The organism is Planctomyces sp. SH-PL62 (assembly GCF_001610895.1).
In the GTDB taxonomy this organism is placed as follows: Bacteria; Planctomycetota; Planctomycetia; order Isosphaerales; family Isosphaeraceae; genus Paludisphaera.
This window is the reverse complement of record NZ_CP011273.1, coordinates 3687757-3803099: the sequence shown is the minus strand read 5'-3', so window position 1 is coordinate 3803099 and position 115343 is coordinate 3687757. Positions and strand designations below refer to the sequence as shown.

Annotated in this window: 98 protein-coding genes and 1 tRNA gene (2 of these 99 only partly in view); 50 read left to right on the top strand and 49 right to left on the bottom strand. The window is 68.8% G+C overall.

Features of this window, described 5'->3' with window-relative positions:
- A tRNA-Cys gene (locus VT85_RS14810) sits at positions 1 to 64 on the bottom strand; it reaches 7 nt to the left of the window's first position.
- A 135-nt stretch (positions 65 to 199) separates the two neighbouring features.
- Positions 200 to 2461, bottom strand: coding sequence for a hypothetical protein (locus VT85_RS14805; RefSeq protein ID WP_068416663.1), 2262 nt, complete (start codon positions 2459 to 2461; stop codon positions 200 to 202).
- Positions 2462 to 2726: 265 nt separating this feature from the next.
- On the opposite strand from VT85_RS14805, the gene rbsD reads away from it, so the two are divergent.
- Positions 2727 to 3122: a D-ribose pyranase gene (rbsD, locus tag VT85_RS14800; RefSeq protein WP_068416660.1), complete on the top strand. Its 396-nt coding sequence runs from the start codon at positions 2727 to 2729 to the stop codon at positions 3120 to 3122.
- A gap of 107 nt (positions 3123 to 3229) precedes the next feature.
- Here rbsD and VT85_RS14795 read toward each other — a convergent pair whose 3' ends face one another.
- From VT85_RS14795 to VT85_RS14780, 4 genes are all read right to left on the bottom strand, one after another.
- The gene (locus tag VT85_RS14795; RefSeq protein ID WP_068416656.1) at positions 3230 to 3445 is read right to left on the bottom strand and encodes a hypothetical protein; all 216 of its coding nucleotides are present in this window, start codon (positions 3443 to 3445) and stop codon (positions 3230 to 3232) included.
- Between the two features lie 24 nt (positions 3446 to 3469).
- Positions 3470 to 4546, bottom strand: a complete 1077-nt coding sequence (locus VT85_RS14790; protein WP_197490726.1) for a Gfo/Idh/MocA family protein — start codon at positions 4544 to 4546, stop codon at positions 3470 to 3472.
- An 82-nt stretch (positions 4547 to 4628) separates the two neighbouring features.
- Entirely contained in the window at positions 4629 to 5120 is a 492-nt protein-coding gene (locus VT85_RS14785) for a DinB family protein (protein ID WP_068416653.1), read from the bottom strand.
- Between the two features lie 61 nt (positions 5121 to 5181).
- Positions 5182 to 6270 (bottom strand): TolB family protein, encoded by a 1089-nt coding sequence (locus VT85_RS14780; protein WP_197490724.1) that lies wholly within the window; start codon positions 6268 to 6270, stop codon positions 5182 to 5184.
- A 103-nt stretch (positions 6271 to 6373) separates the two neighbouring features.
- Between VT85_RS14780 and VT85_RS14775 the strand changes: the two genes are divergently transcribed.
- The 5 genes from VT85_RS14775 to VT85_RS14755 all read left to right on the top strand — a co-directional run bounded on the left by VT85_RS14775 (position 6374) and on the right by VT85_RS14755 (position 11561).
- Positions 6374 to 6925 carry a cob(I)yrinic acid a,c-diamide adenosyltransferase gene (locus tag VT85_RS14775; RefSeq protein WP_068416650.1) on the top strand — a complete coding sequence of 184 codons (552 nt, stop codon included), beginning with the start codon at positions 6374 to 6376 and terminating at the stop codon, positions 6923 to 6925.
- Positions 6922 to 7683 (top strand): SDR family NAD(P)-dependent oxidoreductase, encoded by a 762-nt coding sequence (locus tag VT85_RS14770; protein WP_068416648.1) that lies wholly within the window; start codon positions 6922 to 6924, stop codon positions 7681 to 7683. Before VT85_RS14775 ends, VT85_RS14770 begins: the two co-directional genes overlap by 4 nt.
- A 122-nt stretch (positions 7684 to 7805) precedes the next feature.
- Positions 7806 to 9545, top strand: a complete 1740-nt coding sequence (locus tag VT85_RS14765) for a hypothetical protein (protein WP_068416643.1) — start codon at positions 7806 to 7808, stop codon at positions 9543 to 9545.
- Positions 9546 to 9905: 360 nt separating this feature from the next.
- On the top strand, positions 9906 to 10670 hold the full coding sequence (locus tag VT85_RS14760) for a helix-turn-helix transcriptional regulator (RefSeq protein ID WP_409999935.1): 765 nt from the start codon (positions 9906 to 9908) through the stop codon (positions 10668 to 10670).
- An 84-nt stretch (positions 10671 to 10754) separates the two neighbouring features.
- A complete protein-coding gene (locus VT85_RS14755) occupies positions 10755 to 11561 on the top strand; it encodes a vWA domain-containing protein (RefSeq protein ID WP_068416632.1) in 807 nt (268 codons plus the stop codon).
- A 10-nt stretch (positions 11562 to 11571) separates the two neighbouring features.
- Here the strand turns inward: VT85_RS14755 and VT85_RS14750 are convergent, their stop codons facing one another.
- Together VT85_RS14750 and VT85_RS27690 are read right to left on the bottom strand one after the other, a co-directional pair.
- Positions 11572 to 12657, bottom strand: coding sequence for a hypothetical protein (locus tag VT85_RS14750; protein WP_068416629.1), 1086 nt, complete (start codon positions 12655 to 12657; stop codon positions 11572 to 11574).
- A 67-nt stretch (positions 12658 to 12724) separates the two neighbouring features.
- Positions 12725 to 13030, bottom strand: coding sequence for a hypothetical protein (locus VT85_RS27690; protein WP_156512879.1), 306 nt, complete (start codon positions 13028 to 13030; stop codon positions 12725 to 12727).
- Here VT85_RS27690 and VT85_RS27685 point away from each other — a divergent pair.
- Complete coding sequence (locus VT85_RS27685; RefSeq protein WP_156512878.1) at positions 13017 to 13457, top strand: hypothetical protein; 441 nt, start codon at positions 13017 to 13019, stop codon at positions 13455 to 13457. The two genes, VT85_RS27690 and VT85_RS27685, sit on opposite strands and share 14 nt — an antisense overlap.
- 822 nt (positions 13458 to 14279) lie before the next feature.
- Here the strand turns inward: VT85_RS27685 and VT85_RS14740 are convergent.
- The 3 genes from VT85_RS14740 to VT85_RS14730 form a co-directional block, all read right to left on the bottom strand.
- The gene (locus VT85_RS14740; protein ID WP_068416623.1) at positions 14280 to 15098 is read right to left on the bottom strand and encodes a hypothetical protein; all 819 of its coding nucleotides are present in this window, start codon (positions 15096 to 15098) and stop codon (positions 14280 to 14282) included.
- 157 nt (positions 15099 to 15255) lie between these two features.
- A complete protein-coding gene (locus tag VT85_RS14735; protein ID WP_068416620.1) occupies positions 15256 to 16410 on the bottom strand; it encodes an iron-containing alcohol dehydrogenase in 1155 nt (384 codons plus the stop codon).
- Entirely contained in the window at positions 16407 to 16712 is a 306-nt protein-coding gene (locus VT85_RS14730) for a putative quinol monooxygenase (RefSeq protein ID WP_068416617.1), read from the bottom strand. The genes VT85_RS14735 and VT85_RS14730 overlap by 4 nt, the downstream gene beginning before the upstream one ends.
- A 163-nt stretch (positions 16713 to 16875) precedes the next feature.
- On the opposite strand from VT85_RS14730, the gene VT85_RS14725 reads away from it, so the two are divergent.
- Together VT85_RS14725 and VT85_RS14720 are read left to right on the top strand one after the other, a co-directional pair.
- Positions 16876 to 18387: a hypothetical protein gene (locus VT85_RS14725; RefSeq protein ID WP_068416614.1), complete on the top strand. Its 1512-nt coding sequence runs from the start codon at positions 16876 to 16878 to the stop codon at positions 18385 to 18387.
- Between the two features lie 162 nt (positions 18388 to 18549).
- Positions 18550 to 20961, top strand: coding sequence for a cellulase family glycosylhydrolase (locus VT85_RS14720; protein WP_068416609.1), 2412 nt, complete (start codon positions 18550 to 18552; stop codon positions 20959 to 20961).
- Positions 20962 to 21031: 70 nt separating this feature from the next.
- Here VT85_RS14720 and VT85_RS14715 read toward each other — a convergent pair whose 3' ends face one another.
- Entirely contained in the window at positions 21032 to 21418 is a 387-nt protein-coding gene (locus tag VT85_RS14715; RefSeq protein ID WP_068416607.1) for a response regulator, read from the bottom strand.
- Between the two features lie 531 nt (positions 21419 to 21949).
- Between VT85_RS14715 and VT85_RS14710 the strand changes: the two genes are divergently transcribed.
- On the top strand, positions 21950 to 22204 hold the full coding sequence (locus tag VT85_RS14710) for a hypothetical protein (RefSeq protein WP_068416603.1): 255 nt from the start codon (positions 21950 to 21952) through the stop codon (positions 22202 to 22204).
- A 67-nt stretch (positions 22205 to 22271) separates the two neighbouring features.
- On the opposite strand, the gene ggt is transcribed toward VT85_RS14710, so the two are convergent.
- Positions 22272 to 24014, bottom strand: a complete 1743-nt coding sequence (gene ggt / locus VT85_RS14705) for a gamma-glutamyltransferase (protein WP_068416600.1) — start codon at positions 24012 to 24014, stop codon at positions 22272 to 22274.
- Positions 24015 to 24337: 323 nt separating this feature from the next.
- On the opposite strand from ggt, the gene VT85_RS14700 reads away from it, so the two are divergent.
- Positions 24338 to 25756 carry a peptidylprolyl isomerase gene (locus VT85_RS14700; RefSeq protein ID WP_197490722.1) on the top strand — a complete coding sequence of 473 codons (1419 nt, stop codon included), beginning with the start codon at positions 24338 to 24340 and terminating at the stop codon, positions 25754 to 25756.
- A 9-nt stretch (positions 25757 to 25765) separates the two neighbouring features.
- Positions 25766 to 26551: a DUF6655 family protein gene (locus tag VT85_RS14695; RefSeq protein ID WP_197490721.1), complete on the top strand. Its 786-nt coding sequence runs from the start codon at positions 25766 to 25768 to the stop codon at positions 26549 to 26551.
- A 21-nt stretch (positions 26552 to 26572) separates the two neighbouring features.
- Here the strand turns inward: VT85_RS14695 and VT85_RS14690 are convergent, their stop codons facing one another.
- From VT85_RS14690 to VT85_RS14675, 4 genes are all read right to left on the bottom strand, one after another.
- Positions 26573 to 27004 (bottom strand): hypothetical protein, encoded by a 432-nt coding sequence (locus tag VT85_RS14690; protein WP_068416595.1) that lies wholly within the window; start codon positions 27002 to 27004, stop codon positions 26573 to 26575.
- Positions 27005 to 27015: 11 nt separating this feature from the next.
- A complete protein-coding gene (locus tag VT85_RS14685) occupies positions 27016 to 28038 on the bottom strand; it encodes a DUF1559 domain-containing protein (RefSeq protein WP_068416591.1) in 1023 nt (340 codons plus the stop codon).
- Between the two features lie 151 nt (positions 28039 to 28189).
- The gene (locus tag VT85_RS14680) at positions 28190 to 29572 is read right to left on the bottom strand and encodes an ATP-binding protein (protein ID WP_068416588.1); all 1383 of its coding nucleotides are present in this window, start codon (positions 29570 to 29572) and stop codon (positions 28190 to 28192) included.
- Between the two features lie 4 nt (positions 29573 to 29576).
- Complete coding sequence (locus tag VT85_RS14675) at positions 29577 to 30248, bottom strand: response regulator transcription factor (RefSeq protein WP_068416585.1); 672 nt, start codon at positions 30246 to 30248, stop codon at positions 29577 to 29579.
- 193 nt (positions 30249 to 30441) lie between these two features.
- Between VT85_RS14675 and VT85_RS14670 the strand changes: the two genes are divergently transcribed.
- Both VT85_RS14670 and VT85_RS14665 read left to right on the top strand, forming a co-directional pair.
- Positions 30442 to 30972, top strand: coding sequence for an adenine phosphoribosyltransferase (locus tag VT85_RS14670; protein WP_068416579.1), 531 nt, complete (start codon positions 30442 to 30444; stop codon positions 30970 to 30972).
- Between the two features lie 38 nt (positions 30973 to 31010).
- Positions 31011 to 32126, top strand: coding sequence for a pyridoxal phosphate-dependent aminotransferase (locus tag VT85_RS14665; protein WP_068416577.1), 1116 nt, complete (start codon positions 31011 to 31013; stop codon positions 32124 to 32126).
- 18 nt (positions 32127 to 32144) lie between these two features.
- Here the strand turns inward: VT85_RS14665 and clpX are convergent, their stop codons facing one another.
- Together clpX and mutY are read right to left on the bottom strand one after the other, a co-directional pair.
- On the bottom strand, positions 32145 to 33506 hold the full coding sequence (gene clpX, locus VT85_RS14660; RefSeq protein ID WP_082858611.1) for an ATP-dependent Clp protease ATP-binding subunit ClpX: 1362 nt from the start codon (positions 33504 to 33506) through the stop codon (positions 32145 to 32147).
- A gap of 433 nt (positions 33507 to 33939) precedes the next feature.
- Positions 33940 to 35085, bottom strand: coding sequence for an A/G-specific adenine glycosylase (gene mutY, locus VT85_RS14655; protein WP_068416573.1), 1146 nt, complete (start codon positions 35083 to 35085; stop codon positions 33940 to 33942).
- A gap of 426 nt (positions 35086 to 35511) precedes the next feature.
- Between mutY and VT85_RS14650 the strand changes: the two genes are divergently transcribed.
- On the top strand, positions 35512 to 35925 hold the full coding sequence (locus VT85_RS14650) for a hypothetical protein (RefSeq protein ID WP_068416564.1): 414 nt from the start codon (positions 35512 to 35514) through the stop codon (positions 35923 to 35925).
- Between the two features lie 135 nt (positions 35926 to 36060).
- Positions 36061 to 36828, top strand: coding sequence for a sigma-70 family RNA polymerase sigma factor (locus VT85_RS14645; protein WP_197490720.1), 768 nt, complete (start codon positions 36061 to 36063; stop codon positions 36826 to 36828).
- An 86-nt stretch (positions 36829 to 36914) separates the two neighbouring features.
- On the opposite strand, the gene VT85_RS14640 is transcribed toward VT85_RS14645, so the two are convergent.
- A complete protein-coding gene (locus VT85_RS14640) occupies positions 36915 to 38093 on the bottom strand; it encodes a DegT/DnrJ/EryC1/StrS family aminotransferase (RefSeq protein WP_068416560.1) in 1179 nt (392 codons plus the stop codon).
- 107 nt (positions 38094 to 38200) lie between these two features.
- The gene (locus VT85_RS14635; protein WP_082858610.1) at positions 38201 to 38731 is read right to left on the bottom strand and encodes a sirohydrochlorin chelatase; all 531 of its coding nucleotides are present in this window, start codon (positions 38729 to 38731) and stop codon (positions 38201 to 38203) included.
- 220 nt (positions 38732 to 38951) lie between these two features.
- Between VT85_RS14635 and VT85_RS14630 the strand changes: the two genes are divergently transcribed.
- Positions 38952 to 40715 carry an esterase/lipase family protein gene (locus VT85_RS14630; protein WP_068416558.1) on the top strand — a complete coding sequence of 588 codons (1764 nt, stop codon included), beginning with the start codon at positions 38952 to 38954 and terminating at the stop codon, positions 40713 to 40715.
- Positions 40716 to 40745: 30 nt separating this feature from the next.
- Here the strand turns inward: VT85_RS14630 and VT85_RS14625 are convergent, their stop codons facing one another.
- Entirely contained in the window at positions 40746 to 43490 is a 2745-nt protein-coding gene (locus tag VT85_RS14625; protein ID WP_068416555.1) for a PAS domain S-box protein, read from the bottom strand.
- 398 nt (positions 43491 to 43888) lie between these two features.
- On the opposite strand from VT85_RS14625, the gene VT85_RS28560 reads away from it, so the two are divergent.
- The 3 genes from VT85_RS28560 (at position 43889) to VT85_RS14610 (ending at position 47668) form a co-directional block, all read left to right on the top strand.
- Complete coding sequence (locus tag VT85_RS28560; protein WP_068416552.1) at positions 43889 to 44971, top strand: tetratricopeptide repeat protein; 1083 nt, start codon at positions 43889 to 43891, stop codon at positions 44969 to 44971.
- 32 nt (positions 44972 to 45003) lie between these two features.
- Complete coding sequence (locus VT85_RS14615) at positions 45004 to 46080, top strand: RluA family pseudouridine synthase (RefSeq protein WP_082858609.1); 1077 nt, start codon at positions 45004 to 45006, stop codon at positions 46078 to 46080.
- Positions 46081 to 46747: 667 nt separating this feature from the next.
- Positions 46748 to 47668, top strand: coding sequence for a dihydrodipicolinate synthase family protein (locus VT85_RS14610; protein ID WP_068416549.1), 921 nt, complete (start codon positions 46748 to 46750; stop codon positions 47666 to 47668).
- A gap of 27 nt (positions 47669 to 47695) precedes the next feature.
- Here the strand turns inward: VT85_RS14610 and VT85_RS14605 are convergent, their stop codons facing one another.
- Positions 47696 to 48487, bottom strand: a complete 792-nt coding sequence (locus tag VT85_RS14605; protein WP_068416542.1) for a DUF1080 domain-containing protein — start codon at positions 48485 to 48487, stop codon at positions 47696 to 47698.
- A gap of 213 nt (positions 48488 to 48700) precedes the next feature.
- Here VT85_RS14605 and VT85_RS14600 point away from each other — a divergent pair, with 213 nt between their 5' ends.
- Positions 48701 to 52216, top strand: a complete 3516-nt coding sequence (locus tag VT85_RS14600) for a protein kinase domain-containing protein (RefSeq protein WP_068416539.1) — start codon at positions 48701 to 48703, stop codon at positions 52214 to 52216.
- 15 nt (positions 52217 to 52231) lie between these two features.
- On the opposite strand, the gene VT85_RS14595 is transcribed toward VT85_RS14600, so the two are convergent.
- Positions 52232 to 52927 (bottom strand): hypothetical protein, encoded by a 696-nt coding sequence (locus tag VT85_RS14595; protein WP_156512876.1) that lies wholly within the window; start codon positions 52925 to 52927, stop codon positions 52232 to 52234.
- Positions 52928 to 53177: 250 nt separating this feature from the next.
- On the opposite strand from VT85_RS14595, the gene VT85_RS14590 reads away from it, so the two are divergent.
- On the top strand, positions 53178 to 55208 hold the full coding sequence (locus tag VT85_RS14590; protein ID WP_197490719.1) for a S46 family peptidase: 2031 nt from the start codon (positions 53178 to 53180) through the stop codon (positions 55206 to 55208).
- 74 nt (positions 55209 to 55282) lie between these two features.
- On the opposite strand, the gene VT85_RS14585 is transcribed toward VT85_RS14590, so the two are convergent.
- Together VT85_RS14585 and VT85_RS14580 are read right to left on the bottom strand one after the other, a co-directional pair.
- Entirely contained in the window at positions 55283 to 55630 is a 348-nt protein-coding gene (locus VT85_RS14585; protein ID WP_068416530.1) for an HNH endonuclease, read from the bottom strand.
- A gap of 26 nt (positions 55631 to 55656) precedes the next feature.
- The gene (locus VT85_RS14580; RefSeq protein ID WP_068416528.1) at positions 55657 to 56793 is read right to left on the bottom strand and encodes a site-2 protease family protein; all 1137 of its coding nucleotides are present in this window, start codon (positions 56791 to 56793) and stop codon (positions 55657 to 55659) included.
- A 284-nt stretch (positions 56794 to 57077) separates the two neighbouring features.
- Here VT85_RS14580 and VT85_RS14575 point away from each other — a divergent pair, with 284 nt between their 5' ends.
- Positions 57078 to 58049, top strand: a complete 972-nt coding sequence (locus VT85_RS14575) for a diguanylate cyclase (protein WP_068416527.1) — start codon at positions 57078 to 57080, stop codon at positions 58047 to 58049.
- Between the two features lie 108 nt (positions 58050 to 58157).
- On the top strand, positions 58158 to 59027 hold the full coding sequence (locus tag VT85_RS14570) for a sugar phosphate isomerase/epimerase family protein (RefSeq protein ID WP_082858608.1): 870 nt from the start codon (positions 58158 to 58160) through the stop codon (positions 59025 to 59027).
- Between the two features lie 82 nt (positions 59028 to 59109).
- On the opposite strand, the gene VT85_RS14565 is transcribed toward VT85_RS14570, so the two are convergent.
- The gene (locus VT85_RS14565; protein WP_068416525.1) at positions 59110 to 59457 is read right to left on the bottom strand and encodes an ArsR/SmtB family transcription factor; all 348 of its coding nucleotides are present in this window, start codon (positions 59455 to 59457) and stop codon (positions 59110 to 59112) included.
- 430 nt (positions 59458 to 59887) lie between these two features.
- On the opposite strand from VT85_RS14565, the gene thrC reads away from it, so the two are divergent.
- From thrC to VT85_RS14540, 5 genes are all read left to right on the top strand, one after another.
- A complete protein-coding gene (thrC, locus tag VT85_RS14560; protein WP_068416524.1) occupies positions 59888 to 61273 on the top strand; it encodes a threonine synthase in 1386 nt (461 codons plus the stop codon).
- Positions 61274 to 61353: 80 nt separating this feature from the next.
- Entirely contained in the window at positions 61354 to 62166 is an 813-nt protein-coding gene (gene dapB / locus VT85_RS14555; protein WP_068416521.1) for a 4-hydroxy-tetrahydrodipicolinate reductase, read from the top strand.
- A 29-nt stretch (positions 62167 to 62195) separates the two neighbouring features.
- Complete coding sequence (locus VT85_RS14550) at positions 62196 to 62642, top strand: hypothetical protein (RefSeq protein WP_197490718.1); 447 nt, start codon at positions 62196 to 62198, stop codon at positions 62640 to 62642.
- Complete coding sequence (locus VT85_RS14545) at positions 62617 to 63195, top strand: cyclic-phosphate processing receiver domain-containing protein (RefSeq protein WP_068416517.1); 579 nt, start codon at positions 62617 to 62619, stop codon at positions 63193 to 63195. Before VT85_RS14550 ends, VT85_RS14545 begins: the two co-directional genes overlap by 26 nt.
- 74 nt (positions 63196 to 63269) lie before the next feature.
- Entirely contained in the window at positions 63270 to 64202 is a 933-nt protein-coding gene (locus tag VT85_RS14540; RefSeq protein WP_068416514.1) for a UDP-glucuronic acid decarboxylase family protein, read from the top strand.
- Between the two features lie 21 nt (positions 64203 to 64223).
- On the opposite strand, the gene VT85_RS14535 is transcribed toward VT85_RS14540, so the two are convergent.
- Positions 64224 to 65822 (bottom strand): phytoene desaturase family protein, encoded by a 1599-nt coding sequence (locus tag VT85_RS14535; protein WP_068416511.1) that lies wholly within the window; start codon positions 65820 to 65822, stop codon positions 64224 to 64226.
- A gap of 272 nt (positions 65823 to 66094) precedes the next feature.
- On the opposite strand from VT85_RS14535, the gene VT85_RS14530 reads away from it, so the two are divergent.
- The 4 genes from VT85_RS14530 to VT85_RS14515 all read left to right on the top strand — a co-directional run bounded on the left by VT85_RS14530 (position 66095) and on the right by VT85_RS14515 (position 71872).
- Entirely contained in the window at positions 66095 to 67141 is a 1047-nt protein-coding gene (locus VT85_RS14530) for a 3'-5' exoribonuclease YhaM family protein (RefSeq protein ID WP_068416509.1), read from the top strand.
- 172 nt (positions 67142 to 67313) lie between these two features.
- Positions 67314 to 67829, top strand: coding sequence for a hypothetical protein (locus VT85_RS14525; protein ID WP_068416505.1), 516 nt, complete (start codon positions 67314 to 67316; stop codon positions 67827 to 67829).
- 627 nt (positions 67830 to 68456) lie between these two features.
- A complete protein-coding gene (locus VT85_RS14520) occupies positions 68457 to 70649 on the top strand; it encodes a glutamine synthetase III (protein WP_068416502.1) in 2193 nt (730 codons plus the stop codon).
- Positions 70650 to 70762: 113 nt separating this feature from the next.
- Positions 70763 to 71872 carry a tyrosine-type recombinase/integrase gene (locus VT85_RS14515; RefSeq protein WP_197490716.1) on the top strand — a complete coding sequence of 370 codons (1110 nt, stop codon included), beginning with the start codon at positions 70763 to 70765 and terminating at the stop codon, positions 71870 to 71872.
- Positions 71873 to 74172: 2300 nt separating this feature from the next.
- Here the strand turns inward: VT85_RS14515 and VT85_RS14510 are convergent.
- The 8 genes from VT85_RS14510 to VT85_RS14475 form a co-directional block, all read right to left on the bottom strand.
- Positions 74173 to 75561, bottom strand: a complete 1389-nt coding sequence (locus tag VT85_RS14510) for an ammonium transporter (protein ID WP_068416496.1) — start codon at positions 75559 to 75561, stop codon at positions 74173 to 74175.
- A gap of 392 nt (positions 75562 to 75953) precedes the next feature.
- A complete protein-coding gene (locus tag VT85_RS14505) occupies positions 75954 to 77357 on the bottom strand; it encodes an outer membrane beta-barrel protein (protein ID WP_068416493.1) in 1404 nt (467 codons plus the stop codon).
- Between the two features lie 533 nt (positions 77358 to 77890).
- Positions 77891 to 79363: a glutamate synthase subunit beta gene (locus tag VT85_RS14500; RefSeq protein ID WP_068416490.1), complete on the bottom strand. Its 1473-nt coding sequence runs from the start codon at positions 79361 to 79363 to the stop codon at positions 77891 to 77893.
- Complete coding sequence (gltB, locus tag VT85_RS14495; RefSeq protein ID WP_068416487.1) at positions 79356 to 83927, bottom strand: glutamate synthase large subunit; 4572 nt, start codon at positions 83925 to 83927, stop codon at positions 79356 to 79358. Before gltB ends, VT85_RS14500 begins: the two co-directional genes overlap by 8 nt.
- Before the next feature lie 280 nt (positions 83928 to 84207).
- Positions 84208 to 85212, bottom strand: a complete 1005-nt coding sequence (locus tag VT85_RS14490; RefSeq protein ID WP_068416484.1) for a LysR family transcriptional regulator — start codon at positions 85210 to 85212, stop codon at positions 84208 to 84210.
- A 195-nt stretch (positions 85213 to 85407) separates the two neighbouring features.
- Positions 85408 to 86046 carry a flavoprotein gene (locus VT85_RS14485; RefSeq protein WP_068416481.1) on the bottom strand — a complete coding sequence of 213 codons (639 nt, stop codon included), beginning with the start codon at positions 86044 to 86046 and terminating at the stop codon, positions 85408 to 85410.
- A gap of 76 nt (positions 86047 to 86122) precedes the next feature.
- Positions 86123 to 86362 carry a hypothetical protein gene (locus VT85_RS14480; RefSeq protein WP_068416478.1) on the bottom strand — a complete coding sequence of 80 codons (240 nt, stop codon included), beginning with the start codon at positions 86360 to 86362 and terminating at the stop codon, positions 86123 to 86125.
- Between the two features lie 269 nt (positions 86363 to 86631).
- Positions 86632 to 87465 (bottom strand): restriction endonuclease, encoded by an 834-nt coding sequence (locus tag VT85_RS14475; RefSeq protein ID WP_068416475.1) that lies wholly within the window; start codon positions 87463 to 87465, stop codon positions 86632 to 86634.
- A gap of 270 nt (positions 87466 to 87735) precedes the next feature.
- Here VT85_RS14475 and ispD point away from each other — a divergent pair, with 270 nt between their 5' ends.
- Positions 87736 to 88524, top strand: coding sequence for a 2-C-methyl-D-erythritol 4-phosphate cytidylyltransferase (gene ispD / locus VT85_RS14470; protein WP_068416472.1), 789 nt, complete (start codon positions 87736 to 87738; stop codon positions 88522 to 88524).
- 1 nt (position 88525) lies between these two features.
- Here the strand turns inward: ispD and VT85_RS14465 are convergent, their stop codons facing one another.
- The 3 genes from VT85_RS14465 to VT85_RS14460 all read right to left on the bottom strand — a co-directional run bounded on the left by VT85_RS14465 (position 88526) and on the right by VT85_RS14460 (position 90037).
- Entirely contained in the window at positions 88526 to 88972 is a 447-nt protein-coding gene (locus VT85_RS14465; RefSeq protein ID WP_231871528.1) for a GDSL-type esterase/lipase family protein, read from the bottom strand.
- A complete protein-coding gene (locus VT85_RS29240) occupies positions 88909 to 89262 on the bottom strand; it encodes a hypothetical protein (RefSeq protein ID WP_231871380.1) in 354 nt (117 codons plus the stop codon). Before VT85_RS29240 ends, VT85_RS14465 begins: the two co-directional genes overlap by 64 nt.
- 100 nt (positions 89263 to 89362) lie before the next feature.
- Entirely contained in the window at positions 89363 to 90037 is a 675-nt protein-coding gene (locus tag VT85_RS14460; RefSeq protein WP_068416469.1) for a nitroreductase family protein, read from the bottom strand.
- A 135-nt stretch (positions 90038 to 90172) separates the two neighbouring features.
- Between VT85_RS14460 and VT85_RS28555 the strand changes: the two genes are divergently transcribed.
- The 5 genes from VT85_RS28555 (at position 90173) to VT85_RS14440 (ending at position 95028) form a co-directional block, all read left to right on the top strand.
- The gene (locus VT85_RS28555) at positions 90173 to 90334 is read left to right on the top strand and encodes a hypothetical protein (protein ID WP_197490714.1); all 162 of its coding nucleotides are present in this window, start codon (positions 90173 to 90175) and stop codon (positions 90332 to 90334) included.
- Entirely contained in the window at positions 90331 to 90795 is a 465-nt protein-coding gene (locus VT85_RS14455; protein ID WP_197490712.1) for a DUF1080 domain-containing protein, read from the top strand. Before VT85_RS28555 ends, VT85_RS14455 begins: the two co-directional genes overlap by 4 nt.
- Before the next feature lie 188 nt (positions 90796 to 90983).
- Positions 90984 to 92570: an amino acid permease gene (locus tag VT85_RS14450; protein WP_068416468.1), complete on the top strand. Its 1587-nt coding sequence runs from the start codon at positions 90984 to 90986 to the stop codon at positions 92568 to 92570.
- A 564-nt stretch (positions 92571 to 93134) separates the two neighbouring features.
- The gene (locus VT85_RS14445; RefSeq protein WP_068416467.1) at positions 93135 to 93995 is read left to right on the top strand and encodes a ParA family protein; all 861 of its coding nucleotides are present in this window, start codon (positions 93135 to 93137) and stop codon (positions 93993 to 93995) included.
- Between the two features lie 34 nt (positions 93996 to 94029).
- Entirely contained in the window at positions 94030 to 95028 is a 999-nt protein-coding gene (locus VT85_RS14440) for a hypothetical protein (RefSeq protein ID WP_068416466.1), read from the top strand.
- A gap of 86 nt (positions 95029 to 95114) precedes the next feature.
- Here VT85_RS14440 and infA read toward each other — a convergent pair whose 3' ends face one another.
- The gene (gene infA, locus VT85_RS29235) at positions 95115 to 95333 is read right to left on the bottom strand and encodes a translation initiation factor IF-1 (protein ID WP_068416465.1); all 219 of its coding nucleotides are present in this window, start codon (positions 95331 to 95333) and stop codon (positions 95115 to 95117) included.
- Positions 95334 to 95569: 236 nt separating this feature from the next.
- Positions 95570 to 96478, bottom strand: a complete 909-nt coding sequence (locus VT85_RS14430; RefSeq protein ID WP_068416464.1) for an SMP-30/gluconolactonase/LRE family protein — start codon at positions 96476 to 96478, stop codon at positions 95570 to 95572.
- A gap of 160 nt (positions 96479 to 96638) precedes the next feature.
- Between VT85_RS14430 and VT85_RS14425 the strand changes: the two genes are divergently transcribed.
- The 7 genes from VT85_RS14425 (at position 96639) to VT85_RS14395 (ending at position 102864) form a co-directional block, all read left to right on the top strand.
- Complete coding sequence (locus tag VT85_RS14425) at positions 96639 to 98024, top strand: tetratricopeptide repeat protein (protein WP_068416463.1); 1386 nt, start codon at positions 96639 to 96641, stop codon at positions 98022 to 98024.
- A gap of 191 nt (positions 98025 to 98215) precedes the next feature.
- Entirely contained in the window at positions 98216 to 98500 is a 285-nt protein-coding gene (rpsT, locus tag VT85_RS14420) for a 30S ribosomal protein S20 (RefSeq protein ID WP_068416460.1), read from the top strand.
- A 33-nt stretch (positions 98501 to 98533) separates the two neighbouring features.
- The gene (locus VT85_RS14415; RefSeq protein ID WP_068416457.1) at positions 98534 to 99220 is read left to right on the top strand and encodes an endonuclease III domain-containing protein; all 687 of its coding nucleotides are present in this window, start codon (positions 98534 to 98536) and stop codon (positions 99218 to 99220) included.
- Between the two features lie 46 nt (positions 99221 to 99266).
- Positions 99267 to 99794: a hypothetical protein gene (locus tag VT85_RS14410; RefSeq protein WP_068416454.1), complete on the top strand. Its 528-nt coding sequence runs from the start codon at positions 99267 to 99269 to the stop codon at positions 99792 to 99794.
- Complete coding sequence (locus VT85_RS14405; RefSeq protein ID WP_068416451.1) at positions 99791 to 100294, top strand: DinB family protein; 504 nt, start codon at positions 99791 to 99793, stop codon at positions 100292 to 100294. Before VT85_RS14410 ends, VT85_RS14405 begins: the two co-directional genes overlap by 4 nt.
- A 10-nt stretch (positions 100295 to 100304) precedes the next feature.
- A complete protein-coding gene (locus VT85_RS14400; protein WP_068416448.1) occupies positions 100305 to 100658 on the top strand; it encodes a translation initiation factor in 354 nt (117 codons plus the stop codon).
- Between the two features lie 22 nt (positions 100659 to 100680).
- On the top strand, positions 100681 to 102864 hold the full coding sequence (locus VT85_RS14395; protein WP_068416444.1) for a carbon starvation protein A: 2184 nt from the start codon (positions 100681 to 100683) through the stop codon (positions 102862 to 102864).
- Positions 102865 to 103161: 297 nt separating this feature from the next.
- Here VT85_RS14395 and VT85_RS14390 read toward each other — a convergent pair whose 3' ends face one another.
- From VT85_RS14390 to VT85_RS29230, 6 genes are all read right to left on the bottom strand, one after another.
- The gene (locus tag VT85_RS14390; protein ID WP_068416441.1) at positions 103162 to 104103 is read right to left on the bottom strand and encodes a CHAD domain-containing protein; all 942 of its coding nucleotides are present in this window, start codon (positions 104101 to 104103) and stop codon (positions 103162 to 103164) included.
- A 90-nt stretch (positions 104104 to 104193) separates the two neighbouring features.
- Complete coding sequence (locus tag VT85_RS14385; protein ID WP_068416438.1) at positions 104194 to 104694, bottom strand: peptide chain release factor family protein; 501 nt, start codon at positions 104692 to 104694, stop codon at positions 104194 to 104196.
- Complete coding sequence (locus VT85_RS14380) at positions 104691 to 105722, bottom strand: bifunctional heptose 7-phosphate kinase/heptose 1-phosphate adenyltransferase (RefSeq protein WP_068416435.1); 1032 nt, start codon at positions 105720 to 105722, stop codon at positions 104691 to 104693. The genes VT85_RS14385 and VT85_RS14380 overlap by 4 nt, the downstream gene beginning before the upstream one ends.
- Entirely contained in the window at positions 105719 to 106825 is a 1107-nt protein-coding gene (locus VT85_RS14375) for a hypothetical protein (protein WP_068416432.1), read from the bottom strand. The genes VT85_RS14380 and VT85_RS14375 overlap by 4 nt, the downstream gene beginning before the upstream one ends.
- The gene (locus VT85_RS14370) at positions 106822 to 107661 is read right to left on the bottom strand and encodes an HAD family hydrolase (protein ID WP_068416429.1); all 840 of its coding nucleotides are present in this window, start codon (positions 107659 to 107661) and stop codon (positions 106822 to 106824) included. The genes VT85_RS14375 and VT85_RS14370 overlap by 4 nt, the downstream gene beginning before the upstream one ends.
- Positions 107658 to 108227 carry an SIS domain-containing protein gene (locus VT85_RS29230; RefSeq protein WP_068416426.1) on the bottom strand — a complete coding sequence of 190 codons (570 nt, stop codon included), beginning with the start codon at positions 108225 to 108227 and terminating at the stop codon, positions 107658 to 107660. The genes VT85_RS14370 and VT85_RS29230 overlap by 4 nt, the downstream gene beginning before the upstream one ends.
- 214 nt (positions 108228 to 108441) lie before the next feature.
- Between VT85_RS29230 and VT85_RS14360 the strand changes: the two genes are divergently transcribed.
- Genes VT85_RS14360 through VT85_RS14350 form a run of 3 tightly spaced genes read left to right on the top strand, consistent with a single transcriptional unit; the run spans position 108442 to position 112079 of the window.
- A complete protein-coding gene (locus VT85_RS14360) occupies positions 108442 to 109524 on the top strand; it encodes a lysylphosphatidylglycerol synthase domain-containing protein (protein WP_068416423.1) in 1083 nt (360 codons plus the stop codon).
- Entirely contained in the window at positions 109521 to 110543 is a 1023-nt protein-coding gene (locus VT85_RS14355) for a glycosyltransferase family 2 protein (RefSeq protein WP_068416420.1), read from the top strand. The genes VT85_RS14360 and VT85_RS14355 overlap by 4 nt, the downstream gene beginning before the upstream one ends.
- Before the next feature lie 6 nt (positions 110544 to 110549).
- Positions 110550 to 112079, top strand: coding sequence for a hypothetical protein (locus tag VT85_RS14350; RefSeq protein ID WP_068416417.1), 1530 nt, complete (start codon positions 110550 to 110552; stop codon positions 112077 to 112079).
- Positions 112080 to 112118: 39 nt separating this feature from the next.
- Here the strand turns inward: VT85_RS14350 and VT85_RS14345 are convergent, their stop codons facing one another.
- Together VT85_RS14345 and VT85_RS14340 are read right to left on the bottom strand one after the other, a co-directional pair.
- Complete coding sequence (locus tag VT85_RS14345) at positions 112119 to 113552, bottom strand: ATP-binding protein (protein WP_068416414.1); 1434 nt, start codon at positions 113550 to 113552, stop codon at positions 112119 to 112121.
- The gene (locus tag VT85_RS14340; protein WP_068416411.1) at positions 113549 to 114226 is read right to left on the bottom strand and encodes a response regulator transcription factor; all 678 of its coding nucleotides are present in this window, start codon (positions 114224 to 114226) and stop codon (positions 113549 to 113551) included. The genes VT85_RS14345 and VT85_RS14340 overlap by 4 nt, the downstream gene beginning before the upstream one ends.
- A 359-nt stretch (positions 114227 to 114585) precedes the next feature.
- Here VT85_RS14340 and VT85_RS14335 point away from each other — a divergent pair, with 359 nt between their 5' ends.
- Positions 114586 to 115343 carry the 5' portion of a hypothetical protein gene (locus VT85_RS14335; RefSeq protein ID WP_197490707.1) on the top strand. Its footprint extends 538 nt past the window's final position, so 758 of the gene's 1296 nt are visible here — the first part of the coding sequence; it begins with the start codon at positions 114586 to 114588; the stop codon falls past the right edge of the window.

Genomic DNA, 115343 nt, shown 5'->3' with positions numbered 1-115343 from the left:
GCCGAGATTCGAACTCGGGGTGGAGGTTTTGCAGACCTCTGCCTTACCACTTGGCTACGGCGCCGTCGGCGTCGGGAGGGTGGGATCACCGGCTCCCTTCGCAAGGGCTCTAAATTACCCGAGCCTCGCCCGGAGGGCAAGCGCACTTGGCGTCCGGTTTGGACGAGGTCGCCCGCGCGACCGGAAAAATCGATCGAAATCATCGAACGCCGGGATCCTTGCCCAGGCGCACGAGTTCCGCAGCGAGCATGTCACGCTGGTCGGGGAGAAGGCCCGTCGCGGCCAGTCGATCCCGCGCCTCGGCGAGTCGGCGGCGAAACAGCCCCAGGCGGAGCGCGGGATCGGCCTCGGCGGCGGCGGCGACGCGGCGGGTGAGCCGACCGGGGAACGGCGAACCCGGCGGCCAGGGACCGACGGCCAGGCGGAACCAGAGGTCGAGGACTTCGCGGAACTCCCCCGCTCGTTCCAGTGAGGCGACCCGCCCCAGGGCCGTCGTCTCGATCGCCCGCCAGACGACCGGCGAGCGGTCGCGGGGCCGGAGTTTCAGATAATGATCGAGCAGTCCCGCTCCGTCGCCGGCTGCGAGGAATCGGTCGATCAGGAGTGCGTCGAGGGTCGCGATCCGGGGGCCGTCGAGCCGGGAGCGATCGAGGGCCGTCAGGACCTGGAGCACGTCCTCCGCGCGTCCGCCCGCCCCGGGCCCGGGCTCATCGCGGGCCAGGGAGAGCAAGACGGCGTCGTGACACCAGTCGAGGAGTTCGGGCGCTTTCGAGGCGTCTGGGCGGTCTCGAGGCGCGAGCGGGGTCGCCACGATCCCGGGCCCTTTCGGTAGGAACGGGTCGCTCGCTTCGGGCGTGGTCCTCTCCGGCCGGAAGGCGGCGGAGAGCGGTGAGACACAGTAGAGCGGGTCGCCGAGGTAGACCAGCCGCCAGGGCTGCCCGAACGCCTCGTAAGGCCCTTGGCGGCACGCCGCGCCCAGCGGGATCTCGGCGGAGAGCATTTGCGCGAGCAGATAGGGGGTCCGAAAGGCGGTCAGATACGGCTCGTTCATCGACCCGAAGTAGGCGAACGTCCCACGCTCCAGGAATCGGCCGGCGATGGTGGAAGGGTCGGTCGGATCGGCCGCCGAGAAGCTGTGGATCATCGAGACGATGCGGGGAGGGCCGAAGGGGACGTCGGCCGCCAGGCCGGGCCCGCCCGCGATCGAGAACTCCCCCGGGTCTCCGGAAGAGTTCATCGCCAGGAAGTCGCAGCGATCGAGCGAACGAAAGGTCTCCCGCCAGGCCGCGAGGTCGGCCGCCGCGCCGGCCCGCGACGCCGACGCGCCGGCGGCGGGCCGAATCAGCCGCCAGACGGCGGCGGCGCCTGTCGCGTCGTAATCCGACCAGATCGGCCCCCCGGAGTAGGTGTTCCAGAACAGGGCCGATTCCGGCTGGAGGAACAGGGAGCCCATGGCGCGCGAGACGGAGGCGGCGGGGTCGCCCAGGAGTCTGCCCGCGTAAGCCCAGCGCAGTCGAGCCCTGTCCAGGTCGGGCCTCTCATCGGGAAGGACCCGACCGACAAGGTCGTCGAGCGCGCGATCGCCGATCGCGATCCCCTCGCCGCGTTCGGAGCGGTAGCGGTACGGCCAGTCGCCGGCCAGGGTGAGGAAATCGACGTCGTCTCCGAGCTTCTTGTAGGACGGTGCGAGCGTGTCGAGACGCCCTTCGATTCGACGCGCGAAGGCCACGGCCTGCTCCTCGGTCGCCACATCCCCGAAACGCAGGAGCTTCGACGTCCCTCCCGGCTTCGCCTCCGCCACAATCGGCCCCAGCCTGGAGAGGGGCTGGAAGCGTCCGGCGGCGAGTGCCACCGCGCCGGCCAGGGCGGGGCTCTCGGGATGGCTGAACACGACGCCGGGGGGCGTCTCGCCGAGCCCTCGCGGGGGCGAGCCGGAGGGGGGAACGTCGGTCGATTCGGGGTCGTTCCCGACCCAGGATCGGCCCACGGCCTCCTGGGCCGCGCGCCAGTCCTCGAAGGGCCCCTGCCCTCGCGATCGGCCCGGGGACCGAAACCGGACGATCCGCGACGGCCGGAAGGCGCGCAGGAAGGGGAGCGTCCAGGCCGGGTCGTCGATCAGGACCGGGAAGCAGGCCCGGTCGTCCCAGGCGGCCACGGCCTCCAGGAAGCTCGGCACGTCGGCCGCGAGGACCACCTGGTCCACGACCGTCCGCTCGGGGCCGCGCGCCGTCCGCCACCGCGACGCCGCTTCCAGCAGGTGCCGGAGCCTCGGGTCGTCCAGGGTTTCGATGGGGGCGGACGATTGCAGGACGGCCGGGTCCAGCCCCAGATCCTCGTCTCCGGCCGCGACGGACTCGGCGGGCCTCGGCGACCGCGAGCAGGCGAGGTTCAAGGCGACGACGACCAGGAAGAGGGTCGCGGCCATCGGGAGCGTGCGGCGCACGGCCAGGGGGATTCGCATCGCGCCTCGTCCGGTTCCGGGAAAGGGGGCGTGGTCCGAGACGGGCGCGAGCCCCCCGCGCCGCCGTTCGGGTGGAGCCCGCCTTCTTCAACCGTTATACTGGCGAGGTCGAGGGTGCTCAAACCCTCCCTGGCTCGAACGGCCGCGCCTTCGGGCGAAATCGGCCGCGGACGACGAGGCTCGTCGAGGTTCGGGAACGGTCCCGAGCCTCGGTCCCTCCGCGCCCGCATGGAATCGGAAACTGCGAAGGAAGAAAGGGCCCCCCATGAAACGAGGCGGCATTCTCAATCCCGCGATTTGCTCGCTTCTCGCCGAACTGGGCCACACGGACGAACTGCTGATCGTGGACGCCGCCTATCCGCTCCCCAGCGACGCCCACGTGATCGACCTGACGCTCACCCCGGGCATCCCCAGGCTGCTGGACGTCCTCCGGGCCGTCGCCGAGGAATTGGTCCTCGACGCGATCGCCGTCCCGGTCGAGATCAAGGACCACAGCCCGAGGCTCTACCAGGAGATCCTCAAGTGCGTCGGCGACGTCGACGTCGACGAGATCCCTTACCACGAGTTCAAGGAACAATCGGTCGACGTGAAGGGAATCATCCGCACGGCCGAGTTCAGCCCCTACGCCAGCGTCCGGGTCGTCGCCGGCAGCGCGTACTGACGCCGGCCGATCGACTTGCGGCGCCGGGCCGTTCTCAAGGGGGTCGCCGTCGTCGGCGGCCCTCCCCCGCCCCACGGATCCAGGCGACTCCGCTCGCTCCAGATCTGCTAATTCAGCGGTCGGTCCACCACAATCCGACCAGACTCGCGGCGGGCCATGCCTGCGCCCGCGTAGAACGTCGCGGCCGGGCCGAAGCGGTCCCAGAGCAAGCCGGCGAGGACGCTGGCGTGACGCATCGCGATTCCGCAGATCAGGTTGAACACGCCGAAGGCGGTGCCGCGCAACTCGGCGATGGTGAAATCCGCGATCAGCGCCGCGAACAAACCCTGGAAAGGACGCCTCCCAGGTCATAGGCTCGGGTTGGAGAACTCTCGCAGCGGCAGCGTCACCGGGACCTGGTGGCGCGAGCTGCGTGCGACGGCCTCGGTGAACTGCATATAGCGGACCCCGGTGGCGAAGTCGGTGTGCGTGACCGGCCGCTCCTCGCGGATCGCGGCGATGAAATCGGCCTCGACGCGCCAGCCGCCGCGACGCTCCTTCGGGATCGCCAGGACGCGAGGGGCCTCCTGCCCGCGGCGGATACCGCGGATCTCCTCCTTGACGAAATCGTAAAAGAGCGAGCCCTCCGAGCCGTGCAGGGCCACGCTCATCGACCGTCCGCCCCCGATCACCGCGCTGAGGCGGTAGATCCCGACCGAGTCGTCCTCGTGCGTCGTCAGCACCTGGACGCTGTCCGGCGTGCCGACCGCCTTGCGCTTGCCGGTGTCCGGGTCGAACCGCTCCGGGACCAGTTTCGAGGCGTAGGCCAGGACCCGGGTCGCCGGGGCGACCCAGCGCAGGACCGTCTCGTACAGGACCCCCAGGTTCAGCATGTTGAAGCCCGAGTAGCGGGTCTTCTGCCGCCATCCCAGGGGGGTCTCCGGGTCGGCCAGGTCGTCGGTGAGGCCGTCGACGTGGACCTCGCGCAGCGTCCCGAGGAAGCCGCCGGCGATCAGCGAGCGAATGAAGCCCTCGCCGACCAGGCCGTAAGGGCTGGGGGCGATCATCGCGACCTGCCCCGGGGCCTCTCGCGAGCGGTCGTACATGCGCTGGGCCTCGCGCGCGTTCATCGCCATCCGGGCCTGGGTCAGCACGTGCTTGCCGGCGTCGAGCGCGGCGAGCGTGACCGGGCAGTGGAGGTAGGGCCAGGCCCCGATCAGGACCGCGTCGACGTCCGGGTCCTGGATGACGTCCTCCCAGCTCCCGTACGTCTTGGGGATGCCCAGCTCGCGCGCCGCCCGCGCCGAGGAATCGCGGCGGCGGTTGCACACGCCGACCAGCTCGACCCCCCGGATCGCCCGGAAACCGGGGACGTGGCGGGACCGCACGATCCCCCCCGCCCCGACGACGCCGATTCGAACCGTCCCCCGCGGCATGAAATCCATCCCATTTCCGTAAGGACCGGAAGCTCGACCGTATACCCCTCGGGCGGACGCAGGCCCGCCCGGGGGGGGTTCCCGGGGATCGTCAGAATGCAATCGGCAGGCCCAGGCTTCGCCGGACGGCGACGAACTGGCCGGCGTGCAGGATCGGGTGCGTGCCGGCCAGGTGCAGCAACTTGCCGACCGTGGGGGCGAAAGGCGGGAACTTCCCGGGCTCCTCGCGGTCCAGCTCTTCGTCGGGGATGGAGTCGATCACGGCCAGGGTCGCCTCGCGCTGGGCCTTCCAGAGCGACAGGTACTCGTCGGGGCCGAGGAATTTCGAGGCGTCGTCCTCGCCCGTGTTCTTGGTCGAGTAGGTCTCCTCGAAGCCCTCCGGCAGCGCGGGCGAGGAACCCGGCCGGATCATCTCGACCATCATCCGCTCGCCGGCGACCAGATGGCCGAGCTGCCAGGCGATGTGGTTCATCCCGGGTACCGCGCGGATCAGCAGGTCGGCCCGGCTCAGCCCCTTGAGGTAGCTCCCCATGATCATGTCGGAGGAGGCGTATGCGCTGCGGATCAAATCCTTGGTCGTCATGAATTTCGGTTCCAGTGGTGGTTCGGGGACGAAGGAGGGCCGGGTGGGTGGGCCGGGTTTGTCAGGGGCTCCCGGCCGGCTGCGGCTGCGGCGCGGGGTCGAGGGTGAAATCGGCGAGGAAGAGCTGACTGTTGCGATCGGTGCCGCGGCCGTTCGAGGTCCACATCAGCTTCGTCCCGTCCGGGCTGAACACGGGCAGGCCGTCGAAACCGTCGTGATAGGTGAGCCGTTCCTCAGCCTTCGTGTCGACGTTCATCAGGTAGATTTCGTAGTTCGCGTGGCCGTGCCGACTCGTCGAGTAGACGATGTGCTTGGAGTCCGGGTGCCAGAACGGCCCCCAGTTGACCGACTCGTTCTCGGTCAGCGCCCGCTCGTCGGTCCCCTCGACGTTGTTGACGTAGAGTTGGAGCAGGTCGTTCTCCTTGCGGTCGCTGCGATAGACGATCCGCTTGCCGTCGGGGGAGAAGAAGGGGCCGCCGTCGTAGCCCTTCGCGTGGGTGATCCGGCGAGGGTTCTTGCCGTCGGCGTCCATGATGTAGATCTCGCCGTCGCCGTCGCGGAACGAGGTGAAGATGATGTGCTTGCCGTCGGTGGAGAAGCTCCCTTCGGCGTCGTAGCCGTCGGCGTCGGTCAGCCGCGACAGGTTCTTGCCGTCGAGGTCGGCGCGGAAGATGTCCATCCCCTCGGGAAAGCTCCAGCGGTATCGGCTGCCGGACCTGCCGTAAGCGGCGCTCTGGGGCGCTTTCGGGGGCGCGGGATTCAGGTGCGTCGAGCCGAAGATCAGGGAGATGCCGTCGGACGAGAAGAAGGCGCAGGTGCACGCGCCCTCGCCCGTGCTCACCTGCTTCGGTTTGGCTCCCGGTTTCAGCTCCGCCGTGAAAATCTGGTATTCGTACTGGTTGGCCCTGGGCTCCAGGAAGACCGTCTCGGGGAGGTTCGGCACCGCCTGGAAGACGATCCGGGTGCCGTCGGCGTTAAAGTAGCCCTCGCCGGCCCGGAAGAAGCCGAAGGTGACCTGCCGGATGTTCGCCAGGTGCTTCGATTCCTGCTTCGCGACCTCCTCGGCCGAGAGGGGCCGTTGGCCGCCCCCGCCGTACTGGGCGGTCAGGGCGATGCATAAGGCCAGGGCGCACGTCGTGCTGCACATCATCGGGATCGGGCCTCCGGAAGCTTTCCCTCTGGGTTCTTGATCGCATAGTATAGGGGCCGGCGAGCGAGGCCGCCAATGGCGAGGTGGGCGAGGCGAGGCTGACGTGAAGATCTACACGAAAACCGGCGACGACGGCTTGACGGGCATCCTGGGCAAGAAGCGGCTCCGCAAGGACGACGCGCGGATCGAGGCCTATGGGACGGTCGACGAGCTGAACGCGGCGATGGGCCTCGCCCGCAGCTTCAAGATGAAGGCCGGAGAGGACGAGCTGGCGGCGCGAATTCAGGACGACCTGTTCACGCTCGGCGCGGCCCTGGCCGACCCCGATCCCCAGGGCCGGTTCCACAACCAGATCACCGACGCCCACATCGCCAGGCTGGAGAAGGCCATCGACGCGATGACCGAGGAGCTGTCGCCCATGCGATGCTTCATCCTCCCCGGCGGCTCGGTCGCGGCCTCCCAGCTCCACGTCGCCCGCACCATCTGCCGCCGCGCCGAGCGGCAGGTCGTCCACCTGGCGAACCTCCCCGACGAGAACGTCCCCACGCCCCTCCTGATCTATCTCAACCGCCTGAGCGATCTGCTCTTCGTCATGGCCCGGACGGTCAACCACCTTGCGGGCGTCGCCGACGTCCCCTGGGAGTCGAAGAAATGACGTCCGAATCGCCGCGATCCAAGGTCGTCCTGATCACCGGCGGACGTCGCGTGGGATCGGCCCTGGCGCGGATGCTCGGCGAGTCCGGGTGGCGGGTCGCCATGACTTATCGATCCAGCCGCGAGGCGATCGAGCGGACCGTCGCCGACGTCGAGGCCGCCGGCTCCGAAGGCCTGGCCGTCGCCGCCGACCTGACCGATCCCGCACAGGCCGAGAACGCCGTGGACGCGACGATCGCCCGCTTCGGCCGCCTCGACGCCCTGGTGAACATGGCGAGCGTCTACAAGCGGACCCCGTTCGCCGACCTGACCCCGGCCGACTTCGACGCGATGGTCGCCGCCAACCTCGCCGCCCCTTACCACGCGGCGCTGGCCGCCGCACGCCGGATGTCGGCCCAGCCCGCGATCGACGGCATCAAAGGGAAGCTCGTCTTCATCGGCGATTGGGCGACCGAACGCCCCTACAAGGGCTACCTCCCCTATCTCGCCGCCAAGGGGGGGATGACCACGCTGGCGACCGCCCTGGCCGTGGAACTCGCCCCCTTCATCCCCGTCGCCACCATTCAGCCCGCCATGATCGAGCCCCCCCCGGACCTCTCCGAGGAGGACAGGCGCGAGGTCCTGAACCTGACCCCCTTGCGTCGGTTCGGATCGCCCGACGACGTGAATCGGCTGATCGCCTACCTCCTGGACGGCACCAACTTCGTCACCGGCGTCTGCTATCGGGTCGACGGCGGCCGATTCCTCGGCGACGGCTGAGGACGGCTGGAGGCGGGGGCGGGGGCGGGGCGTACGGTTGTGGTCGGCCGCGAGCCGGGGTTAAACTCGGACCATCGAGAGATCGCCTCTCCCGCGACCCGCCCCCCCGTCGAGGACCATCCATGAATCGTTCCCAGATGCGCCGTCCCTGGATCGCCCGGGCGTCGGCGACCTTATGCCTCGTGGGCCTCCTCGCCTCCCCGGCGACGGCGGCCGAGCCCGTGGGGATCTGGAAGCTCGTCGTCCTGGCGTTCGGCGCCGACGACTTCGCGATCGTCGACCTCCATCGCCAGGACGACAAGCCCCGGGGCGTCGTGATCGACGGCCGCAAGCAGTTGCTGGAGGGCGCCCAGATCGAGGGCGTCGACCTGCAAGACGGTCGCGCCGCGTTCACCCTCAAGGGCTCGGTGATGACCATCAAGTTCTCGGGCTCCGAGGCCAAGGAAGGCCCCTTCGCCGGCCAGATCGTCGGCACGGTGCTGATCCAGAACGAGAGCTACCCGGCCTCGCTGGAGAAGACCCGGGAAGAGAAGCTCGCCCCGGCGAAGCCGAACGCCTTCGTCCAGGATTTCCTCAAGGCCGCCCGTCAGGAGGATATGGGCAAGAAGGTCGACGACCTTCGGGCGTTGCTGGCCAAGAACCCCGGCGTCCCGGCCAACCAGATCATCTACAGCGAGCTGCTCGGCAACGCCGAGGCCGCCAAGCTCCCCCCCGCCGAGGTCGACCGCCTCATCGCGAACTGGCGCCGAGAGGCCGAGCCGTTCGGCCAGGTCTGGGTCGACGAGGTCGGCATGAAGGCGTTCAAGGCGATCGCCGGGAGCAAGCCGTTCGCCGAGACGGCGCTGAAGCTGGGGCAGGAACTCGACAAGGGCCTCGCGGCCGACGCCTCGACCGACGCCAAGGCCGTCCTCGTGAAGCTGCTGGCGACCGCCGCCCGTAACGCCGGCAAGGCCGACCTGGCCGCCGACGCCGAAGGCCGCGCCGCCAAGCTCGACGCCCAGCTCGACGCCGAATACCACGAGAAGGTCCCCCCCTTCAAGCCGACCCCCTACGAAGGGCGTAAGAAGCCCGGCGCGACCCAGCCCGTCGTCCTCGAGCTGTTCACCGGCGCCCAGTGCCCCCCCTGCGTCGCCGCCGACGTCGCCTTCGACGCCCTGCTCAAGACCTACAAGCCGACCGACTTCATCGGCCTCCAGTACCACCTGCACATCCCCGGCCCCGACCCCCTCACCAACGCCGACGCCGTCGCCCGCCAGGGCTACTACGGCGACGAGGTCCGGGGGACCCCCTCCACCTTCTTCAACGGCCGTTCCGACGGCGCCGGCGGCGGGCCCATGGCCGCCTCCGAGAACAAGTACAATGAGTATCGCGGCCTGATCGACGAGATGCTCGAACAGTCCGGCAAGACCGAGGTCGCGCTCGACGCGAAGCGCGAAGGCGAGGAGATCACGATCGTCGCCTCGGCGAACTCCCCCACCCCGGCGGCGAAGGCCGACGCCAAGGACGTCAAGGACGCCAAGTCCTCGCTCCGTCTCCGGCTGGCCCTCACCGAGGAATCCGTCCGCTACGTCGGCGGCAACAAGCTCCGCTTCCACCACCACGTCGTCCGCGCGCTCCCCGGAGGCGCCGAAGGAACTGAACTGGTCGACGGCAAGGGGAAGGTGGAGCTGAAGGTGAACCTCGTCGAACTCCGCGAGAAGCTGAACACCTATGTGAGCGAGTACGCCAAGGAACGCCCTTTCCCCGCCGCCACTCCTGAGATCGCCCTCAAGAACCTCAGCGTCGTGGCCTTCGTCCAGGACGACCTCGACAAGGCGATCCTCGGCGCCGTCTCCGTCCCCGTCGCCGAAGCCACCCCCTGATCGCTCGAATCCGATCGCCGGGCGACGCGGCCCTCGCCGCGTCGCCCCCCCTCCTTCCCCTTCTCAAATCCCTTCGCAAATCCAGCCGACGTCGTCCGGATTCTCCTCGACCTTTCGACTTAATACACGCTATCATCCATTCAGGCCGAGGAATTGACCTCGATGGATTGGGGCGTTTCGATTAGATTGAAAGGTGGTTGTACACCTCTCGGGACCTCATGTCTTATGGTCGTTGGAGGTGGGCGCGCATCGGCGTCGCCGACGGATCTACAATCGTCGAGAACGGGGAGGACGCACTTGGCGGGCGGAACGGGTCGAGAACGTCGGACGCATCGGTCGTACAAACCGGCCGTCGAAACGATGGAGGCGTTGCGCCTGCTCTCGGGCGTGGCTCACGCCGCGGCGATGCCGGCGCTGGCGGCTGAACACCAGGCCCTCCTCGACGCCCCCCCCGCCTCCTCGCCGACCCTCGACCACGCCGGCGTCTCCGGCGACGCCTGGGACGCGGCCCTGCTGGACTCCCGGCTCGACGGCCTGCTGTCGGACCTCTGGGCCACCGGGAGGGTCGAGCCCGAAGTCGTCGCGCCGCTCGACGAGCGGGCGATGGCCTCCGGCCTGAACCAGCTCGACCGCTACCTGACCCGGTCCTGGCAACGCGCGGGGCTCCCCCCGCAGTCGTACGAGGACTCCTCCCAGGCCGTCTACGCGACCCTCCTCCAGCAGTTCGGCCGTCCCCAGTTCGACGCCATGCTGCAAGACGTCGGCCGCTGGGGCGTCAAGGAGGTCTTCACCAAGGAGACCGCCGAAGGGGTCGATTTCTTCCGCGCCGTGGACATGGTCAAGAAGCGCGTCCAGCGCGAGCGAGTCCACCAGCCGATCGACGACGTCGCCGCCGCCTCCGCCCTCGACGACGCCGACGCCCAGGCCTGGCGCGACGCCCTCCGCGAGGCCATCGACCGCTCGCTCACCCCACGCGAGGCCAGCCTGATCCAGGAATCCCTGATGGGCCGGACCCCCGCCGAGATCGCCCACCATTGGGGCCTCGCCCCCAAGACCATCAGCAACGAGAAGACCCGCGTGCTGAACAAGCTCCGCGAGGTCCTCCAGCCCCAACTCGCGGACTGACCGCGGAATCTCCTGGCCGACGCCCGAAGCTTCCCGTAACCTGAAACAGGTCGGAATTCGGGGCCTTCGATGCGGGGGGATCGCATGCGAGCGGCAAGTCGAGTCCTCGTCGCCCTGCTCGGCTCATCCCTCCTCCTCGGGGCGAACCGCGTTCAGGCCCAGCAAACCCCGCCGTCCGAGCCGACGAAATCCAGGAAGTCCGAGGCCAGGCCCGCACCGCGCAAGTCTAGCCGCCGCCAGCCCGAGGACGCCCCGAGGGTCAGGACGCCCGAGGAGATCGAGGCCCGCCAGCGGAGCCCGTTCCTTCAGGCCCCCGGCGAATCGCGGTATGACGCCGAAGACGTCCGCGACCTTCCGCCCTGGAGTCGCGTCAGCTTCTTCGGGATCGCGGCGCGGGGGACCTTCTTCGTTTACGTGATCGACCAGTCCGGCAGCATGATCGACGACGATCGGCTCACGCGGGCGTCCATCGAACTACGTCGCAGCGTCGCCGCGCTGCAGAGCCCGCAGCGGTTCGAGGTCGTCTTCTACAACGACGAGGCGACGACCATGCCGGGCGGCCCGATCCCCCGATCCGCCGATCGTCGCAACAAGGAGCAGCTCGCCTCCTGGCTGCGGATGATCGACCCCGATGGCGGCACCAGCCCTCGAAAGGCCGTGATGCAGGCCCTCGCCCTGCGACCCGACGCCGTCTTCCTCCTCTCCGACGGCGACTTCCCCGACGGGACCGCCGACGAGATCGCCCGGGCCAACGGCCGCAAGATCCCGATCCACTGCATCGACATGGCCGGTGGGCTCGGCGGCGACGACCTCCCGAAGATCGCCCGCGAAAGCGGCGGCCGATACGCCTCACGCCCCGGAAGCCTGCAAGACGCGGCCCCGGGGCGCTGAGGAGATCCCATCACTGGGTCGCGGACACCGAGCCCATCGGGCTGCCCCGGATCATCATCCCTTCCGGAAGCGGCCGGGCGGCCACGCTGAAGCCGCGCTCGTTCAGCTCGTCGCGGAGTCGACGATAGAGGTTGAAGCTGTCGGGATAGACCCACATCGTCACCACCGACCGCCCCGGCGTCAGTCGGTTGATCGCGCGGGCGTACTCGGAGATCGGATTGCGGGTCGACTCGTACGCCTCGCCACGGCTTTCGGTCCGGGGGACCACCTCCCATCCGCGAAGGTCGAATCGGATGCTGTGGCGTTCCAGCAGCTCCTCGATGCTCGACTGCGCCCGGCCCAGCACGTAACTCAGCGAGAACCAGCCGACCGGCCCGACCTGCGACGTGAGGACGCCCGTCCGGTCGGCCATGCGGAGCTTCACTTGCGCGTCGGACTTCGCCAGCTCCAGAAGCCGGTCCAGATCGATGAAGGCCACGCGATCGTGCCGCAACTCGAAATGGAACTCGTCGGCCTTCGCGGGCTGGGAGACCGGGTTCTTGCTCAGGATCGAGGTCGCCTTGGGAAGCGGCAGGCTCCGAAGCTGGGCGACCTCGGCGGTCAGCTTGTCGCGCTCCGCCTTGAGAAACCCGCCCCTCGCCGACGCCCTCGCGATCTGCGCCGAGGGATCGCGGACGCGAAACGACAGCCGACGGGCTCGGGACGCCTCCAGCGCCGCCCGGTTCGCCGACGCCTCCAGCTCCCGCTTCGCCTCGGCCGCGCGAGCCTCGGCGCGGGCCCGGTCGCGGCTGGCCGCGTCGAGATCCGCCTCGGCACGCGCCACCGCCTCGCGATCCAGGACCGGCGCGGGGGGAGCCTCGGCGACCGGCTCAGGTTCGGAGTCAGGTTCGGGTTCGGTCTCCGCGACCTCGGGGCCGGGCTCGACGGGTGCGGGGGACGCAGCCGGCGCCGCCACGACCTGGGGCGGCTTCGGCCCATCGAGGACCGCCGGGGGCGTCGGATCGGGGACGCTCGATCGGTTCACGAGGAAGCTCAGGAGCAGGATCCCGGCCAGCACGCTGGGGATCGGCAGCGCCTGTCGCAGCCAAGTCGTCATTACCACACCCCCCGTTCGAGGAGTCGAGGATTCTGGGCCCCCGCCACCTGAAGCGTCATGGGCCAGCTCAACTCGGAAAACAGGACCTGCCGGCGCGCCTCCCAGAACGTCGACGCGCCGTCGTTCTCGACCAGAAACTTGACCCGAGGCCGGGCCTGATGGCCGGATCAACCTCGGCCCGTCTCTGCGCCACGGCCGCCAGGTTGCGGACCAGCAGCTTCTCATCCTTGCGGTTCTTGAGCGCCTGGGCCGTGATCCGATAGCCGCCGGGCTGGATCGTCACGCCGTCGACGCCGCAGGCCACGACGATCTCGAACGGCACCTCGATCGCCGGGGGCCGCTTCTCGTCCGATCCCTTGATGAGCGGCTCCATCCCGGCTTCCTGGGAGCCCGGCGAACCGGCCGAACTCCCCGAGCCGCCCGGACTACCGGTGCCGGCTGGACTCCCCGAGCCGCCCGAGTCCGGGTCGGCTCCCAGCATCAACCCGGGCGATCCCATCCCGCTCGACGACGCGGCGGTCGAACTCGAACCCGAACGCAGGCCCGACCCCAGCGCGGCGAGTTTCGAGGCGTCACCCCCCGCGGCCTGTGCGAGCGCCCGCGCCAGCCTGCTGGGAGGCTGGGTCCCGGCGGCTCCCAGGGCTCGCGCCAGCCCGTTCGGCGGAACCTCGCCGGCCTCCAGCCCCACGCCGGCGGTTGCGGCGCCGGGAGTCCCGGAGACCGGGCCGGAGCCCCCCCACATGAGTCCGCCGGTCTCTCCCGAGGGGGCGGGGTTCGTCGCCTCGGTCGGCGCGGGCTGAAGCGTCACAGCCGGACCGACCGGAGGCCGCCCCGAACCGTCGGATCGCCAGGATCGGCCTGGAACCGTCAGCCCGACGGCTGGGGCTGGGGCGGAGGCGGAGGCCGGATCAGAACCGCCGGCGACGCCGGCTGGTCGAGAAGGCTTCACGGCCCCCCCCATCGAGTCGTCACCGACCCCGAGACCCTGGCCGGCGAGCTTGCCCGCATCCGGTTTCGCTCCCGGGCCATCCCCCGCGCCGGGGCCGGCTCCCTCGAAATCCGGTAGTCGCTCAAGGGCCGCCCCCAGACCGGAACCCATCGCCTGGCCGCCTCTCGAACCGCCTGTCTCAGTTCCGGCCGGAGCGCGCCGCGCGGGCGGAAGACCTCGCACGGCCCTTCCCGTCCCGAACGACCCCAGCCCGCCGGTTTCCTGGGCGTCGCCCTTGACGTCCCCCTCGGCATCACCGAACGGAGCGCCGGGGGCTCCGAGGCCCGGGCGCGAGGTCGGCCAGACGAACTCATCGGGCGAATCGCCGGCGGCGTTTTCGGGCTGAGTGCCGCCCCGGCCACGTCCCACGTCGAAGGCTCCGGCGATCGCCTGGCGTTCGTCCCCTGTCCCGCCTCCCGGCCACGCGAGGCCTCCCCCCGCGACGGATCCGCCGCGACCGGCCGCGGCCCCTTCGCCGGCGCCGTTCCCCGCGCCGGGCAAACCCTGGGCCAGGCTCGCAGGCGGGACCCCGGTCGACGGCGAGCCGTCCCAGGTGGCGAGGTCGTCGAAGTTCGGGACGTCGACCTTGAGGTCTCTGTCGATCAGCTCATATCCGAAGGCGATGCCCAGTGGTTCAAGCCGGCCGCGCGCCTCGTAGTACGATCGGATGCCGTCGGGCCTCACCAGGAAGACGAAATACGGAACCACGGAGCCCCGTCCGGGGAGGCCGAGGACTGGACCTTGAGCAACTCGCGGGCGATGGCCACGACGACCGGACTGGATCGCGGGTTGACCAGCCCGAGAGGTCCAGAAGCGAGAACGACGGCCCGTCGGGGCGGATCTGGACGGAGCCCGCGGTGCACTCGATCACGATCGGCCGCCGCCAGGTGCCGTTCTCTCCCCGGTAAGGCAGCACCGCGTAGCTCCCCTCGCTGGGGGCGTTCGCGAGGGCCGCCTTGAGGGCGTCGCGCTCGCGAGCCAGTACGTCTCGCTGGGCGGCGTAGGCGTCGACTTGCCGGTCGAGTTTCTCGGCCTTTTTCGCGAGCGCGGCGACCTGCTGCTGCACCAACATCTCCCGGCGTCGCCATCGCTCGGACTCGGCGACGGCCGCCTGTCGGCCCTGCTCCAGACTGCGAACCTCGCGATCCAGGCGAGCGGCCTCCTCGGCCTCGCGGGCCGTCGCCTCGTTCAACTGCGCCAGGGCCTTCGGCGTGGGGTCCTCGGGCGGCGGCGAGGGGGCCGGTCGAGGCTTCTCCACCACCTTGGGCGGCGTCTCGACGATTTCCAACGGAGCCGGGGCCGGCGTCGGTTCCGGCGCGACCGGGACGGCTGTCGCTGCGATGGGCGTCGGCGTCGGAGGCTCGGTGGCCTTGCGAGCCGTGAGCGCCCGTCGGTGAACGGAGATCACCAGATGCATCGCCCCGCCCAGGCTCGCCATGATAAGGGCGACCATGGCGAGTTCCGCCCCGATCCTGCGTTTCCCGCTCGCCAACTCCCACCTCCGCGTCCGTGCGCGCTCCGCGCAGGGTTGGGGATCCAGCGCCTTTACGCAACGTAGGTACTAGATCGGATCAGCGGGGTGTGAGCCTTGAATCGACCGGAAGGAGTCGTCAGCCGGCGGCGTCGAGTATCTCCCGAAGTTGGGCGTCCGTAAGGACGATCGGATTCCCCTTCATGCTGCTGGCCCCCCGGGCGACCGCGAGGACCGAATCGAGTTCTTCGGCGGTCGCCTCGGCGAATGGGAGCGGAGGGATTTTCAGCTCGACGCCGAGCGCCCGGACCCACTCCACGCCGTCGTGAGCCTCGGCGGCGAAGTCGCCGGTCAGGATCTGAGCGACCTCCCGATAGCGATTCAAGGCCGGAGAATCCGGCGAGTGACGTTCGATCGCCGCGATGTTCGCATTCATGACCAGAGGGAGCAGCCGGGCGCAGATCGCGCCATGAGGGACGCTGAAGGTCCCGCCGAGAACGCCGGCCAGGCCGTGGACGGCCCCGAGCTTGGCGTTCGCCAGGGCCAGGCCGCCGAACAGCGAGGCCGTGGCCATGTCCTCGCGGGCCTGGCGGTCGGCGCCGTCACGATGGGCGGTGGCCAGCGAACGCGCGGCGAGAGCGATCCCCTCGCGGCAAATGCCGTCGGTCAGGGGGTTGGCTCCGAGACCCACGAACGGCTCGATCAGTTGCGTCAGGGCGTCCATCCCGGTGGTCGCCGTGATCTCCGAGGGGAGGGAGAGGGTCAGGCCCGGGTCGACCACAGCCGCGCGGGGGAGCAGTGCGGGGCTCCGCAAGCTGACTTTCACCCGACGCTCGGGGACGTCCAGCACGGCGTTGCGGGTGACTTCCGAACCCGTGCCGGCGGTCGTGGGGACGGCGACGAACGGCAGGCCGGGGGCTGTGAGCGGCCTCCCCCCGCCGACGATCTCCAGGTGATCCAGCAAACCGCCGGCCTGCGTCGCCATCCCGGCCGTCGCCTTGCCGGCGTCGATCACGCTGCCGCCGCCGACGGCGATGACCAGGTCGCAGCCCTCGGCCCGCGCCAGGTGGACGGCGGTCTCGACCGTCCGCACCTTGGGCTCGCCGTCGACGTGGAACGCGAAGCTGCGGATTCCCTGCTCGGCGAGCTTGCCAGCCAGGGCCGCGCCGTGTCGACCCTCTCGGCCGAGCACCAGCAAGGCCGTCCGCCCCAGCGTGCTCGCCAGCGCCGGAACCTGATCGAAGGCGCCCCATCCGAACACGATCCGACCGGCGGTGGCGAACTCGAAGCTCATGGCTGCCCGTCTTCCGGATAGAGCTTGCGAAACTTGGCGGACGAACGCGGCCCGGCTTGCATCGCGGCGGCCTGCTCGGCCCAGACGGCGTAATGGGCCGTCTCCTTGTGCGCGGCGAAATCCTCGGGCTGGCGATAGATCTCGAACAGCGCGAACTTCGTCGGGTCGTCGTGCTGCTGGAGGACGTCGAACCGGAGGCAGCCTGGCTCCTGGATGCTGTTGCGGGAATTCTCGGCGCACGCCGCCCGGAACGCATCGACGCATTCCGGCTTCACCTGGATGTTGGCGATCACCACGAACATGTAAAATCCTTTCGGATGGCTCGGCGGTCGGGCTCGCCCTGTAAGGCGGGATGGCACCGAGCGTATCCATCCTCGTGCGTCTCCGTAAACTGAACCAACGTCCATGGCGCGCTCGCATGCGGCAGCTTCGGACAGGGAAGCGAGGCCGCCGGAGTTTCCGATCATGAGCGCGGGGGACAAGCGGAAGATCGACCTGGTCCTGGGTCTCGCGGCGATGCTCGTGCTGGGGATGCTCACGGGCATCTACACCCGCGACCTGCCGCTGGGAGTCGAGGGCGAATGGGAATGGCCCCGGGTCCGGAAGGAGCCCGCGTTCGCGCGGCTCCTGATCGCCGCGACGGGCGTGGCGGCCTACGGCGGCCTCGCGGTGTTGGGGTATCGGGCGCTCGGCGTCTCCTCAGGGCGAGCCTGGCGCGAGATGGGCTGGGTCGCCGGGCTGACCGCCTCCGCCGCGGCGCTCCAGGTCTTCATCGTGGTCGGTGCCCCCGAGGGGTTCGGCCCGACGAAATGGGCCGTGATCCACTGCCTTCGCGAATCCACCGGCTACTACGAGGTCGCCCGGCGGGAGGCCGCTCACTCTCCCGCGAAGTTCCTCGCCGACTACCCCAACTGGATCGCGGAGCGAGGGGCCGACCATCTCGGCACGCACCCGCCGGGGTTGATCGCGACGTACTGCGGCCTGCTCGCCTTGATGGAGCGGAACGACGCGGCGGCCGACTGGCTCACAGCCGCGACGCCCCCCTCGATGGTCAAGGGCTTCGAGCAGGTCGAGGCCATGCAGGAGCTGGTGATCCCGAGGGCCGACCGGGCGGCGCTCTACCTGGCGAGCCTCATCACGCTCCTCGCCTGCGCCGGGACCGTCGCGCCGATCTACCTGCTGGCGCGGGAGTCACTGCCGCCGCGATTCGCCTGGGCGACGGCCGCGCTCTGGCCGCTGGCCCCGGCCCTGAACCTGTTCCAGCCGCTGGCCGACGCCGGCTACCCCCTGCTCTCGGCGACGGCGCTGGCGGCGGCGGCCTGGGCTTCGCGGCTCCGGGAGAGGCCCGGGGTCGGGGCGTGGGCGTCAGCCGGGCTGGCGACGGTTTCGGGCGTCGTGATGGCGTTCGGCATGATGTTCACGCTGGCGTTCCTGCCGATCGGCCTCATCGTCGCCCTGATCGTGCTGACGACGCGGTCGATCCCCTGGACGAGACGATTCGAGACGATCGCCTGGATCGGCGTCGGGTTCCTCGCCGGGGTCGCGATCGCCCGGCTGGCGACCGGGGCCGATCCGTTCGCCGTGTGGTGGTGGAACCTGCATCACAACTCGCGGTTCTACGATGGGGGCCGCCGTTCCTACCTCCCGTGGTTGCTCGTCAATCCCGTCGAATTGGCGATCGCGGCGGGGCTGCCGGCCGTCGTGTGGGGCCTCGCCGGCGTGATCACCGAGCTTCGGCGTGTGCCTCGCACCTTCTGGTGCGCCCTGGCCGTCGTGGCGATCACGGATCTGTCCGGCCTCAACAGGGGCGAAGTCGCGCGACTCTGGATAATCTTCCTGCCCCCCCTCTTCACGGCCGCCGGTGCCGGGCTGGCAGGTCTCGGCGGCGGCCTCCAGGCCGTCCTCGTCACCATCTTGCTCACCGGAGTCCAGACTCTGGGGCTCCAGGGCCTGATCCAGCTCGTCTTTCCGCCCTGATCGACCGAGCGGGGTTCCACGCTCAGGGATACCGTAGGTGACGGGACGGCTCCAGACGGAGGGTTCTACAACTCGGCCCGAAAGGGATCTAGACTGGGTCGAGACGTCGCCCGCCCTCCGCGCGGGAGTTCCGACGCTCGCCACGCCAACCCCCGAGACGCCATGACACCCGCGACCCTCCTCCTCGCGACGGCTCTCCTCTCCGCCCCTCCCGCTCCCGACGGCCCGCTCGCCCCCATCGCCGCCCGGCGGTTCCACGTCGTCCCGGACGCGCCGACGGTCCTGGAATGGAAGCGGACGGGGGAAGCCGACGGGGACGCCCTGGACTACATCGTACGGGATTATCGGGGGACCGAGGAGGCGCGGGCGAAGGCCGTCGCGACGCCGGAGGGGGTCCGCGTCGAGCGGGCGTTCCCCCAGGGCTATCACGAGGTCGAATTTCCGGCGCTCTCGCAGCGTTTCGGGGTCGTCGCCCTGCCCCACGCCCGGGGGACGCCCGACCCGTTCTTCGCGATCGACGCGGCGATGTCCTGGCTCGTCGACGACGACGCGACCCGCGACGAGTTGATCGCCCTGGCGCAGGGTTTCGGCCTCGCCATGATCCGTGAGCGCATGACCTGGGAGGCGATCCAGCCTGAGCCCGGTCGCTGGGACTGGGAATCGGGCGCTCGCTTCGAACGTCTGCGGGAATCCTATCGACGCGCGGGAATCCCCGTCCTGGAGATGGGCCACGATGCGCCCGAATGGGCCGGTCGGGTCGGCAAGTATTCAAGAGACCTGGTCGCGACGGCCGACGCCTGGAAGACCATCGCCCGCCGCTGGGATCGGACCTGGGGCGGGATCGAGATTTGGAACGAGCCTGAGATCAGCTTCGGCGGCGACATGCCCGGCGACCAGTATTCGGCCTACGCCAAGGCCGTGTCGTTCGGGCTCCGCCAGGCCCCCGTCCGGGTGCCGATCGTCGGCGGCGTGATGGCCCATCACGCGCCCGAGTTCCTCAGGGCCTGCGCCCAGGGGGGGCTGCTCGAACGGGTCGACGCCTTCAGCTTCCACGACTACGGCCCCGCCGAGAGCTTCGAAGACGTCAACGTCCGGTTTCGCGAATGGCTGCGGGCTTCGGGCCACGGCGACATGCCGCTCTGGATCACCGAATGTGGCTGGCCCTGGAAGCGCGGTCCCGAACGGCCTCCCATCGATCAGGACCGCGCCAGCGCGGCGCAGATCGTGATGAAGGCGGTCGAGGCGCGGGCGTGCGGCGTCGAGCGGTTCTTCACGTTCGTCTACCCGTTCTACGAGGAGAACGCGAACAACTTCAGCGTCATGGACCGTAGCGCGACCCCGCTGCGGAGCATGGCCGCGTACGCGCAGGCGATCCACGCACTGGGCGGCCTCTCCTATCTCGGCGACCTGAAGTGCGACGCCCCTCGAATCCTCCGCTCCCGGGTTTTCGGCGACGCCAGGCGCGCCGTCGTCGTGATCGCCTCCACGCTGTCCGAAACCGACCTGGGCGAGCCGATCCGGCTTGCCGTGACGCCCGATCACGTCGAGGCGGCCGACGGCCGGGCGGTTCCCGTCCGCGACGGCGGCTTCCCGCTCACCGACGGCCTGGCCTACGCCTGGTTCGAGCGAGCGGCTCTCGCCCCGATGATCGACGCAGAGACCCGCGCGATGAGCCTGCACCCGGCCCGCGACGCCGAGCCCGTACGGGGCGAGCCCTCGCCGATCGTGCTCCGCCATCGGTTCGACCCGATGGTCGCGACGCCGAGTTCGACGGGCTATCGACTCAAGGCCGGCGTCACGTCCCTGCCGGTGCGCGTCGAGGTGGTCAACCTCGGCGAGACGGCCGAATCGCTCGACCTGACGCTCGGGGTGGAGCGGCCGGACGTGGGGACGGTCGCCGAACCCCGCCGCGTCGAGGTCGGCCCGCGATCGCAGGCGGAGGTGGAATGGACGGTCGACCTCTCGGACGCCTTCGCCGACTTCGCCCCGGCGAGAGTCCTCGTCACCGCCCGCAATGAGCGCGGGATCCGCGATCGACTGTCTTTGGCGGTCTTCGGGGAGGCCAAGCTCGAAGTGGCCCTCGCCAGGGTCTCGCGTTCGGTCCGGCTGCCGATCGAGGATCTCTCGCGATGGTCTCCGAACATCGCCGCCGGGGGACGGATGACGATGCGGGCCGTCGAGACCGACGGCTGGCGGCTGGACGTCGCTCATGAGCCCGGGACCGATCGCTGGGCCTATCCGTACTTCCGGCTCCCGGATTCGGTCGATCTCGCCGAGGCGAAGGGACTGATCCTCCGGGCCCGACGTCGGGGCGCGGGGGACGTCCGGGCCTTCCTCTGGGAGGGAGAGACCGGGGTCGGCTATATCAACGTCGCCAGCCTGTTCCCGGCCGACGGCGACTGGCATGTCGTCCGGCTCGATTTCGACGCGATGGAGCGCAGCAACGCCAACGCCCCCGACCCGGATGGGAAGCTGGACCGCAAGGCGGTGCGCAAGATCAGTCTCGGTCTGAACGGCGACGTCGACGCGAACGAGTTGGAGTTGGAGGTCGACGCCGTCCACATCGTTTGGTGAGGGCGGCCGACGGCCCGCGGCGGGAGGAGAAGACCTTGCGTCTTCTTCCCTCGCGCCACCGTCGGCGGTTCTAGGAGTTGGCGGGCTGCAGTCGCTTCAGGAGCGAGACCAGGGCGTCCTTGGCCACGGGCTTGACCAGCCGATCCGAGAAGTAGGGATGGGCCCAGGCCGCGTCGTCCGGGCCGTGTCCGGAGACCGCGATCAGCAAGGCCCGATCGAGGCCGTCGTTCCGCAGCGATTCGGCCACGGCGCAGCCGTCGATGTCGGGGAGCGAGAGGTCGAGCAGCACGACGTCGGGGTCATACCCCTTGGCCTTCTGCAGGGCCGAGCGCCCATCATAGGCGACCGCCACGTCGAAGCCGTACATTCGCAGTATCATGGCCGTGGTGTCGGCGGTGTCTCGGTTGTCGTCGACGATCAGGACGCGCGAACCTTGAGCGGGAGCGAGTTTTTTCATGATCGGAACTCCTGCCTTCTGCGAACGCAAGCCCAACGCCATCCCTTGATCATGCTTGAACTGGCGATGCAAATATCAAGCCGTCGACATCGTCTCCTGCACGAATGGGGGATTCCCTCCCGAATTCCCGGGCCTTACAATTAGGCTGCGGGATGTCCCGCCGAGCGGTCGACCGTTCCGGGCGCCTCGCGTTCGCGGCAACATCCACGGACCTGGTTCCCTGGGAACTCGACCTGGTGATTTCGAGCATTCCCGTCACGTCACCCTTTCGCTAATGGTATCATTGGGTCGTCGTGAAAGACCAAGCAATTCGCCAAGAAACGTCCTGTCGATGCGTTCAGGCGCGACGATCTCTCGGCAGCGAAGGTCCGACGCGACACGTCCTCGGATGGCCACGGCGTCCGCGTAAATGATCCGTGGGCCGTCGGTGATTCGGAATGCCGGGACGCCCGGGGCGAATCCCCCCACGGACGGGAACGTTGAACGGCGCGCCGGCTCGACGGCCGCTCGCGAAGTATGAGGGAGTCTCTGATGAAACCGATGTTCGTCGACGTCCGCCACGGTGAGAAGGACGTCCACTGGTTGAAATTCCTCGTCTTCTCGATCGCCCTGATCGTGATCGCGGCGGCGATCGGCGGCGTGGCCGATTTCCTGATCCTGGGATTCTACGGTTATACGGCCCCGATCATCGGCGCCACGCTGGCGATCCTCGTCGTGGTCCGGCTCCTGATCCGGATCGTGGGCTATCAGCCGATCGAGGTGGAGAGCGACATCCAGTCGTCCTGAGCCCGGGCGAGTTCGGTCGCCCCCCGTCGGACGAGGGGGCGACGACCGCCGTGGTCGAGGCGGCGGTTCAATCCCCCGAGGCCTTGGTGGTGGTGCGACGCCGGTCGGGCGCGCCGAAGATTCGGCCGTCGGCCGGATCGACGACGATCGAGTTGGCGTTCCCCTGTCGGCCGCCGGTCCGCAGCTTGTGCCCCATGTCGGTCAGCGCCTTCAGGGTTTCCTGCGGCCACTCCCGCCCTTCCAGGGCGACGACGTCCGGGAACCAGGAGTGGTGGGTGCGGGGGGCGTCGACCGCGGCCTGGGGTTCGAGCCCGAATTCCAGCACGTTGAGGACGACCCAGAGCGTGGTGTTGGGGATCGTCCGCCCGCCCGGCGACCCCGTCACCATGCGGACCTTGCCGTCTTTCAGGACGAGCGTCGGGCACTGCGAGCTGAGCATCCGCTTGCCGGGGGCGATCTGGTTGGGATAGGTCCCGATCGCCCCGGCGTCGTCGGTCCGGCCCGGCCTCAGATTGAAGTCGCCCATCTCATTGTTGAGCAGGAACCCGGCGCCCTTGACCACGGCCTTGGCGCCGTAGCTGTCCTCAAGGGTGTAGGTCATCGCGACCGCCCCCCCCTCGCCGTCGATCACCGAGAAGTGGGTGGTGTGGTCCGGCTCGGTCGAGACGATCGGGAACGGGGCGAGTTCGGCGCTGGGGGTGGCGCGGGAGTCGTCGATCGACCGCGCCAGCTCGTCGGCGGCGGCCTTGGAGGCCAGGTCCGCGAACGGCACGTCGACGAAGTCGGGGTCGCCGAGCCTGGTGGCGCGGGTGTAATACGCCCGGCGCATGGCCTCGGTCACGCGATGGAGGGTCCGAGGCGACTGGGGGCCGTCGGCCATGAGGTCGTAGCGCTCCAGGATGTTGAGCATCTGACAGAGGACGACGCCGCCGGACGACGCCGGGCCGACGCTGTAGACGTCATGGCCGCGATAAGTCGTCCTCACCGGGGGGCGTTCCTTGGCGCGATAGTCCGCCAGGTCCTTGCGGCTGATCCGGCCGTCGTTCTCGGTCATGTAGGCGGCGATGAGATCGGCGGTGCGGCCGGTGTAGAACTCGTCGGGGCCTTCCGCGGCGATCCGTTCCAGAGTGGAGGCGAGGTCGCCCTGGACGAGAAGGTCGCCCCCCTTCCACGGCTGGCCGTCCGGCTTGCCGAAGGCGGCGACCGACTCGGGGAAATCGGCCATCCGGTCGCCGACCCGTCCCCGGCCCTCGTCGCCCCCCCGGGGCCGCAGTTGCACGTTGAGCGCGACGGCCAGCTCGTCGGAGATCGGGAAGCCCTCGCGAGCCAGCTTCACGGCGGGGGCCACGAGGTCGCGCCAGGGGAGCTTGCCCCATTTCGCATGGGCCGTCCCCAGGCCCCGGACGGTCCCCGGGACGCCGGCCGCCCAGGCGCCGGCGCGGTGGCGTGGGAGGAGGTTCCCCTCGGCGTCGAGGTACATCCGGGGGGTGGAAGACCCCGGCGCGGTCTCGCGGAAATCGAGGTCGACGACCCGCTTCGAGGCGGGGAGGTAGGCGACGATGAACCCGCCGCCGCCGAGGTTGCCGGCCTCGGGGAGCGTCACGGCCATGGCGAACGCCGTGGCCACCGCCGCATCGATGGCGTTGCCCCCCGCGCGAAGCGCGTCCCGGCCGACGTCGGCCGCGTGCGACTCCTGCGCGGAGACCGCGTACTTGGTGAACGTCCCGCCTTGCCCGAAAGCCGCGACGGGGACCACCGCCAGCAGCAGCCAGCCCGCCGCGCGTCCCCTTGAAAATCCGAGATTTGCCATCGACTCGTCCGTCCCGCCTCGAGGTTCGCTGCGTCGCCAAGCGTCGTCGCCCTCGCAGCCGGGCCTGATCCGAGGATCTTGCGTCGTCCGGCCGCGTCGGTACGTTTTTCCCTGGGCAGCCAGTCTAGCAGCTGAGGCGAGGCGTGGGCACGCTCTCTTGCCCGACGGGGCGGAGGCGCCCGGCGGGACGGGACGTGGAGGGGGCGTCGGGCTTCAGATCTTGAGGTTGACCGATCGAGCCCGAGCTTCTAAATTCTCGACCGTTTCGTCCGCGGACTTGAGACGATCTCGAACCGAATCACGGAATGGGGAGACGCAACACGATGATCGCAAAGGATGGCGGTCGGACCGCCCGCGGCTGGGTGGTGGGACTGACGATTCTTGGGGGCGCGGCGGCCGTCCCCGCCTTCGCCCAGCAGGCGCCCCGAGGGGCCCCGGCCGCCAGGGCGACGGCCGGCGCCGAAGCCCCGGCCGCCAAGGTCCGGCTCGACCAGATCGACGTCCCCCCCCTGAAGGAGACGGCGGTCCCCGTCAACCCGACCGACGCCATCGCGGTCGTCAACGATCAGATCATCACCCGGGCCCAGCTCGCCGACGAATGCGTCGCGCGGAAGGGCAAGGAGATCCTCGAAACCCTGATCAACCGGTCGCTCATCGAGCAGGCCCTCAAGGCCCAGAAGAAGGAAGTGACCGCCGCCGAGATCGATCAGGAGATCGACAACGTCGCCGCCCGGTTCGGCATCGGCCGCGAGGCCTGGCTCCGCACGCTCGACAAGGAGCGCGGGATCAGCCCCTTCCAGTACGCCCGCGACGTGATCTTCCCCGCCCTCGCCATGCGCAAGCTGTGCGACGGCCGCGTCCAGGTGACCGAGGACGACGTCAAGCAGGCGTTCGAGGCCCAGTACGGCGACAAGCTCCGCTGCCGCCTGATCATGGTCGACAAGCTCTCCAAGGCCCAGGACATCTGGGAAGCCCTCCGCAAGAACCCCGCCGGATTCGAGAAGATGGCCCAGGAGCAGTCGATGGACCTGGCCACCCGCTCGCTGGGCGGCCTCCTCGGCGAGCCGATCACCCGCCACGCCCATCCCAAGACCGTCTCGGACGCCGCGTTCGCCCAGCTCCTCGACGGCGACCCGGCCGACAAGGACCCGTCCCACAAGCCCAAGAACGGCGACTTCACCGGCCCCATCCAGGCCAGCGAAGGTGCCTGGATCATCCTCCGCCGCGAGGGGATCATCCCGGCCAACACCAACGTCACGCTCAAGGATGAAAGCATCCGCAACAAGACCCACGAGATGGTCTTCGAGGTCAAGCTCAAGGAGGAGATGGGCGAGGTCTTCGAGGAGCTGATCCGCAAGTCCGCGATCGAGAACAAGCTCGTCGGCAGCCTGAAGATGGCCAACGAGGAGCAGGAAGCGGACTTCCGGGTCGACGACAAGGTGAAGCTTATGAGCAACCCCGAGTCGAGCACGCCCGAGGCCCCGGCCCGGCCCGAAGGGGCCCCCGCCGCCTCCCCCGCAAGCTGCCGACCCCGGCCGCGGTCTCGGCCGACACCGCGGCGCAGTTCGAGAAGCTCAAGGAGGTCAAGACGCCCAGGACGCCGGCCGCGCCGACGGCCGTCACCCCGACCCCGGGCGCCCCCGACTGACGCCGGCCGAACGCGTCGACGCTCGCCCTCGGCCTCCCGCCGGGGGGGGCGTCGCGTCGTCGTCGGACTTTCCCGGTCGCTTTCCAGACGGTGATCGAAGCGAATGATGAAGTCCGCCCCGCCGCCCACGCACCGTAGTTTCCGCGCAGCCGGCGTCGTCGCGCTGGGCCTCGTGCTGTCGAGCTCGCTGGCCGGCTGCGGCACGGTCAAGACCACGAACACGGCGCGCACGGGGACCGAGCAGCTGCTGCTGACCGACGCCTGGGACGCCGCCCTGTCGCGGATCGACTTCCGGCCCCTGACCGGCGTCCCCGTGTTCCTGGAGACCCAGCACATCACGGCCGTCGACCAGGGCTGGGTGATCTCCAGCCTCAAGCAGGCCATGCTCCAGCAGGGGGTCCTGCTCCGCACCAAGGCCGAGCAGGCCCAGTGGATCGTCGAGGCCCGCGTCGGCGCGTACGGCACCGACGAGTACAACCTCCTGGTCGGCATCCCCCAGACGACCATCCCGATGACCATCACCGGGCTCCCCGCCGGCACCATCCCCGAGATGTCGCTGGCCAAGCGCACCGACCAGCACGGCGTCGTCAAGATGGCCCTCTTCGCCTACGACCGGGCCTCCGGCCAGCTCGTCTGGACCTCGGGGACCTCGCAGTCGAAGTCGAACGCCAAGGACGTCTACGTCGGCGGCGTCGGCCCGATCCAGAGCGGCACGATCCGCAAGAGCACCGAGTTCAACGGCATGCGGATTCCCGTCGCCCACGACCTCACCGGCGGCCTCGTCGGCCAGCCGGCCCTCGATTTCGACGGGACCGCGGGAGGCGAGGCCGTGCCTCTCCCCCTCCCCCCCTCCGCCACCGCCAGCGACCTCGACTCGTTCGCACCGTGAGCGAAAGCGTGTCGACCCGGCTCATTGCACGCCCAGACGCTCGACCTTCCAGCCGTCGGAGTCGGGGGCGACGAGGACGGTGATCGTCGCCGCGACCTCCTTCCCGCGAACCTTCGCCCTGGCGTGGAAGACGCACTCGGCCTGGCGCACGCCGTCGCGGTCGATCGCCCGAGACTCGACGAACTCGGCGGGCGACTTCAGGGGGGGATGCGCCCTCACCAGATCGCGGAGGTTCTCGACCCCCATAAGCGACTTGAACTCCGTCGAGGCGCCTTCCCAGGCCGGTTGCAACCGGCCCGCCCGGACTTCGTCCAGGAACCGCGACGCGGCTTCCCGAGGAGCGTCCGCCGCGCCGCCGCCCCCCCCGCTCCCGGCGCAGCCGGCCCCGATCAGCGCGATCAGGAAGGCGGTCGCCGGGATGCGCCCGGTCCTTGACGGCCGATGAATGTCCATGCACCCTCCGATCAATAGGAGTCCGAGCTGATGGTCTCGCCGCCGGCCCGCGTCCCCAGCCCGCGCCAGACCTGGAGGCTGATCGAGCTCTTCACGGCCCGCACCGAGCCGTCCATCATGAGCGCGGACACCACGCCGGGGTGGAAGCTCCGCGCGGTGACGGCGGCGTAGGTCGGGAGCGTCGTGGACTCGCCGTCGCGCATCGAGGTGTAGTCGACGTCGAACGGCTGGCCGCCCACCACGGCCCCGACCCGGGTGTTGGGCGCGAAGGTCGTCGTGAAGCCGACCTCGTGGACGTCCCCCTCGACCCATTCGGTGTGGCCGTTGGAGTCGAACGTGCCGCCGAGGAACGCCGCGAGTGCCGCCGGCGTCGTCGGCGCAGCGACGCCTAGGGTCGACGGATTGCCCCCGTCCCAGTAGTTCGGCTGGTAAGCCCTGGTCTCGGACATCCCCAGCGTGTTGCTCAGGCCGTCGGTGAAGCTCGCGGCCTTGAAGGCCCGGTTGGGCTCGAAGGCGCCGTCGCCGGCCGTGTCGGAGGGGGGGTCGTAGATGAACCAGGTCCCCTGGTTGAAGCAGTAGCTGTTCGGGTAGTAGGTCATGGTCGGCGTGACCCGCGACCGATCGTTGGCCTCGCTCGGGCAGATGAACCCGGCCACGCGCGTGCCGGTCAGCGTGACGTTCGACGTGAACTCGAAGTCCCGGTTCCAGTTGATCGCGTTGTACAGATTCCCTTGCTCCATGTGCGGGAGCAACCGCGTCAGGCCCGACCACGGTTGCGTCGTGCGGGTACGCGGCAGAACCACGACCGGCGGGAAGGCCTCGTGCGTGGAGAGGTAATTGTGCAGGGCCAGGCCGAGCTGCTTCAGGTTGTTCACGCACTGGGCGCGGCGGGCCGCTTCACGGGCCGACTGCACGGCCGGCAACAACAGCGCGATCAGGACCGCGATGATGGCGATCACCACCAGCAGCTCGATCAGCGTGAAACCCCCACGGCCACGGTCGACGCCCCCACGGGTCGGTTCGATCCTCGACATTCGCCCCTCCAATTCCAGGTCGTCTCGGGACGTCCCCCGGAAGTCCGCGCCTCCGCTCGGGTCCCGCCCAGGATCGAGGCTACCCGCCGCGTGGCGCCCGCGAACGGCCGGTTCGGTTAGATCTTTCTAACGCGGCCCGAGAGGGGCGGGGTCAAGCGGCCGGGCCGTCGGGGGCGATCGGCAGGGCGACGCGGAAGGTGGCGCCTCGCCCCGGCTCGCCGGCCGCCTCGATCGTCCCGCCGTGGCGCTCGACGACGGCCTTGGCGATGCTCAGGCCCAGCCCCGTCCCGCCGGTGCGGCGGCTCCGCGAGACGTCGACCCGAAAGAAGCGGTCGAACACCCGAGGCAGGGCGTCCGCGGGGATTCCGACCCCCGTATCGACCACCTCGACGACCGCCCGGCCGTCGTCGAGGCGGCCCTCCAGCGTCACGACCCCGCCGGCCGGCGTGTACTTGACCGCGTTCTCGATCAGGTTGTCGAACGCCTGCCGGAGCAGGTCGCGATCCCCCTCGACCGCGACGACGGGCAGGTCCCCGACGCGGAGCGCGATCCCGGCGCGAACAGCCGGCTCGGCTGCCCGGGCGGCGGCCGCGCGCACGGCCTCGTCGAGCCGGAATGATCGACGAGGGAGGCTCGCCCCGGAGTCCTCGGAAGCGAGGAGCAGCAGCCGGTCGGCCAGCCTCGCGAGTCGGTCCGCCTCCTCGACCACGCTCCGGAGCGTATCGCGATAGTCGTCCGGGGATCGCGGGACGATCAGGGCCACCTCGGCCTCGGCGCGGAGGGACGTCAGCGGGGTCCTCAGCTCGTGGGCGGCGTCGGCCGTGAACCGGCGGGCGGCGACGAACGCCCGATCGATCCGGTCGAGCATCGCGTTGAGGGTCGTCGCCAGCCGGCCCAACTCGTCCTCCTCCACGGCGACCTCCAGGCGTTCGCCGAGGTTCGCGGCCGAGATCCGCCGCGCGGCCTCGGTCATCCGGCCGACCGGGGCCAACGCGCGGCCGGACAGCCAGTAGCCGCCGAGCGTGGACGCGGCCAGCCCCGCCGGCAGGATGGCCCACAAGACGCCCCGCAGCTCGGCGAGGTCGGCCTCGTACGTGCGCAGCGGCGTCGCGATCTGGATGACCCGACGCCCCTCGCCGCGGCCCACGACCCCCGTAACGACGCGGCAACGGCCGATCCCGCCGACGACGACGCTGGAATGGGCCGGGGACGCGTCCTCGTCGTCCGACGACGACGTGGGGAGGTCGAGGCCGGACAGGCCGGGACTCTCGGCCTCGATCCGACCCCGGCCGTCCCGAACCCTCAGGAAGTACTCCTGATGGAAGGCGGGCGAGTCCGCCAGCGCCTCCACGGGGAGTTGCGCCGCCAGACGCTCGGCGGCCTCCGCGAACTCGAAGTCGAGCATCGCGTCGACACGCCGCAAGAGCGACTGCGACATCAGGATGAAGACGGCGACCCCCAGGGCGGCGATCGTGGCCATGAGGAGCATCGCGTGCCAGGAGGTGAGACGGACGCGGAGGCTCGCCCGGGGCATGAATTCAGCCTTTCAGCAGGTAGCCGACGCCTCGGATCGTGTCGATCATCCCCGATGCCTCCACCCGATCCAGCTTCTTGCGCAGGTAGTTCACGAACACGTCGATCACGTTGGTCTGGACCACGCCCGGATCGCCCCAGACCTCCCGCGCGAGCTGGTCGCGGTCGACGACCTGGCCGACTCGACGGATCAGATATTCCAGCAGCTCGCACTCGCGGATCGTCAACTCGACCTCGCGCGCGCCGCAGCTCAGGCGGCGATGGACGCGGTCCAGGTCGATCCGACCGGCGCGCAGCAGCGAAGCCTCGCCGACCGTCCGCCGCCGGAGGCAGGCCCGGAGCCGCGCCAGCAGCTCGGACCAGGCGAACGGCTTCGCTAGATAGTCGTCGGCGCCCAGGTCGAGCCCGCGCACCCGATCCTCGAGCGACCCCCGCGCCGAGAGGATGAGGATCGGGCCCGGGAATCCGCCGGCCCGAAGCGTCGTCAGGATGTCCATGCCGTCGCGGCCGGGGAGCATGAGGTCCAGGATCAGGCAGTCGAACGTCTCCTCGACCGCGAAGGCCAGGCCGAGATCGCCGTCCTCCACCGCCGTGACGTCGTACCCCTCGTCGCTCAGCCCGCGTTGCAAGGCGCGTCGGAGCTTATCCTCGTCCTCGACGATCAGGATCCGGGGCATGGCGGCCTCGTGGATGCGCCTTCGATCGACGGCCCGTCGCGACTTCCATGATATCCGAAGTCCGCCCCCCCGCGAGCCTTCGCGGCCGGATGCGCGTCTGGACAACCCCGGGCGCATCACGGATATTGGTCGGTGCCCGGCCCGACCCGCGTCGCCGCGCCCCGCCGTCCGCCGATCCTGGAGCACCCGCATCATGGCAACGTCCGCCGCCGTGGACATCCGTCAGTGGATCCGAGACATTCCCGACTTCCCCAAGCCGGGCGTCCTCTTCAAGGACATCACCCCCCTGCTCAGCTCTTCGGAGGCGTTCCGGGCCTCGATCGATCTGCTGGAAGCGGAGTTTCGAGACAAGCGGATCGACGTCATCGCCGCCGCCGAGGCCCGCGGCTTCATCTTCGGCGCGCCCCTGGCCATCAAGATGAACGCCGGCTTCGTCCCGATCCGCAAGCCGGGCAAGCTCCCCTACGCCACCATCGCCCAGGAGTACGCGCTCGAATACGGTCAGGATCGGCTGGAGGTCCACTCCGACGCCCTCGGCCCCGGCCGTCGCGTCCTCCTGCTCGACGACGTGCTGGCGACCGGCGGGACGATGGGCGCCTGCCGCGACCTCGTGAAGTCCACCGGCGCGGAACTCGTCGCCTGCGCCTTCGTGATCGAGTTGTCGTTCCTCGGCGGCCGGGCCAAGCTCGAACCGTGCGAGATCTTCAGCCTCGTGACCTACTGAACTCCCCCGTCTCCTCTCCTCTCCCTCGAGGAACGACCGTGAACGAGCGCTGGATCGCCGGACGGATGGCCCACATCGACGCCTCGGGCATTCGCAAGGCCTTCGAGATGGCCAGGGCGATGAAAGACCCGATCAACCTCTCGATCGGGATGCCCAACTTCGACGTCGACGAGCCGGTCAAGCAGGCCGCCTATGAGGCGATCCGAGACGGTTTCAACCAGTACTCCGTCACGCAGGGGGTCGCCGAGCTGCGGGCGAAGCTCCAGGCCCGCGTGGACGAGGCCCACGGCCAGCCCGACCGCCAGGTGATCGTGACCTCCGGGACCGCCGGCGCGCTCATGCTGGCGATGCTCGCCACGGTGGAGCCGGGCGATCAGGTGATCGTCTTCGACCCCTACTTCGTCATGTACAACCATCAGGTGACGATGGCCGGGGGCGAGACGGTCCTGATCGACACGTATCCCGACTTCCGGATCCGGGCGGAAGCGGTCGCCGCCGCGATCACCCCGCGCACCAAGGCGGTGATCGTCAACAGCCCGGTCAACCCCACGGGCGTGGTCGCCACGGCCGAGGAGCTGCAAGCCCTCGCCGAACTCTGCCGCGAGAAGGGCGTGCTGCTGATCAGCGATGAGGTCTACCAGGCCTTCTGCTACGACCGGCCGTTCCGATCGCCGGCCGACTGGAACGAAGACGTCCTGGTGGTCGACGGCTTCAGCAAGACCTACGGCATGACCGGCTGGCGGCTGGGATTCGCGCACGGCCCCTCTCGGCTGATCCAGGAGATGACCAAACTCCAGCAGTTCAGCTTCATCTGCGCCCCGACGCCGCTCCAGGTCGCCGCCGTCCATGCGCTCGACCAGGACCTGACGGGGCACATCGAAGCCTACCGCCGCAAGCGCGACCTCGTCGTCGAGGGCCTTGCCGGCCTGTACGACCTGCCCCGCCCCGAAGGCGCCTTCTACGCCTTCCCCAGGGCCCCCTGGGGGACCGCCTCGGAGTTCTGCGCCGAGGCCGCCAGGCGCGAATTGCTGATCATCCCCGGCAACGTCTTCAGCCGCCGCGACACCCACTTCCGGATCTCGTACGCGGTGGCCGACGACGTGCTGAAGCGGGGCCTGGACGTCCTTCGCGACCTGGCGGAGCGAGGGGCCTGAGCGATCCGAGGAGGGCGCTTAGGCGCTCTCCTTCTTCCTCTCGGCCTTGGTCATCGGCGCGGGTGGGAGCTCGAACAGGCTCTTCTCCTTGCGGACGACCTCGGGGGTGACGACGTACTTCCCCTTGTCCTTGGCGGCGCGGTCGGGAAGCTCGTACATCACGTCGAGCATGATCTCCTCGACGATCGACCGGAGGCCGCGGGCGCCGGTGTCCTTGGTCTTGGCCATCTTGGCCACCTCGACCAGCGACTCGGGCGTGAACTCGACGTCGGCGCCTTCCATCTCGAAGAACCGCTTGTACTGCTTCACCAGCGCGTTGCGAGGCTCGGTCATGATCCGAACCAGCGTCGACTCGTCCAGCGGCATGAGCGGGCAAAGGACGGGGAGGCGGCCGATGAACTCGGGGATCATGCCGAACTCAAGCAGGTCGTCCGAGGTCGCCTTAGAAAGCAGGTCGCCCAGGTCGGTGTGCTGCTCCGCCTGGGACTGGCTGCCGAAGCCAATCGTCTTGCGGCCCACCCGGCGGGCGATGATGTTCTCCAGGCCGACGAACGTCCCGCCGCAGATGAACAGGATGTTGCTGGTGTCCATCTGGATGTACTGCTGCTCGGGGTGCTTGCGGCCCCCCTGCGGGGGCACGTTGGCGACGGTCCCCTCGAGCATCTTCAGGAGCGCCTGCTGGACCCCCTCGCCCGAGACGTCGCGGGTGATCGAGACGTTGTGGGTCGTCTTGCCGATCTTGTCGATCTCGTCGATGTAGATGATGCCCCGCTGGGCGGCTTCGAGGTCGAAGTCGGCGGCGTGCAAAAGTTTCAGGAGGATGTTCTCGACGTCCTCGCCGACGTAGCCGGCCTCGGTCAGCGTGGTGGCGTCGCCGATCGCGAACGGGACGTTGAGGATCCGGGCGAGCGTCCGCGCCAGCAGCGTCTTGCCGCAGCCGGTCGGCCCGACCAGGAGGATGTTCGACTTGTCGAGCTCGACTTCCTGCTCCGGGTCCTCGCCGTGCACCAGCCGCTTATAATGGTTGTGGAGCGCGACCGAGAGGACCCGCTTGGCGCGGTCCTGGCCGATGACGTACGCGTCGAGCTGCGTCTTGATCTCGCGAGGGGTCGGGATGTCGGTGAACAGGGTCTTGGGGACCCCCCGACGTCGACGCTCCTGGTCGAGGATCGACTGGCAAAGCTCGATGCACTCGCCGCAGATGTAGACGTCGCCGGGCCCTTCGACGAGGGGGCCGACGTCGCGATAATTCTTGCGGCAGAAGGAGCAGTAGGCGTTCTTCTTGGTGCTTCCCGAGGCACCGGAGGTCAGGCCCCCGCCGCCGCCCCGCTTGCCACCGCCCCCCGAACCCCCACCCGTGACGTCCTTACCTGACGGCATACCAAGCCCTTTCATCCCTATTCGAGGGATCAAGCCGCGTCCACGTCGCGACCGACTCCGATGCGGGATCGGGGTGCGGAGAACGCCCGCCCTCTTCCGCAATCGCCGTCGACGTCGTCCGAGAATTTCGAGAAGAGGACAGCGAGAGGTCGTCATGACGGCCGCGGTCGGCTGCGCCGGCCCTTGGGCTCGACGGCGCGTCCCGGCGCCGTTTGGGTCCGGGAGACTTGGGAAATCGGATCGACGTGGGAATCGATCGGACCTCGCCACCCGCCTATCCCTTCGGCGGTGCATCCCCATCCGATCCTATTCTAGAGCACCGTTCAACCCCAAGCAAGTCCGCTCGCGAAGACCCGCCCCCGGCGGCGACACGCATGCAGATCCTAGCGGTTGGAAGGATCCTGGCCGCGGAGTTCCAGTCGCCGGCGCTCGATCAGGGCCTCGCAAGGCCCCACGCTTCCGGCTCATCAATGATCGCGGCGACCAGACGACGGCCCGCCGCAGCCAGCGTCAGCTCGCCGAAACTCGCCGGATCGACCCAGGCCGCTTCCGACAAACCTTTTCCGGGTAGGGGCTTCCGTCGCCCTCGCCCGCCGCCGACGGTCGCGGCGTAGGCGTCGAGTCGGACGCGATACCGGGTGACGCCGTAGGTGATCGACTGAACCTGGCCGGCGACCTCCACGCGAACCCCGGTGAGACGTTCCACCCCGTCGGCCAGGTCGACGGGATCGCCGAACGAGCGCGCAGCCGGATCGCCCCCCTCACGATGGATCGTCGGGAATTCCCAGAACCCGGCCCAGAGTCCCGGCCCCGACCGTCGCACCATCAGCACACGGCCCTCGCGAACCGCCACCACGCAGGCCTCGAGCACCGCCGTCGGCGCAGGCTTCGGCCTGGTCCGAGGGATCTGGTCCTGAATCCCTAGCCGTCTCGCCTCGCATTCCGCCGCAACCGGACAAAAAAGGCAACGAGGCGATCGCGGCGAGCAAATCAAAGCCCCCAGTTCCATCATCGCTTGATTAAAATCCCCCGCCTGCTCCGGAGGGACCAATCTCGCCGCGGCGTCCCAGAGCCGCTTCTTCGATGAGGTCGTCGCAAGGTCCTCGGTCCAGGCCAGGAGCCTCGCCAGAACGCGCTGCGAGTTCGCTTCGAGGATCGGCTCGGGACGGTCGAAAGCCTGGGAGAGGATCGCCCCGGCCATGTACCGGCCCACGCCGGGCAACGCCAGGACCGCGGCCGGGTCTTCCGGCATCCGGCCCCCATGCTCGGCGACGACCGCCTTCGCCGCCGCGTGAAGCTGCCGGGCCCTTCGGTAATAGCCAAGGCCCTCCCACGCCTTGACGACCCGCTCCTCCTCGGCCCCCGCCAAGGCTTCGAAATCCGGGAAGACGCCGACGAATCGCTCGAAAAACGGCACCACCGCCGCAACCGTCGTCTGCACCAGCATCATCTCCGACACCAGGATGCGGTACGGATCCCGATCGGCCCGCCACGGCAGGTCTCGCTTCTCCGTCGCGAACCACGCCAGTAGTCGTCGACGAATCGTCGCCACCCATCCCGCGTCCAGATCTCCCCCCATCGAGCATGGTCCTCCTGCGGCCGATCCCTGTCAAATCATCAATGCAATCACCATTGCAAGCAACGTATTATTCATGCATTTGTCGCTATTCTTGGCTTCCCGTTTTCCAATCCTTCCGACGGGTGCATTGTGGGAATACCGGGGAAATCAGGGGAAGAACAAACCTTAGGACGTCTCGCCCAAGAAAACGTCTTAATCTTCAGATTTTTTATAAGACTGCTTGACTCACTTACTCCATGCATCATACTTGCATCAACGGGAATGATTAAGCCGAAGTGATTAGGCGACGCAACAATCATCCCGTCTGCACACGAAACGATTCTCTTGCCGGGAATCCAAATCCGCAAAAGGGACGGCCACGAGTGGCATCCCTCCCATCGAGGCGATGACGCCTTCTCTTCCTTATGATCTTTCAGGACGGCCATCATGATCCAGACGACGTTGACGATGAAGCGTCCGATGTTGGAATCCGCAGGTTTCTCCACTCGGGTCGATGCCCCCGCCGTGGCTCATCCGTCCGGGCCGTTGGATGATCTGGCCGGCCTAACTCCTTTCCTCCTGGCGGACCGGCTCGCCCAGGTCTGGAGTCGGAACGCCCGGCGTCTCGAAGACCTCGACCGCCTCCGCGATAAGATCGACGCGGCGCGGCGGCGGCTTTCCTCGTCCTCGTCGGGTCGGGCACTCGGCGAGGCTTATCTTAGGCGACTCATCGAGAAGAAAGACGCCTGCCTAGCCTCGATCCGGTCCGACCGCCGGGCGGCCGTTGGACTCGTTCGCGAATGCGAGCGACGTCAGGCCCTCTCGAACCCCTCCCCCCTCCGTCGCGCCGTCGGCGTCTGACGCTCGCGGTCCCCTTCCTTGAATCCCAGCCCCTAAGCCTCGGAATGCTCGATCCACCCCACCAGAGGATGGTGGGGGCTGCGCCTCCCCGCATAATCTTGAGCCGGCAACCCGGATAGAGCGAGGTCGATGAAGATGAACCCGATCGAAATGCGACGTCTGCATTGTGATCGACGCGGTCCTCGTGATGAATACCCCGATCGGACCAACCCGGTCCGCCCCCCCTCCCCCCCGACGCCTCCACGATGTTCCGAGAAACCCAAGGCGGACCCTTCCTATCCCCGCCGATGCAACCCGAACCCGAAGCCCCCCCTCAGCGAGACCCAGCGCGAGCTTGCGGAGCGGTATCTCCCCCTGGCCCGGGCGATGGCCCACCGTTTCGCTCGCACCTTCCTCGCCGGCCGGGACGACTTCCAGGCCTCGGCCTGCCTCGCCCTCGTCGAGGCCGCGCAGGCGTTCGACGCCGCCAAGGGAGTGGATTTCTCCACCTTCGCACGCCTTCGAATCCGGGGCGCCCTGATCGACGCCCGGCGCGGCTTCCTGTGCGACGGCTGGCGCGGATCGGTCGAATTCACGCCCCGGTTCCAGCCCCTGGAAGCCGATTCCGAAGCCCGGGGACGCTGCGTCGGGGCCCACGGCGAGGAGCCGGTGGGCGCGAGCCTGGAGTTGCACGACGACGTCGAATATTGGCTCCGACGGCTCCCCAAACGGCACGCCGTCGCCTTCCGCCACATCTATCTGGACGGAATGACCCAGGAGGAGACCGCCGAGTTGATGGGCTTCTCCAAGGCGGCCATGAGCCGGATGCATCGCGAGACCCTGCTCTGGGTCCAGCAGGCTCGACTGTCCCGCGAGGACGCCCGTCGCTCCGCCGAAGCCGGGCGGCTCCAGGTGGCGAGTTGACGCCCCCTCGCGGGCGCAAGCGAACGGACCCGGCGAGAGCGACGGGAATCGCCCCCTTCCGGGTCCGGTTCGGATGAGCCGCGAGCTCAGGCCGCGCGATCCGTGAAGAGCGAGGGATAGGCGCGGTCGTGGAGGAACTGGTGCATGGCCCCGACGACCAGCCGCTGCTCGGCCTCGGACAGCTCGGGGTAGATCGGCAGGGCGACGGTCTCGCGGGCGGCCGCCTCGGACTGGGGGAAGTCGCCGTATTGGTAGCCGAGCGAGCTGAAGCAGGTCTGGAGATGGAGCGGGATCGGGTAATAGACCTCGGTCCCGATCTTGCGATCCGTCAGGTGCTGCCGGAGTTCGTCGCGGATCGGCCCCGGGACCCGAATCACGAACTGGTTGTAGACGTGGAAGTTGCCCGGTCGCTCGATCGGCAGGCCGACCATCTCGTCGAGCCCGTGAGAGGCGAAGAGGCTGCGGTAGCGATCGGCGACCTCGCGACGGGCGGTCGTCCAGTCGTCGAGGTGGCGGAGCTTGACGCGGAGCACGGCCGCCTGGAGGGCGTCGAGCCGCGAGTTCAGCCCGACCTCGTGGTGGTGGTACTTCGGCTCCATGCCGTGGACCCGGAGGCGGGCCATCCGGCGGGCCAGCACGGGGTCGTCGGTGGCGATCATGCCGCCGTCGCCGAAGCCGCCGAGGTTCTTGGAGGGATAGAAGCTGAAGGCGGCGACGGTCCCCAGAGTCCCGGCGCGACGGCCCTGGTAGGCGGCGCCGATGGCCTGCGCGGCGTCTTCCAGGACCATCAGCCCATGCCGATCGGCGATCTCGCGGATCGGGTCCATGTCGGCGGTCTGGCCGTACAGGTGGATCGGGATGATCGCCTTGGTGCGCGGGGTGATCGCGGCCTCGATCCGGGCGGGATCGATGTTGTAGGTGTCGGGCTCGATGTCGACGAAGACCGGCCTCGCGCCGGTTCGCCAGATCGAGCCGCCGGTGGCGAAGAAGGTGTACGGGCTGGTGATGACCTCGTCGTCGGGGCCGAGGTCGATCGCCATGAGCGGGAGCAGGAGCGCGTCCGTCCCGGAGGCGCACCCGACCGCGTGCGCGGCCCCGCAGTATTCGGCGATCTCGGCCTCGAGGTGGCTGACCTCGGGACCCATCACGAAGCCCTGGCTCTCCAGGACCTGGCGGACGACCGGCTCGATCTCGTCGCGGATCGACTGGTACTGGGCGCGCAGGTTGAGCGCGGGAACCCCGGTCGGTTCGTATGCTACGGACATCGGCAGTCACTCCTTCGACGCCTTGTGCGGTCGCGCCCTGGGGCACGCGCGTGCGAAATGCACTCGAGGTGGCGTCTCCCTCCTTGGAGTAGATCGGCCTGCGTCTTCTAGTCCTTCCTTGTTTTTCCGTCAAGACGATCTACACCCCCCGGCCCACCGCCAGGACCGGCCTCCTCGGCTCGACTCGTCCGGTCTTCCATCGGGCGATAGCGAGCTTCGGCCTCGGCGGGCGAATCGACCACCGCGCCCACGCCCCTCCCCAGCTCCTCCACGCGAGCCGTGACCAGCTCGTCCAGGAGCGGATGCGGCCCGAGCGGCGGCCCAAGCACGAATTCCACCTCGGGATGTCGCGCCGAGAGTTCGTCGCGCGCCGCCGTCAGGTCGCGGAGCAGGTGGACGCCGGCGGAGAGGAAGTAGGGGATCATCAGGACCCGGCGCGCGCCCCTGGCCACGCAGGCCGCCCCCCCGGCCGGGATGTCCGGCTCAGCCAGTTCCAGGAAACAGGGCTCGACGATCGGCCGGCGCCCGTCGGCCGCCAGCCTCGCGGCCAGTTCGTGCAGGTCCAGGTTCGCGGCCGGTCGTCGACTGCCATGCGCGATCAGAAGTACGGCCGTGGTCTCGGTTGCGGCGGCGGCCAAGCGGGCCTCCCTCTCGTGAAGAACTCCTGCGATTCACAACCTGGATTCTACCAGACGCCCCGTCCGACCCGACCGCGCGGGTTGCGTCGATTCTCCCGAGGGACGATCGAAACCCCGCGGAATCGCCTCATGATCGAGAATCCCCGGGTCGATGAGATATCGAGAGACGCCGTCTCGACCGACTTGACGCCGCACCACGAGATCGACACCGAGGTCGCCCTTGAAAGGCATCGCCGGAGCCCTGCGGTTCCAGGCGTCCATCCCTGGTTTCCGTACCGGCCGAGCCCTCGTGCTCGCCGCCGCGGCCCTCTCCGCGCTCATCGCCGGCGGCTGCCGATCGTTCGACGTGGCGGCGCCGATCGGCTCGAAGGCCGCGGGGCGGCTTTCGCTCGTCCCTCGCGCTCGCGAGGCCCGACGCGAGGGGGAGAGGCTGGAGCGACGAGGCGTCGACACGAGCGTCGACCACTACTATGAGGCGGCCGTCCACGCGGCGGCGGCGTTCACGGCGGCGACGGCCTCGGGACCCTTCGGCGGCGAAGACCTCGACGCGGTCCGCGACCTCTACAACGATTGCCTCGGCGACTGCCTCCGCGCGGCGCAGCGATTCGGGAGGCTCGACGCGACCCCCTCGCTGTTCGTGAACACGCCGCAAGGCTCCCGGAGCGTGCCGATCCGCCGACTCGGCTTCGTCTGGAAGCCGGACGATTTCGGCCGCCTGGTCGACCCCTGCGAGGTCGCGCGGAACCCGAGCGCGCACGCCCCCGGCGACTTCCCCGGGCTGGGCGCCGGCGTCGCCTTCGAACGGCCCAATTCGGGAGCCGAGGGACCCGAGGAATTCCTCCCCGAAGTGGCGGTGTTCAACGCCACGGCCATCCTCCGCCCGGACCTCGACGCCTGGTACGGCGAAACGCCCGCGCGGGCGCCGACGGACGTCCTGGAGTTCCACGACCCGCTCCGAACGCCGAGCGTAGCGTTCGGTCCGGCGTCCCCCGCGCCGCTCCGCGCGAACCTGGGGCTGGCCACCGCCCGAGCCCGGCAGATCCAGGAAGCGCGAGGGCCGTACGCGCTGGCCGGCTTCGCGAGGCCCGAACTGCTGCTGGACAAGGCCGACATCCGCATGCTGGAGCCGTACCAGCCCGGCAAGGCCCCCATCCTCCTGGTCCACGGCCTGCTCGACGACCCCTTCCTCTTCAACGACATGGTCATCGCCCTCCAGCGGACGCCGGGCTTCCTCGACCGTCATCAGCTCTGGGTCTTCCGCTATCCGACGGGGGTCACCTTTCTCCGAAGCGCCTCGATCCTCCGCAAGCAGATCGAGCGGATTTCCGAGACGTTCGCCCCGACCGCCGCCGACCCGGCCGTTTCCGGCCTGACGCTCGTCGGCTACAGCATGGGGGGGCTGCTTTGTCGGCTCCAGGTCAGCCGAAGCGGCGACGCGATCTGGGACGCGGCCTCGACCCGCCCTCTGGAGAGCCTGAGCATGCCGGAGGAAGCGCGACGGACGATCCGCGACCTGTTCTTCTTCGAGCCCTCGCCGCGAGTCGACCGGGTGATCTTCCTCGCGACGCCCCACGACGGCGCGTCGCGAGCCATCGCCGGGGCGAGTTGGCTCGCCACCCGGATCGTCCAGCGCCCGGCGGACACCCGGCGGATCGTCGAGGAGATCGATCGCGAGAATCCCGGCGCGCTCCGGCCGGCGCTCCGCTCACTCCCCAGCAGCGTCGACTCGCTGGCCGCCTACAGCCCCCTGCTCCCGGTGATCCGCCGGCTCCCTTACGATCCGAGGGTGTCCCTGCACACGATCGCCGGCACCGGGCTGCATCCCCCCGACCGGGGCCGGGGCGATCTGGTCGTCCCCCTCTCCAGCGCCCATGTGGAAGAGGCGGCGTCCGAGCACCATGTCCGGGCGACCCACAGCAACATCTACTATCAGCCCGAGACCATCGATGAAGTGCGCCGCATCCTCGGCTTTCCCACGCCCTGAGGGCGGCCCCTGGCTTGCAACGTCCTTGGATCAGGACGGCGGCAGGGCGGAGGCGATCACCTCCAGGATGGTCTCGACCTCGACCGGTTTGATCAGGTGGCGGTCGAATCCCGCGTCGAACGCGCGGTGCCGGTCGCTCTCCTGGCCGTACCCGGTCAGCGCTACCAGAAAGAGGGCGTGGCCGTCCGGCAGCGACCGGAGCCGCTCGGCCACCTGGTAGCCGTCCATCCCCGGCAGGCCGACGTCGAGGAGGATGACGTCGGGACGGAAGTCGTCCACGGCCTCCAGCCCCGAAGGTCCGTCGAAGGCCGTGGCGACCGTGTGGCCGGCAAGTTCAAGGAGCCGGGCGAGCGCCACAACGGCCTCGACGTTGTCGTCGACCACGACGATCCGCCGGGGCGTCGCGCGAGTCGCGTTCGCGGGCCGCGGCGGGGACGGGTCGTCGGGGGCGGGGTCGCCGACGCACGGCAGCCGGACGAGGAACGTGCTGCCGCTCCCGAGCCCCTCGCTGGTCGCGGAGATCCTCCCATCGTGCAGCTCGACCAGCGACCTGGCGATCGTCAGGCCGATCCCCAGCCCGCCGCGCGAGCGGTCGATCGAACTCTCGACCTGGGAGAACATCTCGAAGACTTTCTCCAGGACCGCCGGCGACATGCCGATTCCCTGGTCCTCGACCCGCACGACCGCGGACTCGCCGTTCCGCGAGACGGTGACCGAGACGCTCCGCCCCTCCTCGCTGTACTTGGCCGCGTTGCCGAGCAGGTTGACGACGACCTGTTCGATCCGGGCGGGGTCTGCGTGGACCCAGAGCGGCTCGGCGGGGAGGTGGACCTCGACCTGGTGCCGCCGCTCCTCGATCATCGGCCGGATCGTCTCGACCGCCCGCTCCACGGCGCCCCGGAGGTCCATCGTCTCGCGCCTGAGCACGATCTTGCCGCGCGTGATCCGGGAGACGTCCAGCAGGTCCTCCAGCAGCCTCGCCAGCCGCCGGGTCTGGCGCTCGATCACCTCGCAGCACCAGCGAGTCTCGGGGTCGTCCGGCTCCTTGAGGCGGAGGATCTCCGCGGCGTTGCCGGCCGCGGAGAGGGGATTGCGCAGCTCGTGCGCGAGCATCGCCAGGAACTCGTCCTTGCGGCGGTCAGCCTCGCGGAGATCCTCGAGCAGCCGCTCGCGCTCGCGCTGGGCCCGCCGCCACTCGGTCACGTCGAGGATCGCCGCGACGCAGCCCCGGGGCGAGCCCTGCTCGTCGAACAGTGGCGACACGTGTTCCAGGAGATTAACCACCCGGCCGTCCTCGAAGGCCACGTCGATCTCGACGTCGTGGAGCGCGATCCCCCGCTTGGCCGAAACCTGCATGGGGAGATCGTCGACCGCGACCTCATGACCCCCGTGGAAGGCCTTGAACGTCGTCGGGCGCTCGGATTCCGGGGCGTTGAGCGAGACGTTCACGCCGACCTCGGTGCCGAGTATTCGGGCGAGCGCGGGGTTGGCGCGGATCGACCGGCACTCCGGATCGTCGGCGATCCCGACGCCGATGGGAATCACCTCGAAAATCGTCTGCAGCTCGGCCGCCCGCCGCTCCAGCGAGCGGTTCAGGCGGAGGATCTCCGCCTCGGCCCGCTTTCGCTCCGTGATATCCTCGGCGATGTAGCAGAACCGGTCGCGCCCGCTCGTCGCGGGTCCGACGTAGGAGACGACGATTCGGAGCCACCGCTGTTCCCCGCCGAAGTCGCGGCCATCCTCGAAATGGACGGCCCGCCCCAGGCGTTGGCTCGCCCGGTACGCCGCGATCCAGGCCTTCAAGGCCGCCCCGTCCATCCCCAGCTCGGCCCCTCCCCAACGTCCCGAGGTCGAGCCCGCGGGCCGGGCGAACGACCGGCACGCCGCCCGGTTGTCGAAGATGTGGAGGATGTCGCCGTCGTCCTCGCGCAGCTCGGCGATCCCCATCGGCAGCGGCGCGGTCCGGAGGATCTGCCGGATCGTCGCGTCCTGTCGGGCCTGCTCCGTCGAGGAATCCCGCGACGCGGCGACCTCCTGCCAGACCGATTGCACGCAGGGCCGACCGTCGAGGAACACCCGCCGCGCCGTGACCCGAACCCGCCGAAGCTCTCCCTTGCGAGTCCACTGGCTCGCCTCGAACCGAGCCCGCCCCGTCTTCAAGACCATGGCGATCCGGCCCACGGCCGCCTCGTGGGTCTTCTGCTCGTCGATGTCGGCCAGGGTCAGCCCGGCGAACTCCTCGCGCGCGTACCCCAGAGACTCGTGCGCGGTTTCGTTGAACTGCAGAAACCGCGCCGTCTCCGGGTCGATCACGACCACGCCCAGGGGCGACTGCTCGACCAGCGTCTGGAGCCGGGCGGACTCCTCCCGATCGCGTTCGCGATCCCCCAGGTCCAGGATCACCGAGGCCCGCAACGGCCCCGGCTCGTCGTCGACGAGCAAGGCGTCGACTTCCACCCGGGCCCAGCCGCCGTCTCCCCGCAAGAACCGCTTCTCCAGCCGATACGACCGGATCTCGCCGTTGAACAGCCGACGCGCCAGGGCCGCCTCGACCTCCAGGTCCTCGTGATGCGTGAATTCGTCGAGCCGACGCCCCGTCAACTCTTCGCGGGATCGGCCCAGCAGCTCGCAGAGCCGATCGTTGATTTCGACCCAGCGGCCCTCAGCGTCGACGATGTCGATCCCCACCAGCCGGTTGTCGAAAAGCGAGCGAAAACGGGCCGCCTGGCTCTTCGACGATGCGCACGCGGAATCGTTGGACTCGGATTTGTGCATCGAAGCCTCTACGCTTCAATCGTCCGGGGTGCTCGGGACCACATCTCCGCCGACATCTTCGTCAGCGGCGGCCCCCCGTCGCGGCGACCCCGGCCGTCCTTGCCCCCAAGGATCTCGGACCCATCGCCGGCCGTCGGTAGACCGAACTAGCATCATATGGCGAAACGATCCGTTTTCGAAGACCGACAATCGAAATTTCCCTCGCCGCCGCGTCGATCGTCCGGCCGCGGACGTCGGCGACGGTCGCCCGAGACCGACTTGCGACGAGGGCGGGCTGTCGGCTTGACCGCCCGCCCGTCGAAACACTAAGATCCTGATTGGTTTAAGGCCCGAATTTCAGGCCCGAATGTCGAGGTCCGTCTCGCGGGGACCGCGAGCCAGGGCGCGAGGTGAGATGGATGAAGAACGAACCGACCCCTTATCAATCCCCCGGCACCACACCGCCCCCTCGACATCAGTTCGACCACGCGACGCCGACGGTCATCCACGACCCGGAACAGGACATGACGCTCCTGGCCCGGTGGATGCACCGCGCGATGAAAGACCCGGTGAAGTTCTGGGGCGTGCTCGGCGGCCTGGTCGTCGCGATCCTGGCCGTCGTGCTGGCCGTCAACATGTTCGGCGCCCGGGGCGGCAGCCAGTCCGACGTCTGGAATCAGCTCGACGAGGCCAAGAACGCCGACGACCAGTTGGCGATCGCCAAGGCGAATCCGGAGTCCCCGGCCGCCCCCTGGGCCACTTTCCAGGCGGCTTCGCGGCTCTACCAGTCCGGCGTCGCCGACCTCCCGAGCAACTCCGAGGCCGCCCTCCAGAGCCTGAAGAAGGCCGCCGACCTGTACGACCAACTCGCCAAGTCCGAGCCCAAGGATTCGCCGGTCGCCACCGCCGCCGCTTTCGGCATGGCCCGGGCCCTCGAAGCACGCAATGAACTCCCCAAGGCCGTCGACCAGTACAAGCTCGTGGCCGAGACCTGGCCCGACACCGCCGAGGCCGCCGAAGCCAAGAAGCTCGCCGCCGAACTTCAGAAGCCCGAAGCCGTGAGCTTCTACAAGGAACTCTACGAGTACAAGCCCACCAAGGTCAGCCTCCCCCCTCTGGGCAGCGAGAGCCTCGACTTCCCCCCCGTCGTCCCCTCGCCCACCGACGCCCCGATCGATGGCTCCCTGCTGATCCCCCCGCCCCCATCGTCACCCGAGGCCCCCAAGGCCGAAGCCGCGCCCGCCGAAGCCCCCAAGGCTGAAGCCGCGCCCGCCGAAGCTCCCAAGGCCGAAGCCGCGCCCGCGGAGGCCCCCAAGCCTGAGGCTGTGCCCGCCGAGGCCCCCAAGGCCGAAGCCGCGCCCGCCGAAGCTCCCAAGCCTGAAGACGCGCCTGCCGAAGCCCCCAAGGCTGAAGACGCGCCCGCCGAAGCTCCCAAGCCTGAAGACGCGCCTGCCGAAGCCCCCAAGGCTGAAGACGCGCCCGCTGAAGCTCCCAAGGCCTGATTTTCTCGTCATTGAAAGCCGGCGTTTCCGACATGCCACCGACTTCGTCCGACCCGGATCAGACCGCCCCGACCACGCCGGACGTGCCGGAGACGCCGCTTTCCGAGACGCCTCAAGAGTTTGAAGTCAAGCCGCGCACCGACGGCAAGCGGATCGACGCCTATCTGGCGAGCCGATACGTCGACTACTCCCGAAGCGTCATGCAGCGGATCATCGACGCCGGCGCGGTCGAGGTCAACGGCCGCGCCGTGCGGGCCTCGTACAAGATTCGGGCCGGCGATCAGGTCAAGCTCTGGCTCCCGCCGCTCCATGACACGACCCCGACGGCCGAAGACATCCCCATCGAGGTCGTCTTCGAGGACGAGCACCTGACCGTCGTCAACAAGCCGGCCGATATGGTGACCCACCCCTCGCGCGGCAACTGGGGAGGGACGCTGGTCAACGCCATCCAGCACCATTACGACAAGCTCTCGACCGTCGCCGGCGAGGAGCGGCCGGGCATCGTCCACCGCCTGGACCGCGACACCACCGGCCTGATCGTCGTCGTCAAGGACGACCTCGCCCATCGCCGGCTGGCTCTCCAGTTCGAGCATCGGACCGTCCACAAGGAATACCTCGCCCTCGTCTACGGGATCCCCGAACGCGACAGCGACTACATCGAACGGCCGATCGGCTATCACCCGATCATCCGCGAACGCATGGCGGTCCGCGAAATCGCCGACGGCGGTCGCGAGGCCGTCACCTTCTATGAGATCCTCGAACGGTTCCAGGGCTACGCCCTCGTGCGTTGCAAGCCCGCAACCGGCCGCACCCATCAGATCCGCGTCCACATGGCCAGCATCGGCCACCCGATCGTCGCCGACCGAGCGTACTCCGGCCGGTCCCGACTCACCCTGGCCGATCTGGAAGTTCCCGGAGCCGATCCCGACGCCCTCGCCTCCGGGCTGATCGACCGCCAGGCCCTCCACGCCCACACCCTGCGGTTCGCCCACCCCATGACGGAACAGCCCGTCGAGCTGTCCGCTCCGCTCCCTCCCGACATGGCCCGAACCCTGGAAGCCCTCCGCACGCACCGGATTCCGACCGCCCCGCCGAAGCGTTCACGCTAAATCTTTCCCCTCCCCGCGTGCGCATTTCGACGCATATTCCCCTTCAGGTGCCCCTGCGCGCCGAGCGCGGTTCGCGAGTCCGCTCCGGATCGGCCCCCGGTCGTTTCGGGACTCGTCGCCGACTTCCGTGGTAAGTCTGGGGAGGGGCCGAAATGAGAAGATTCCGCCGAACGAACCCAATCCCGCCACCCATGAATTCGCCTCAACAAACTACTAATTCAGAAGTTACGCCGAAAACCCATGCCGCCCTCCACGGAATATCGAACCCAAATTCCTGGAGACTCCTCAGCTAACTCCACCGCCTCCAGGGAATCGGGAGACGGCGATCGGGGTGCCATGGGATCTCTGAACCCGTGGCGCCGGCCGGGGATTGGGACCACGGCTCGGGACCGCCCCGACGCCGATCCACGGGTTCGCGGAACCCGTGGCTCCCACAGGGATTCCGCCGAAACTTGATGGAGTCGAGTGAGGAGTCTCAATTCCCGCCGTTCCGCCAGCACGGATGATTCCAATGGCGCGGGTTGCGAGGACGCGCCGCGTCGCCAATTCCGCACATGGGCCGATCGCCTGTTCATGGCCGCGCTTCGTGCCTGTAGACTGGGACGTTCGGGCGATTCGCGAGATCGACCGGAAGCCCTCTTGAGCCAGCAACTTTCGGGAGACTCCCATGCCTGGGCCGCTGTCGGGACTGATCCCCGCCCCTCACACCCCATTCCACCCGGACGGCGGCCTGAACCTGTCGGCCGTCGACCTCCAGGCCGAACTGCTCCGGGAATCCGGGCTAACGTCGACGTTCATCGGCGGGACGACCGGGGAATGGGCCTCGATGACGTTGGCCGAGCGACGCGCCCTGGCCGAGAAGTGGATCGGAGCCGCCGGGGGCTCGTTCCAGGTCGCGGTCCACGTCGGCGGCAACTGCCAGGGCGAAGCCGTGGAACTGGCCGCGCACGCCCGAGCGGCCGGCGCGAAGGCCGTCGCGGCGATCTTCCCCAGCTACTATCGCCCCGAGACGATCCGCGACTTCGTCGAGTTCTGCGTCCCGATCGCGGCGGCCGCCGCCCCCCTGCCGTTCTATTTCTACGACTTCCCCGTAATGACGGGCGTCCGGTTCCCCATGTCCGAGTGCCTTCGCGAGGGCCGTCCGCGGATCCCGACGCTCCAGGGCCTGAAGTTCTCGAACAACGACTGGTTGGAGTTCCAGGAGTGCATCCGGCTCGACGGGGGCTCCTTCGACGCCCTGCTGGGGGCCGACGAGTGCTACCTGGCGGGGCTGAGCATGGGGTTCCGCGGGACCATCGGCAACACCTACAACTTCGCGGCCCCCGTCTACCACCGGATCCGCGAGGCGTTCGAGCGCGGCGACTTCGAAACCGCCCGCCGCGAGCAGGGGAAGTCGATCGACCTCGTCAAGGCCCTGGCCGCCTTCGGATTCCTGGCGGCCTCGAAGGCCGTGATGGCGATGGTCGGGGCTGATTGCGGGCCGACCCGCTCCCCGGTCCGCGACCTGTCGCGCGAGCAGCGGCTGGCGCTCTGGGAACGGCTGGCGCCGCTGGACGTCTTCCCCCGGCCGCTCCGCAAGCCGGAGTGACCGGGAGGAGGATCGGATCGCCCCTGGTCAGTCGGCCAGGGGAAGGATCTCGACCTTGCGGAACTCGATCGGGTGCGATTCGGCCTGGAGGGCGATCCAACCGCCCTCAAGATCCTTGCGGCCGTCCTTGATGAGCGGGGCGGCGTCGGGGTCGTTGGCGTCGAGTTGCGGCTTCTCATACTCCATGACCAGGTCGCCGTTGACGAAGTTCTTGATCGTCCCGAAGCCGTGGCACTCGACCTCGACGGTCACCCACTGGTCGCCCCGATAGGTCTTCGACTTCGACTCGGTGCAGTGCTGGGTGATCAGCTTGCCGTCCATCGTGAAGACGGTGCCCGGCGAGCAGACGTTGGCCGTGGGCCGCTCGCCGCGTTCGCCGCCGCCCAGGAACTGGATTTCCAGCGAGGCCGGGAACTCCTGATCCTTGCGCATGGTGGTCGGGTCCTGGCTGTAGAGCATTGCCCCGCTGTTGCGGAAGGCCCAGCCGGGGCCCTTCGGGCACTGCTCGCCGACGAACCGATACTCGACCCGGAGCCGGTATTTCGAGAACGGCAGGTGGTAGAAGAGGTGGCCGAACTCGCCGTCGAACCTGTCCCACTTGTCGTAAGCCACCTTCAGGACGCCGTCCTCGGCCCGGAACGTGTCCCGGTAGTTCTCGCCGAGCGGGCTCCCGGTGAACTTGGGGATCCAGCCCTCCAGGTCCTTGCCGTTGAACAGGCTGATCCAGCGGCCCGATTCGGGCTGGGCCGTGGCCGTCGAGGTGAGCGAGAGCCCCGCGAGGATCAGGCCGAGCGCGAGCGGGAGACGAAATCGAGGCATGGGCGGAGGCTCCTGGGGCGAAACGAGGGGGGCGCGATCCCGACCGGCCCATCATCGCCGCGCGGGGGCCGGGAATCCAGGGGCCGCCGCGACGCCCGAAACCCATCAGTCGAGGTCACGCCACTGAATTCGACCACTTGTAATCGGGCCTCTCGCGGGGGATAATCCACGTCCGCCTCCTTCCCCCCATCGGCGAGGACCTGGATTCAGCCGATGACCCAATTTCAACCGCTCCACGAGCGCGACGACGATCAGGCTCCGACCCTCTTCGAGGGCGAGACGCTCTCGCTGTTCCTGCGCAAGCTGGGCAAGGAGGGTCTGGACGAGGTCCGCCGGGCGGTCGCCGGGATTGGCGAATTCCGTCGGGGGGGGCCGTCCTCCCCGATGCAGCTTTCCTCGCTAGGCCCTTACAAGGACCTGGAAGAGATCGGCCGCGGCGGCATGGGCGTGGTGTTCCGCGCCTTCGACCCCGTCACGGCGAGGGCCGTGGCCGTCAAGATCCCCTCCCCGGAGGCGACGGCGTTTCCCTCCGTCCGCCGGCGTTTCCTCCGGGAGACGGAGGCCGTCCGCAGCCTCGACCATCCGGCGATCGTCCCGCACCTCGATTCGGGCGAGGACGGAGACCACTGCTACCTCGTCAGCGAGTATTGCGACGGGCCCGACCTTGAAGACTGGTTGAAAGCGAACCGGGCCCCGATCTCCCCCCGAGAGGCCGCCCGGATCATCCGGACTCTGGCCGACGCGATCGAGCACGCGCACGAACACAACATCCTGCACCGGGACATCAAGCCGTCGAACGTGCTGCTCCCCGGTTCGCGGCTCGACTCCGGCGCCGAGTCGCTCTCGCCGCGGCTGACCGACTTCGGGCTCGCCAAGATGCTCGACGCGGCGATCGGCGAGGATCCGGCCGGGACCCAGGTCGCCACCGCGGCCGAAATGCTCCTGGGTTCCCCCCCGTACATGGCGCCCGAGCAAGCCCGTGGCCGAGAAGCCGACCGACGAAGCGACGTCTACGGGCTCGGCGCGGTCCTCTATGAACTGCTGACGGGCCGGCCGCCGTTCCGAGGGGAGTCCAAGACCGAAACCCTGCGTATGGTCGTCCACGACGAGCCCGTCCGGGTGCGGGACCTCCGCCCGGGCGCGCCCCGGCCCCTGGAAATCGTCGCGCTGAAATGCCTGGAGAAGAACCCGGACCTTCGCTACGCGACGGCGGCGGACCTTCGAGACGACCTGGACCGCTTCCTGAACGGCCGTCGGATCCTCGCCCGGCCTCCGGGCCTGATCGAACGAGGACGCCGCTGGTCCCGCCGCCATCCTCGCGCGGCTCTCTCCCTCGCGGGCTCCCTCATGGCGATCCTGGTCGTCATCGTCGGCTTCGCGGCCTGGAACCTGTCGCTCCAACGGATCACCGAAGAGCTTCGCCGGTCGAGAGACCAGCTCGAACGGAACGGCCGGCTCCTCAAGCTGGCCAACGCGGAGCTGGTCCAGGAGCGCGATCGTGCGGACGAGAACGCCGAATCCGCCCGGAACCATTTCTACGCCTCCCAGGTCAGGGTCGCGGCCGAGGCCTTCCAGGATGGCCAGGTCGGCCGCTCCCAGCAGATCCTCCAGGAACTGCGTCCGGGTCCCGGAGAGGCCGATCGTCGCGGGTTCGCCTGGCGATATCTCTGGCGGTTGACGCGTCGCGAGGCCCGAGAGCTCCCCGATTCCAACACCGGAGTGGACATCGGCCGGCTGAGCCCGGACGAGCGTTGGATGGCCTGGGTCGACCAGGGTTCGAGCTACCCCTTCGGCATCTACGACCTGACCCGCGAGCGACCGGCCTGGACGGTCCGCAGCGGGGCCTTGACGGCGTGCACCCAGATCGCCTTCTCGCCGGACGGACGTCGGGTAGCCTTCGGCGGCGCGGGCAAATCGGGGGACGATCCGCGGGGCGCGATCGGCGTCGAGATCCGCGACGTCGAGACCGGCAGGATCGTGACCCAGGCGTTCACGCCCCCCAATCGGTTCGTCCGGAGCCTCGCCTTCCTCGACTCCGGCCGGAAGCTCACGGCAGTCGTCGCCGACGTCCTCCATGAGATCCCGAACGACGCCGCGATCCTCCGCTGGGAATGTCGGGAGGGTCGCATCGAGGAGCCGGAGTCGTCGACCCCGATCGCCTGGATCCAGGCGACCCACGACGGCGTACGACACGCCGCCGTCACGCCCGAAGGCCGCCTCGGACTCTACGACGCCTCGTCGCAATCCTGGGTCGCCACCTTCCCGGAGGCGCCGGTCGCGGACCTGGGAGCAGTCCAGTTCAGCGAGGACGACCGCCGGTTGGCCGTCGGTCGTCGCAAGGCCCGCGACCTGGCGATTCTCGACGTGGCGTCGGGGCGTCCTCTCCGCGTCCTTCCCGGACTGGCCGCCGCGTGCTTGAAGGTTGCATTCCAGCCCGACGGCGAGGGCCTGCTCCTCCTGGAGGAGAACCGGGAAGTCCGGCTCCTCGATCCCTCGCGGGGGCTCGACGTCCTGATCCACGAACCGACTTCGGCACCGGGAGTTCGGACGACCCACCTGCGCTTCATCCCCGACGGTTCGGCGTTCCTCGTCCATCGGGCCGAGTTCATGGCCGCGGACCATTTGGAGATCCGGTCGAGCGACGACGGCCGCCTCCTCGGCGAATCGCCCGGCCGGGCCGCCCAGGCGGGGGAAGGGACCTGGCTCGTCCGACGAACCGACGGCCCGTCGCTGATCTACGGCCTGGGGCGTCACACATGGCGCTGGGACTTGCGGCGGACGCTCGAACCGGACCCGGCGACCGCCCTCCAGGCGCATCGCGACGAGGTCTGGGGGGTCGCCTACACCGCCGATGGAAAGCTCCGAGCGACGATTGGAAACGAGGAGCGCGACCCCGAGTCGATCAAGCTGTGGGACGCTCGATCGGGACGGTTGCTCCGCGCCTGGAAAGGCCACGAGGCCACCGTCAGCGACCTCGCCTTCTCACCCGACGGCAAGTTGCTCGCCACGACCAGCCTGGCGGTCCAGGATCCAATCCGCATCTGGGACGTGGCGAGCGGCCGAGAGATCGCCACCCTGGATCTTCCCGGAGACGAGAGGGCCCGCGCCGTGGCCTTCGATCCGACCGGCCGCCGGATCTACTTCGGGGGCGATCGGGGGACGGTGTTCGCCTGGGACGTGGCCCGGAAGACGAACATTTGGATGGATCAGCCGTCGCAGGAGGAATTGGAGCGGGGGAGAATCAGCGCGAGATTGCACGACCTGGCCGTCTCCCCGGACGGGCGCCACCTGGCCTGCGCGGACGACCAAGGCCGTGTCCGGATCCGTGACGTCCAGACGGGGAACGTCCTCATGGAGTACGTTGCGAGCGTCCCGAGCCTCGCCCTCGCCTACAGCCCGGACGGCCGTTTTCTAGCCGTCTCCGATCGGGAGGGGCGCGTCCACTCCCTCGACGCCGGCTCGGCGCGACTGCTCCGGACGATCCACGGCGACGACGCCGAGATCCGGGCCCTGGTCTTCAGCCCGGACGGCCGCACCCTCGCCGCGGGGGGCCTCGGGCGGGTGGTCCGGCTCTGGATCCCCGAGACCGGCGACGAGCTCATGACCCTGGAAGGGCACGAGGCCCAGATCAACGCCCTCGCCTTCTCCCCCGACGGCGATACCCTGGCCTCGGCCGACCATTCCGGCGTCGTCCGATTCTGGCGGACCCGCCCCGACGCCCCCCGCTGAGGCGACTGAAAGGGATCAGCGAGGCTTGATCGTCAGATCGTCGAACATCCCCTTGTCGTCGAACGAGCCCAGGCCGATCCGCCCCTTCGCGAACGTCTTGTCGTGGGCCGTCATGATCGGCTTCTCCAGGTCGTCGAAGTAGAACTCGACCAGCCCGGAACCGGGCTCGCGGACCAGGCGGACCTCGTGCCAGCCGTCGGTCCAGTCCACCCCCTTCGTCCGCGTCTCGGCGATCGAGAGCCGGGGCGCGTCGTTCACCAGGAAGACGCTGTGGGCGTGCGGGTCGGCCGCCTTGGCCATGTGGACGTAATAAAAATGGGCCGGATCGACGTAGCCGAAGATCAGGCAGAGGTCGCGATGGCCGTAGTCCTTGACCGTCGACCGGACCCTGGCCCGCAGGTCGAACGCGCCGAACTCCTGGCCTTCGATGAGGGCGATGTTCAGCGGGGAGCGGACCCTGGGCTCATACCGGCTCGCCCCGAACAGCTCCAGGACACGCCCGCCGTCCTCGGCCCGGGCGATCCGCCAGGCGTCGGGGTCGGTGAAGGTCCAGCCCGTGGGGACGTCGCGCTCGAAGTCGTCGCGGAAGGGGGTGGTCCGCACGGCGGCGGGTGGGTCGTCGGCCGAGGCCGCGGGGGCCCCCGCGCCGAGGGCCGTCGCGCAGGCCGCCGCGGCGAGCGCCGCCTGCATTCCGAATCGTCGGGCTGTCATGGTCGGACCTCTTTCCGGGTTCGGGTCGGGTTCCGGGACGGGGACGCCTCGAATTTGACCCGATCGGGCCGCCCGATCAAGGCCCCGGCGGGGGCGGCTTCGGCCCGTGCAACGTCTTGACAGCCCCGCCGGCGGGCTCGGATGATGCAACGCTCGGCTCCGGCCCCCTGCTCGCTCCCTGGAGATCAGGCCAATGTGGATTCGACGGCGGTCGATCGCGGTCCTTACGGGTTTGTGCACGATCATGACGATGACGACGACTCGCGGCGACGAGGGGATGTGGCTGTTCAACAACCTGCCGCTGGAGACCCTCAAGGCCCGGCACGACTTCACGCCCCCGCCCGGCTGGGCCGAGCACCTGCGGTCGGCGGCCGTCCGGTTCAACAACGGCGGCTCGGGCTCGTTCGTCTCGGCCGACGGCCTGGTCATGACCAACCACCACGTCGGCGCCGACACCCTGGCCAAGCTCAGCACCCCGGAGAAGGACTACTACAAGCTCGGCTTCCACGCCAAATCCCGCGAGGAGGAGGCGAAAGCCCCCGACCTGGAGTTGAACGTGCTCGTCGCCATCGAGGACGTCACGGCGAGGGTGAACGCGGGCGTGACTCCCGAGATGGACGACGCCGCCTCGGCGGCCGCCCGCCGCAAGGCGTCGGCCGAGATCGAGAAGGAGTCGACCGAGAAGACCGGCCTGCGGAGCGACGTCGTGACCCTCTACCAGGGGGGCCGCTATCACCTTTACACCTATAAGAAGTACACCGACGTCCGCCTGGTCTTCGCCCCCGAGTTCGACATCGCCTTCTTCGGCGGCGACCCGGACAACTTCGAATACCCCCGCTACTGCCTGGACGTCTGCTTCTTCCGGGCCTACGAGGACGGCAAACCGGCGAAGATCGAGCACCATCTGAACTGGAGCCCCGACGGTTCGAAGGACGGGGAGCTGGTGTTCGTCGCCGGACACCCCGGCCGCACCGACCGCCTCAACACCGTGGCGAGCGTCGAGTACCTCCGCGACTTCGGCTTCCCCAGCCTGCTCGACTGGCTCCACGCCAAGGAGGAGTTCCTCGTCGGCTACGGCAAGCAGGGGGACGAGGCGTTCCGCCAGTCCAAGGAGGAGCTGTTCTCGATCCAGAACAGCCGAAAGGCCCGCATGGGGGGCCTCGGGGGATTGAAGAATCCCAATTTCATGGTCCCCAAGCGGGAGGCCGAGGCCGAACTGCGGGCCCGCGTCGACGCCGACCCGACCAAGAAGGCCGCCTACGGCGGGGCCTGGGACCGGATCGCCGAGGCCCAGCAGGTCAACGTCCGAACGGCGAAGCCTTATATGTTCCTGGAGCGGGGACGGGGGCTCGACTCGACGCTGTTCCACATCGCCCGCGACCTCGTCCGGCTGGCCGACGAGAAGGCCAAGCCCAACGCCGATCGGCTCAAGGAATACCGCGACTCGGCCCTCGAATCGCTGGAACTGGAGCTGTTCTCCGACGCCCCGATCTACCCCGCGTTCGAGCAGGCCAAGTTCGCATTCGGCCTCGACTACTGGAAGAAGGTCGCCCCCGACGACCCGAACCTGGCCCGCGTCCTCGACGGCCGCTCGTCGGAGCAGGCCGCGGCCGCGCTCGTCGGCGGATCGAAGCTGGCCGACGTGGCGGTCCGCCGCAAGCTGGCCGAGGGGGGCAAGGCCGCGATCGAAGCCTCCGACGACCCCATGATCAAGCTGGCCGTCGCCGTCGACCCCGAGGCCCGCGCTCTCCGCAAGGAGCGCGAGGACAAGGTCGAGGGGGTCGAGGCCGCCAACTACGCGCTCATCGCCAGGGCCCTCTTCGAAGAGAAGGGGGACTCCATCTATCCCGACGCCACCTTCACCCTCCGGCTCGCCTTCGGGGTCGTCAAGGGTTACAAGGTCGACGGCAAGGACGTCCCTCCGTTCACGAACATCGAAGGGGCCTTCGACCACGAGGCGGCCCACGACGCGAAGCCCCCCTACGCCCTGCCGAAGTCGTGGCACGAGGCCAAGGCGTCGGGCTTGCTCAAGCTCGAGACGCCGATCAACTTCGTCTCCACGGCCGACATCATCGGCGGCAACTCCGGCAGCCCGGTCGTCAACAAGGACAACGAGGTCGTCGGCCTCATCTTCGACGGCAACATCCAGTCGCTCGTCCTCGATTTCGGCTACGAGGACGTCGTCGCCCGCGCCGTCTCGGTCGACTCGCGGGGGATCATGGAAGCCCTCCGGTCGGTCTACCGGGCCGACGATCTGGTCCGGGAACTGACCGCCCGCTGAGCTTCCCGCCGGGCTTCGGGTCGAGAATCTCGACCCCGGCCCGGCGCGGTCCAAGGCCCGTTGGACCGCTCGGGTCAGAAGGACGCGACGCCCTGGGGAGGAGGCCGCCAGCGTTCGGCCCGCTTCACGAGCAGGCGGGCCACGAACGCCTCGTAGTCGTCGGCCGACCGCTTCTTCCTGGGGTCCCAGCGCCGGCCCTTCTCCCAGTTGCAACGGCCGTGCACGGCGGCGAGGTTCGCGGCATCGTCCGTCCCCCCGCGACCTCGCGCGCGGATATGTTCGAGCGTCGCCCCCTCGCCCGTCCGGGCGTCGAAGGCGATCGGGCCGTTGCAGATCAGGCATTTGCCCACCCAGTCGCCCCCCCGACGTTCGAAGGTGACGTCGGTCAGGGCGGCCAGGCCGAGCTTCTGGGCGGTGGTCATCCCGGGCGCCTCCCGCGGCGTCTCATTCAGTACACCCGCTCGCCCCCCGCCGGCGCGACCGAGCCGTCGCCGACTTTGCCGAGCGCCTCGCGCACCATGAGAAGCTCGCCGACGTTCTCCAGCGTGAGCAGGCCGACGACCCGGCCGCCGCGAGTCACCTGGAGGCAGGGGACGCCGCGCTCGCGGAGCACCCCCACCGCGGCGACCAGCGGGCCGTCGGCGTCGACCGTCGGCGCGGCCGCCGTGGCGAACTCGCGGATCGGGGCTTCGGGACCGCGCGCCGACAGGCCGGCCATCAGGTTCGCCCGGGTCAGCACAAGGCCGTCGGCGTCCCCTTCCCCTCCCCCGGTCTGGACGACCGGGAAGTCCTGCTGCGTCCCGGCGAGCAGCAGCTCGGCGGCCCGGCCCAGCGTGTCGTCGTCCTGGAGGGTGTGGAAGTCCGTCAGCATCGCCTCCTGGACGGCGACGTCCTTCAGCGCGGCCCGCTCGGCGACCTGGACGGCCTCGGATTCGGCCCCGATCCAGACGAAGAGCGCGATGAACAGGAGCATCGGCGCCCCGTTGCTCAGCCCGAACAGGCCGAAGGCGATCGCCATGAGCTGGCCGATCGACGCCGCCAGGCGGGTCGCCTTGGCGTAGGGGAGCTTCATCGCCAGCAGCGCCCGGAGGACCCGGCCGCCGTCCATCGGGAACGCCGGCAGCATGTTGAAGCCGGCGAGGAAGACGTTCACCAGGAGGATCTTGGACCAGAACCCCGCATGCAGGACCTGGCCGGAATCCGCCGACGACGGCAGGCGGACCCCGAACACGCCCACCATCAGCGCGACGATGACGACGTTGACCGCCGGCCCGGCCAGGGCCACCAGCAGCTCCTGCCCGGGCCGGTCGGGGATGCGCTGCAGCCTCGCCACGCCGCCGATCGGGAGCAGGGTGATGTCCGAGGTCGGCACCCCGAACCGTCGCGCGGTCAGGGCGTGCCCCAACTCATGAAGGACCACGCAGCCGAAGAGGGCCACGACGAAGGCCCCCTGCTCCAGCACCTCGACGAGACTTCGATTCTCCATCACCCCAGCCGCGACCAGCCAGGCGATCAGGATCAAGAAGGTCCAGTGCACGAAGATCGGGATCCCCGCCACGCGCCCCAGATTCCACGACCACGACATCCTCGCCCCTCCCGTCGGTCTCGTTCCTCGTCATCTCGGCGACTCATTCTATCCGTACCGGCCGCCCGGACCACCGGCGAAGGCCGATCCCGCCAATTCGGCGGGCCGAGTTGACAACTTCGAGGGGCGACCTAGGTTACCGATAAGGCGACGCCCCCTGCCGGGGATCGCCGCGGGAAGTCGGATCACCTTGGCCATGGCGGGGCGTCCGGGCCGCTCCAGGCCCAAGGACCTCCCCGCGCCGAGACTCGGCGCGAAGCCATCCAGTGGGAAACGAGGCGGTCATGGATCTGAAGGGAACCACGCAGATCTGCCCTTCGCCCGTCAGCGACGAGTCGGAGGAGACCCAGATCCCCCCACCCACGCCCATGTACCTGATCATGGTGCACGGAGGGACCACCGGCGCCATGCTCCGGATCGACGGACGGACGACGACCCTGGGCCGTGCAGCGGACAACACCCATCAATTCCACGACCCCACCGTCTCGCGACGGCACGCCGTCCTCTCCCACGATGAGAAAAACCTGGCCTGGGTGACGGACCTGGGGAGCAGCAACGGCACCTACCTGGACAACAAGCGGATCTCGGCCCGAAAGCCGACCCAGGTCGAGGACGGCTCAAGGATCCAGCTCGGGGGCTCGATCGTCCTGAAGTACGTCTGCCTCAACCCCTACGACGAGCGATTCCAGCGCGAGATGTTCGAACGGACGGTGCGCGACAACCTGACCGGGCTCTACAATCGCGGCTACTTCCTGGAGCAGATCGGACCGCTCTGCGAGCGTAACCTCCTGCGCAACCTGGGGACGGCCGTCCTCATGGTCGACGTCGACCACTTCAAACGGATCAACGACGCCTACGGCCATGACGTGGGGGACGCCGCGCTCCGCGAGGTGGCGAAGTCGCTTCGAGACTCCACCCGCTCCGAGGACCTCGTCGCCCGCTACGGCGGGGAAGAGTTCATCGTCGCGCTGCCGGTCTCCTCGGCCGAACAGGCGATGGAACGAGCCGAACGGATCCGCGGGCTGCTCGCGACCCGGCCGGTGCGGATCGGCCGCCGCGAGTTCGGGATCACGGCCAGCGTAGGCGTCTCCTACAGCACCGTCGGCCGCCGGCGCACCGTCAACGCCCTGATCGCCACGGCCGACCTCGCCCTCTACCAGGCCAAACGCACCGGCCGCGACCGCGTCGTGGACGCCGGCCAGATCCTCCTCGACGGCGAGCGCCGGACGGAGTCCTTCGACGCGCTGGCCGTATAGGGGACGCCGAGGCCCCTCGCGTCGCGGAGCCTCGTGGGCTATGATCGGGCGTGCGCCCCACCGGGGCGGTCCCCCCCGAGTCCCCCGTTTCCGGAAGGTGACGGAACCGTGTCCACGACGCCCGACGTCTCGCCCTCGCGCCCCTTCGAGCCCTTCGCGCTGGGGGTCTGCAGCTGGAGCCTCCAGGTCAAGAACGTCCCCGAGTTGAAGGGGTTCCTCGATCAGTTGGGCGTGGACGTCGTCCAGATCGCCTGCGGCGACCCCCACCACGCGAGCTGGGACGAGGGGGACGACCTGCCGGCCGCGGCGAAGGCCGCCGGCTTCCGGATGACCGGCGCGATGCTCGGTTTCCCGGGCGAGGACTACACCACGCCCCAGACCATCCAGCAGACCGGCGGCTTCGGCGACCCCGCCACCCGCCCCGAACGCCTGGAACGGCTCGCCTGGGCGCTGGACCGTACGCGCGCGCTGGGCCTGACGGACCTGATGCTCCACGCCGGCTTCCTGCCCGAGGTCGACGACCCCGCGCGCTCGGCCCTGCTCGACGTCCTCGCCCGCGCCGGCGACATGGCGGCGGCCCAGGGCGTCACGCTCGCGTTCGAGACCGGCCAGGAGACGGCCACGCTGCTGCGACGGACGCTCGACGACCTGAAGTCGCCGAACATCAAGATCAACTTCGACCCGGCCAACATGCTGCTCTACGACATGGGCGACCCGATCGAGGCCGTGAAGATCCTCGGCCCCGACATCCGCTCGGTCCATCTGAAGGACGCCCGCCGCCCCAAGGTGAAAGGCGCGTGGGGCGAGGAAGTCCCGCTCGGCGAGGGCGAGGTGGACGTCCGGGCCTTCGTCCAGGCCCTGAAGGGGGTCGGCTATCGCGGCCCGCTGGTCCTGGAGCGCGAGGTGGGCGACCAGCAGGGACGCCTTCGCGACGTCGCCCACGGGCTCGCCTTCCTCCGCGAATGCCTGGCGGATTGAATCAATCGAACCGCAATCGAGCCGCGGCGACCTCGGGCCGGCCGGTGAGCCGGCCCGAGGCGAAGCGCGAGGCGCGTACGGCTCAGCCGACGACCGAGTCGACCACCTTGGCGAGCTCCCGGCCCCCCTCGGTGAGGGCGTAGTAGTTGTGCTTCCCGGAGCGGCGGGGCTCGATCAGCCGGCCGTGGCGCAGCAAGGCGAGATGGTGGCTGACCGCCGGCTGGCTCTGGCTGCCGAGCTCGGCGCACAGCTCGGTGACGTTCCGCTCCTTCTCGCTCAGCAGGAGCAGCACCTGAAGGCGGGTCGGGTCGGAGACCTGCTTGAGAAGCTCGGCGACGCGGCGGATGTCGGCGAGGTGGCGGGCGGAAGCGGCCGCGGCGGTCTTCGACGTTCGGCTCGATGTGGACGCGCGTGCAGAGGTTGCAGCCATCGCAGTGCTCTCCTGGCTGGGCGGGATCGATTGGGGCGGGCAGGCCGTTGGGCCTTCGCACGGGTCGGTGTGCGGCGTGACCTTAATGCATAATAGAGTAGACACATTCTTGTGTTCAGTCAAGTCCGCATCAGCCGGCGCCTCGCCGACGAGGCCGCGCCCCCGCGGCTCGCCGTCTGCAACTCGACCGGATGAACGCGGGGGACGCCGACGAGGCGCTCGCCTTGCCGCCGCGTGGCGATTCTTTTAGAGTGGCGTGGAGGCTCGAAGGCGAGGCGTCCGACGGCGGACCTTCCCCGCGTCGCCCCCCCCGCGACGGGGTCGTCTTTTCCGTCGCGTCCCACTCCCGCGAGAGTCAGACCGATGTCTGGGCATTCGACGTTGACGACCGAGCCCCCGCCGCGCCGCCGAGGCCGTATACCAGCAGTGCCTGAACCCGTCGTGCGCGGCCACGTTCGCCATCGACGAGGCGCACTTCGGCTGCCCTCGCTGCGGCGACCTGATCGACGTCGTGTACGACTGGGACCGGCTGGAGACGCCCCGGAGCCTCAAGGACTTCGAGGCCAAGTGGTCGCGCCCGCTCGACCCGCTGGACTTCTCGGGCGTCTGGCGGTTCCGCGAGCTGCTCCCCTTCGCCCCCCCGGACCGGATCGTCACCATCGGCGAGGGCCGCACGCTCCTGCAGAAGGCCGAGAAGGTGGGCCGGTTCGTCGGCCTGAATCCGGGCGGGCTGATGCTCCAGTACGAGGGGTTGAATCCCTCGGGGAGCTTCAAGGACAACGGCATGACCGCGGCGTTCACCCACGCCCGGATGATCGGCGCCCGCAGGGTGGCCTGCGCCAGCACCGGCAACACCTCGGCGGCCCTGTCGGTCTATTGCTCGGCCACCGACCTGGGCTTCCAGGCGATCATCTTCGTGGGCTCGGGGAAGATCGCCTACGGCAAGCTCGCGCAGGCGCTCGACCACGGGGCGCTGACGATCCAGATTGAGGGGGACTTCGACGACGCCATGCGGCGGGTCCGCGAGGTCGCCGATCGACTGGGCGTCTACTTGATGAACTCGGTGAACCCCTTCCGGCTGGAAGGGCAGAAGACGATCATGTACCGCGTCCTCGAAGCGATGGGCTGGGAGGTCCCGGACTGGATCGTCGTGCCCGGGGGGAATCTGGGCAACTCCAGCGCCTTCGGCAAGGCGTTCATCGAGCTGGTCCACCTGGGCCTGATCCCCCGCGCCCCCCGGCTCGCGGTGATCAACGCCAACGGTGCACGGACGCTTCACGAACTTTACGGATCTCGGGAGATTCGCTGGCGGAACGGCCTGGCGGATTCCGGCAAGGTCGACGCCTACTACGGCGAGCTGGATACGGCCGGCGTCAAGGCGTCGACGATCGCCTCGGCCATCGAGATCAACCGGCCGGTGAACTTCAAGAAATGCCTCCGCGCCCTGGACTTCTGCGACGGTGTCGTCCGCGAGGTCTCGGACCAGGAGATCATGGACGCCAAGGCGCAGGTGGGCGCCGGCGGCCTGGGATGCGAGCCCGCCAGCGCGGCCAGCGTCGCCGGGGCGCGTCGGCTCCGGGAGGAGGGGGTCATCGCCCCCTCGGATCGCGTGGTCTGCATCCTCACCGGCCACCAGCTCAAAGACCCCACCGCGACCGTCGCCTATCACAGCTCCGACCGCGAGACCTTCGATAAGGTCCTCGGGAGCCGGGGCGTGCAACGGGCCGACTTCGCCAACCATCCGGTCGTCGTCGCCAACGACCTCGACGCGATCGTCCGCGCCATCGCCCTCCACTCCGAGTCGTCGGCCTCCTGAGCCGACCGCGACGACGGGGCGCATCACCCGAAACCGATCCACCGCATCGAATCACATCGACTCGAAAGGAAGGCCGGCCCGTGAGCACGGCGCGAATCCGCATTGGGCTGTACGGCGCGACGGGGAGGATGGGCCTTCGCCTGGTCCAGCTCATCGCCCAGGACCCCCGCGTCGAGCTGGTCGCGGCGATCGACCGCGAGGACTTCCCGAAACTCGGCGAGGACGCCGGCGTCGCGGCCGGGATCGGCCCGCTCGGCGTAACCGTCCAGACGCTCGGGACGCTCGACTCGTCCGCGAAGCCCGACGTCTTCATCGACTTCACCCACCCTTCGGCGACGACCGAGATCGCCTCGTACTGCCGACGCGACCGGATCGCCCTGGTAGTCGGCACGACGGGTCTCGGGCCCGATCAGGTCCGTCTCCTGGAGGCCGCCTCGTCCGCGATCCCCGTGCTGGCCTCGCCGAACATGAGCCGTGCGGTGAACCTGCTGATGAAGCTCGTGGGCGAAGCCGCCTCGGGGATGGGGATCGAGGCGGACGTCGAGATCGTGGAGCGGCACCACCGACTCAAGAAGGACGCCCCGAGCGGGACCGCCCTCCGGCTGGCCGAGATCGTCACCGCCTCGACCGGCGCCGGCCCCCTGGTCCACGGTCGAGAGGGGCAGGTCGGCGAGCGGCCCCGCGGCGAGATCGGCATGCACGCCGTCCGCGCCGGCGACTGCCCGGGAGAGCACACCGTCCTGTTCGCCCTCGCCGGCGACACGCTGGAACTCAGCCACCGCGCCCTGAACCGCGACGGCTTCGTCCGGGGGGCGATCGACGCCGCCGTCTTCCTGGCCGGCAAGCCCCCGGGTTCTTACGCGATGGCCGACGTGCTAGAATCGCCCCGTTGAAGGAGCCTCCACTCGAGGCGCGACCGATCATGGCCCGTTGCGATCAAGGTTATCTGTGCTCAGTCTGCGGCGAGGAGGTCGAGGTCCTGCTCGACTCCGAACTGTACCTCCGGTACGTCCTGGGGGAAGTCGACCCCGAACTCCTCCCCAAGCTGCCGGAGCGGCACCTCCGCTGCAATCCCTCGCTGGCGCAGTTCATCGTCGACGAGTCCTTCGCCGCCGTGGTCCTGGACGGCCCGTTCGCCAAGGCGGCGCTCGACCCGTCGTTCGTCGCCGAGGAGGAAGCCCGGGTGACGGCGGGATACCGCCGGTTGCTGGAGCTTTCGGGCCCCGATCGGGCGGGGTCGATCTGGGACTATCCCCTGGCGAATGCCCGAGAGGCCCCCGATCGCTCCGAGGACTCGCCGACCGCAGAAGACGGTTCCGCGGCCGGGCGGGGAGGTCGCGCCGATGACCGAGGGCCCTCGAGCCGCTGAATTCGACGCCTCCCGCGGCGACGGCCCGGGATCGGGGAAGCGGCGCGTCCTGTTCCTGGACGACGACCCCCGTCGCGCCGAGGACTTTCTCAGACGATGCCCGGAAGCGACGTGGGTCTCCACGGTCGACGCCTGCATCGCCCTGCTGGAGCGGGGCTGGGACGAGGTGCACCTCGACCACGACCTGGGGGGCGAGCAGTACGTCGACGTCAACCGCGACGATTGCGGCATGGCCGTCGTCCGATGGCTCTGCGCCGAGCCCCGCGAGCCGGTCCTCGATGCGCGGTTCATCATCCACAGCTATAACTTCGCCGCGGCCTCGCTCATGGTCGAGTGCCTGCTCCGGAACGACTACGCGGCCGAGTTCCGGCCCTTCGGCTACGATCTCGTCGACTTCCTCTCGTTCGAGGACCCGCCTCGGCCGGGGCTCCGGCGACGGGCCTGGCGGCGGTTGGTCGCCCTCGTCCGCCGGCTCGTCCACGGCCGGCCCCCCGCCGCCGGGCCGCCGCGCCCTCCGCATCCGGCTGACGAGGCCCCCGCCGAATCGTTATGATGGGCGTCGTCCGCCCCCTTGGGATCGGAATCCTCGGGGCGGCCCCGCCTTGGCAACGACATCGGAGAACAACTTTGAGAACGGTCATCACGGGAGGAGCGGGTTTCGTCGGATCGCATCTTTGCGAGCGGTTCCTCGCCGAAGGCGACGAGGTCGTCTGCGTCGACAACCTGCTCACCGGCTCGCTCCGGAACATCGAGCACCTGAACGCGAATCCCAGGTTCCGGTTCCTCGAGCACAACGTCTCCGAGCCCCTGGAGATCGACGGCGGCGTCGACAACGTCCTGCATTTCGCCAGCCCCGCCAGCCCGGCCGACTACCTCGCCCACCCGATCCCGACGCTCAAGGTCGGGGCGCTCGGCACTCACAACGCGCTGGGGCTCGCGAAGGCCAAGGACGCGCGGTTCCTGCTCGCCAGCACGTCCGAGGTCTACGGCGACCCCGACGTCCACCCCCAGACCGAGGAATACTGGGGCCACGTCAACCCGATCGGCCCCCGCGGCTGCTACGACGAGGCCAAACGGTTCGCGGAGGCCATCACGATGGCCTACCACCGCTTCCACGGCGTGAAGACCCACATCGTCCGGATCTTCAACACCTACGGCCCCCGGATGCGGCTGAACGACGGCCGCGTCCTGCCCAACTTCATGAAGCAGGCCCTCCGCGGCGAGCCGATCACCATGTACGGCAAGGGGGACCAGACCCGAAGCTTCTGCTTCGTCACCGACCTGGTCGACGGCATCTACCGCCTGCTCCACTCCGACTACGCCCTGCCGGTCAACATCGGCAACCCGTCGGAGATCACCGTCCACCAGCTCGCCGAGGAGATCATCGCCCTGGTGGAAGGGACCAAGAGCCGGATCATCTACGAGGACCTCCCCGAAGACGATCCCAAGCGGCGGCGTCCCGACATCACCAAGGCGCAGAAGATCCTCGGATGGAACCCGACCATCGACCGCGCCGAGGGCCTCAAGACGACCCTCGCCTACTTCCGAACCGTGGTCTGAGCCGACGTCGGAGACGGCCGCTCACGCCCCGAGGATTTCCATCGCGGCGTTGCGGCCGTTGATCGCGATCACGCTCCCGCCGGGGTGCGTACAGGCCCCGCAGAGGAACACGCCCGGCATCGGCGTCCGGGGCGAGAGCCGGTTCTCCCACATATAGGCCGGCAGACATTCGCCCTGGAAGATATGCCCACCCGTCAGGCCGACCCGCGCCTCGACGTCCGGCGGCCCCAACGCCTGGACGTCGAGGACTGCGCCGGGAAGGTTCTCGCAGAACCGGCCGATCGAGTCCAGGGCCAGGTCCACCACCTCCCCCCGGCGCGAATCCCAGTCCCCCTGCGCGAAGGCGTACGGGACGTACTGGGCGAAGACGCTCATCGTGTGGACCCCCTCTGGGGCGACGCTCGGGTCGTGGGCCGTGTGGAAGTACAGCTCGGTCCAGAGCCGGGCGGGAAGCTCGCCGCGACGCGCCGCGCGGTAGCCCTCGTCCCACTCCGCCTTCGACAACGGCGTGTTGATCTGTCCCAGATGATGATCCCGACGCACGCCCGGCCGCGCCTTGAAGCTCGGCAGTTCCTTGAGCGCCACGTTCATCTTGAGCGTGCAGCCGAGTTGCGGGACCGCCTCCACCCGCGCCTTCCACGAAGGGTCGGCCGCGTCCCCCAGGAGCTTCAGCGTGGCTCTCGGGTCGGCGTTGGAGACGACGAGGTCGGCGAGGATCCGCTCGCCGCCTTCCAGCTCGACCCCCTCGCCAGGCAGGATCCGAGCGACCGGCGCTCCGGTGGCGACGACCGCCCCGAGATCCCGCGCCGCGTCGCAGAGGAGGAAGGAGACCATCCCCATCCCCCCCTCGACGTACCCCCACTGCCCCGGCTCGCCGCCCAACCGCCCCGACTGATGGTGGAAGTGGATCGAGGCCGTCCCCGGGTCGTGCGGGCTGGCGTTCGTGCCGATGACCCCCTGGCCGAGATAGGCCTGCTGGAGCCGCTCATCCTGGAAGTAATGCTCGACGCACTCGACCATCGACCAATCGAACAGCAAGTGTCGGGCCTCGTGATCGCCCCCCAGCCGCTCGTCGATCTGCTCAATCGTCGGGGCCTTGCCGATCCAGAGGTCGCCGTCGCCCTGGGGCCGGATCGCGTCGCGGAGCCGGGCCTTCGCCTCGCCGAAATCCCGCCAGCCGTCGACGTCCGCCGGCGCGAGGCGACGGATCTCCTCCTCGCAACGGGCGACGTCGTCCCAGAGCTGGATGCTGCTCCCATCCTCGAACGGGACGAACAGCCCCGCCGTGGCGGGAGTCCAACGGAAGCCGTAGGCGGGGAGCCGCAGCTCCTCGATCACCCGTGGGTGGAGGAGTCCGACCAGGTAGGCGCAGGGAGAGAGCCGGAAGCCCGGCCAGACCTCCTCGATCGTGCAGGCGCCGCCGACTCGGTCCCGAGATTCCAGCACCAGGACCGACTTTCCGGCCTTCGCCAGATACGCCGCCGCCGTCAGTCCGTTGTGCCCCGCGCCGATCACGACGACGTCCCAGCGGCGGCCGGCGACGTCCCGGACCGAGGCCTCAAGGTCCATCCTACCAAGGGTTTCCAGCGTCGGCCTGCGGCCCCCGAGGGTCGTCGCCATGGGTGCTCCTCTTCCTCGGCATGAGTGTCCAGGAGGACCGCGACGTCGCCGAGCGGACGCGGCGAGCGACGGGCCCCGTGATCCAGGATACCGCGGCCCGTCCCATCTACGTAACGGTCCGGTCCTCGCGATCGGAAGCGCCGGGCCGTCGAAAAGCGCGGTCGCGCGGCGAATCCTGGTGTAAACTTGACTCGTGTCGCGGATCCACGGCGACCGCCCCCCCTCGCCGAGGGCCGGGGCCTCTGGAATCCCGACGGGGGGACGGCACGGACATGGCTTCGACCTCGATCGTCATTACGCGGCTCTCGGATCTGGTGGACGGTCAGGAGGCCGTGTGCTTCGCGGCCCTCGTGAGGAAGACGCGAGGCACGACCAAGTCGAACCAGCCCTTCATCAAGTGCCTCTTCCGCGACAAGGAGGCGTCGTGCGAGGCCCCGCTCTGGCACGACCACCGCTTCTTCCCCGAGGCCGGCTCGTGGGTGGAGGGCCTCGCCTACCGGATCCAGGTCCGCGCCAGCTTCAACATCCGCTTCGGCATGCAGATCGAGCTGCTGGGCATCCAGCCCGCGACCGAGGCCGACGCCGTCGACGGCTTCGACTTCGACGAACTCTACGAGAGCAGCAAGTACACCGCCGCCTCGATGACCGAGTCGATCCGACAACGGATCGACCGCTACATCACCGAGCCCCACCTGAAGCTGCTGGTGACCCGCATCATCGACGAAAACGCCGAGCTGTTCTGCCGGATGCAGGCGGCCACGGCCATGCACCACAGCTACACGCGCGGCCTGCTGGAGCACGTCTGGAGCATGAGCCGGGTCGGCGCCGTGCTCGTCGACCATTACGGCGACTACTACGACCAGCTCAATCCGCCGCTCGACAAGGGGGTGGTCATGGCGGCGATCATCCTCCACGACATCGGCAAGCTCCGCGAGTTGTCGTACGACCCGGTGGAGGCCCGCTACACCAAGGAAGGATCGCTGCTGGGCCATATCATCATGGGACGCGACCTCGTCCGCGAGACCGCCCGGACCATCGAGGGCTTCCCCGAGGAGACCCTGCTCTGCCTGGAGCACGCGATCCTCTCCCACCACGGCAAACGCGAGTTCGGCGCCCCCGTCGTCCCCATGACGATCGAGGCGCTCCTGGTCTCGTTCATCGACGACCTCGACGCCAAGATGAACGCGGTGGCCCGCCACCGACAGAACTCGAAGACCGAGGACGCGTTCACCGACCGCGTCTTCGCCCTGGAAAACCGGCGGATTTACAAGGGAATCCCCCTCGAAGCCGGCGACGACGGCGAAGACCCCGGCTTCTGATCCCCGGCCCCTTCGCCGCCGCCGGCCTCGACGCACCCCTCGCGACTCCGGCGGCGGCCTCGCGCGCCTGGCGGCCGGATCCCGCGACGGGTACAATCCAGGGCGTCGTTGCGCGTCGCCGAGGCTCGGCGACTCGACCCCTCACGCGAACCCAAGAGATAAAGGATCCTTCATGGACCGGTTCTTGCGAATTGGGGCCCCGGCCCTGATCCTGGCCCTCGTCTTCGGCTGCGGCTCCGAGGAAGACGCGACCTCCCCGGCGACCAACAGGGAAGCCCCGGGCATGCCCCCGCCGCCGCCCCGGCACCGGCCCCCGCCGACGCCCGGCGGTCGCCCCCGAGGCCCCGGCCGCCGCCCCGACGCCGTCGTCCCGGCCCCCACGGAGGCCGCCCCGGCGCCCGCCGACGAAACCAAGAAGGAAGCCGAGCCGACGCTGGAAGGCCCCACGGCCGGCGAAGTCAAGCTGAGCGACGAGGAAATCGCCGCCATCAAGAAGCTCCCCGCCGACGAGCAGGACGCCGCGCTGAAGCAGGCCGTCTGCCCCGTCAGCGACGAACACCTCGGCGCGATGGACATGCCCCTCAAGGTGACCGCCGAAGGCCGGACCTTCTACCTCTGCTGCGAAGGCTGCAAGAAGGCCGTCGAGGAAGACCCCAAGGCCGTCATCGCCAAGCTCGACAAGAAGTGAGCCTCGCGCCCCGGGGGCCGTTTCAACGGCCCCCGGGCGATCGCCGCCGCCCCCCTCCCCCCGTCCAATCCCTTCGATCCTCCCCCTCCCGCCCGCTCCTCGTCGACGAGGTTCGTGAAGGTCTGGTCAGGACGACGTGTTGCCGATATAATCTGCCCAGCGAGAATGGGATCTCGAAACCGCCCTGCCTCAATGAGGGTGGAAATCAAACGCAATCCCAGGATCGGCGACTCTCCCGCGCTGAGATGAAACGGCGGCGCGGCCGATCGCGAGCCTGATCGCACGGGGCTTTCCAGCCTTTGTGCGGACAATCCGCTCGCCGCGGTCACCCCCGCCCGTATCGTCAGCCTTGCTTCGCGAAGATGACTCTCCCGTCGGACGCCGAAGCCGTCGTCCCGGCACTTCGCCCGGGATCACGCTCCCACTCCGACGATTCCTCGTCGAAATCCAAGGCTCTCCGAATCGATCGGCGTTCCCAGACTCCGCGTCTCGCTTCGAGATTTACCGACGTCGCGTCCGGCCGGCTATGGCGAGATCCCTCGCCGGGGCCCGACCCGTCCTCGGTTCGAAGTCGATCCGCGCGCCCCGGACCCACCAATCATCCCGATTGATCGATGGAGCCTCTCGATGCCGTACGACCATGACAACGCCCGCCAATCCGCGATCGAGGCGATCACCTCATGGACCAACCTGGGACGAAGGGCGCCCAAGTCGGCCACGCCGTTCACCCAGCTCTTCGGCATGAACGTCTTCTCCGACGACGTGATGCGGGCGCGGCTGCCCGAGAACGTCTATCGGATGCTGCGGAACACGGTCAAGAAGGGTGAGCCGCTCGATCCGTGCGTCGCGGACGTCGTCGCGACGGCCATGAAGGATTGGGCGATGGAGCGGGGCGCCACCCACTTCACCCACTGGTTCCAGCCGATGACCGGCCTCACGGCCGAGAAGCACGACTCGTTCCTGTCCCCCACCGAGAACGGCTCGGCCATCGCCGAGTTCAGCGGCTCGGAGCTGGTCCGGGGCGAGCCCGACGCGTCGAGCTTCCCCTCCGGCGGCATCCGCTCCACGTTCGAGGCCCGCGGCTACACCGCCTGGGACCCGACCAGCCCGGCCTTCATCCTCGACAACCCCAACGGCACCACCCTCTGCATCCCCACCGCTTTCTGTTCGTGGACCGGCGAGGCGCTCGACAAGAAGACCCCCCTGCTCCGCTCGGTCGAGGCGCTCTCGACCCAGGCCGTCCGAATTCTCAAGCTGTTCGGCTCGACGGCCACCCGGGTCGCGCCGACGGCCGGGGCCGAGCAGGAATACTTCCTGATCGACAAGAACTTCTACTACGCCCGCCCGGACCTCATCAACGCCGGCCGCACCCTCTTCGGCGCCAAGCCGCCGAAGGGCCAGGAGATGGAGGACCACTACTTCGGCTCCATCCCCGAGCGCGTCCTGGCCTGCATGTTCGAGACCGAGACCGAGCTCTACAAGCTGGGCGTCCCGGTGAAGACCCGCCACAACGAGGTCTCCCCGGCCCAGTACGAGATCGCCCCCGTCTTCGAGAGCGCCAACGTCGCCACCGATCACAACATGCTGATCATGGAGACGCTCAAGCGGGTCGCCGATCGCTACGGCCTGCAGGTGCTCCTGCATGAGAAGCCGTTCGCCGGCGTCAACGGCTCGGGCAAGCACGTCAACTGGTCGATGGCCGACGACCTGGGGAACAACCTGCTGAAGCCCGGCGCCACGCCCCACGGCAACGCCCAGTTCCTGATCTTCCTGACCGCCGTCATCCGGGCCGTCGCCAAGCACGGCGACCTGCTCCGAGTCGCCGTCGCCCACGCCGGCAACGATCACCGGCTCGGCGCCAACGAGGCCCCGCCCGCCATCATCTCGATCTTCCTCGGCGAGATGCTCGAGGACATCGTCGACCAGATCGCCAAGGGGGGCGCCACCACGGCCAAGGCGGGGGGCGAGCTCAAGATCGGCGTCTCCACCCTGCCGATCCTTCCCCGCGACCCGGGCGACCGCAACCGGACCAGCCCCTTCGCGTTCACCGGCAACAAGTTCGAGTTCCGCGCCTGCGGCTCGGCCCAGTCGATCTCCGGCCCGATCATCGTCGTCAACACGGTCGTCGCCGAGAGCCTCGACTTCCTGGCCACCGAGCTTGAGAACGCCGTGGCCGCCGGCAAGGACCTCAACTCCGAGATCCAGACGCTCCTCCAGGCGGCCATCAAGGAATCCCGCCATATCATCTTCAACGGCGACAACTACAGCGAGGCCTGGCACGCCGAGGCTGAGCGGCGCGGCCTGCCCAACCGCCGCTCGACCGTCGACAGCCTCCCCGACTTCATCTCGCCCAAATCGACCGCCCTCTTCAACAAGTACGGCGTCTTCAGCGAGCGCGAGCTCCACTCCCGGTTCGAGATCTTCCTGGAGAACTACCGGAAGACGCTCACCGTCGAGTCCTACCTCACGCTCCAGATCGCCAACCGGATGATCCTGCCGGCGGCCCTCCGCTATCAGGGCGAAGTCGCGGATTCGCTGGCCAAGCTCAAGGCCGCCGGCCTCTCCGTCCCCAAGAACCAGTCCGCCCTGCTCGACGAGCTGGTCGCCCTGGTCGACGACCTCCAGGCCGCTTCCGACAAGCTCGCCGAGATCCTCGAGGAGCACCCCGCAGGCACCGCGCTCGATCACGCCAAGCACTCGCGCGACGTCGTCATCCCCGCGATGAACGCCGTCCGCGCCGCCGGCGACAAGCTCGAAGGCCTGGTCGCCAGCGACCTCTGGCCGCTCCCCACCTACCAGGAGATGCTGTTCATCAAGTAAGTTTCTCTTGATGAGTGAACTTGCTAATATGAGCCTTCATGGGGGTGAGCAAGGTGTTCGCCCCCGCTTCCTCATCGCTAGAGGCACTGCGATGGACAGCAAGAGGCTCATGGATGGCAAGCGTATTCCTGGACAACACCAGAGGGTGTTGGGTCGTCAAGGTAAAGGTCGCAGGTAAAGAGAAGCGGCATACTCTCCGCCCAGCAAGTCAGGGTGAGGCCAGCAAGCCGATCCCTGCCGATGTCCAAGTTCTCGCCGATAGGCTTTTGAGCCCAAATTCGGCAACGAAGTCCACACTTCCGGTTCCACACTCCATGTCCCCCTCTAAATCCACATTAGAGGGGTTCATGGAGTCTCACTTCCAGGACTACCGCCTCCACAAGCGGCCTGGGTCGTCCAAGCGACTCAGGGGCATCCAGGACAACTTCCTGGCCTACGCCAGAGATCTCCGCCTGAACCGCCTTGAGGACGTAGATGAGGCTGTCATCAAGGGGTTCTTCCAGTGGCGTCTCCACAAGGTTGATCCACGTCTCAAGATCAAAGTGAAGCCGCAGACGGCCCTGTCGGAGTTGGAGTTGCTGAGCGGTGTGTTCTCAGCGGCCAGGAAGGCGAAGATCATCCAGGACAACCCTGTCTCCGCCGTAGTTCCTGTCCTGAGAGAAGCCTATCCCAGAAGAGAGAAGACGAAGTACCTTGAGCCTGAACAGGTCAAGGCGTTCGTCGAAGCGGTTGAAGCCGACAGGGAGTCAGGGAAGATTCCTGACCACTATGCCGACCTTGCGATCCTCATGCTGAACAGCGGCATGAGGGTGTCGGCGACGATCCACATGGAATCGTCCTGGATCAACTGCAAGAACTGGACGGTGGAAGTGCCGCCAGAGCATGACAAGGCGAAGATCGGCTACACAGCGGCGGTGGCTTCCGGTGGCTGGGGCGTACTCCAGAGGCGGATGGGCAAGGGCAGACTGTTCCCAGCCTGCACTACGGCGGCGATGTCGTACTACCATCTCCGCCAACTTGCGAAGCGGCACAAGATCGACTTCAAGGGCGGCAGTTTCAACCACGCTCTCCGCCACACTCTTGCCACAAGCCTTGTGGACGCCAAAATCCCCATTCAGACGATCGCTGGGCAACTAGGTCATCGCAACTTGAAGACCACCCAAAGGTACGCCCAAGTCAGGGATCAGGCCAAAATCCAGGCAGTCCAGGATATCCACTTCTGATTCGGCCGTCGGCCCCCCATCGGCCCCCATCGGCCCCCCATCGGCCCTCCATCGGCCAAGATTGAAAGGGGTAGGGATGTCCGTCGCGAAGCGATGGCATCCCACCCCCATCATCATCCGCCACAAGGCCGCTGAGACGCCGCAGAAGGCCCCTGGGACGCCCCACAAGGCCCCTGACCGGCCCTGGAAGACCGGAGCGTCCTAGACGGCTTGCTGGCAAAGATTAAATCCGGTTAACCACAATGCTTTGCAATGCAAAGCCAATAAAGGAATGGCTACATGAGAAAGAGAAAGGGCCTGAATGGCGACGAAACCATCCAGGCCCCAGAATATGTGCCCCTGCCAGGGCGATAGGATCAACAACCTTGACTCATGTAAGTATCTCAAACACCAATCAGTTCGCACAGCAAAATCCCAGGTACACATGCAGGGCCGCAAGTCATTTCCGAAGTCTAAGCCAACAAAAGGGATACGTCTGCAAGTGTCGCAATCCCAGGTGCTCCCTGGACTGTCAGAAGAACTGGTCAAGGAAGTTGGGGACATGTCTTTCTAGGCACTTGTCCGACCAGCAAGCCAAGGGATACCAAGTCCTGACCGGCAACCTGATGATGGCCGCCGGCTCAACTGCAAGCATGCACAGGGACGCCAGGGCCAAGTTCCTGAAATCAATCAAGCGATGGGCCGACCGTCATGGTTACGTCGTCCAAGTTCATGGGACGATCCATGTTACGGCCCCTGACGCTTGCCACTGGGATGTGGGGGTCTGGACGAACGCCCCCCTGACGCCCCTGCATGACTTCTGGGCGAAGGCATGGGTCAGGGCTGGGGGTCGTCGTCTGAGCCTGGTCGTCCCAGGCGACATTGAGGCGTCGGCCCACTACCAGGCCAAGCCGGTCGCCAGGGTCAGGGATCAGGCCCACTACCTGCCCTCATCGTCCGGTCTGGAATGCACATGGGCGACGGCTGGATTCTGGGGCGACACATCAGCCGATGAGGTCTGGGCCAAGGTCATCAGGGAGTGGTTGGCGCTGACTAAGCCGGAACCGGCTCCCAACAAGCAAGATAGAACTTACGACCACTCAGGACAAGTGTCAGAGAGTCTACGTCCCAGGTGAGGACATGGAGGCGGACAGGCATAGGTTCGTCAGCCGTCTTCCCAGGTCGGCCGATGAGGCTGTCGGCCTGTCCGACTACGCCCAGAAGTGGGGGGTCAGCCCAGAGTACATGAGGGACGTATTGGACAGCTCCCAGGCCGTCCAGACCAGGGGGAAACCCTGTCGGACGGATCGGCATCGTTCAACGGCTGGTATCGCCCCCAGATCAGGCGGCGAACCGGCTCCCACAAGTAAGATCAATATTACCGACACTCCTGACAGTTGCCAGACGCCCAGCGGCGAACGAACCAACGCATCAGCATGCCTGCTCATGCTTAGGTCGTCATATAAGCCCGCAGCTATAACTTTTCTCCGTCGGACGCTTGCGGCCCACAATTTTTTATGGCGAACCCCCATCGCCCTCAAGCCCTTGTTAACCTGACCAGACCGCCCAGATTCCGCCACAATTTTTGGTTTGCTGGCCTGGCCTTGTTAATCACATTAACAATTCCTGACGTTATCACATGGTCAATAGACTTGACCTAAGCCCTTGTGGGCAAAGACAGTCGGTGGGCCGCAGGCCCATCGGCTCCGCACCGACCGAAGGGAGGGAGGACGAACCTAGCCCTGCAAACCCAATCCCTCATGCAAGCAACCATGGACTTATGTTTTCAAACCCACTACTGAGCATACGTTCAAAGCAACCTTGCAGGCAACCATCCTACAACTCCCATATTTCCCATCTTAACACAAGCCAAACCTGTTACAAGTGTCGCATACCGGCCTTTACCCTTGACCGTTGGTAAACCCTTGGCGTAACCTGTTACACAATCGCAACCTACAGCGTAACTTGAGTGATGCTGTTCATCAAGTAATCCTGATGAACCCAGGGCGGGGGACGCTACGGCGTCCCCCGTTTTCGTTTCGAAAGGACCGGCCGATCGAAAGGTCCGATCACGGCCTGGTCCCGCTTTCCCGACCCAGGGGCATATTCTGCGACCGCGCCTGACTCCCCCGCGTCCCGGCGTCACGATCTGCCGCTCGGCAGGCGTCGTCTGCCTTGAATCAAGCGGGCTGGGGCATCGGCGTCGGTCCCGTAATCGCCGCAACGCATCCCAGGGAACGGAAACGGGATCCGTCCGATGCGAATCGGAAGGATCCCGTCATAAGATCACGTCATGAGGATGCAGCGGCGATGACTCGCGGTCAATCGACGGTGGCGACGAGCGCCTCTTCGACGACCACGTCGTGATGGGCGTGGGCGAGCAGGCCGTTGAGCCGCCAGGCGGCCTCGCCGTGCTGGCTGAGGTCGAGGCCCAGCTGTTCCTGGTCGTCGGTGACGCGAAGCGGGATGATCATATCGACGAGCTTGTAGAGGGCCAGCGAGCCGAAGAACGAGAAGACGGCGACGATGACCAGGGCGATCATGTGGTACTTGAAGGTCTCTGTCTGGCCGTACCAGAGGCCGACGTCCTGGGCGAAGATCCCCGTGGCGATCATGCCGACGATGCCGCCGACGCCGTGGCAGGGGAAGACGTCGAGCGTGTCGTCGAGGGTCGACCTGGTCTTCATCGAGACCGCGAGGTTGGAGACCACGCCGGCGACCAGGCCGATCACGAGGCTGTGTCGGACCGTGACGAAGCCGGCGGCCGGGGTGATGGCCACCAGGCCGACGACGGCGCCGATGCAGGCTCCCATCGCCGAGGGCTTCTTGCCGCGCATCCAGTCGAAGAACATCCAGCCGAGCATCGCCATGGCCGAGGCCGTGTTGGTCGTCGCGAACGCCAGGGTGGCCACCTTGTCGGCGGCGAGGGCCGAGCCGGCGTTGAAGCCGAACCAGCCGAACCAGAGCATGCCCGTCCCGAGCAGGACGTACGGGATGTTCGCCGGTTCATGCGCCACGTTGTTGATGTGACTCTTGCGGCGGCCCAGGAACATCGCCCCGGCCAGGGCCGCGAAGCCCGCCGACATGTGGACCACGGTCCCGCCGGCGAAGTCCTTAACGCCCCACGCGGCGAACAGGCCCTGGGGGTGCCAGGTCATGTGGGCCAGCGGCGAGTAGATGATCAGGCTGAACAGCACCATGAACAGCAGGTAGGCCGAGAACCGCACCCGCTCGGCGAACGAGCCGGTGATCAGGGCCGGCGTGATGATCGCGAACTTCAGCTGGAACATCGAGAAGAGGAGGAGCGGGATCCCCATCTTCACGGCTGCGTCCCCCTGGCCCAGGGTGATCGTGCCGGCGACGTCGTTGTCGAACATGAAGAACGTCCGGGGGTCGCCGATGATGCCGCCGACGTCGTCGCCGAACGCCAGGCTGAAGCCGACGAAGACCCAGAGCAGGCTGATGACCCCCAGGGCGATCACGCTCTGGAGCATCGTGGAGACGACGTTCTTGCTGCCGACCATGCCGCCGTAGAAGAACGAGAGCCCCGGGGTCATCAGCAGGACCAGGGCCGACGCCGTCAGCATCCAGGCCACGTCGCCCGAATTCGGCTCGTTGCCGGCGGGCAGCTCCCTCCCCAGATTGAACGGGATCAGGGCGAGGACCGCCAGGGCTACCAGGAGGAGGAAGGGGGTCGCTGCACGTTTCATGGGCAGGTCCTGCTAGAAGTTAGGCGAAGAGCGGATCTCGACATCTCGACGTCGAGGCCGGACGCGGCGGCCGTCGTCACCCATGCGATTCGTAAATCTCGATTATCACGTGATTTAGACGCATGAAAGTCGGCGAGTCGAGTCAGCGGAGAGGACACGATGAGAGCGTCGTGCAAGGTCGCAGTGCATTGGTCGTGCCAGTCGCCGAAAAGTCGCGAGGAGAAGGCGGGACGCCGCTTGTGAAGCGTGGGTGCGCGGCGCGGAGGGACGCCGCGGCGGGGTGTTCGAGGGGCGAATCACGGCAGGAGGGGAAGGCGCCGAGGGGCATCGAAGCGGAGATGAAACGCGGCGGGAGAGGGACGCCGCGGAGAAAGGCAGAAGGTATGGTCGGATCACCAGAGGATGATCGCGTCGATCCCGAGGGTGAACTGGCTCTTGCGGGTGTCGTCGGTGTAGGCCGGGTGATACTGCGACCAGTCGTACCGGGCCTCGGGGCGGATCCAGAGGTTCGGGTGCGGCTTGTAGATCGCGCCCACGGTCATCTCATAGAAGCGGTCGCCGACGAATTCGCCGTTGAGCATTTTCTGCGTCCGCGCCCCCTGGGGGTCCCAGAAGACTTCGGAGCGCCAGACGCCGGTGAGCTTGGGGTTGAACTCGTAGAGGAACCAGTTGCCGAAGCTGAACCAGGTGGCGTCGCGGGGGGCGCCGTTCTGGCCGCCCGAGCCGAGGCCGGGGATCGCCCGCTCCCACCCCTGGTCGGTCTCCATGACCTGCGTCAGCTTGTCGGTCCACCTGTGGGTGCCGACCCAGGTGAACAGCGTGCGGTCGTTGCGCCAGTAGCCGGGATTGCGGAGGCCGGCGACCGACGGGATGTTGACGTAGCCTCCCGGATAAATCTGCTGGTTTGCGGGGAGGAAGCTAGGGAACTGATTAGGCCCCCAGACGGCGGTCATGGCCAGGGTGGTGCGGTCGTCCTCGCTGGTCCAGGAGAAGCCGCCGAGGTAGCCCCATACATAGCGTTCGTTGATGAAGCGATCCCAGCCGTTGATGGCGCCGTTGAAGAGATTGATCCGGTCGGTCAGGTGCAGCGTCGTCATGACGCCGGTGTGGGTGAATGGCTGGCCGTAGGTGAACATGTAAGGGGTCGAGAGGAGCGGGCGGGCGATCGCCGGCACCTGTTCATAACCCGCGAGCGTATAGAATCGCCCGCCTTTGACGTCCAGTCCTCCCTCGGTGAGGATCGGCAGATGGACCTCGCCATAGAGTTGGGCCATGTCGTAGCCGGCGAAGGAGTTCAGCGGGAAGGCCCCGTTGAACAGGCCCTGCATGTAGTTGAACTGCCAGTCGTTGCCGAAGAGGTTGTCGACGCGAAAGCCGAAGTTGATCGCGTCGTTTTGCTCGAGCGGATTCTCCACAACGACGTAGTACTGGTTCCCCATCCACCAGTTGGCCTTGTGATTGGGGTTCACGCCGAAGTTCTCGCCGCTCCGGCCCCGGCCGTTGGTGTTGCCGGTATAGCTGTTCTGAATCCAGCCGTAGATCTTCACGGGGGATTCATCGAAGCCCAGCAGATCCTGGAGGTGCTTCGGCTGCCCGGCATCGTCGGCGGGAGCCTCCTCCCCGGCAGGAGCCTCCTCGGCGGCCATCGCTTCCTCGGCGCTCGCCGAGGACGGCTCACCTCCACCGATGTTGCGATCGGACGCGGGGAGTTTGAGGTCCGGCGGCGCCTCTTGCTGCACGAGCCGCACGCGCTCGTCGCGCGGCGGGGCCGTCGCGAGGGCCTCGCGGGCCGGCACGGTGCGATTCCCGCCGCCCGGTTCCGGGATCGCGGACGTCGCAGCCTTCCCGCTCTTGCCCCACGTCGATGGGTCGAAGAACCTTCGTGCAGGTCTGGGTTTGGCGGCTTCCGCGAATCCTCGACCCGGATCCTGAGCCCAGGCCGTCCCCGACCACGCGCCGAGGATGGCGGCCATGCAGCATACCCAGCGCCTCGGCGGTCTCCAGAGCCAGTACCTCATAGGGCCTCTCTTTTCTTCCTGTCTCGTAACGAGAATCCATGATCCAGGGGTCGTCCGTGACCCCACTTTCGGACCCTACGCGTCCACGGCCGCCTGCGCGACCGCTTTGCGTCGGTCCCCCGGCAGAATGATCGGATGAACGGCTTCCAAGGATTATCCCTTTCGTCGAAATAGCTCCGATTGGTCCGGGCATGACGCGCGGGGGGGAGGAGAACGCGAACGGCCCCGGCCGGGCGACGTCAAGGTCGCCGGCCGGGGCCGTCGGGTTTCGGAGGTGGGCGTCGCGGGGGGTCGGAGCCCCCGAGTTCGGCTCAGACGAAGGGGCGGGCGACGTTGCCGTGTTCCAGGGGGCGGGGCAGCTCGGTCGTCCCCATGAGGAACTCGTCGATGGTCGCGGCGGCGTGGCGGCCCTCGGCGATGGCCCAGACGATCAGGCTCTGGCCGCGGGTCATGTCCCCGGCGGTGAAGACCTTCTCGACGCTCGTGCGGCGGGTCTGGTCGCTCTTGACGTTCCCCATCGGGTCGAGCTCGACGCCCAGCTGTTGCAGCAGGCCGCCTCGCTCGGGGCCGACGAAGCCCATGGCGAGCAGGACGAGGTCGGCGGAGTAGACCTGCTCGGTCCCCGGGACCTCGACGAACGAGGGGCGGCCGTTCTCCACGACCATCTCCACGCGGACGGTCTCGAGGGCCGTCACGCGGCCCCCCTCGCCGAGGAACCGCTTGGTGTTGATCTGGTACTCCCGGACGCCCCCTTCCTCGTGGGCCGAGGAGACCCGGAAGACGTTCGACCATTGGGGCCAGGGGTTGGTCGGGGTGCGGGTGTCGGGCGGGCGCGGGACGATCTCGAACTGATGGACCGACTTGCAGCCGTGGCGGTGGGCCGTCCCCAGGCAGTCCGCGCCCGTGTCGCCGCCGCCGATGATGATGACGTGCTTATCCTTGGCGGTGAGGGGCCCCGCCTCGGGGACGCCGTCGCCGGCCACCCGCTGATTCTGCGGGGTGAGGAAGTCCATGGCGAAGAGGACGCCTTCCAGGTCGCGGCCCTCGATGCGGAGGTCGCGGGCCTGGGTCGCCCCGCCGCAGAGGCAGACGGCGTCGAACTCGGCCAGCAGGGCGTCCGCCGTCACGTCGACGCCCACGTTCACGCCGGCCTTGAAGACGACCCCCTCGGCCTCCATCTGGGCGATCCGGCGGTCGATGTGCCGCTTCTCCATCTTGAAGTCGGGGATGCCGTACCGCAGCAGGCCGCCGATCCGGTCGGCCCGCTCGAAGACGGTGACGTCGTGGCCGGCGCGGGCGAGCTGCTGGGCGGCGGCCAGCCCCGCCGGGCCCGACCCGACGACCGCGACCGTCTTGCCGGTCTTGACCTTGGCCGGTTGGGGAGTCACCCAGCCCTCGTCCCAGGCGCGGTCGATGATCCCGACCTCGATCTGCTTGATCGTCACCGGATCGTCGTTGATCCCCAGGACGCAGGACGACTCGCAGGGCGCCGGGCAGAGCCTGCCGGTGAACTCCGGGAAGTTGTTGGTCTGGTGCAGTCGATCGATGGCCGCCCGCCACTGGTCGCGGTAGACGAGGTCGTTCCAGTCCGGGATCAGGTTGCCCAGCGGGCAGCCTTGATGACAGAACGGGATCCCGCAGTCCATGCACCGCGCGCCCTGCGACTTGAGCTTGTCTTCCGGGAACGGGTCGTAGACCTCCAGGAAGTCGCGGAGGCGATCGGGGACGGGACGCCGCGAGGGCAGCTCCCGGGGGAATTCGAGGAATCCGCTCGGCTTACCCATGGGTCACCTCCATCTGCGCTTCGGCCTCGCCGACCTGCTCGGCGGCGGCTTTCTTCCGTTCTTCGAGTACGCGGCGATAATCGAGCGGCATGACCTTCACGAAGGTCTCGACCGCGTGCTCCCAGTCGGCGAGCAGGCGGGCCGCCACGGTGCTTCCGGTGTAACCGGCGTGCTGGATCAGGAGGTCGCGGATCAGCTCCGCGTCCTCGGCGTCGGGGGTCTCGAGGGCGACCATCGCCTGGTTGCATCGCGAGGCGAAATCGCCGGCCTCGTCGAGCACGAAGGCGAAGCCGCCGCTCATCCCGGCCGCGAAGTTCCGGCCGGTGGAGCCGATCACGACGGCGACGCCGCCGGTCATGTATTCGCAGCCGTGGTCCCCCGTCCCCTCCACGACCGTCTGCGCCCCGCTGTTGCGGACGCAGAAGCGTTCGCCGGCCCGACCCCGGAAGAAGGCCCGACCCGAGGTCGCCCCATACAGTGCGACGTTGCCGATCAGGACGTTCTCCTCGGGGACGTAACGCGCCTCTTTGGGGGGGTGGATGATGATCTTGCCTCCCGAGAGCCCCTTGCCGACGTAATCGTTCGAGTCGCCCTCGATCGTCAGGGTCAGGCCTCGAGGGAGGAACGCCCCGAAGCTCTGGCCGGCGGAGCCGTGGAACTTGATCTTGATCGTGTCGTCGGGCAGCCCGGCCCCTCCCCGTCGGCGAGTCACCTCGCTCCCCAGGATCGTGCCGACGGTGCGGTTGACGTTGCGGATCGGCAGTTCCAGGCTCACCGGCTCGCCGCGCTCCAGGGCGGGCTCGCAGGCGGGGACCAGGGTCGTGACGTCGAGCGTGTCTCGCAGGCCGTGGTCCTGCTCGACGACCCGCCGGACCTGCACGTCCGGGCCGACCTCGGGCCGGTAGAAGATGTTCGAGAAGTCGAGTCCCTGGGTCTTGTAGTGGTCGAGCGCCCGCTTCATGTCGAGCAGGTCGCTGCGGCCGATCATCTCGTCCATCGTCCGGAAGCCCAACTGGGCCATCAGCTCGCGGACCTCCTGGGCGATGAACCGGAAGAAGTTGACGACGTGCTCGGCCCGGCCCCGGAACTTCTCGCGGAGCTTGGGGTTCTGGGTGGCGATGCCGACCGGGCAGGTGTCGAGGTGGCAGACCCGCATCATGATGCAGCCCATGACCACCAGCGGGGCGGTCGCGAAGCCGTATTCCTCGGCGCCCAGCAGAGCGGCGACGACCACGTCGCGGCCGGTCTTGAGCTGGCCGTCGGCCTGGACCACGATCCGGTCGCGAAGCTTGTTGAGCACCAGGGTCTGCTGGGTCTCGGCCAGGCCGAGCTCCCAGGGGGCGCCGGCGTGCTTGATCGAGGTCAGCGGGCTGGCCCCGGTGCCGCCGTCATGGCCGCTGATCAGGACGACGTCGCTGTGGGCCTTGGCCACGCCGGCCGCGACCGTCCCGACGCCCACCTCGGCCACCAGCTTGACGTTGATCCGCGCCCGAGGGTTGCTGTTCTTGAGGTCGAAGATGAGCTGGGCGAGGTCCTCGATCGAGTAGATGTCGTGGTGCGGCGGCGGGCTGATGAGGCCGACGCCGGGGGTCGAGAAGCGGACCTTGGCGATCCAGGGCCAGACCTTGTGGCCGGGGAGCTGCCCCCCCTCGCCGGGCTTGGCGCCCTGGGCCATCTTGATCTGGATCTCGTCGGCGTTCACGAGGTATTCGCTGGTCACGCCGAACCGGCCCGAGGCGACCTGCTTGATCGCGCTTCGCTTGCTGTCGCCGTTGGGGAGGGGCTTGAACCGCTCGGGGTCCTCGCCCCCTTCGCCCGTGTTCGACTTCCCCCCCAGGCGGTTCATGGCGATCGCCAGGGTCTCGTGGGCCTCGGCCGAGATCGAGCCGTAGCTCATGGCGCCGGTGGCGAACCGCCGGACGATGGATTCGACCGGCTCTACCTCGTCGATCGGGATCGGCCGGCAATCGTCGAACCGGAAGCCGAACAGGCCGCGGAGCGTGTTCAAACGCTCGTTCTGCTCGTCGATCATCCGGGTGTATTTCTGGAAGACGTCGAAGCGACCGGCCTGGGTGGCGTGCTGGAGCCGGAAGACCGTCTCGGGGTTGAACAGGTGGAATTCGCCGTCGCGGCGCCACTGATACTGGCCCCCTTCCTCGAGCGTGCCGCCGGATAGCTCGCGGGGCGAGAAGGCGCGAGTGTGGTGCTCCAGCGTCTCCCGAGCGATCTCCTCCAGGCCGACGCCGCCGATCCGCGACGAGGTCTTGTCGAAGAACTCGCGGACGAACTCCTCGTTCAGGCCGATGGCCTCGAAGATCTGGGCGCCCCGGTAGCTCTGGATCGCGCTGATGCCCATCTTGGACATCACCTTCACGACCCCCTTCTTGATGGCCTTCTGGTAGCGGTGGACGGCCTCCTCGTAGTCGATCCCCTTGAGGACCTTGTGACGGACGAGGTCGTACAGCGTCTCGAACGCGACGTAGGGATTGATCGTCCCGGCGCCGTACCCCAGAAGCAGCGCGAAGTGGTGCACCTCGCGGGCGTCGCCGCACTCGATCAAGAGTCCGGCGCGGGCGCGGAGGCCCTTCCGGACGAGGTCGTGGTGCAGGCCCGAGCAGGCCAGGAGCGACGGGATCGGGGCCATCTCGGCGTTCACGCCCCGGTCCGAGAGGATGATCAGGCTCGCCCCGCCGCGGATCGCCTCGCTCGCCTGCTCGAAGAGGCTTTCGAGCGCCCGACGCATGCCCGCGACCCCGTCCCGGGCGACGAACAGCATGGGGAGCGTGACCGAGGTGAACCCGCGCCAGCCGTCGAGCTGCTTGAGCCGGGCCATCTCGTCGTTGTCGACGACCGGCATGTCCAGGGCGATCTGGCGGCAGGAGTCGGGGACCGGCTCCAGCAGGTTCTTCTCGCCGCCGGCGCCGGTGAAGACCGAGGTCACCAGCTCCTCTCGGATCGCGTCGAGCGGCGGGTTGGTGACCTGGGCGAAGAGTTGCTTGAAGTAGTTGGAGAGCGGCTGGGCGCGGTCGGAGAGGACGGCCAGCGGGGCGTCGTTGCCCATCGAGCCGATCGCCTCCTCCCCCTTCTCGCCCATCGGCCCGATGATGAATTTCAGGTCCTCCAGCGTGTAGCCGAAGGCCTGCTGGCGCTGGTGGAGCGTCCGGCGGTCGGGGCCGGGGACCATCGGGGCCGCCGGCAGGTCGGCCAGCGGCACCATGTATTCCTTGAGCCATTCGCCGTAAGGCTTGGCCGTGGCGATCTGCTGCTTCAGCTCCTCGTCGCCGACGATTCGCCCCTGCTCCAGGTCGATCAGGAACATCCGACCCGGTTCGAGCCGGCCCTTGTATTCGACGTTCTCGGGGTCGACCTGGAGGGCGCCGACCTCGGACGCCATGATAACCCGGCCGTCGGTGGTCACGACGTACCGGCTGGGCCGCAGGCCGTTGCGGTCGAGGGTGGCGCCGACGCAGCGGCCGTCGGTGAACGCGACCGCCGCCGGGCCGTCCCAGGGCTCCATCAGGCAGCTGTGGTAGGCGTAGAAGTCCTTCTTCTCCTGGGACATCGTCTCGTGGTTTTCCCAGGCCTCGGGGATGAGCATCATCATCGCGTGGGCCAGGCCGTAGCCGGAGCGGACCAGGAGTTCCAGCGCGTGGTCGAGGCAGGCGGTGTCGCTGAGCCCCTCCCGGATGATCGGCCGGAGCTGCTCCAGGTCGCCGGGCTCGTACAGGCTCGACTCGAAGAGGGCCTCGCGGGCCCGCATCCAGTTGATGTTGCCCCGGAGGGTGTTGATCTCGCCGTTGTGCGAGATCAGCCGGTAGGGGTGGGCGAGCTCCCAACTGGGGAACGTGTTGGTGCTGAACCGCGAGTGGAACATGCAGATCGCGCTGGCCATGAGCGGATCGCGGAGGTCGTCGGCGTAATAGTCCTCGACCTGGGCGGGGGTGAGCATCCCCTTATACACCAGGGTGCGGCAGGAGAGGCTCGGGAAGTAGAAGAACTTGTGGTCCTCCAGCCCGGACTCCAGGATCGCGCTCTCGAACCGATTGCGGATCACGTAGAGCTTGCGATCGAAGGCGTCGGCGTCCTTGGTGGTCGCGCCGCGGCCGATCAGGGCGTGGAAGACGGCCGGCTCGACGGACTTGGCTCCGTCGCCGAGCGAGCTGTTGTCGGTCTTCAGGCGGCGCCAGCCGAGAAAGACCTGGTCCTCGTCGGCGACAAGCTCCTCGAACAGCTTGCGGCCGAACTCCTGCTGCGCCGGGTCGGGCGAGGAGAAGAAGGAGCCGACGCCGTAGGTCTCGGGCTCGCCGAGGTCGATGCCCAGCAGGGCGCAGCGGGCCTTGAGGAACTCGTGGGGGATCTGGATGAGGATGCCCGCGCCGTCGCCGGTGTTGTTCTCGCAGCCGCAGGCGCCGCGATGGTCCAGGTTGACCAGCGCGGAGAGGCCGTCGCGGACGATGGCGTGAGATTTACGGCCCTTGATGTCGACGAGGAATCCCACGCCGCAACCGTCGTGTTCATTCGTCGGATCATAAAGACCCTGGCGGGGGGGGATTCCCTGTCGCATGGCTTCGGTCCTTCCGGAAATGGCGTCCACCTGGTTCGGGACGATGGGCGTTGGCGTCAGGGACGGTCCGCGTGGTGCGGACGGTTCCGAGACGGGAGAAGATGGGGGCGGCCTCTGGGGCGATCCGGGGTGTCGGGACCTCGGCCCACCACCTCGCCGGGATCTCGGCGGGCGACGCGGGCTTCATCGATCCTCGATCCTCGGCTGTCGCGGTCACAGGACGGCGAGTTCGACGGGTGGCGCGGCGAGCCTGGATTCGGCCGCGCGAGGGGCGGGGGCGTCACGCGGGACGACCCCTTTCGGCCGGGAATTCGTCCCGGGGGTCGTCAGGGAGGGGAACCCGCCGAGATCCTTCGACCGGCCGACGATCCATCGGCCACCGCCCCCCCTCGCAGCTCGTGAGCAATTCCAGGAACCGCGAGGTCGTGATATCCAGGTTCTCGTGGCGGCGGTGGATGATGGCCAGGGGCCTCGTCAGGCGATACTTGGGGTCCTGGCCGTCGATTTTCAGGGCGATCAGCGTCCCCGCCCGGATCTCCTCGATCACGGTCGGCTCGGGCAGGATCGCCACCCCTGCCGAGATCTCCACGGCGCGTTTGATGTGCTCGATGTTGTCGAACTCGAGCGCCACGTCGACTTCGACGTCGTGACGTCGCAGCGAGCGGTCGATCGCCTTGCGGATCGAGAGCGAGGCGGCGAACCCCACGAGGGTCTCGCCGTCGATCTCCCGGATGTGGACCGTCTCGCGGTGCGCGAACCGGTGCGAGGGGGGGACGACGAGGACCATCGTCTCCTCCCGCCACGGGATCACCACCAGCTCAGGCCATTTCCGCGGATACGAGATCAATCCCAGCTCCGTCGCACCACTAGTCACGCGCTCCACCACCTGGGTGGGGTGCAGGTACTCAAGGCGGACGTGGGCCTCGGGATGGCGTTCCGCGAAGGTCTTCACGTAGCGGCTCATATGAGCCAGCCCCACGGAATAAATCGCCGCCACTCCCACCGTCCCCGTCGCCTTCCGCTCGTCGTCCAGGGTCCTGACACGATTCTCCAGCTCGAGGTATCGCGCGACGAGATCTTTGCAGCCCTCGTAGAAAACCTTCCCCTCCTCCGTCAGGACGAAGGGTCGTTTCGATCGGTCGATCAGACGGACCCCCAGCCGGACTTCCAGCTGATGCACCGCCTGGCTCGCCGAGGACTGCGAAATCTTGTTCTCCGACGCCCCCCGAGAGAAGCTGGACCAACGCACCACGTCGCAGAAAATCTGGAGGGACTCGAACTGCATGTCTCTTCGTCCGTCCACATTTCTCGATAGTGCGCGTCGAACCATATCGGTTTTCGTAATAGTTAATCCGTCGATCGAGGGGCCCGTCAAGAGTTTTTTTTCGAAAGCAGGCCGATCAACCGGCGACGAGACCGCCACGGCCGCACTCATTCATCATTCGGCGCGACGCACCTCGGACTCGACCAGCCCGACCGTTCAGGACGCCGAAATCGCGCGTTCGGACCAGGCGCGGACCGCCTCGGCGAGGCACGTGACCTCCGCCATCGCGCCGATGCCGACGTCGCCGCAGGCCAGCCGCTTGGACTGGGGGGGAATCAGGACGATCGCCGGGGCCTGGCGGGCGAAGTGGCCCTCGGCGGATTCCAGGGACCAGTCGGAGGGAGCGGCGCGGCCGGTCTGGTCGGACCAGAGCTGGGCGAGATGGCGGGCGGTGGCGGGCTTCCGCCACATCAGGGTGTTCATCGCCGGCGCCAGGATCGCCGGCTTCTCGAAGTCCCAGGCCCGGAACAGGCAGGTGAGGAGGTTGTCGCTCAGGCCCAGGGCGAACTTGGCCAGGCTGTTGGCGTCGAGCGGGGCGACGATCAGGAGATCGGCCCATCGGCGAAGCTCGATATGCAGCACCTCGTCGCCCCGCGCGTACCGATCCCGCGGCCATTCGTCGGCGTCCCGGTAAAGCGACGTCGACGTCGGCAGTTCGGCCGGGTCGAAGAAGTAGAGGGAGGGCTCGGTGGCAACCAGGCGGACCTCGTGCCCCTGCGCGACGAGCGTCGCGCAGAGCGCGGGGATGCGCACGGCGGCCACGGAACCGGTCGTCCCCACGAGGATGCGTGCCATGCGAACCCCGGCTCCAGGGACGGCGTCCGGCGTCGCGCGGGGCGTCGCGAACGGTCCGCCCCCGCTTCGGATCGGGTCAGTGGTGATTGGCGGAGAGGGGCTGGATCTCGGCGTTGACGGCGTCGACCAGCCCGTTCCAGAGCGACCGCTGGAGCTGTTGCGTCTGACGCCTTGAGAGCATCAGACGGCCCGCCGCCCGCTCGACGAGGATCGAGACGATCACCTTGACGTCCCCCTGAATCGGAGCCGCCAGGTCTTCGAACTCCGGCGGGAGGACCAACGGACGGAGCGCGGGATCCTGGGTGCGCGAAGCCATGATGTACCCTCCTTGGCCGGGGATGGGTCGGGTGTCGTCCAAGACGTCCTTGATGCCGAAGCTACCCCGCGATCCGCACCCCGGTCAAGCGAATAGTCGGCGGCTTCTCCCTCGGGAGAGATGCGGAGGTTCCGGGAAACCGGGGCCTCGATCGGGCCCGAATCCCAGGGATGACTCCCCGCGACGCCGCCTCAGCGAATCATAGGCGGGGCCTCGACCTGATTCCAACGAATTCGCCCGGGGACCCCGATCTCGAAGCGGGCGAGGCCTCAAAACCACGAGGGTTCCGCTTCCTTGCGCGCGCCGGGTCCCATGGCCTCCGTGACCAGTTCGACGATCCGGGGGCCGTCGACGAGCTCGATGGGGTGGTCGACCGAGAACTTCTCGGCGGCCAGCGAGAACGTGCTGGTGGTGACGAAGAATCCTTTGTGGGCGTGCGCGTGGTGGACCGACCCGAGGAACTTCTGCAACTCGGGCGAGCCGACCACGCCCCGCTTGTGGTACTTGCACTGGACGATGGCGCGAAGCTCGCCGCGACGGAGGTGGAGGTCGATCCCCTCGTCCCCCGTCCCGCCGACCTGGGCGACCTCGTAGCCCATGGCCTCGAACAGCTCGCCGACGAACTCCTCGAACGTCTCGGGCGAGAGGGTCGTGAGCTGGGCCAGCTTCAGCTCGGCGCGACGGGCCTGGAGCCTGAGCCGCTCGACGCGATCCTTGTGGTCGCGGACCTCTTCGCGGATCCTCGCCGCCTCCGCCTCGTGGAGGGCCCGCTCGGCGGGGTCGATGCGCAGCAGGTAGCGGTCGATCTTGAACAGGGCGTTCTCGATCGAGTTGTCGAGGCGGCCCCGTTCGGCGCGGGTGAGCTGATTCTGGTAGCGACGGAAGACGGCGTACTGGAGGTGCTCGACGGCCCCCGCCAGCTCGGCCGCCGAGGTGATCGCCGGCGCGTCTTCCTGGTAAGGCGCGGCCTTCCATAAGAATCCCTGCCGCGCCGCCCCCGTCGTCGGAGTCGTCGGAGCGGCCCCGGCCGGCTCCCCTTCCGCGGCCCTCGCGCGGAGCCATTCCAGCACGGTCGCGGCGCACTGCGGTCCCAGACACTCCATCGTTGGCGGCTCTCCTCGTCCCGGGGTGGGTCGGCGCCGGGGCGCGGCGCGACCCCGGACGCGAACGCCCATACACCATTCTGCCCGCGACGGCCCCGCGACGCCAGGCCCGTCGCCCGCCCGGACGCGTTGACGCCGGGGCGACGTACGGCGAGAATCGGGGGCGAGCAGCGACGCGATCCGCGCGAGCCGCCCGGAGTTCGCAGGAGACGCGACGCGGCGTCCCGAGCGACGGCCGGGTCGCGCCCGGGACGGTCGAAGGAGCCAGCCATGGGACGATTCGCCGTGATCCTGCCGGCCGCCGGCCGGTCGAGTCGCTTCGGCGACCCGGACGAGAAGAAGATCTACACCGACATCGCCGGAAGAGCGGTCTGGCTGAGGGCGATCGACGCCTTCGTCAACAACGACGACGTGGGCCAGATCATCATCGCCATCGCTGAGGACGACCGCGAGATGTTCGAGCGGCGCTATCGCGACAGCGTCGCCTTCCTGGGCCTCGACGTGGTGGTCGGCGGCGCGGAGCGGGCCGATACGGTCGCCGCCGCCCTGGAATGCGTCAAGGATTCGTGCGACTTCGTGGCGGTCCACGACGCCGCGAGGCCCTGCGTCACGCCGGCCTTGGTCGCCGCGGTCTTCGAGATCGCGCGCGAGCGCGGGGCGGCCATGCCGGCGGTCCCGGTCGCCGACACGATCAAGCGGGCGTCGGCCGAGGGGGTCGTCGTCGAGACCGTCCCGCGCGACGGCCTGTTCCTCGCCCAGACGCCCCAGGTCTTCCGCCGCGACTGGCTCGTCGAGGCCTACGAGAAGCGAGACCGGAACGGCCCGGGGGCCACCGACGACGCGCGGCTCGTCGAGGCGATCGGCCGTCCCATCGCGATCGTGCCAGGCTCGCCGTTCAACCTCAAGATCACGACCCGAGACGACCTGAAGCTCGCTCGGGCCGTGCTGGCGGTGCTGGAGCAGGAGAAGCCGCTGGAGGAAGGCCTCCCCTTCGCCGACGAGCGGTCGAAGTGGGACGACCTCCCCAAAATCCGGCCTTCCGACCTGTTCGGCTCCTGACTCAGGACTTCTCGTCGACGAGCTTCGACAGGCTCGGCTCGATGGCCTCGGCCCAGAGCTCGTAGCCCTTGGGGCTCAGGTGCAGGAAGTCGGGCATGATCTCCTTGGAGATGGTGCCGTCTTCCTGCAGGAAGGCCTTGCCGATGTCGAGGTAATGGACCTTGCCGCCGTCCAGCTTGGCGATCCGCGCGTTGACCTTCTGGAGCTTCTCGCGGGTCGCGTCGGGCTTCTCGCTGCGGGGGAAGACGCCGAGCAGGAGGATGTCCGACTCGGGGAGCCGCTTGCGCAGCTCGGCGACGATCGCCTCGACGCCGGCGGCGATGTCATCGGCCGGGCTGGATCCGGCGTTGTTGGTGCCGATCATGAGCACCACCGCTTCAGGGTTCAGCCCCTCCAGCTCGCCGTTCTGGATCCGCCAGAGGACGTGCTGGGTCTGGTCGCCGCCGATCCCGAAGTTGAGCGCCCCGCGCGGGTGTAGTGCTTCTTCCAGGTGTCGTTGCCCCCCCAGCCCTGGGTGATCGAGTCGCCCAGGAAGAGGAGCTTGCAGGACTTGTCCTCCGCGGCCTGCTTGGCCTCGCCGAGGAACTTCTTATGGAGGTTGGTCCACCACTCGTCCGTACGAGGGGCGGGCGTGGTGGTGGGGATCGCCTGGGCCAGGACGTCGGTCCCGGACGCGAGCAGGAAGGCTGCGGCGAGGGCCGCGACGAGCCGACGGCCGCCGATCAGATTGCGAGTCATTGCGTGACCACCTCGGGTTCATGTGGGGAGGGGACGACGCCCCGAGGCGCCGTCGCGATATCCGCCGCATGGTAAACCCGCCCCGCGCGCCGATCCAGGCTCAAGGGGCCCAAGGTCGGCCGAAGTGCTCGGCGAAGGCGACCTCGTCGAGCCCGAAGCGCGGCGGGGGCGGCCCTTCGACGTCGGCGAAGCCGAGCGCCACCAGACCGCAGACCGCGTGGTCATCAGGGACGCCGAATTCGCGACGCACGGCCTCGGCGTCGAAGCCCTCGATCAGGGCCGAGGCGACCCCCAGCGACTCGGCCGCCAGCATCAAGGTCGCCGCCGCGAGCATCGCCGGCCGGGTCGCCCAGAGTTCCCGATCGAAGAGGTCCCTCAGGCCCGACCGCGCCCGTCCTCGGATCGCCGCGGCCCGCTCCGGGGAGCATTCGCCCGACTCGATCCGCATCGTCAGCAGGGCTTCCAGGTGCGACCGCTCGGGATGGTGGAAGCCCAGGACGACGACGACCACCGGCGCCCGGCCGACCTCGGGCTGGTTTCCCGCGCAGGCCTGGAGCCGTCGCCGACCGGCCGGCTCGCGCACGACCAGGAACCGCCAGGGCTGGAGTTCGTAAGGGGACGGGGCGAGGGTCGCCGACCGCAGGAGGCGTTCGAGAAGTTCGGGCGCGAGCCCTCGCGCGGGGTCGAACCGGGGGGTCGGCCGACGGCGGAGCGAGGACTCCTCGACGGTGAGCGGGCGGGGTTCGGTCTCGCGCGGATCGGTCCGATCGGGCATGCGGGACGGGCTCCTTCGAGGGGGAGCGGCCCCTGGCACGCCCCATCCCCCCGTTATAAACTTGCAACCTCGAATACGGGAACGGCCCCCCGGCCGCCCCAGCCCATCCGATCGACCCCCAGGAGGACGACGCCCATGAACTCGCTCAAGTGGACCCGCAAGGCGCTCTGCGCGCTCGCGATGACGGTCGGCACGGCCTCGTGCGCCCAGGCCCAGGAATGGGTCCCCCTCTTCGACGGCAAGACCCTCAGCGGCTGGACCGTGGGCGGGGGAACGGCACGTCCAAGTGGGAAGTGAAGGACGGCGCGATCGTCGGCACGGGCACGGCGTCCATGCTCTACAGCCCCAAGAAGTACAAGAACTTCAAGTACCGCGCCGAGGTCAAGATCAACGACAAGGGGAACTCGGGCCTCTACTTCCGCTCGCCGACGAACACCGGCAGCTTCACGGACGGCTACGAGGCCCAGATCGACAGCACCCACACCGACCCGATCCGGACCGGCTCGCTCTACGGCTTCGTCCACGTCTACAAGCGGCTCGTCCCCCCCGACACCTGGTTCACCTACGAGATCGAGGTGGTCGACAAGGAGTGGCGCGGCCGGAAGGCGCCCCACATCAGCATCCGAGTCAACGGCGAAGAACTGTTCATGTTCATGGATTTCGCGAACACCTTCAAGGAGGGCCACTTCGCGTTCCAGCAGCACGACCCGGGCAGCCGCATCGAGATCCGCAAGATCGAGGTCCAGGAGCTGCCGTGACGACGCCGCCTTGATTATCGTATGATCGTCGCGGGACGCGGCCGCCCACCTCCCCCGCCGGGCTCCAACCCGGCGGGCCGGGTCCCCAACCAGCCCGCCGTCACGCCCCCGCGACGGCGGCACCCCCGACCCGATCCGATCCTATCCGACGCCCCCCCGCATCTTCCGGAAACCAGTGAGACGACACGATGGCGAATCTGTGGGTCCGTAAATCGATCGCCACGCTCAAGGCCGAGGCGGCCGCCAGCGAGGAACACGGCCTGAAACGCACCCTGACGGGCGTGAACCTGATCATGCTGGGCATCGGCGCCGTCATCGGCGCCGGCTTCTTCGGCCTGACCGGCGAGGCCTCGGCCCGATACGCCGGGCCGGCGATCTCGCTGTCGTTCATCCTGGGCGGGATCGTCTGCGCCTTCGCCGGCCTCTGCTACGCCGAGATGGCCTCCACCGTCCCGGTCGCCGGCTCCGCCTACACCTACGCCTACGCCACCATGGGCGAGTTCATCGCCTGGCTCATCGGCTGGGACCTGATCCTCGAATACATGGTCGGCGCCACCACCGTCGCCATCAACTGGTCGGGATACGTCGCCAGCTTCCTCCACGACCGCGGCATCGACCTCCCCCCGAGGTTCCTCGCCTCTCCGGGGACGAAGATGATCGAGGTCCCCGACGCCATCGCCGGCCCGCTCCACCTGCGGCACGGCTGGTCCATGCTCGACTCCGTCAAGGATCGGCTGATCGAAGCCGGGATCGACTACTCCGCGTTCGCCCAGGTCGACGCCCTGTTCAACGCCCCGGCCATGCTGATCGTGGCCCTGGTGACCGCCCTGCTCGTCGTCGGCATCAAGGAGTCGGCCCGGGTCAACAACGTCATCGTCTTCGTCAAGGTCTCGATCCTCGTCCTCCTGATCGTCCTCGGCCTCCCCATGGTCGACAGCAAGAACTGGGGCGGCTCCTACATCCAGCCCTCGGTCGGACCCTGGTACAACTTCGAATACGGTTGGAGCGGCGTCCTGCGGGCCGCCGGCCTGGTCTTCTTCGCCTACATCGGCTTCGACGCCGTCTCGACGACCGCCCAGGAAGCCAAGAACCCCCAGCGCGACATGCCCATCGGCATCATCGGCTCGCTGGTCATCTGCACGATCCTCTACTTCCTTGGGTCGATCGTCCTCACCGGGGTGGTCAACTACAAGCAACTCCACGTCCCCGACCCGGTCGCCGTCGCCACCGACGCCATGCGGATGCCCTGGCTCTCCTTCTACGTCAAGATCGGCGCGATCGCCGGGCTCAGCTCGGTGATCCTGGTCATGCTCATGAGCCAGCCCCGGATCTTCTACGCGATGTCGAAGGACGGCCTGCTCCCCGGGATCGTCGGCAAGATCCACCCGCGGTTCCACACGCCGTACATCACGACGATCATCACCGGGTGTATCGTCATGGTGGCCGCCGCAGTCCTCCCCCTGAGCGTGGCCGGCGAACTGACCTCGATCGGCACCCTCTTCGCCTTCGCCGTCGTCTCGGCCGGCACGCTCTACCTGCGGATCAAGCAGCCCGACATCGAACGCCCCTTCCGTGCGCCCGCCATCTGGTTCACCGCGCCGATGGGCGTCCTCAGCGCCGTGGCCCTGATGCTCCCCCTCCCCTTCGACACCTGGATCCGGCTCATCGTCTGGATGGCCATCGGCCTGGTGATCTACTTCGCCTACGGCAAGAACCACAGCGTCCTGGGCAATCGCCCCCCCGAAGACTCGCTCGTCGCCGCCGGCGAGGCCTAAGTCCCTCAACCGCTCCCCGCCCCCCGACCCACGTCGGCGGGGCCGGGGAGCCGACCCACCTCCAATCCGCCCCCCTCGACAGGATCGGCTTCGTCCCCCCCGATTGGCTTTGTTCGCCCCCCCCCGGCGAACAAAGCCAATCGACGTAAAGCCTTAAATCCAAACTTTTAATGTCCAAAATCCAGTTGCCGGAATTGGCTTCGTTCGGCGTTTTTCCTTGTCGTGCGACGTGTCGCTTCCACGAGGGCCTCTTGGCCCGAACGGCCTTCGCCAGCGACCGCCGCGCGCAACGCCGCCATCTAGAGAGGATGGCGCCGGATCGCAGGATGCGGACGAAGCGGGGATGAGACGGACGTCGCGCACGGCGGCCGGTCTGATCGTCGGCGTCTCCGTCGGGGCCGTCGGGCGATTCGACTTAGCGCGTGGGGGGGAAAGGGATAGACTCCCGTCCAAAGGCTCGGACCGGGTCCCGCGCGGTCGGCGAGACGTCGACGCGGCAGGGAGGATCGGGACCCACGGCGTCCTGGCCGACGCGCTCAGGTCAAGACCACGGAGGGAGATACGATGCGGCGGATCGCGGTGCTCAACCAAAAGGGCGGGGTCGGCAAGACGACGTCGACGGTGAATCTGGCCGCCGCGCTGGCCTCGGAGGGCCACAACGTCCTGGTCATCGACCTCGACCCCCAGGCGCACGCCACGCTCCATCTGGGGCTCCTGCCGGGGCGTTCGGGACCGTCGCTCTACGAGGTGCTCACGCAGGGCAAGAGCATCCAGGAGGTCCGCCGGCAGGTCGCGGACAACCTCTCGATCGTGGGCAGCCACATCGACCTGGCGGGTGCCGAGCTGGAGCTGCTGGGGACCGTCGGCCGCGAGGTCATCCTCCGCGACCAGCTCGAAGCCGACACGGAGAAGTATGACTTCGTGTTGATGGACTGCCCGCCGTCGCTCAGCGTCCTGACCCTGAACGCCCTGTGCGCGGCGAACGAGGTCATGATCCCGCTCCAGGCCCACTTCCTCGCCTTGCACGGGCTGTCGAAGCTGCTGGAGACGGTGAACCTGGTGTCGAAGCGGGTCAACCGCGACCTGAAGGTCGGCGGGGTGGTCCTCTGCCTGTACGACGCCGGCACCCGCCACGGCGGCGAGGTCGTCGAGGACTTGCAGACCTTCTTCGCCGCCAAGAAGAAGGGCGTTTCGCCCTGGTCCGAGGCCAAGCTCTACAAGACCCGCATCCGGCGCAACATCCGGCTGGCGGAATGCCCCAGCTTCGGCCAATCGATCTTCCAGTACGCCCCCACGAGCCGAGGGGCCGAGGATTACGCGTCGCTGGCCGCCGAGGTCCTCGGCCTGGCCCCGGCCTCGCTCTGGGCCGATTCCGACGCCGATTCCGACGAGGCCCCCGCCGCGGCCGACGCCTCGGCCGCCTGAGCCAGCCGGACTTCCCGTCCGAGGATCGACCGTCATGCGATGGGTGGGGATCGACGAGGCGGGCTACGGGCCGAATCTCGGCCCCCTGGTGATGACCGCGGTCGTCGTCGAGTCCCTCCGGCCCGACGACGGCCCGACGCCCGACCTGGACCCTCCCGCCAGTCTCTGGGACGACCTGGCCGCGACCGTCCGCCGCGTGGGCAAGGGAAAGGGCGACGACCGGCTCCTGGTCGACGACTCCAAGGCGATCCTCAAAGGGGGGCGCGGCCGCGAACGCCTCCTCTCCAGCGCCTTCGCCCTCCTGGACGCGGGGGGGCGTCCCCTCCCCGGCAGCCCCGCCGGGCTCGTCGCCTCCCTGGCCGACCGCGACCCGACCGAAGCCGAGATCGAGCGCTGGCTCGGGCTGGACGAGACCGAGCCCCCCTGGCCGGCCGTCGACCTGATCGACCGCCTGCGTCTCCGCCTCGCCGCCCGGCCGTTCGCGCCGCCGTCGGGGGCGTGGCGGGTGGCCGAGGTGCACGTGGAGATCGTCGGCCCCGAGCGATTCAACGAGGGCCTCTCGCGGCACGCCTCGAAGGCCGCCGTCCACTTCGAAGCCTTCGCTCGCCTGCTCCGCGCCGTCTGGGAATGCGCGGCGGACGGCCGTCCCACGCGCGTTCGGGGGGATAAGCACGGCGGGCGGCACTTCTATCGGGAGCCCTTGCTCGCCGCCCTGCCGGACGCCTGGATCGACCGAGGCGCCGAAGGGCCCGCGCTGAGCGAGTACACGATCCGGGCCCCGGGCCGCGAGGTGAATCTCCGGTTGACTCCCCGCGCCGACGCCGAGGACGCCCTGGTGGCGCTGGCGTCGATCGTGGGCAAGGCGGTCCGGGAATGCTGGATGGACGTGTTCAACGCCTTCTGGGCGCGCCGGGTCCCGGGCCTCAAGCCGTCGGCCGGATATCCGGTCGACGCCTCTCGGTTCCGGCGGGACGTCGAGCCGACGGCGATCGCCCTGGGGATCGAACCGCGCCTCTGGTGGCGGGCCCGCTGAGCGGGGCCGTGGCGGCGGAGGGGGGAGAGGGCGGGGAGCCGAGCCGCTCGCGCGGGCGTGGGGGCCGCGTCACGGCCCCGTCGCGCTCACCGCTCGCGATAGACGATGCGGCCTTTCAGGAAGTCGTACGGCGAGATCTCGACGGTCACCCGGTCGCCCGGGACGATGCGGATGAAGTTCTTCCGCATCTTGCCCGCGATGTGCGCGAGCACCTTGTGGCCGTTCTCGAGCTCGACCATGAATTGCGTGTTGGGGAGCGCCTCGACGATGCGCCCTTCGGTTCGAATCGGTTCTTCTTTAGCCACGCGGGTCTCCTGCGACGACCCGCGCCGGCCATGTGAGGCGGGGGTCGTGTGGGGCCTTCGAGTTTCGACAGGCGGGGGGGAGGCGACTCGCGGGATGGCCGGCTCGGGTCGCCTCGTTCCGCGAGGGGGGCGGAACGTCGCGACGACCATTCTAGTCGATGCGACGCCCGCCGAACAGATCATCCCCCACTCATCCCCGACATGGTCCGATCTTTTCACGCCCCGACCCCGGCGACTCACCCTCCCGGGGTGAACACGGGGAGCAGGCCGGGCCCCCGGAACCGGATGTAGTGGACGGCGTCGACGGCGGTGACGACCAGGCCGCGGCCGTCGGCGTCGCACCAGTTGAGGTTCGAGGGCCGTTTGGGCGTGGGGAGGATCCCCAGCAGTCGGCCGTCGGGCTCGAAGGCCCAGATCCCCAACGCCACGGCCACGAAGACGCGGCCCTCCCGGTCGACCTTGATCCCGTCCGGCCCGCCGGGCTCGCCGGGGTCGAGCGTCGCGAAGACCCGGCCCGATCCGGGTTCCAAGCCGCCGTCCTCCAGGACGCGAAAGGCTCGGACGTGATACCGGCCGGTGTCGCAGACGTAGAGCGTCCGCTCGTCGGGGGACAACGCCAGGCCGTTGGGCTTCTCGAAGTCGTCCAGCAGCTTCGTCAACGACGAGCCGGAGGAAGCCGGGGCCGACGGGTTCCAGAGGAAGACGCCCTGGAAGTCGATCTCCCGGTCCTTGGCCGCGACGCCGTAGGGCGGGTCGGTGAAGTAGACCAGGCCGTCGGACCGGCAGACCACGTCGTTGGGGCTGTTCAGCCGCTTGCCGTCCCAGGTCTCGGCGACGGTCGCGACCGCGCCGCCGTCGAGGGCCATCCGCGAGACCCGTCGTCCGGTCTGCTCGCAGAAGATGATCCCGCCGTCGGCGGCGAAGGTCTGCCCGTTGGCCGCGCCGGTCCCCTCGCGCAAGACCGACTTCGAGCGGTCGGGGTCGGGACCGATGCGATAGGTCTTCTCGGCCTTGATGTCCTGCACCAGGATCGAGCCGTCCGGGAGCCAGAGCGGCCCCTCGGTGAACTCGAAGCCGTCGGCCAGGGTCTCCAGGCGGTCGCCTTCGATCAGGGCGGAAAGGCCGGCTTCCCTCAGGGTCTGCATGGCGGATTCGTCCTCGTCGTGGGGCCTCGCCCGCGCTTCGGATGGTCCTCGGCGCATCAGGCAGTGGTGGGGCGGTCCCCGATCCGATAGAATAGGGGCCAATCGACCATCTTCAAGTCCACCGCCGCCGCGTTTCCCGGCTTGGTGAGGAGCACGCCCGATGCCACCGGAGCTGGATTCCCAGGATCTTTCGAAGGCCCGCACCTTCTTTCAATACGGCAACGACGCCGCTCTGAAGTCCAATTTCGACTACGCCGTCGACATGTACAAACAGGCCTGCAAGCTGGCCCCGGACAATTTGCAGTTCCGGCAGGCCCTGCGGAGCGTACAGCGTCGCAAGTTCCAGAACGAGCCGTCGAAGGTCGGCCGGCTGGTCGGGATGACGAACAAGCCGATCCACATGAAGGCGCGGTCGGCCCGCGGCAAGCAGAATTTCACGACCTGCCTGGAGGTCTGCGAGGAAGCCTTCACCAACAACCCGTGGGACGTCTCCGCGGCCCGCGAGGCGGCCGAAGCCGCCGAGATGCTCGAGTTCTACCCGCTCGCCCAGTGGTACCTGGAGTCGGTGCAGAACGAGGCGGCCAAGGACGCCGAATACCACCGCCACGCCGCCCACGTCCACGAACTCTGCGAGTCCTGGCCCAAGGCCATCGCCGCCTGGGAGGCCGTCAAGCGGATCGACCCCAACGACGACGAGGCCAACCGCAAGATCAACGGCCTTTCCGCGAGCGCCACGATCAAACGCGCCAAGTATGAGGACGCGATCGACGAGCGGAAGGCGGCCCCCGCAGCCGAGTCGGTCGAGGACGTCCGCGCCCGGTTGGAACAGCTCAAGCAAGAGAAGATGAGCCCGGAGGAGCGGCTCCACAAGGAGATCCAGAAAGACCCCAAGCAGGTCTGGCCCTACCTGGAACTCTCGGAAATCTTCCGCAAGCGGAGCCAGTTCGAGCACGCCGAGAAGATCCTGGCGGCCGGCATCAAGGCCGTCCCTCGAGACTCCATGCTCATGCAGAACTACGCCGAGGTCCAGATGACCCGGCTCAAGCGGGCCATGGACGCCCTGACCCGGCGCGTCGAGGACGACCCGACCGACGTCACCTCCAAGTCCAAGCTCGACCAGATCTCGCGGATGCTCCTGGACTACGAGATCAAGGAGTACCGCCGCCGGCTCGTCCTCAGCCCCGAGGATCACAAGCTCCACTACGACCTGGGCCTCTGCCTGGCCCGCGACGGCAAGCACGCCGAGGCCATCGGCGAGTTCCAGGTCGCCAAGGGGAGCCCCAACCTGAAGGTCCAGGCGCTCCTGCAAGCCGGACTCAGCTTCGAGGCCGACGGTCGGGGCAAGCTCGCCGAACGGACCTACCAGGAGGCCCTCAAGGCCATCGAATCCGGCGACACCGAGAACTTCAACGCCATCCATTACCAGCTCGGCCGGGTCAACGAGAGCCTGGGCAACATGGAGACGGCGGAGGAGCACTACAACGAGGTCGCCGCCAACGACTACACCTACCGCGACGTCGCCCAGCGACTTCGCAACTTGAACTGAAAACCGGGTTCATGGTACAGTTTCGCTTCGAGTAGGCCGACCTGACCAGGGGGCCCCCCTCATCGCCGGTTCCCGTCGCGCCCGATCGCGCGACGGCGAAAGGCCGGTGCGTCGCGATCCCGGACCGTGCCCCGGGCGCGGGCGGGCCTCGTTTTTCGTTTCGTTATCCACGCGGGAAGATCGACGGACCTATGCCAACGACCAATTCGGCCGCCAAGCGGCTGCGCCAGAGCGCCAAGAAGCGGCTGCAAAACCGGATCGTCAAGAAGATCGTCAAGACCTCCGCCCGCAAGGCGCTGGACACGGTCACCGAAAAGGACTTCGCCGCGGCCGAGACGCAGTACCGCGCCGCCGTCGCCAAGATCGACAAGGCCGGTGCCCGCGGGGTTCTGCACAAGAACACCGCCGCCCGTCGCAAGAGCAAGCTCGCCCGCTCCTACAAGGCGGCCCTCGAGAAGGCCCAGGCGGCGTCCTGATCTGATCCGAGTCGCCGTCGCGGAGGCCCCGCGATGCCCTCCCTGAACGAAGCGCTTCCGGCGATCATCCGAGCCGTGGGCGGCCGTCCGGCCGCCCCAGCCTCGGGGGATTCGCGATTCGAGGCGGTCGTCGCATTCGCGGCCTCCGGTAGCCTCGCCTCCGGGCGTGGCGACCGGCTCGCGACCGCACTCGACGAGGCCGGCCTGCTCGAACCCGAGGCCCTGGCGACCGCCTCCCTGGAGGAGGTCGTCGACGCCCTGCGCGACGCCCGAATCGAGGCCAACCCCAAGGCCGTCCGGCTCCTCCAGCGGGTCGCCGCCTGGTATCAGGCCCATCGCGAGGACCTGGAGGCCGCACCGGCCTCCGGGGCCGGCCCCGCCTCCGCGCGCCGCGACGAACTGGCCGCGATCCGAGGCGTCGGGCGGACCACGGCCGACGCCATCGCCCTGCACGTCTTCGGGGCCGCGACCTATCCCGTCGATCGCGCGACCTATCGCATCATCGTCCGCCACGGCTGGATCGACCCGACCGTCGACTACGAGGAGGCGTCTCAGCTTCTGATCGACGCCGCGGAGGCCGATTCGGCCGTCCTGTCGGGGCTGTCGCGCGGGCTCGCCGACGTCGGCCGCCGGTTCTGCAAGCCGTCGGGCCCGCGCTGCGAACCTTGTCCGCTGCGGATCGTCTTACCGGACGGCGGTCCCATCGAGGCCGACGGCTGATCCTCCCGCCCCCGTCCCGTCCCCCCCGCCGGCGTCAGGAGCAGGCATGGCCGACTACCGCCTCGAAGGGCCCAAGCCCGCCCGGATGTACGAAGTCATCCTCCCCAAGAAGATCGGCTACTTCGGCAAGATCCAGGAAGTCCTCGAAGACCTGTTCGACGAGCGGGCGATTCGCAAGATCCCGTTCGTCCGGCAGTCGATCGCCCGGGGCCGGAAGGAAGCGGGGTTCGACGAGGACCGCTGGATCAAGACCCTCTGCAAGGCGAGCCGCGGCTACTCCATCTACGAGATGGACGGCCGCTTCCTCTCGGCGAGCGGGCCGATCGACGAGCGGGTCATCGTCATCCGGTTCATCTTCCACAACCCGAGCGGCGAGACCAACGGCGGGACCGACTTCCTGGGCGTCTCGCTCGAGGTCGTCAACCATCTCGTCGCGCGCCGGTTCGCCCAGGAACTGGGGGTGGAAGAGGAGATCTGGTTCGTGGAATACAGCCATCCCCAGCTCTCCATCTGGCGGCGGTCGTCGGCCGACGCCGATGCGGGGGCGGACCCCTCGCGAGACGAAACCGCATGACCGCCGTCGCCACCCTGATCGACCGCTACGCCCTCGGCCCCGCGATCCTGGAATACGCCGTCTACGGCCTGTCCGACGAGCATCTCCGCGCCCGGCCCGGCCCTGGCGCCTGGAGCATCGCCGAGCTGGTTGCCCACCTGGCCGACAGCGACGTCGTCGCAAGCGATCGGATGAAGCGCGTCCTGGCCGAGCCCGAGCCTGTACTCCTCGCCTACGATGAGAACGCCTGGAACGACCGGCTCCGGATGCAGGAGGCCCCGGTGGACCTGGCCGTGGCCCTCTTCGCCGCCAACCGGCGATGGACCGCGCGCATCCTCCGCGACGCCGCCGAGGCCGACTTCGCCCGCGCGGGCGTCCACTCCGAGAAGGGGCGGACGACGCTGGCCGAGCTCGTGGTCTCGTACGTCGGCCACATCGACCACCACCTGAAATATCTGTACGCCAAGCGGGCGAACCTGGGCGTCGCGATCCAGCCGCGGTATACCTATCCCATCGTGTGAGGGCGATCGCGTGACCCGACTCTTCGCCGGGACCCCCTGGGACCGCCCCCCCGTCTGCGAGGCCTGCGGCCGTTTGGAGTCCGAATGCGCCTGCCCGCCGAAGTCGGCGGAGCCCGTGCGGGTCCCCCCCGAGACCCAGACGGCCCGGCTGGCGCTGGAGAAGCGGCCCAAGGGGAAGCTCGTGACAGTCGTCTCCGGGCTGGCCCCGGAGGGGAACGACATGGACGACCTGGCGACGCGGCTGAAGTCCGCATGCGGCACCGGCGGCACGCTCAAGGACGGCCTGATCGAGCTCCAGGGGGACCGCCGCGAGGCGGCCGAGAAGGCCCTCCAGAAGATCGGCTACAAGACGAAACGACGGTAGCACCCCGAAGAGGCTGATTTCGATGACGATGCATGCGATGCCGGTGATGGTCGGGGTCCTGGCGATCCTGGCGATCGCCTTCCGCTTCTACAGCGGGTTCCTGGCCCGCCGGGTCGCGGCGCTCGACGACTCGCGGGTGACGCCGGCTTATCGCTTCCAGGACGGCCAGAACTTCGAGCCGACCAACCGCTGGGTCCTCTTCGGCCACCACTTCGCCGCCATCTCGGGCGCTGGGCCGCTGATCGGCCCGGTGCTGGCGATCCAGTTCGGCTACCTCCCCGGCCTGATCTGGATCGTGATCGGCGTCTGCCTGGCGGGCGCGGTGCAGGACATGATGGTGCTCGCCCTCTCGACCCAGCGGGGCGGCCGGAGCCTGGCGAGCCTGGCCCGCACCGAGATCGGCCGGCCGGCGGGGATCGCGGCGTCGATCGCCATCCTCTACATCATCATCATCGCGCTGGCGGGCCTCGGAGTCGTCGTGGTCAAGGCGCTCGGCGGCGAGGAGGTCGCCATGAGGGCCGGGACCGTCCTGACCTATCCCGAAAACGCCTGGGTCGACGCCCGCGTTGAACAAGGGGGCCCCCGGATTTACAACGTCCCGCCCGGCTCCAAATACCGCTTCGGCGAGGGCGAGGGGCAGGCGATGGACTTCAGCGAGCCCTTCCAGCTCGCCGTGCCGGCCGAACAGGCGTTGCGGGAGGCCCCCGACGGCGAGGGGTTCGTCCTCCCCGAGAACGCGCGGCGGCTGGTCCCCGGCAGCTCGTGGGGGACGTTCACGATCGCCATGACGATCCCCATCGCGCTGTTCGTGGGCTGGTACATGTACCGCCTGCGGCCCGGCAAAGTGGTCGAGGCTTCGCTGATCGGCGCCGTCATGGTCCTGGCGGTCACCGGCCTGGGGAGCCTGGTGCCGAGGTCGCCGCTGGAGCCGTACTTCGCCCTCTCGCGGAACTGGACGGTCTTCGCGGTCGCCGCCTACGGCTTCGTCGCGGCGGTCCTGCCGGTCTGGCTCCTGCTCAGCCCGCGCGACTACCTCTCCAGCTTCCTGAAGGTCGGCACCATCTTCCTGCTCGTGGGGGGCGTCGTCGTCACCAACCCCAGGCTCGAAGCGCCGGCGGTCAGCACGTTCTTCGCGGACGGCGGCGGGCCCTACTTCAACGGGCCGATCTTCCCTTACGTCTTCATCTGCATCATGTGCGGGGCCATCTCCGGGTTCCACGCGCTGGTCTCCTCGGGGACGACCCCCAAGATGATCATGCGCGAAGGGGACGTGCGCATGATCGGCTACGGGTCCATGCTGATGGAGGGTCTCGTGGCGGTGGTCGCCCTGATCGCCGCGGCGGCGCTGCCGAGCTCGATGTACTACGACATCAACATCGACCTGGGCAAACGGCCCGACTTCCTCGCCGCCAACCCCGACTTCGCGCAATTCCTCAAGGCGGGCGAGTTCGACATCCACGGCGGCCACGGCCTCGAGCCTGCTCCGGGGGCGGCCCCGATGAGCGAGCTGGCGGAGATGGAGCGCGACGTGCAGGAATCGCTCCACGGCCGGACCGGCGGGGCGGTCACGCTCGCCGTCGGCATGGCCCGCATCTTCACCGAGGCGGCCCCCGGCCTGGGGGCCTTGAAGGCCTTCTGGTACCACTTCGCGCTGATGTTCGAGGCCCTCTTCATCCTGACGACGATCGACGCCGGGACCCGGATCGCGCGATTCCTCGTCCAGGAGATCCTCGGCCGGATCTGGAAGCCGCTGGGCGACCTGGACTGGGCGCCGGCCTCGATGCTGGCGACCGGCCTGGTCGTCTTCGCCTGGGGATACTTCATCGCCACCGGGTCGGTCGAGAGCATCTGGCCGATGTTCGGCCTGGCGAACCAGCTCCTGGCGGTCATCGCCCTGACGGTGGTGACGACGGCCCTGTTCAACGCCGGCCGGGGCCGCTACGCCTGGGTGACGATCCTCCCCATGTCCTTCGTGGTCGCCACCACCAGCACGGCCGCCTACTACGAGATCAGCGGCAAGTTCTGGGGCATGATCCAGGCGGGGCAAGTCCTCAAGGGCTGGCTCAACATCGGCCTCACCGTGATGCTCATCGCCTGCGTCGCCGTCATCCTGGCCTCCGCCGTCTCCCGATGGCTCGCACCCCGGCCGGCCCTCATCGACGAGGCCGCCCCCGAGCCGGCGACCTACGAGGACCTCGGCGACTGAGCCCGCCGCCCTTGCCTCCTTGCGAGAGTAAGCGCCCGTCCGCGATATCTCCACGAGTAGACGGACCGTGGGCGCCACGGGTTCCGGAGCGGAACCCGTGCGATCGCAGGCCCTCGGGACACGGGTCGAGTACGATCCGAGGCACCCTGGACCGAACTCCAAGCGTGTATGCGCCCCAGAACAGGGAGGTGCCGTCGCCTCCTTGTCTCGTCCGCCTAGATGATCCCCCTCGACGGGTTTTCGGGCCAGGTTCGCTCACCCGCGAGCAGGAAAAGGGCGGATGCCTGCGGCGAGGACTCAGCGCTTCGGTTTGAGGCGGCCGGCGTATTTTGGTTTGGCGAGCTTGGGACGGAGTTTGAGGAAGGCGTCGCGCGAGGCGTCGGCGGCGGCGCGGAGGCGTTGGAGGAGGGCCTGCGCGGCCTGGCGGAAGGATTCGTCGTGCGAGCCCTGGGCCACGAACGTCTCGACCTCCGTCCCGGCGACGATGGTGTCTTGATGCTCGCCGAGGAGGTCCTGGATCTTCCGGGCCAGGCGGATGAGCCCCTCGGCCGGTTTCTCGACCCGCGACCCCAGGGCGGGTGCGATCAGCTCGGTCGTGTATCGGGCGCGCTTGGCCCGCTTGCGGAGGTCGTGGAAGATCGGGTCGGGGGTGTCGGCGTCGAGCCCCCGGGCGTCCTTGCGGAGTCTCTCCCAGGCCTTCGCGACCAGCGGTGGGAGGACCCTGTGGCAGGGTTTCCGAGCCCTGGCGACCAGAGGAGGATTCGCGAGGCCGGTTCGCAGTTCGGCCAGGACGGCCCGGAACCGCTCGCCGTCGAGCGTCTCGTGCATCGTCCGCGTGGCCGTCGCGTGCCGCTCGGCGAGCCACTCGAAGAGGGGAGCCAGCGCCAGGCGGTGCTCGTCCGACTCCCCCTTCTCAAAGCGTTCGCGAAGCACGTCCAGGTCACGAACCTCGCCGATCGCGTTGCCCAGCCATTTGAGCTCGCCTTCGAGCCGGGTCCGCCATTCGGGTTCGACGAGGTCGCTGAACGCTCGCAGCTCGCTGCGGAGCCGTCGGGCCGAGGTCCGAAGTCGATGAGGCCCCTCGACGTCCCCCTCGCGCGCCAGGGCTTCGGCCGCCTGGAGTCGCTCGACCGCCGACCGCAGCGATGAGGTGACGGCCTTCGCGGCGGGGTCGCTGGGTTTCGTTCGTGGGATCGCGTCGCGGAGGCTGTCCGGTTTCGGAACGACTGGAGAAGTCATGGGATTCCAATAATCTGGGGGACTTGCGCCGCCGAGGGCTCTCTTCACCATACGCCCGACCGCGAACCGAGACAAGGCCGACGCCGGCGGTCAGCGGAGGGGATGCAGGCCCCGAGAGGTGCGCCGGGCGTTGATTTGCGTCAGGGCGCGGGGCTCGGCGGCAAGCAGCTTGACCAGCTGGGTCGCGGAGCAGCCGAGGGCCGTCGCGGCGGCTTTGACGTCGTCGTCGAGGCTCGCCAGGACGTCGAGGGCTTCGGCCAGGAGCGCCGGGAAGTCGTCGTGCTCGGGGCTGACGACGATCCGGCCTCCGCGCAGGCGGGACGCCCAGAGTGGGCTGGGGGCGGGCTCGGCGGGAGTTCGGATTTCGAGGGCCAGCCTGAGGCGGAGTCGGAAGAGGGCTTGGCGGCGGTTCTCGCCCTGGGTCCGGCGCTCGGCGGCCTCGGCGGCGATGCCGGTCGGCCGGTGGGTGAGGATGACGGCCGTCTCCACCTTGTTGCGGTTCTGGCCGCCGGGACCCGACCGCCGGGTCGTCTTGAAGTCGCACTCGGCGGCGAGCCGGTCGGGGTCCATCGCGGCGGGATGGCCGCTCATGCCGCGGGGATCCGATCCAGCAGCGAGGCGAGATCGTCGACCGTCGCGACGCCCGTCGTGCCGACCTGATGGACGACGACCGACGAGGCGACGACCGCCAGTTCGACGGCCTCGCGGAGCGACGCCCCGGCCGCCAGCGCCGCGGTCAGGTTGGCCGTGACCGAGTCCCCCGCGCCGACGACGTCGATCGGCCCGCGGACGGGCAAGGCGGGGACGTGGACGACCTCCCCTTCGGGCCCGGCCGCGACGATCCCATGCTCGGCCAGCGTGACGAACACGGGTCGGCCCGAGCCCCTCGCCAGTTCGCCCGCGGCGCGTTTGGCGTCGTCGGGCGTCTCGACGCTCGGGCGGTCGAGCATCGCCGCCAGCTCGGCCGCGTTCATCTTCAGGCCCACTCCGGGCCAGTCGCGCAGGCCCCGGCGGGAGTCGGCCAGGAACAGGAGCCGGGGATGTTCGTCGGTCAGGGCGTCGATCGCCTCCAGGAGTCCACGCGTCACCACGCCGGTCTCGGCGGCGTCGACCTGCTCCAGCACGACGATCGCGTGGCACCGCGCGGCGACCGCCCGCAGGCTCTCGACCAGGCGAAGCTCCAGCAGCTTCGGCGTGGGGGTCCAGTTCTTGGAGTCCAGGCGGTTCAGCTCGACGGGGATCGCGCCGGGGCGGACGACCAGGGGCTTGCAGTAGGTGAACGTCCGACGGTCGTGGGCCGTGAGCAGGTGCTCGGTCGAAACGCTGGGATACAATTCGAGCTCGCGCTGGAGTTCGTAGCCCTCGCCGTCGGCCCCGCGAAACCCGACCACCTCGATGCGGCCCACGCCCAGGGCGGCCAGGTTGTTGAGGACCGTCCCGGCCCCCCCCGGCTGGGCCCGGACGTTGACGACGTTGTAGACCGGCAGGCCCGTCTCGATGGAAACCTCGGCGCGGTCGGGGTCGATCTCGAGATAACGATCGAGGCAGAAATCGCCGACGACGGCGATGCGGAGCCCCTGATATAGAGAGACGACGTCTCGGAAGCGCTCCGGAGTCATGAGGCGCGGACCTGCTGATAGAGGTTGTGGATGAAGGCGGCGTTGTCGCACTGGAGATACCGCATCTCGCCCCCCATGCGGGCGTAGCTCTTGCAGAACCGCAGGTAATACGCCGGGTTCGACTTAGGGGGCTCGCCCGTCGTCCAGTCCCAGCCGCCGCCGTCCTGGATGTCGACGACGTAGATCGAGTGGTCGGCCACGATCGGCCGGCCGTCCTGGAGCCGGAGGTTGTTGACGCAGCTCAGGCTTTTCTCGAAGACCTGCGGCCCCATGATGGCCGAGCCGACCGAGAGGACGACGCCGTGGTCGAGCGTCTCGACCGACCCGCCGAAGAGCCGGAAATCGTGCTCCGCGGCGCGGCCGATCGCGGCCCCGTTGAACATGGGGTGGTTGGCGATGATGTCGTAGCCGATCCCGGGGTGGACGGTCATCGGGATCTGGTGCTGGAAGGCCTGCGCCAGGATCGAGGCGTGCTTCCAGCGGTGTTCGACGGCGATCCGGCCGGCGGGGAGCCCGCCCGCGCGGATCGCCCGGAGGGCGTCGGCGCGGGCGGGGGCGAGGGGATGGGCGGGCTCGTCGCGGAGGGACTTCTCCAGCTCGCCGGCCGGGGGGAGTTCGAGGCCGTCCTCGGCGATGAGCCGGCCGAGGCCCACGCCGTAGCCCTCGCCCCGGAGGCCGGCGGCGAGGAGGGCCAGGTGGATGTTGCGGCCGGTCTCGTCCCAGGAGCCGAACGCGCCCAGGGGGACGTTCTCGCGGACGCTCTCGGTGGAGCGGCCGAGCCAGGCGTATTCCCAGTCGTGGATCGTACCGGCGCCGTTGGTCGCCAGGTGGGTGATCCACTCCTTCTCCATCATCCGGCCGAGGATCGACGCGGAGCCGTTGCGCAGGAGGTGCGCGCCGTAGATCAGCATCACCCCGCCCCCCAGCTCGCGGGCGCGGCGGATGCGGCGGGCGCACTCGGCGACCTCGAGGGCGACCGGGGCCGCGAGCGGCTTCGGCGTCGAGTCGGGGTCGATCAGGACGTCTTCGACGGTCGTCAGGCTTCGGCGGCTTTCGAGCGGGTGGACGCGGAGCCGTTCCAGGTCGAGCGGTCGGGTGTTCATGATCCCAGGATCAGCTCCAGGAGGGGCTTCGCGTCGCGGTAGTCGGGGATGACGACGTCGGCGCCGACGCCGGTGAGCCGTTCGCGCTTCCAGGCGTCCATGCGGCCCGAGCCGTTGTCGGCCTCGTCGCTGGCGACGGCCACGGCCAGGCCGCCGGCCTCCTTGGTGTTCTCGATCTCGACGTAGCCGTCGCCGAAGGCGAGCAGCTCCTCGCCCCGGATCGCGTTCTCGCGGAGGATCCGCTCGATGACCATCTTCTTCGAGAAGGACTTGTAGTCGTCCTGGGCGCCGTAGATGTGGGGGCCGAAGTAGCGGGCGACGTCGAGGAGCTCGGCCTCGCGCCTCACGAACGGCTCGTCGGTGCCGCTGGCGAGGTAGAGGGTCAGTCCGCGGCGGGCCAGGTCGTCGAGCAGTTCCCGGGAGCCGTGGACGAGGAGTTCGTCGGGCCGGACCGAACCGTCCTTGAGCCCTTCGAGCCGGTGGGAGATCCGGTCGTCGAGGCGTCGGAGGTATTCGTGCTTGTACCAGAGGGGGTCGTGGGGATGGCCGCCGCGCTCGCGGATCCGCTCGGCGAGCCGGATCATCTGGTAGATGGTCTGCTTGCCGTTGAGGTGCATGATGTCCTCGAACGCCATCCGGCGGCGGTCCTCGTCGGACTCGCCGTCGAGCGCGGGGAGCATCTCGACGAACATGGGGACCATGACGTCGGGCCAGCCCTGGCGGACCAGGGAGAGCGTGCCGTCGAAGTCGAACAGGACGCGGCTGATCGCCGGTCGGGGGGCGAACGTCGGCAGCAGGACGACTTCACCTTCGAAGGTCGGGCTCGCGGGCGTCACGCCGTCTCCTTTTCCGTTTCCATGAACGCGTAGCAGATCAGGTGGTAGAGGGTCATCTGCACGTCCTCGACGCGGCCGTAGTGGGTGTCGGCCACGACGATGGTCTGCTCGGCGAGCGCGGCGAGCCCGCCCTTCTTGGCGCCGACGAAGGCGATGGTCCGCAGGTCCATGTCGCGGGCCCATTCCATCGCGCGGACGAGGTTCGGCGAATTACCGCTGACGCTGCTGGCGATCAAGACGTCGCCGGGCCGGGCGTAATTCTCCAGCGGGCGGAGGAAGACGTCCTCGAAGCGGTAGTCGTTGCCGATCGCCGTAAGCCAGGCGACGTTGTCGGCCAGGGTGATCACCCGGAACCGGCGGCCCAAGGCGTCGCTGGCGCCCTTGCCCAGGTCGGTCGCGAAGTGCGAGGCGCTGGCGGCGTTGCCGCCGTTGCCGACGACGAAGATCTGGCGATCCTCCTCCCAGGCCCGGCGCACCGTGGCGACGACGCGTTCGACGGCCTCCAGGGGGATCGAATCCAGGGCCCGGTGCTGGGCCTCGATGTAACGCGACAGCCAGGAATGCATCGGGGTCTCGCTCCCTTGAAAGTGGGTCGGTCGTCGACCCCCTCGATCATAATCCGCGTTCCACACGCCCGCGATGGGGCTCCCTCGCGAATCCCCGGCCCCCGCCCCGCCGGGCCTCCGGTCTTGCCCGGTTTCAGGGCCGCCGGTACCCTGATAGCCGACCGCGACGCCGCGAGTGCGGCCGGCGCCCCACCCCGCCTCCCGAGTCCCAGTCGTGAACTCCACCCCCACCTCGAGACCGATCGGCTGGCGCAAGCCGGCGATCCGCGCGCTCAAGGCGGCGGTGGCGGTCCTCGTCTTCTGGGGGGTCGGCCGGCATGTCGCCCGGACGTGGGACGACCTGGCGCGCGGCGGGGCCTCGTTGCGGGTGGAGCCGGGCTGGCTGGCCTTTTCGGGCCTATCGTACCTGGTCGGCCTGGCCTTCTGCGGGGCGTTCTACCGCGACGTACTGGCGGCGAGCCCGACGCCGATCGGCCTCTTCCCCGCGCTGCGGGCGTACCTGATCAGCCACCTGGGCAAGTACGTGCCGGGCAAGGCCGTGGTCGTGGTGATGCGGGCCGCGCTGTCGACGCCGTACGGGGCGAGGGCCTCGACCTCGGCGGTGGCGACGTTCTATGAGACCCTGGTGATGATGGCGTCGGGAGCCCTGATCGCGGCCGTCCTGTTCGCGGCCGGCGGCGACTCGCCGGTCGTCGACCTGGGCCGTGAGGTGCTAGGCGTGCGCGAAATCCGCGCGTTCACCCTCTTCGCGATGATCGCCGGGGGCCTGGCGGCGGCGTTCCTGGTCGTGGTCGCTCCCCCGGTCTTCCTCCGACTCGCGGGGACGTTCACCCGCAAGGTCCCGGGGGTGGGGGAGGCCGCGCTCTCGAAGTTCACCTGGGGCCTGATGGCGCGGGGCCTGGTTCTGACGGGCGTCTCGTGGGGGTTCCTGGGCCTGAGCCAGGCGGCCGCGGCGCGGGGGTTGTCGGGGATGGGTGGGCCGGGCCTGGACCTGGCGGCCACGATCCCGGTGGCGGTGGCGAGCGTGGCCCTGGCGACGGTGGCCGGGTTCGTGGTGGCCGTGGCGCCGGGAGGGCTCGGCGTGCGTGAGAGCGTGCTGATGTACGCCCTGGGGCCGGCGTTCGGCCCGGGGCTGGCCGTGGCCTCCGCGCTGGTCTTGCGGCTGGTCTGGGTCGCCGCGGAGGTGATTGCCGCCCTGGTCCTCGGCCCCCTGGGAAGGCCCGCGAAGCCGAGGGGCGAGGCGGTGGCCGCCGCCGAAGTCTTGCAGGAGTCCGTCCCGATGTCGGAAGCGCCATGATCAGCGTCGTGGTCCCGGTCTACAATGAGGAAGAGAGCCTCCCCGCCCTGGACCGCGAGCTGGACGCCGCCTTCGCGCCGCTGGGCGAGGTCGAGTTCGTCTTCGTGGACGACGGCAGTCGGGACGGATCGTGGCGGGCCGTCGTCGAACTCTCAGCTCGTGATCCCCGCGTCCGGGGGATCCGCTTCCGCCGCAATTTCGGCAAGGCGTCGGCCCTGACGGCCGGCTTCCAGGCGGCGCGCGGCGAGCGGGTCTTCACGCTCGACGCCGACCTCCAGGACGACCCGGCGGAGATCCCCCGGTTCCTGGAACGGCTGGACGCCGGGCTCGACGTGGTCAGCGGCTGGAAGCGGACCCGGCACGACCCCTGGCACAAGGTCTACCCCAGCCGGATCTTCAACGCCCTGGTCAGCAACCTGACCGGCTGCCGGCTGCACGACCACAACTGCGGCTTCAAGGCCTACCGGGCCGAGGTGCTCCGGGAGGTCGGCATCTACGGCGAGCTGCACCGGTTCGTGCCCGCCCTGGCGTTCGCCAAGGGCTTCCGGGTCGGCGAGATCGAGGTCAACCATCGCCGTCGCGAGTTCGGGAAGTCGAAGTACGGGTTCGCCCGGTTCCTCAAGGGGCTGCTGGACCTGTTCACGGTCGTCTTCCTGACGCGGTTCCGCCAGCGCCCGCTGCACGTCATCGGGGCCTCGGGGCTAATGCTCTCCAGCCTGGGCGTGGCGGGGATGCTCTACCTGATCTTCGTCTGGTTCGCCAACTTCTGGCAGTCGGACCCGCACCCGATCGGCACCCGCCCCCTGCTCTTCTACTCGATGGCCATGCTCCTCGTGGGGGCGCAGCTCTTCAGCCTGGGATTCCTGGCCGAGCTGGTGACCTCCTACGGGATCCGCGCGGACGACACCTACAGCATCGCCGAGACTCTCCGTCCCGGCGGCCCACCGAGCCGAGCGGACCGCGACGTGGCGGCCGTCGAGCCCGCCCCGCCCCCGCCCCCCTCGCAACCGGAAGCGTGACGAACCATGAGCACCGTAGACGCCCCCGAGCCTCGTCTCGACGCCCCGGTCACGGAACCCCGAAGCGAGGCCCGCCGCGTCCTCGGGACGTTGCTGATCGCGACGGCGACGGCCCTGGCCCTGGGCGTGCTCCTCCGCGCGCCGACCATGATGGGCGCCAACGACATCTCCCGCTGGTGCACCGTCTGGAGCCTCCTGGAACGGGGGACGTACGTCATCGACGAGTGCCCCTGGCACGCCGAGACCCAGGACAAGGTCGAGATCCCGGCCACGCCGCCGCAGGTCGGCGAGGACGGCCAGCCGGTCAAGCACTACTATTCCAGCAAGCCTGCGCTGTTGCCGACGCTGATCGCCGGGCTGCTCTATCCGGCCCGGCAGATCGTCGGCGTGCCGCTCGACCGGGTGACGCTCCAGCCCCGCGAGCCGCGCTGGAGCCAGGTCCCCGACCCGGATCGGCCCGGCGGCGTGAAAGGGGTGCTGACCACGCCGGATCAGCCGGTGAAGTGGCCGGTCTCCAGCTACTATTTCAAGCCCGTGCTGATCCTCCTGAACATCGTCCCGTTCTGGGGGTTCCTCGTCCTCTTCGGCCGCATCCTGGACCGTCGCGCCCGGACCGACTGGGCGTGGTCGTACAGCCTGTTCGCGGCGGCGTTCGGCACCTACCTGCTCCCCTACTCGCAGACGCTCAACAACCACACGATCGCCGCCTTCGCGGCGTTCTTCGCCCTGTACCAGTTCTTGCGGATCTGGGACGAGGGAGCCGTCGAGGGCTGGCGGTTCGCGCTGGTCGGGCTGCTCGCCGGCTTCACGGCGACCAACGAGCTGCCGGCGCTGGCGTTCCTCGGCCTGGTCGGCCTGGCGCTCGTGGCCCGCTTCCCGAAACGGTCCCTCGCCTGGTTCGCCCCGTTCGCCGTCCTGCCGCTGCTGGCGCTGGGCGCGTGCCAGTACGCCGCGTTCGGGGAGTTCAAGCTGGCGTACGAGGAGTTCGGCACCGACGCCTACAAGTTCGAGGGGAGCCTCTGGAAGACCCCGCTGGAGCTGGACGCCCTGAACCTCCCCTGGACCGACCCCGAGGAGGCCGCGAGGCGCGGGATCGTCGGCGAGTCGTACGCGACGTACCTGTTCCACATGACGTTGGGCCACCACGGATTCTGGTCGAGCACGCCGGTCTTCCTGGTGGCGGTCTTCGGGCTCGTCGGACTCTTGTGGAGGCGGCGGCCGACGACCGCCGTCGCCTGGATGACGCTGGGGCTGACCGTCATCCTGCTGGGCTTCTACACCTGGAATCCCAAGGCCCGGAACTACGGCGGCTCCGCGCAGGGGCTGCGGTGGCTGTTCTGGCTGATCCCGTTCTGGCTCCTGATGCTCCCCCCCGCCCTCGACGCGATCGCGGGTCGTCCCTGGCTCCGCCGGCTGGCGACGCTGGCCCTGTTCGTGTCGGTCATGTCGGTCGGCTACGCGATGCGGGGCCCCTGGAGCAACCCCTGGTTCCAGGACATGCTGGAGCACCTGGGGATGTACTCGCTCAGGCGTTGACGAGCCCTCGGGGCCGGCGCCGGCGCCGGCCTCATGGGCTCATTCGAGGGCGGCGACCTCGGCGGCCGAGTCTCGGCCGCCGGGCTCGACGGCCCGCGCGGGGAGGCTGAAGGTCATCCGGGTGCCGACCCCCGGCTCGCTCTGGACGTCGATCTCGCCGTGGTGCGCCTTGGCGACGGCCAGGCAGATCGACAGGCCCAGGCCCGTGGCGCTCGACGTGCGGGGCCGCGCCGAGTCGACTCGGTAGAACCGCTTGAAGAGGTGGGGCCGATGCTCGGCCTCGATCCCGATGCCCGTGTCCTCGACGAACAGGGTCGCCTGCTCCTGGCGGAACTCCAGGCCGACGCGGATTCGACCGTCGGCCAGGCTGTATTTGACCGAGTTGTCGATCAGGTTGAAGAGCAGCCGGCGGAGCTGGTCGCGATCGCCGTGGACGATGCAGCCGGAGAGGGGCTCGATCAGGGTCAACGACTGGTCGGCGGCGGCGGCCACGGCCCGCATGTGGTCGGTCACGTCGCGGACCAGGAGGTCGAGCCGCAGGTCCTCGAACGAGGGCTTGACCAGGGCGTCCTCGCGGCAGAGGTAGAGGAGATTCTCGGTCAGCCGGGTGAGGTGCTCGATCTCCTCGAGCATGCTCTCCAGGGTCCGGCGGTATTCGGCCGGATCGCGAGGCGCCAGCAGGGTGACCTCGGCCTCGTTGCGGAGCGCGGCGAGCGGGGTGCGGAGTTCGTGGGCGGCGTCGGCGGTGAACCGCTGGATCTCGCCGAACGAGCGTTCGAGGCGAGCGATCATGCCGTTGAGGGTCCGGGCCAGCCGCCCGAGCTCGTCGTCGGGGTTGGGGGTGGGGAGTCGGCGGTCGAGCCTCGTGGCCGTGATCTGGTCGGCCTCGGCCGCCAGCCGTTCCACCGGGGCGAGCGCCTTCCGCGCCAGCAGGTAGCCGCAGCCCAGGGCGGCGAGCAGGAGGACCGGCCCGGTGGACAGGAAGACGTCGCGGAGCTGTCCCAGGTGTTTCGCGTTCACCTCGGCGTCGAGGGCGACCTGCACCAAGAGCGAGGCGTACGGGGTGACGATCGCCTTGCTGAGCATCCGGCCGTGGCCGAAGCCGGGGATGACCACGTCCTCATAGACCACCTCGCCGTTCGGGCTGGGACGGACCGCCGGCATGGGGAGCCCGGTCTCGGCGATCCGCTCCGAGCGCAGCCAGGAGCGGTCGCCGTCCTCGGTGACCTGCATCTCGAAGACGGGATGGCTGGCGAAGTCCAGGTTGAGGTCGTGGCGAAGCTCGTCCGGGTCCCGGGCCCGGCCGATCAGGCCCTCGATCACCGTGAGCTGGGCGTCGAGGTTGCCGTCGGTCCGGGATTGGAGCAGGCCGATCATCAGCAGGTCGACGGCGACCGCGAAGATGACCAGGACCGCCGCCAGCACGGCCCCGTACCAGAGGGTCAGCCGCCACCGGATGTTCAGCCGGGTCATCCCACGTCCTTCAGGACGTAGCCGACCCCGCGCACGGTGTGGATGAGCGTGGGCCGATCCGTCTTCTCGATCTTCTTGCGCAGCAGGGTGATGTAGACGTCGATGGTGTTCGTCAGGGTGCCGGTCCCCTCCTTCCAGACCTCGCGGGCGATCATCTCGCGGGTGACGGGGGTGTTCTTGTTGCGGAGCAGGAACTCCAGCAGCTCGAACTCGCGGCGGGTGAGGTCGATCTCGACGCCGCCGCGGACGACCGAGCGGCCGACGAGGTTCATCTCCAGGTCGTCGGCCTGGAAGCAGAGATCGCGAGACAGGACGTCGCGGCGGATCAGCGCCCGGACCCGCGCCAGCAGCTCCACGAACGCGAACGGCTTCACCAGATAGTCGTCGGCCCCCGAATCCAGGCCCTCCACCCGGGTCTCGACCTCGTCCCGGGCGGTCAGGATCAGGACCGGCTTGGAGAAGCCCTCGGCGCGGAGGCTGCGGAGGACGTCCATGCCGTCGCGCTTCGGGAGCATCAGGTCGAGGATCACCGCGTCGACGACGTTCGCCTTCGCCTGCTCGTAGGCCTCCCGGCCGTCCGCGGCCGTCAGAACCTCGTACCCCTCCTCGCGCAGGCCGCGTTCCAGACTCTGGAGGAGTTTCGGCTGGTCTTCGACGACGAGCAGGCGGGGCATGGATGATTCCTCAAAGGTTGCGGGGGACGTCCATTCCGCCCGTTCCGGCCTCCCGGCGGCATCGGCCCCGAGGTTCGACCCTCGGGAGAGCCGCCTCGCACGCGGGACGGACTCGGCGGATCGGTGCACCGGCGCATCCGGTAGGTCGTCCCCGACCCTACCCCGATTTGGACGCTCGGGCGAGCGTCGCCGAGACTCTCAGACTAACCCTTACAGGGCCTGCGGTCACCTGCCGCCGCAGATTAAAAATCCTTTAACAGGCCATCGCGAGCGGCCGCCAGGCCGCCGATCCTGCGGATTTCGTCGAGTCTGCGCATCTCGCGGACGATAACGAAAGCAGGGGATTCGCCGCGCGGATCATGGCCGTCTCGTCTCGCGTCCCGGGGGTCTCGAAGTCCATGACCGTCCGGCTTCGCCATCGCCCACCCGGACGTCGATCTCGTCTCCTGATCCTGGTCGTCCTGCTGACGGCCGGGCCGGGATGCCTGGGACCGAACGCGCTGCGGTCGACCCGGATGAAGTACAACGAGGCGGTCCGGATCACCAATGACGAGCAGCTCCTGATGAACATCGTGCGGCTGCGGTATGCCGACTCGCCGGTCCTGGTCGATCTGCCGAGCATCACCAGCCAGTTCGAGGTCGCCGGAACGGCAAACTTCCTCGGGGGCCGGGGGAACCAGTTCCCGGGCTTCGCCAACATCGGGACGGGCGAGTTGATCGCCCGCGACAGCCCGACGCTCAGCTACCGACCCCGCGAGGGCAAGGAGGTGTCGAGAAGCCTCCTGACGCCGATCTCGGCCGAGCTGTTCAGCGTGGTCAACGCCGGGGCCAACTTCGAGCAGCTCATGCTCACGACGGTCGACGACATCAACGACGTCCCCAACGCCCCGCACGGCGCGCTGATGGTCCCCAGGGTCCCCGACGACAACGTCGAGTTCCTCCGCGGAGTCCGGCTCCTGGCCGACCTCGAGCAGCGCCGGGCCATCGAGCTGCGGGTCGGCAGCCAGGAGGACGAGACGTACGCCTCCGACCCGATCGCCCCCGCCAGCCTGGGGGGGGACGACCTGCTCAACGCCGCCGAAAAGGGCTACGTCTTCCGCCACAAGGGCGAGGGCCA

Bases quoted from the DNA above. Each gene is read 5' to 3' on its own strand.
- VT85_RS14550 (WP_197490718.1), top strand. From the start codon at position 62,196: ATGGCCCGTTGCGATCAAGGTTATCTGTGCTCAGTCTGCGGCGAGGAG.
- VT85_RS14770 (WP_068416648.1), top strand. From the start codon at position 6,922: ATGACGTCCGAATCGCCGCGATCCAAGGTCGTCCTGATCACCGGCGGA.
- VT85_RS14595 (WP_156512876.1), bottom strand. From the start codon at position 52,927: ATGACAGCCCGACGATTCGGAATGCAGGCGGCGCTCGCCGCGGCGGCC.
- VT85_RS14610 (WP_068416549.1), top strand. From the start codon at position 46,748: ATGCCTGGGCCGCTGTCGGGACTGATCCCCGCCCCTCACACCCCATTC.
- VT85_RS14545 (WP_068416517.1), top strand. From the start codon at position 62,617: ATGACCGAGGGCCCTCGAGCCGCTGAATTCGACGCCTCCCGCGGCGAC.
- VT85_RS14565 (WP_068416525.1), bottom strand. From the start codon at position 59,457: ATGGCTGCAACCTCTGCACGCGCGTCCACATCGAGCCGAACGTCGAAG.
- VT85_RS14385 (WP_068416438.1), bottom strand. From the start codon at position 104,694: ATGAGCGGCCATCCCGCCGCGATGGACCCCGACCGGCTCGCCGCCGAG.
- VT85_RS14575 (WP_068416527.1), top strand. From the start codon at position 57,078: ATGGATCTGAAGGGAACCACGCAGATCTGCCCTTCGCCCGTCAGCGAC.
- VT85_RS14695 (WP_197490721.1), top strand. From the start codon at position 25,766: ATGATGAAGTCCGCCCCGCCGCCCACGCACCGTAGTTTCCGCGCAGCC.
- rbsD (WP_068416660.1), top strand. From the start codon at position 2,727: ATGAAACGAGGCGGCATTCTCAATCCCGCGATTTGCTCGCTTCTCGCC.
- VT85_RS14510 (WP_068416496.1), bottom strand. From the start codon at position 75,561: ATGAAACGTGCAGCGACCCCCTTCCTCCTCCTGGTAGCCCTGGCGGTC.
- VT85_RS14680 (WP_068416588.1), bottom strand. From the start codon at position 29,572: ATGCCCCGGGCGAGCCTCCGCGTCCGTCTCACCTCCTGGCACGCGATG.
- VT85_RS14535 (WP_068416511.1), bottom strand. From the start codon at position 65,822: ATGGCGACGACCCTCGGGGGCCGCAGGCCGACGCTGGAAACCCTTGGT.
- VT85_RS14340 (WP_068416411.1), bottom strand. From the start codon at position 114,226: ATGCCCCGCCTGCTCGTCGTCGAAGACCAGCCGAAACTCCTCCAGAGT.
- VT85_RS29240 (WP_231871380.1), bottom strand. From the start codon at position 89,262: ATGACTCGCAATCTGATCGGCGGCCGTCGGCTCGTCGCGGCCCTCGCC.
- VT85_RS14430 (WP_068416464.1), bottom strand. From the start codon at position 96,478: ATGCAGACCCTGAGGGAAGCCGGCCTTTCCGCCCTGATCGAAGGCGAC.
- VT85_RS14615 (WP_082858609.1), top strand. From the start codon at position 45,004: ATGCCACCGACTTCGTCCGACCCGGATCAGACCGCCCCGACCACGCCG.
- VT85_RS14700 (WP_197490722.1), top strand. From the start codon at position 24,338: ATGATCGCAAAGGATGGCGGTCGGACCGCCCGCGGCTGGGTGGTGGGA.
- VT85_RS14740 (WP_068416623.1), bottom strand. From the start codon at position 15,098: ATGGTCGCCCTTATCATGGCGAGCCTGGGCGGGGCGATGCATCTGGTG.
- VT85_RS14785 (WP_068416653.1), bottom strand. From the start codon at position 5,120: ATGACGACCAAGGATTTGATCCGCAGCGCATACGCCTCCTCCGACATG.
- VT85_RS27685 (WP_156512878.1), top strand. From the start codon at position 13,017: ATGAGCGGCTCCATCCCGGCTTCCTGGGAGCCCGGCGAACCGGCCGAA.
- VT85_RS14530 (WP_068416509.1), top strand. From the start codon at position 66,095: ATGGCTTCGACCTCGATCGTCATTACGCGGCTCTCGGATCTGGTGGAC.
- VT85_RS14350 (WP_068416417.1), top strand. From the start codon at position 110,550: ATGAGCACCGTAGACGCCCCCGAGCCTCGTCTCGACGCCCCGGTCACG.
- VT85_RS14520 (WP_068416502.1), top strand. From the start codon at position 68,457: ATGCCGTACGACCATGACAACGCCCGCCAATCCGCGATCGAGGCGATC.
- VT85_RS14760 (WP_409999935.1), top strand. From the start codon at position 9,906: ATGGAGGCGTTGCGCCTGCTCTCGGGCGTGGCTCACGCCGCGGCGATG.
- VT85_RS14445 (WP_068416467.1), top strand. From the start codon at position 93,135: ATGCGGCGGATCGCGGTGCTCAACCAAAAGGGCGGGGTCGGCAAGACG.
- VT85_RS14715 (WP_068416607.1), bottom strand. From the start codon at position 21,418: ATGAAAAAACTCGCTCCCGCTCAAGGTTCGCGCGTCCTGATCGTCGAC.
- VT85_RS14590 (WP_197490719.1), top strand. From the start codon at position 53,178: ATGACGACGACTCGCGGCGACGAGGGGATGTGGCTGTTCAACAACCTG.
- VT85_RS14415 (WP_068416457.1), top strand. From the start codon at position 98,534: ATGCCCTCCCTGAACGAAGCGCTTCCGGCGATCATCCGAGCCGTGGGC.
- VT85_RS14345 (WP_068416414.1), bottom strand. From the start codon at position 113,552: ATGACCCGGCTGAACATCCGGTGGCGGCTGACCCTCTGGTACGGGGCC.
- VT85_RS14380 (WP_068416435.1), bottom strand. From the start codon at position 105,722: ATGACTCCGGAGCGCTTCCGAGACGTCGTCTCTCTATATCAGGGGCTC.
- VT85_RS14790 (WP_197490726.1), bottom strand. From the start codon at position 4,546: ATGGATTTCATGCCGCGGGGGACGGTTCGAATCGGCGTCGTCGGGGCG.
- VT85_RS14755 (WP_068416632.1), top strand. From the start codon at position 10,755: ATGCGAGCGGCAAGTCGAGTCCTCGTCGCCCTGCTCGGCTCATCCCTC.
- VT85_RS14640 (WP_068416560.1), bottom strand. From the start codon at position 38,093: ATGTCCGTAGCATACGAACCGACCGGGGTTCCCGCGCTCAACCTGCGC.
- VT85_RS14780 (WP_197490724.1), bottom strand. From the start codon at position 6,270: ATGATGTGCAGCACGACGTGCGCCCTGGCCTTATGCATCGCCCTGACC.
- VT85_RS14525 (WP_068416505.1), top strand. From the start codon at position 67,314: ATGGACCGGTTCTTGCGAATTGGGGCCCCGGCCCTGATCCTGGCCCTC.
- VT85_RS14670 (WP_068416579.1), top strand. From the start codon at position 30,442: ATGGCAACGTCCGCCGCCGTGGACATCCGTCAGTGGATCCGAGACATT.
- gltB (WP_068416487.1), bottom strand. From the start codon at position 83,927: ATGCGACAGGGAATCCCCCCCCGCCAGGGTCTTTATGATCCGACGAAT.
- VT85_RS14720 (WP_068416609.1), top strand. From the start codon at position 18,550: ATGACACCCGCGACCCTCCTCCTCGCGACGGCTCTCCTCTCCGCCCCT.
- VT85_RS14390 (WP_068416441.1), bottom strand. From the start codon at position 104,103: ATGACTTCTCCAGTCGTTCCGAAACCGGACAGCCTCCGCGACGCGATC.
- mutY (WP_068416573.1), bottom strand. From the start codon at position 35,085: ATGGGGGGAGATCTGGACGCGGGATGGGTGGCGACGATTCGTCGACGA.
- VT85_RS14355 (WP_068416420.1), top strand. From the start codon at position 109,521: ATGATCAGCGTCGTGGTCCCGGTCTACAATGAGGAAGAGAGCCTCCCC.
- VT85_RS14580 (WP_068416528.1), bottom strand. From the start codon at position 56,793: ATGTCGTGGTCGTGGAATCTGGGGCGCGTGGCGGGGATCCCGATCTTC.
- VT85_RS27690 (WP_156512879.1), bottom strand. From the start codon at position 13,030: ATGGAGCCGCTCATCAAGGGATCGGACGAGAAGCGGCCCCCGGCGATC.
- VT85_RS14450 (WP_068416468.1), top strand. From the start codon at position 90,984: ATGGCGAATCTGTGGGTCCGTAAATCGATCGCCACGCTCAAGGCCGAG.
- VT85_RS14605 (WP_068416542.1), bottom strand. From the start codon at position 48,487: ATGCCTCGATTTCGTCTCCCGCTCGCGCTCGGCCTGATCCTCGCGGGG.
- VT85_RS14750 (WP_068416629.1), bottom strand. From the start codon at position 12,657: ATGACGACTTGGCTGCGACAGGCGCTGCCGATCCCCAGCGTGCTGGCC.
- VT85_RS14475 (WP_068416475.1), bottom strand. From the start codon at position 87,465: ATGGAGTGTCTGGGACCGCAGTGCGCCGCGACCGTGCTGGAATGGCTC.
- VT85_RS14405 (WP_068416451.1), top strand. From the start codon at position 99,791: ATGACCGCCGTCGCCACCCTGATCGACCGCTACGCCCTCGGCCCCGCG.
- VT85_RS14685 (WP_068416591.1), bottom strand. From the start codon at position 28,038: ATGTCGAGGATCGAACCGACCCGTGGGGGCGTCGACCGTGGCCGTGGG.
- VT85_RS14515 (WP_197490716.1), top strand. From the start codon at position 70,763: ATGGCAAGCGTATTCCTGGACAACACCAGAGGGTGTTGGGTCGTCAAG.
- VT85_RS29230 (WP_068416426.1), bottom strand. From the start codon at position 108,227: ATGCATTCCTGGCTGTCGCGTTACATCGAGGCCCAGCACCGGGCCCTG.
- ggt (WP_068416600.1), bottom strand. From the start codon at position 24,014: ATGGCAAATCTCGGATTTTCAAGGGGACGCGCGGCGGGCTGGCTGCTG.
- VT85_RS14625 (WP_068416555.1), bottom strand. From the start codon at position 43,490: ATGCACAAATCCGAGTCCAACGATTCCGCGTGCGCATCGTCGAAGAGC.
- VT85_RS28560 (WP_068416552.1), top strand. From the start codon at position 43,889: ATGAAGAACGAACCGACCCCTTATCAATCCCCCGGCACCACACCGCCC.
- VT85_RS14410 (WP_068416454.1), top strand. From the start codon at position 99,267: ATGGCCGACTACCGCCTCGAAGGGCCCAAGCCCGCCCGGATGTACGAA.
- VT85_RS14480 (WP_068416478.1), bottom strand. From the start codon at position 86,362: ATGGCTTCGCGCACCCAGGATCCCGCGCTCCGTCCGTTGGTCCTCCCG.
- VT85_RS14805 (WP_068416663.1), bottom strand. From the start codon at position 2,461: ATGCGAATCCCCCTGGCCGTGCGCCGCACGCTCCCGATGGCCGCGACC.
- VT85_RS14690 (WP_068416595.1), bottom strand. From the start codon at position 27,004: ATGGACATTCATCGGCCGTCAAGGACCGGGCGCATCCCGGCGACCGCC.
- VT85_RS14460 (WP_068416469.1), bottom strand. From the start codon at position 90,037: ATGCCCGATCGGACCGATCCGCGCGAGACCGAACCCCGCCCGCTCACC.
- VT85_RS14730 (WP_068416617.1), bottom strand. From the start codon at position 16,712: ATGTTCGTGGTGATCGCCAACATCCAGGTGAAGCCGGAATGCGTCGAT.
- VT85_RS14675 (WP_068416585.1), bottom strand. From the start codon at position 30,248: ATGCCCCGGATCCTGATCGTCGAGGACGAGGATAAGCTCCGACGCGCC.
- rpsT (WP_068416460.1), top strand. From the start codon at position 98,216: ATGCCAACGACCAATTCGGCCGCCAAGCGGCTGCGCCAGAGCGCCAAG.
- VT85_RS14725 (WP_068416614.1), top strand. From the start codon at position 16,876: ATGAGCGCGGGGGACAAGCGGAAGATCGACCTGGTCCTGGGTCTCGCG.
- VT85_RS14735 (WP_068416620.1), bottom strand. From the start codon at position 16,410: ATGAGCTTCGAGTTCGCCACCGCCGGTCGGATCGTGTTCGGATGGGGC.
- VT85_RS14710 (WP_068416603.1), top strand. From the start codon at position 21,950: ATGAAACCGATGTTCGTCGACGTCCGCCACGGTGAGAAGGACGTCCAC.
- VT85_RS14650 (WP_068416564.1), top strand. From the start codon at position 35,512: ATGATCCAGACGACGTTGACGATGAAGCGTCCGATGTTGGAATCCGCA.
- VT85_RS14395 (WP_068416444.1), top strand. From the start codon at position 100,681: ATGACGATGCATGCGATGCCGGTGATGGTCGGGGTCCTGGCGATCCTG.
- VT85_RS14645 (WP_197490720.1), top strand. From the start codon at position 36,061: ATGAACCCGATCGAAATGCGACGTCTGCATTGTGATCGACGCGGTCCT.
- VT85_RS14585 (WP_068416530.1), bottom strand. From the start codon at position 55,630: ATGACCACCGCCCAGAAGCTCGGCCTGGCCGCCCTGACCGACGTCACC.
- VT85_RS14765 (WP_068416643.1), top strand. From the start codon at position 7,806: ATGAATCGTTCCCAGATGCGCCGTCCCTGGATCGCCCGGGCGTCGGCG.
- VT85_RS14425 (WP_068416463.1), top strand. From the start codon at position 96,639: ATGCCACCGGAGCTGGATTCCCAGGATCTTTCGAAGGCCCGCACCTTC.
- VT85_RS14600 (WP_068416539.1), top strand. From the start codon at position 48,701: ATGACCCAATTTCAACCGCTCCACGAGCGCGACGACGATCAGGCTCCG.
- VT85_RS14500 (WP_068416490.1), bottom strand. From the start codon at position 79,363: ATGGGTAAGCCGAGCGGATTCCTCGAATTCCCCCGGGAGCTGCCCTCG.
- VT85_RS14375 (WP_068416432.1), bottom strand. From the start codon at position 106,825: ATGAACACCCGACCGCTCGACCTGGAACGGCTCCGCGTCCACCCGCTC.
- VT85_RS28555 (WP_197490714.1), top strand. From the start codon at position 90,173: ATGAACTCGCTCAAGTGGACCCGCAAGGCGCTCTGCGCGCTCGCGATG.
- ispD (WP_068416472.1), top strand. From the start codon at position 87,736: ATGGGACGATTCGCCGTGATCCTGCCGGCCGCCGGCCGGTCGAGTCGC.
- VT85_RS14440 (WP_068416466.1), top strand. From the start codon at position 94,030: ATGCGATGGGTGGGGATCGACGAGGCGGGCTACGGGCCGAATCTCGGC.
- clpX (WP_082858611.1), bottom strand. From the start codon at position 33,506: ATGCCGTCAGGTAAGGACGTCACGGGTGGGGGTTCGGGGGGCGGTGGC.
- VT85_RS14490 (WP_068416484.1), bottom strand. From the start codon at position 85,212: ATGCAGTTCGAGTCCCTCCAGATTTTCTGCGACGTGGTGCGTTGGTCC.
- VT85_RS14485 (WP_068416481.1), bottom strand. From the start codon at position 86,046: ATGGCACGCATCCTCGTGGGGACGACCGGTTCCGTGGCCGCCGTGCGC.